The organism is Cupriavidus sp. KK10 (genome assembly GCF_018223725.1).
Taxonomy (GTDB): domain Bacteria; phylum Pseudomonadota; class Gammaproteobacteria; order Burkholderiales; family Burkholderiaceae; genus Cupriavidus; species Cupriavidus necator.
In genome coordinates, this window is record NZ_CP073677.1 from 3,267,598 (window position 1) to 3,382,940 (window position 115,343).

At 66.3% G+C, this 115,343-nt stretch carries 94 protein-coding genes and 8 pseudogenes (2 of these 102 only partly in view); 55 read left to right on the forward strand and 47 right to left on the reverse strand.

Annotated elements, in window-relative coordinates; genetic code table 11:
- Positions 1-897 carry the 3' portion of a diguanylate cyclase gene (locus tag KB879_RS15400; RefSeq protein ID WP_211982013.1) on the forward strand. 126 nt of this gene lie to the left of the window's left edge, so the window shows 897 of its 1,023 coding nt (coding positions 127-1,023); the start codon falls outside the window, past its left edge; the stop codon is at positions 895-897.
- Positions 898-1,237: 340 nt separating this feature from the next.
- Entirely contained in the window at positions 1,238-2,014 is a 777-nt protein-coding gene (locus KB879_RS15405) for a DUF4397 domain-containing protein (protein WP_013953635.1), read from the forward strand.
- A 100-nt stretch (positions 2,015-2,114) separates the two neighbouring features.
- On the opposite strand, the gene KB879_RS15410 is transcribed toward KB879_RS15405, so the two are convergent.
- From KB879_RS15410 to KB879_RS15425, 4 genes and pseudogenes are all read right to left on the reverse strand, one after another.
- Positions 2,115-2,417: a helix-turn-helix transcriptional regulator gene (locus tag KB879_RS15410; protein ID WP_153953357.1), complete on the reverse strand. Its 303-nt coding sequence runs from the start codon at positions 2,415-2,417 to the stop codon at positions 2,115-2,117.
- A 221-nt stretch (positions 2,418-2,638) separates the two neighbouring features.
- Positions 2,639-4,141, reverse strand: coding sequence for a tripartite tricarboxylate transporter permease (locus tag KB879_RS15415; protein ID WP_013953637.1), 1,503 nt, complete (start codon positions 4,139-4,141; stop codon positions 2,639-2,641).
- Positions 4,142-4,153: 12 nt separating this feature from the next.
- A complete protein-coding gene (locus tag KB879_RS15420) occupies positions 4,154-4,615 on the reverse strand; it encodes a tripartite tricarboxylate transporter TctB family protein (protein WP_153953356.1) in 462 nt (153 codons plus the stop codon).
- A 448-nt stretch (positions 4,616-5,063) separates the two neighbouring features.
- Positions 5,064-6,555 (reverse strand): annotated as a pseudogene (locus KB879_RS15425) (MATE family efflux transporter).
- Between the two features lie 230 nt (positions 6,556-6,785).
- Here KB879_RS15425 and KB879_RS15430 point away from each other — a divergent pair.
- Positions 6,786-7,574 carry an MHYT domain-containing protein gene (locus tag KB879_RS15430; RefSeq protein ID WP_211982014.1) on the forward strand — a complete coding sequence of 263 codons (789 nt, stop codon included), beginning with the start codon at positions 6,786-6,788 and terminating at the stop codon, positions 7,572-7,574.
- 122 nt (positions 7,575-7,696) lie between these two features.
- Positions 7,697-9,124: an NAD-dependent succinate-semialdehyde dehydrogenase gene (locus tag KB879_RS15435; protein ID WP_011617618.1), complete on the forward strand. Its 1,428-nt coding sequence runs from the start codon at positions 7,697-7,699 to the stop codon at positions 9,122-9,124.
- Positions 9,125-9,197: 73 nt separating this feature from the next.
- Here KB879_RS15435 and KB879_RS15440 read toward each other — a convergent pair whose 3' ends face one another.
- The 7 genes from KB879_RS15440 to KB879_RS15470 form a co-directional block, all read right to left on the reverse strand.
- Positions 9,198-10,391 carry a DUF2252 domain-containing protein gene (locus KB879_RS15440; protein WP_211982016.1) on the reverse strand — a complete coding sequence of 398 codons (1,194 nt, stop codon included), beginning with the start codon at positions 10,389-10,391 and terminating at the stop codon, positions 9,198-9,200.
- A gap of 47 nt (positions 10,392-10,438) precedes the next feature.
- Positions 10,439-10,822, reverse strand: a complete 384-nt coding sequence (locus KB879_RS15445; RefSeq protein WP_153953353.1) for a cytochrome C oxidase subunit IV family protein — start codon at positions 10,820-10,822, stop codon at positions 10,439-10,441.
- An 8-nt stretch (positions 10,823-10,830) separates the two neighbouring features.
- Positions 10,831-11,538 (reverse strand): heme-copper oxidase subunit III family protein, encoded by a 708-nt coding sequence (locus KB879_RS15450; protein WP_013953643.1) that lies wholly within the window; start codon positions 11,536-11,538, stop codon positions 10,831-10,833.
- 26 nt (positions 11,539-11,564) lie between these two features.
- Entirely contained in the window at positions 11,565-12,212 is a 648-nt protein-coding gene (locus KB879_RS15455) for a bb3-type cytochrome oxidase subunit III (protein ID WP_013953644.1), read from the reverse strand.
- Complete coding sequence (gene ctaD, locus KB879_RS15460; protein WP_013953645.1) at positions 12,209-13,966, reverse strand: cytochrome c oxidase subunit I; 1,758 nt, start codon at positions 13,964-13,966, stop codon at positions 12,209-12,211. Before ctaD ends, KB879_RS15455 begins: the two co-directional genes overlap by 4 nt.
- A 10-nt stretch (positions 13,967-13,976) precedes the next feature.
- Positions 13,977-15,335 carry a cytochrome c oxidase subunit II gene (locus KB879_RS15465; RefSeq protein WP_211982018.1) on the reverse strand — a complete coding sequence of 453 codons (1,359 nt, stop codon included), beginning with the start codon at positions 15,333-15,335 and terminating at the stop codon, positions 13,977-13,979.
- Between the two features lie 265 nt (positions 15,336-15,600).
- Positions 15,601-16,104 carry a hypothetical protein gene (locus KB879_RS15470; RefSeq protein WP_211982020.1) on the reverse strand — a complete coding sequence of 168 codons (504 nt, stop codon included), beginning with the start codon at positions 16,102-16,104 and terminating at the stop codon, positions 15,601-15,603.
- 283 nt (positions 16,105-16,387) lie between these two features.
- On the opposite strand from KB879_RS15470, the gene KB879_RS15475 reads away from it, so the two are divergent.
- Both KB879_RS15475 and KB879_RS15480 read left to right on the forward strand, forming a co-directional pair.
- Positions 16,388-16,567: a hypothetical protein gene (locus KB879_RS15475; protein WP_041228702.1), complete on the forward strand. Its 180-nt coding sequence runs from the start codon at positions 16,388-16,390 to the stop codon at positions 16,565-16,567.
- 43 nt (positions 16,568-16,610) lie between these two features.
- Positions 16,611-16,775, forward strand: coding sequence for a hypothetical protein (locus tag KB879_RS15480; protein ID WP_010811070.1), 165 nt, complete (start codon positions 16,611-16,613; stop codon positions 16,773-16,775).
- Between the two features lie 55 nt (positions 16,776-16,830).
- On the opposite strand, the gene KB879_RS15485 is transcribed toward KB879_RS15480, so the two are convergent.
- Positions 16,831-17,847, reverse strand: a complete 1,017-nt coding sequence (locus KB879_RS15485; RefSeq protein ID WP_211982022.1) for a LysR family transcriptional regulator — start codon at positions 17,845-17,847, stop codon at positions 16,831-16,833.
- Positions 17,848-17,978: 131 nt separating this feature from the next.
- Here KB879_RS15485 and KB879_RS15490 point away from each other — a divergent pair, with 131 nt between their 5' ends.
- From KB879_RS15490 to KB879_RS15500, 3 genes are read left to right on the forward strand one after another with little or no spacing between them, the layout of a single operon-like run.
- Positions 17,979-19,289, forward strand: coding sequence for an MFS transporter (locus KB879_RS15490; RefSeq protein WP_013953650.1), 1,311 nt, complete (start codon positions 17,979-17,981; stop codon positions 19,287-19,289).
- A gap of 27 nt (positions 19,290-19,316) precedes the next feature.
- Positions 19,317-20,348 (forward strand): histone deacetylase family protein, encoded by a 1,032-nt coding sequence (locus KB879_RS15495; protein WP_013953651.1) that lies wholly within the window; start codon positions 19,317-19,319, stop codon positions 20,346-20,348.
- Complete coding sequence (locus KB879_RS15500) at positions 20,345-21,586, forward strand: Zn-dependent hydrolase (protein ID WP_153953352.1); 1,242 nt, start codon at positions 20,345-20,347, stop codon at positions 21,584-21,586. Before KB879_RS15495 ends, KB879_RS15500 begins: the two co-directional genes overlap by 4 nt.
- Before the next feature lie 39 nt (positions 21,587-21,625).
- On the opposite strand, the gene KB879_RS15505 is transcribed toward KB879_RS15500, so the two are convergent.
- A complete protein-coding gene (locus KB879_RS15505) occupies positions 21,626-21,823 on the reverse strand; it encodes a rubredoxin (protein WP_011617624.1) in 198 nt (65 codons plus the stop codon).
- Between the two features lie 523 nt (positions 21,824-22,346).
- On the opposite strand from KB879_RS15505, the gene KB879_RS15510 reads away from it, so the two are divergent.
- Both KB879_RS15510 and KB879_RS15515 read left to right on the forward strand, forming a co-directional pair.
- A complete protein-coding gene (locus tag KB879_RS15510; RefSeq protein WP_211982025.1) occupies positions 22,347-24,596 on the forward strand; it encodes a TonB-dependent siderophore receptor in 2,250 nt (749 codons plus the stop codon).
- 50 nt (positions 24,597-24,646) lie between these two features.
- Entirely contained in the window at positions 24,647-25,333 is a 687-nt protein-coding gene (locus KB879_RS15515; protein WP_153953350.1) for a Fe2+-dependent dioxygenase, read from the forward strand.
- Positions 25,334-25,412: 79 nt separating this feature from the next.
- Here KB879_RS15515 and KB879_RS15520 read toward each other — a convergent pair whose 3' ends face one another.
- Entirely contained in the window at positions 25,413-29,411 is a 3,999-nt protein-coding gene (locus KB879_RS15520) for a DUF748 domain-containing protein (RefSeq protein WP_211982027.1), read from the reverse strand.
- A gap of 271 nt (positions 29,412-29,682) precedes the next feature.
- On the opposite strand from KB879_RS15520, the gene KB879_RS15525 reads away from it, so the two are divergent.
- Entirely contained in the window at positions 29,683-30,996 is a 1,314-nt protein-coding gene (locus tag KB879_RS15525; protein WP_211982029.1) for an MFS transporter, read from the forward strand.
- Positions 30,997-31,078: 82 nt separating this feature from the next.
- Here the strand turns inward: KB879_RS15525 and KB879_RS15530 are convergent, their stop codons facing one another.
- The gene (locus KB879_RS15530) at positions 31,079-32,167 is read right to left on the reverse strand and encodes a PHB depolymerase family esterase (protein ID WP_211982032.1); all 1,089 of its coding nucleotides are present in this window, start codon (positions 32,165-32,167) and stop codon (positions 31,079-31,081) included.
- A 241-nt stretch (positions 32,168-32,408) separates the two neighbouring features.
- On the opposite strand from KB879_RS15530, the gene KB879_RS15535 reads away from it, so the two are divergent.
- Positions 32,409-33,188, forward strand: a complete 780-nt coding sequence (locus KB879_RS15535) for a Crp/Fnr family transcriptional regulator (RefSeq protein WP_211982034.1) — start codon at positions 32,409-32,411, stop codon at positions 33,186-33,188.
- 25 nt (positions 33,189-33,213) lie between these two features.
- On the opposite strand, the gene KB879_RS40390 is transcribed toward KB879_RS15535, so the two are convergent.
- The 5 genes and pseudogenes from KB879_RS40390 to KB879_RS15555 all read right to left on the reverse strand — a co-directional run bounded on the left by KB879_RS40390 (position 33,214) and on the right by KB879_RS15555 (position 36,200).
- Complete coding sequence (locus tag KB879_RS40390; protein WP_371827407.1) at positions 33,214-33,477, reverse strand: DUF2950 family protein; 264 nt, start codon at positions 33,475-33,477, stop codon at positions 33,214-33,216.
- Between the two features lie 40 nt (positions 33,478-33,517).
- Positions 33,518-33,982, reverse strand: a pseudogene (locus KB879_RS40395) (DUF2950 family protein); the annotation flags it as partial.
- A 100-nt stretch (positions 33,983-34,082) separates the two neighbouring features.
- Positions 34,083-35,416: pseudogene (locus tag KB879_RS15545) on the reverse strand (DUF3300 domain-containing protein).
- 49 nt (positions 35,417-35,465) lie between these two features.
- Positions 35,466-35,840 (reverse strand): hypothetical protein, encoded by a 375-nt coding sequence (locus tag KB879_RS15550; protein WP_041228703.1) that lies wholly within the window; start codon positions 35,838-35,840, stop codon positions 35,466-35,468.
- A 69-nt stretch (positions 35,841-35,909) separates the two neighbouring features.
- The gene (locus KB879_RS15555; protein ID WP_013953661.1) at positions 35,910-36,200 is read right to left on the reverse strand and encodes a transposase; all 291 of its coding nucleotides are present in this window, start codon (positions 36,198-36,200) and stop codon (positions 35,910-35,912) included.
- An 831-nt stretch (positions 36,201-37,031) separates the two neighbouring features.
- On the opposite strand from KB879_RS15555, the gene KB879_RS15560 reads away from it, so the two are divergent.
- Complete coding sequence (locus KB879_RS15560) at positions 37,032-37,997, forward strand: LysR family transcriptional regulator (protein WP_013953662.1); 966 nt, start codon at positions 37,032-37,034, stop codon at positions 37,995-37,997.
- A gap of 400 nt (positions 37,998-38,397) precedes the next feature.
- Positions 38,398-39,059, forward strand: a pseudogene (locus tag KB879_RS15565) (response regulator).
- Positions 39,060-39,085: 26 nt separating this feature from the next.
- Here KB879_RS15565 and KB879_RS15570 read toward each other — a convergent pair.
- The gene (locus tag KB879_RS15570; protein WP_013953664.1) at positions 39,086-39,547 is read right to left on the reverse strand and encodes a MarR family winged helix-turn-helix transcriptional regulator; all 462 of its coding nucleotides are present in this window, start codon (positions 39,545-39,547) and stop codon (positions 39,086-39,088) included.
- Between the two features lie 34 nt (positions 39,548-39,581).
- Positions 39,582-41,108 (reverse strand): MFS transporter, encoded by a 1,527-nt coding sequence (locus KB879_RS15575; RefSeq protein ID WP_153953379.1) that lies wholly within the window; start codon positions 41,106-41,108, stop codon positions 39,582-39,584.
- 324 nt (positions 41,109-41,432) lie between these two features.
- Between KB879_RS15575 and KB879_RS15580 the strand changes: the two genes are divergently transcribed.
- The 4 genes from KB879_RS15580 to KB879_RS15595 all read left to right on the forward strand — a co-directional run bounded on the left by KB879_RS15580 (position 41,433) and on the right by KB879_RS15595 (position 46,437).
- Positions 41,433-41,870 (forward strand): MarR family winged helix-turn-helix transcriptional regulator, encoded by a 438-nt coding sequence (locus tag KB879_RS15580; RefSeq protein WP_211982037.1) that lies wholly within the window; start codon positions 41,433-41,435, stop codon positions 41,868-41,870.
- A 92-nt stretch (positions 41,871-41,962) separates the two neighbouring features.
- Positions 41,963-43,450, forward strand: coding sequence for an efflux transporter outer membrane subunit (locus KB879_RS15585; protein WP_211982039.1), 1,488 nt, complete (start codon positions 41,963-41,965; stop codon positions 43,448-43,450).
- A gap of 40 nt (positions 43,451-43,490) precedes the next feature.
- Positions 43,491-44,795: an efflux RND transporter periplasmic adaptor subunit gene (locus KB879_RS15590; RefSeq protein ID WP_211982041.1), complete on the forward strand. Its 1,305-nt coding sequence runs from the start codon at positions 43,491-43,493 to the stop codon at positions 44,793-44,795.
- 79 nt (positions 44,796-44,874) lie between these two features.
- A complete protein-coding gene (locus tag KB879_RS15595; protein ID WP_013953669.1) occupies positions 44,875-46,437 on the forward strand; it encodes a DHA2 family efflux MFS transporter permease subunit in 1,563 nt (520 codons plus the stop codon).
- 66 nt (positions 46,438-46,503) lie between these two features.
- Here the strand turns inward: KB879_RS15595 and KB879_RS15600 are convergent, their stop codons facing one another.
- From KB879_RS15600 to KB879_RS15630, 7 genes and pseudogenes are all read right to left on the reverse strand, one after another.
- Positions 46,504-47,511 carry a bestrophin family protein gene (locus KB879_RS15600; protein ID WP_211982043.1) on the reverse strand — a complete coding sequence of 336 codons (1,008 nt, stop codon included), beginning with the start codon at positions 47,509-47,511 and terminating at the stop codon, positions 46,504-46,506.
- 275 nt (positions 47,512-47,786) lie between these two features.
- Positions 47,787-48,191 carry a cupin domain-containing protein gene (locus tag KB879_RS15605; protein WP_013953671.1) on the reverse strand — a complete coding sequence of 135 codons (405 nt, stop codon included), beginning with the start codon at positions 48,189-48,191 and terminating at the stop codon, positions 47,787-47,789.
- A 4-nt stretch (positions 48,192-48,195) separates the two neighbouring features.
- Entirely contained in the window at positions 48,196-48,675 is a 480-nt protein-coding gene (locus KB879_RS15610) for a carboxymuconolactone decarboxylase family protein (protein ID WP_013953672.1), read from the reverse strand.
- 74 nt (positions 48,676-48,749) lie between these two features.
- Positions 48,750-49,502, reverse strand: coding sequence for an SDR family oxidoreductase (locus tag KB879_RS15615; RefSeq protein WP_153953339.1), 753 nt, complete (start codon positions 49,500-49,502; stop codon positions 48,750-48,752).
- A 139-nt stretch (positions 49,503-49,641) separates the two neighbouring features.
- Entirely contained in the window at positions 49,642-50,079 is a 438-nt protein-coding gene (locus KB879_RS15620) for a GNAT family N-acetyltransferase (protein WP_153953338.1), read from the reverse strand.
- A 118-nt stretch (positions 50,080-50,197) separates the two neighbouring features.
- Positions 50,198-50,428 (reverse strand): DUF2798 domain-containing protein, encoded by a 231-nt coding sequence (locus tag KB879_RS15625; RefSeq protein WP_211982045.1) that lies wholly within the window; start codon positions 50,426-50,428, stop codon positions 50,198-50,200.
- Between the two features lie 65 nt (positions 50,429-50,493).
- Positions 50,494-50,740 (reverse strand): annotated as a pseudogene (locus tag KB879_RS15630) (isochorismatase family protein); the annotation flags it as partial.
- 1 nt (position 50,741) lies between these two features.
- On the opposite strand from KB879_RS15630, the pseudogene KB879_RS15635 reads away from it, so the two are divergent.
- Positions 50,742-51,353: pseudogene (locus KB879_RS15635) on the forward strand (TonB-dependent receptor domain-containing protein); the annotation flags it as partial.
- Between the two features lie 10 nt (positions 51,354-51,363).
- Here the strand turns inward: KB879_RS15635 and treF are convergent.
- Both treF and mdtD read right to left on the reverse strand, forming a co-directional pair.
- Positions 51,364-53,151 (reverse strand): alpha,alpha-trehalase TreF, encoded by a 1,788-nt coding sequence (gene treF / locus KB879_RS15640; protein ID WP_211982047.1) that lies wholly within the window; start codon positions 53,149-53,151, stop codon positions 51,364-51,366.
- A 108-nt stretch (positions 53,152-53,259) separates the two neighbouring features.
- A complete protein-coding gene (gene mdtD / locus KB879_RS15645) occupies positions 53,260-54,645 on the reverse strand; it encodes a multidrug transporter subunit MdtD (protein ID WP_249221316.1) in 1,386 nt (461 codons plus the stop codon).
- A gap of 377 nt (positions 54,646-55,022) precedes the next feature.
- Here mdtD and KB879_RS40200 point away from each other — a divergent pair, with 377 nt between their 5' ends.
- The 3 genes from KB879_RS40200 (at position 55,023) to KB879_RS39385 (ending at position 57,581) form a co-directional block, all read left to right on the forward strand.
- Positions 55,023-55,145: a hypothetical protein gene (locus KB879_RS40200; RefSeq protein WP_256449323.1), complete on the forward strand. Its 123-nt coding sequence runs from the start codon at positions 55,023-55,025 to the stop codon at positions 55,143-55,145.
- 1,288 nt (positions 55,146-56,433) lie between these two features.
- Entirely contained in the window at positions 56,434-56,940 is a 507-nt protein-coding gene (locus KB879_RS15650) for a hypothetical protein (RefSeq protein WP_211982051.1), read from the forward strand.
- A 167-nt stretch (positions 56,941-57,107) separates the two neighbouring features.
- Positions 57,108-57,581: an FAM174 family membrane protein gene (locus KB879_RS39385; RefSeq protein WP_249221317.1), complete on the forward strand. Its 474-nt coding sequence runs from the start codon at positions 57,108-57,110 to the stop codon at positions 57,579-57,581.
- A gap of 30 nt (positions 57,582-57,611) precedes the next feature.
- Here KB879_RS39385 and KB879_RS15660 read toward each other — a convergent pair whose 3' ends face one another.
- Entirely contained in the window at positions 57,612-58,715 is a 1,104-nt protein-coding gene (locus KB879_RS15660; RefSeq protein ID WP_211982053.1) for a metal-dependent hydrolase, read from the reverse strand.
- On the reverse strand, positions 58,691-59,314 hold the full coding sequence (locus tag KB879_RS15665; RefSeq protein ID WP_041228937.1) for a hypothetical protein: 624 nt from the start codon (positions 59,312-59,314) through the stop codon (positions 58,691-58,693). The genes KB879_RS15660 and KB879_RS15665 overlap by 25 nt, the downstream gene beginning before the upstream one ends.
- 278 nt (positions 59,315-59,592) lie before the next feature.
- Between KB879_RS15665 and KB879_RS15670 the strand changes: the two genes are divergently transcribed.
- From KB879_RS15670 to KB879_RS15680, 3 genes are read left to right on the forward strand one after another with little or no spacing between them, the layout of a single operon-like run.
- The gene (locus tag KB879_RS15670; protein WP_211982055.1) at positions 59,593-62,439 is read left to right on the forward strand and encodes an AMP-binding protein; all 2,847 of its coding nucleotides are present in this window, start codon (positions 59,593-59,595) and stop codon (positions 62,437-62,439) included.
- Positions 62,440-62,498: 59 nt separating this feature from the next.
- Positions 62,499-63,518, forward strand: a complete 1,020-nt coding sequence (locus KB879_RS15675; RefSeq protein WP_211982057.1) for a TerC family protein — start codon at positions 62,499-62,501, stop codon at positions 63,516-63,518.
- 11 nt (positions 63,519-63,529) lie between these two features.
- Positions 63,530-63,955 carry a universal stress protein gene (locus tag KB879_RS15680; RefSeq protein ID WP_013953686.1) on the forward strand — a complete coding sequence of 142 codons (426 nt, stop codon included), beginning with the start codon at positions 63,530-63,532 and terminating at the stop codon, positions 63,953-63,955.
- A gap of 6 nt (positions 63,956-63,961) precedes the next feature.
- Here the strand turns inward: KB879_RS15680 and KB879_RS15685 are convergent, their stop codons facing one another.
- The gene (locus KB879_RS15685; RefSeq protein WP_211982059.1) at positions 63,962-66,160 is read right to left on the reverse strand and encodes a TonB-dependent receptor; all 2,199 of its coding nucleotides are present in this window, start codon (positions 66,158-66,160) and stop codon (positions 63,962-63,964) included.
- A 313-nt stretch (positions 66,161-66,473) separates the two neighbouring features.
- On the opposite strand from KB879_RS15685, the gene KB879_RS15690 reads away from it, so the two are divergent.
- Positions 66,474-67,094, forward strand: coding sequence for a flavodoxin family protein (locus KB879_RS15690; protein ID WP_013953688.1), 621 nt, complete (start codon positions 66,474-66,476; stop codon positions 67,092-67,094).
- 75 nt (positions 67,095-67,169) lie between these two features.
- Here KB879_RS15690 and KB879_RS15695 read toward each other — a convergent pair whose 3' ends face one another.
- Positions 67,170-68,129 carry a LysR family transcriptional regulator gene (locus tag KB879_RS15695; protein ID WP_013953689.1) on the reverse strand — a complete coding sequence of 320 codons (960 nt, stop codon included), beginning with the start codon at positions 68,127-68,129 and terminating at the stop codon, positions 67,170-67,172.
- Between the two features lie 120 nt (positions 68,130-68,249).
- Between KB879_RS15695 and KB879_RS15700 the strand changes: the two genes are divergently transcribed.
- Together KB879_RS15700 and KB879_RS15705 are read left to right on the forward strand one after the other, a co-directional pair.
- On the forward strand, positions 68,250-69,419 hold the full coding sequence (locus tag KB879_RS15700) for a M20 aminoacylase family protein (RefSeq protein ID WP_153953336.1): 1,170 nt from the start codon (positions 68,250-68,252) through the stop codon (positions 69,417-69,419).
- A 66-nt stretch (positions 69,420-69,485) separates the two neighbouring features.
- The gene (locus KB879_RS15705) at positions 69,486-70,811 is read left to right on the forward strand and encodes an MFS transporter (RefSeq protein ID WP_211982061.1); all 1,326 of its coding nucleotides are present in this window, start codon (positions 69,486-69,488) and stop codon (positions 70,809-70,811) included.
- Positions 70,812-70,994: 183 nt separating this feature from the next.
- Here the strand turns inward: KB879_RS15705 and KB879_RS15710 are convergent, their stop codons facing one another.
- Together KB879_RS15710 and KB879_RS15715 are read right to left on the reverse strand one after the other, a co-directional pair.
- Positions 70,995-71,816: a CoA ester lyase gene (locus KB879_RS15710; RefSeq protein WP_211982063.1), complete on the reverse strand. Its 822-nt coding sequence runs from the start codon at positions 71,814-71,816 to the stop codon at positions 70,995-70,997.
- A gap of 10 nt (positions 71,817-71,826) precedes the next feature.
- Positions 71,827-72,999 carry a CaiB/BaiF CoA-transferase family protein gene (locus KB879_RS15715; RefSeq protein ID WP_153953334.1) on the reverse strand — a complete coding sequence of 391 codons (1,173 nt, stop codon included), beginning with the start codon at positions 72,997-72,999 and terminating at the stop codon, positions 71,827-71,829.
- A 125-nt stretch (positions 73,000-73,124) separates the two neighbouring features.
- On the opposite strand from KB879_RS15715, the gene KB879_RS15720 reads away from it, so the two are divergent.
- Together KB879_RS15720 and KB879_RS15725 are read left to right on the forward strand one after the other, a co-directional pair.
- Positions 73,125-74,105: a LysR substrate-binding domain-containing protein gene (locus KB879_RS15720; RefSeq protein ID WP_153953333.1), complete on the forward strand. Its 981-nt coding sequence runs from the start codon at positions 73,125-73,127 to the stop codon at positions 74,103-74,105.
- 107 nt (positions 74,106-74,212) lie between these two features.
- Complete coding sequence (locus KB879_RS15725; protein WP_153953332.1) at positions 74,213-75,196, forward strand: tripartite tricarboxylate transporter substrate binding protein; 984 nt, start codon at positions 74,213-74,215, stop codon at positions 75,194-75,196.
- A 379-nt stretch (positions 75,197-75,575) separates the two neighbouring features.
- On the opposite strand, the gene KB879_RS15730 is transcribed toward KB879_RS15725, so the two are convergent.
- The gene (locus KB879_RS15730; RefSeq protein ID WP_249221134.1) at positions 75,576-76,139 is read right to left on the reverse strand and encodes a winged helix DNA-binding protein; all 564 of its coding nucleotides are present in this window, start codon (positions 76,137-76,139) and stop codon (positions 75,576-75,578) included.
- A gap of 108 nt (positions 76,140-76,247) precedes the next feature.
- On the opposite strand from KB879_RS15730, the gene KB879_RS15735 reads away from it, so the two are divergent.
- The 14 genes from KB879_RS15735 (at position 76,248) to KB879_RS15800 (ending at position 92,755) form a co-directional block, all read left to right on the forward strand.
- On the forward strand, positions 76,248-77,366 hold the full coding sequence (locus KB879_RS15735) for an LLM class flavin-dependent oxidoreductase (RefSeq protein ID WP_153953330.1): 1,119 nt from the start codon (positions 76,248-76,250) through the stop codon (positions 77,364-77,366).
- Positions 77,353-77,880: a flavin reductase family protein gene (locus KB879_RS15740; protein ID WP_013953698.1), complete on the forward strand. Its 528-nt coding sequence runs from the start codon at positions 77,353-77,355 to the stop codon at positions 77,878-77,880. The genes KB879_RS15735 and KB879_RS15740 overlap by 14 nt, the downstream gene beginning before the upstream one ends.
- Positions 77,881-77,906: 26 nt before the next feature.
- Positions 77,907-78,686 (forward strand): cyclase family protein, encoded by a 780-nt coding sequence (locus tag KB879_RS15745; RefSeq protein ID WP_013953699.1) that lies wholly within the window; start codon positions 77,907-77,909, stop codon positions 78,684-78,686.
- Positions 78,687-78,731: 45 nt separating this feature from the next.
- Complete coding sequence (locus tag KB879_RS15750; RefSeq protein ID WP_153953329.1) at positions 78,732-79,784, forward strand: porin; 1,053 nt, start codon at positions 78,732-78,734, stop codon at positions 79,782-79,784.
- 190 nt (positions 79,785-79,974) lie between these two features.
- Positions 79,975-81,312, forward strand: a complete 1,338-nt coding sequence (locus KB879_RS15755) for an MFS transporter (RefSeq protein WP_211979382.1) — start codon at positions 79,975-79,977, stop codon at positions 81,310-81,312.
- A 137-nt stretch (positions 81,313-81,449) separates the two neighbouring features.
- Positions 81,450-83,645, forward strand: coding sequence for an indolepyruvate ferredoxin oxidoreductase subunit alpha (locus KB879_RS15760; RefSeq protein WP_153953328.1), 2,196 nt, complete (start codon positions 81,450-81,452; stop codon positions 83,643-83,645).
- Between the two features lie 79 nt (positions 83,646-83,724).
- Positions 83,725-85,185, forward strand: a complete 1,461-nt coding sequence (locus tag KB879_RS15765) for an indolepyruvate oxidoreductase subunit beta family protein (RefSeq protein ID WP_228772323.1) — start codon at positions 83,725-83,727, stop codon at positions 85,183-85,185.
- A 28-nt stretch (positions 85,186-85,213) separates the two neighbouring features.
- Entirely contained in the window at positions 85,214-85,669 is a 456-nt protein-coding gene (locus tag KB879_RS15770) for a thioesterase family protein (protein ID WP_013953704.1), read from the forward strand.
- Positions 85,670-85,731: 62 nt separating this feature from the next.
- Positions 85,732-88,053, forward strand: a complete 2,322-nt coding sequence (locus KB879_RS15775; RefSeq protein WP_211979384.1) for a bifunctional salicylyl-CoA 5-hydroxylase/oxidoreductase — start codon at positions 85,732-85,734, stop codon at positions 88,051-88,053.
- Positions 88,054-88,113: 60 nt separating this feature from the next.
- Positions 88,114-89,238, forward strand: coding sequence for a cupin domain-containing protein (locus KB879_RS15780; protein ID WP_153953325.1), 1,125 nt, complete (start codon positions 88,114-88,116; stop codon positions 89,236-89,238).
- Between the two features lie 70 nt (positions 89,239-89,308).
- A complete protein-coding gene (locus KB879_RS15785) occupies positions 89,309-90,220 on the forward strand; it encodes a fumarylacetoacetate hydrolase family protein (RefSeq protein ID WP_211979385.1) in 912 nt (303 codons plus the stop codon).
- A 52-nt stretch (positions 90,221-90,272) separates the two neighbouring features.
- Positions 90,273-91,307, forward strand: a complete 1,035-nt coding sequence (locus KB879_RS15790; protein ID WP_013953708.1) for a carbon-nitrogen hydrolase family protein — start codon at positions 90,273-90,275, stop codon at positions 91,305-91,307.
- Between the two features lie 12 nt (positions 91,308-91,319).
- The gene (locus KB879_RS15795) at positions 91,320-92,078 is read left to right on the forward strand and encodes an Asp/Glu racemase (RefSeq protein WP_371827416.1); all 759 of its coding nucleotides are present in this window, start codon (positions 91,320-91,322) and stop codon (positions 92,076-92,078) included.
- Between the two features lie 53 nt (positions 92,079-92,131).
- Positions 92,132-92,755 (forward strand): flavin reductase family protein, encoded by a 624-nt coding sequence (locus tag KB879_RS15800; RefSeq protein ID WP_013953710.1) that lies wholly within the window; start codon positions 92,132-92,134, stop codon positions 92,753-92,755.
- Between the two features lie 15 nt (positions 92,756-92,770).
- Here KB879_RS15800 and KB879_RS15805 read toward each other — a convergent pair whose 3' ends face one another.
- Both KB879_RS15805 and KB879_RS15810 read right to left on the reverse strand, forming a co-directional pair.
- Entirely contained in the window at positions 92,771-93,229 is a 459-nt protein-coding gene (locus tag KB879_RS15805; RefSeq protein ID WP_041228710.1) for a MarR family winged helix-turn-helix transcriptional regulator, read from the reverse strand.
- Between the two features lie 111 nt (positions 93,230-93,340).
- Positions 93,341-94,255 (reverse strand): LysR family transcriptional regulator, encoded by a 915-nt coding sequence (locus KB879_RS15810; protein WP_013953712.1) that lies wholly within the window; start codon positions 94,253-94,255, stop codon positions 93,341-93,343.
- A gap of 130 nt (positions 94,256-94,385) precedes the next feature.
- Here KB879_RS15810 and KB879_RS15815 point away from each other — a divergent pair, with 130 nt between their 5' ends.
- Positions 94,386-95,480, forward strand: a complete 1,095-nt coding sequence (locus tag KB879_RS15815; RefSeq protein WP_153953321.1) for an alkene reductase — start codon at positions 94,386-94,388, stop codon at positions 95,478-95,480.
- Between the two features lie 135 nt (positions 95,481-95,615).
- Positions 95,616-96,773, forward strand: coding sequence for a methyl-accepting chemotaxis protein (locus tag KB879_RS15820; protein WP_013953714.1), 1,158 nt, complete (start codon positions 95,616-95,618; stop codon positions 96,771-96,773).
- Positions 96,774-96,975: 202 nt separating this feature from the next.
- Here KB879_RS15820 and KB879_RS15825 read toward each other — a convergent pair whose 3' ends face one another.
- The 7 genes and pseudogenes from KB879_RS15825 to KB879_RS15855 all read right to left on the reverse strand — a co-directional run bounded on the left by KB879_RS15825 (position 96,976) and on the right by KB879_RS15855 (position 106,059).
- The gene (locus tag KB879_RS15825; RefSeq protein ID WP_013953715.1) at positions 96,976-98,313 is read right to left on the reverse strand and encodes an aspartate aminotransferase family protein; all 1,338 of its coding nucleotides are present in this window, start codon (positions 98,311-98,313) and stop codon (positions 96,976-96,978) included.
- 30 nt (positions 98,314-98,343) lie between these two features.
- Positions 98,344-99,846: an amidohydrolase family protein gene (locus KB879_RS15830; protein WP_211979386.1), complete on the reverse strand. Its 1,503-nt coding sequence runs from the start codon at positions 99,844-99,846 to the stop codon at positions 98,344-98,346.
- Between the two features lie 28 nt (positions 99,847-99,874).
- The gene (locus KB879_RS15835) at positions 99,875-100,828 is read right to left on the reverse strand and encodes a tripartite tricarboxylate transporter substrate binding protein (RefSeq protein ID WP_249221135.1); all 954 of its coding nucleotides are present in this window, start codon (positions 100,826-100,828) and stop codon (positions 99,875-99,877) included.
- A gap of 321 nt (positions 100,829-101,149) precedes the next feature.
- A pseudogene (locus tag KB879_RS15840) lies at positions 101,150-101,812 on the reverse strand (group II intron maturase-specific domain-containing protein); the annotation flags it as partial.
- A complete protein-coding gene (locus KB879_RS15845) occupies positions 101,769-103,481 on the reverse strand; it encodes a recombinase family protein (RefSeq protein ID WP_211979388.1) in 1,713 nt (570 codons plus the stop codon). The pseudogene KB879_RS15840 and the gene KB879_RS15845, both read right to left, overlap by 44 nt.
- A 324-nt stretch (positions 103,482-103,805) precedes the next feature.
- A pseudogene (locus KB879_RS15850) lies at positions 103,806-104,528 on the reverse strand (reverse transcriptase domain-containing protein); the annotation flags it as partial.
- A 442-nt stretch (positions 104,529-104,970) separates the two neighbouring features.
- Entirely contained in the window at positions 104,971-106,059 is a 1,089-nt protein-coding gene (locus KB879_RS15855; RefSeq protein ID WP_013953718.1) for a helix-turn-helix transcriptional regulator, read from the reverse strand.
- A gap of 236 nt (positions 106,060-106,295) precedes the next feature.
- Between KB879_RS15855 and KB879_RS15860 the strand changes: the two genes are divergently transcribed.
- The 8 genes from KB879_RS15860 to KB879_RS15895 all read left to right on the forward strand — a co-directional run.
- The gene (locus KB879_RS15860; protein WP_211979389.1) at positions 106,296-107,417 is read left to right on the forward strand and encodes an SRPBCC family protein; all 1,122 of its coding nucleotides are present in this window, start codon (positions 106,296-106,298) and stop codon (positions 107,415-107,417) included.
- Between the two features lie 28 nt (positions 107,418-107,445).
- Positions 107,446-108,912, forward strand: coding sequence for an aldehyde dehydrogenase family protein (locus tag KB879_RS15865; RefSeq protein ID WP_153953319.1), 1,467 nt, complete (start codon positions 107,446-107,448; stop codon positions 108,910-108,912).
- An 85-nt stretch (positions 108,913-108,997) separates the two neighbouring features.
- Positions 108,998-110,737 (forward strand): choline dehydrogenase, encoded by a 1,740-nt coding sequence (gene betA / locus KB879_RS15870; protein ID WP_211979390.1) that lies wholly within the window; start codon positions 108,998-109,000, stop codon positions 110,735-110,737.
- Between the two features lie 166 nt (positions 110,738-110,903).
- Positions 110,904-111,794: a TorF family putative porin gene (locus KB879_RS15875; RefSeq protein ID WP_211979391.1), complete on the forward strand. Its 891-nt coding sequence runs from the start codon at positions 110,904-110,906 to the stop codon at positions 111,792-111,794.
- 39 nt (positions 111,795-111,833) lie between these two features.
- Positions 111,834-112,136 carry a hypothetical protein gene (locus KB879_RS15880; protein WP_013953723.1) on the forward strand — a complete coding sequence of 101 codons (303 nt, stop codon included), beginning with the start codon at positions 111,834-111,836 and terminating at the stop codon, positions 112,134-112,136.
- Between the two features lie 362 nt (positions 112,137-112,498).
- Entirely contained in the window at positions 112,499-114,121 is a 1,623-nt protein-coding gene (locus KB879_RS15885; protein ID WP_371827417.1) for an APC family permease, read from the forward strand.
- A gap of 79 nt (positions 114,122-114,200) precedes the next feature.
- Entirely contained in the window at positions 114,201-115,154 is a 954-nt protein-coding gene (locus KB879_RS15890) for a PDR/VanB family oxidoreductase (protein WP_211979392.1), read from the forward strand.
- A 103-nt stretch (positions 115,155-115,257) separates the two neighbouring features.
- Positions 115,258-115,343, forward strand: partial view of an SRPBCC family protein gene (locus KB879_RS15895; protein WP_211979393.1) — the 5' portion only. 379 nt of this gene lie beyond the right edge of the window; 86 of the gene's 465 nt are visible here — the first part of the coding sequence; the start codon lies at positions 115,258-115,260; its stop codon lies beyond the right edge, outside the window.

The following is a 115,343-nucleotide window of genomic DNA, read 5'->3' on the forward strand; positions in this document are numbered from 1 at the left end:
CCCGACATCGACTTCCACTACTGCTCGCAGCCCGACGAGGCCGTGGCGGTGGCGCAGCGCACCAAGCCCACCGTGATCCTGCAGGACCTGGTCATGCCGGGCGTGGACGGCCTGACGCTGGTGCAGCGCTATCGCGAGAATCCCGCCACGCGCGACATCCCCATCATCGTGCTGTCGACCAAGGAAGAAGCCGCGACCAAGGGCGCGGCGTTTGCCGCCGGCGCCAACGACTACCTGGTCAAGCTGCCCGACAGCATCGAGCTGATTGCGCGCATCCGCTACCACTCGCGCTCGTACCTGAACCAGCTGCAGCGCGACGAGGCCTATCGCGCGCTGCGGCAAAGCCAGCAACAGCTGCTGGAAACCAACCTGGAGCTGCAGCGTCTGACCAATTCAGACGGCCTGACCGGCTTGTCCAACCGGCGCTATTTCGATGAGTACCTGGGCGCCGAATGGCGTCGCGCACAGCGTGAGCAGACCCAGCTGGCAATGCTGATGATCGATGTCGATGCGTTCAAGGCCTACAACGACACCTACGGCCACGTGGCCGGCGACGAGGTGCTGCGCCGCGTGGCCGCGGTGATCCGCGACAATTGCGCGCGTGCCGCCGACCTGCCCGCGCGCTTCGGCGGTGAAGAGTTCGCGATGGTGCTGCCGGCGACCTCTCCGGGCGGCGTGCGCCTGCTGGCCGAGAAGGTGCGGCGCGCGGTGCAGGCGCTGGCCATCGCCCACAGCGGCTCGCCCACCAGCGACTGCGTCACTGTCAGCATCGGCGGCGCGGTGCTGGTGCCCCAGCCTGGCGATCCGTCGGACCGGCTGGTGGAGACGGCTGATGCCGGCCTCTACCAGGCCAAGCGCAATGGCCGCAACCAGGTGGTGATGATGTCGCAAGGCTGAGTCACGGCAGCAGCACAGCTGCAACAACCAGTTACACACTGGCAGCCACCCGGCCAACCGCGCCACCTGGCACGCCCACCTCCGCCGAGGCCCCGCGCCTGCGGGCCTGGCCGCCCCGCCGCGCACGCACGCGTCATCGCATGTCGGAATCGTCCGACATGCGATTCGGAACCCCGTGGCTGTCTCGCCCCTGGGTTGATGCCTATCTTTGCATCACGGCAAGCGCTTCGCCGCGCCTGCACGCCAAGCAAGCAGATAGCGAACTGGCCTCGCTACCGGCGCGCCCGCGCGGGCATGGGCCAGCACGTCCCTGAATCCAATGAACGGTAAGAGGTGATCCATGTTCCGATCCAAGACACTTTTGATAGGCCTGGCGCTGGCCGCCACGGCGGTGCTGTCGGCCTGCGGCGGCGGTGACGACGATCTCGGCGACCGCATCGGGCTGAGCAAGCCGACCATCCGCGTGATCCACGCCATCACCGGCGGTCCCAATGTCGACGTGCTGCAGAACGGCGTGAAGACCAGCTTCGTGAACAAGCCGTACAAGTTCGTTTCGACCTACTTCAACGTTGAAACCGGCAACCAGCTGATATCGTTCAACACCGCCGGCACGCAGACCGAACTGGCCCGCGCCACCCTGGTCGCCGCCACCGGCCACAAATACACCGTGGTGGCGCTGCCGGGTGCCAGCGCCGCAGAAACGCTGACGATCGACGATCCGTTCGAAAAGGGCCTGCTGTCCAACAAGGCCCGCGTGCGCTCCCTGAACGCCTCGTTCAACGCGCAGAACGTCGATGTCTACATCACCATCCCGGCGATCGACCTGAATTCGGTGGCGCCGACTTTCGGCGCGGTGGGATACAAGCAGGCCTCGCCGGCTTCAGGCAAGGACTCTCTTGACCTGGACGGCGGCACTTATCGTCTGCGTATCACTACGGCGGGCACCAAGACGGTGATCTTTGACTCGGGCGCGCTGACGCTGGCGAACAATGCCGACTGGCTGATCACCACGATCCCGGTCGACGGCATCGGCGGGCTCACGCCGAACAAGATCAAGGTGCTGGTGGCGCGTGGTGATGACGAGTCGCAAGCTGGTCTTGAGCTCGTAACGCAGTAACAGCGTGCTTGCAACTAGCTGCCTGCGGCAGGCGGGCAGCATGCAAGAGGCCGGTCCGAAGGATCGGCCTTTTTTGTCTGACGGGTGGCGGCTGACTGCCCTACGCTTCCTCCCCCGGCTCCAGCTCCGCCTTCAGCACCGCCAGGTGCGACATATAGGCCTCCAGCTCCGCCCGCCCCTGCTCGGTGATGCAATAAACGCGGCCACTACCTTCAACCAGCTCGGCAGTAATGGCCCGCGCCATCATCAGGCTGCGCAGGATCGGCCGCAACGAGCGGATATTCTTGTCGATACCCCGCTCGCGCAGCCGGTCGACCAGGCTCAGGACCGTGGACGGGCTCGACTGGACGAGCTTGAGCACATAGATACGTGAGAAAAACCGGTCAAAGATAGGCGGTTTCATGGGCGCTGTCGGCGCACCCGACGGTGCGGGAATCCTGATCATCATGCGCAGCCCATGACTGCTGCCGCAGTCGGGCACTCTCTGGTATGGATGACGGGCGGACGCGCAGCGCGATCGGCCCGCGAAAGCAAACGGGGTGCGCGAAGGCACCCCGAATGCTTGCGTTGCGTGCGCCGTCCGGCATGAGCCAGGCCGGCGCCATCCCGGGAGCGCGCGTGGCGCTATTCTTCCTGGAACGCTTCTTCGCGCTTGGCCTTGATCGACGGCAGGGCCACCACGGCAACCAGGGCGGCGGCTGCGATCAGCAGGCCCAGCGACAGCGGGCGCGTCACGAACACGCTGAAGTCACCGCGCGAGAGCAGCAGCGAGCGGCGGAAGTTCTCTTCCATCATCGGTCCCAGCACGAAGCCCAGCAGCAGCGGTGCCGGTTCGCAGCGCAGCTTCAGGAACAGGTAGCCGATGATGCCGAAGCCCGCAGCCATGAACACGTCGAAGGTCTGGTTGTTGACCGAGTACACGCCAATGCCGCAGAACACCAGGATCGCCGGGTACAGGAAGCGGTACGGCACGGTCAGCAGCTTCACCCACACGCCGATCATCGGCAGGTTCAGGATGATCAGCATCAGGTTGCCGATCCACATCGAGGCGATCAGGCCCCAGAACAGCGCCGGGTTGCTGGTCATCACCTGCGGGCCGGGCTGGATGTTGTGGATGGTCATCGCACCGACCATCAGCGCCATCACCGCGTTGGGCGGAATGCCCAGCGTCAGCAGCGGGATGAAGGAGGTCTGCGCCGCGGCGTTGTTGGCCGACTCCGGACCGGCCACGCCTTCGATCGCACCCTTGCCGAATTCATGCGCGTACTTCGAGGTCTTCTTTTCCAGCGAGTAGGCCGCGAACGAAGCCAGTGCCGCGCCGCCGCCCGGCAGGATGCCCAGGGCCGAGCCCAGGAACGTCCCGCGCAGCACGGCCGGGATCATGCGCTTGAAGTCTGCCCTTGTCGGCCAAAGGTTCGTCACGCTATCGGTGAACGTCTCACGGGCTTCCTTCTGCTCCAGGTTCGCGATGATTTCCGCGAAGCCGAACATGCCCATGGCCAGCGCCACGAAGTCGATGCCGTCGGTCAGTTCCGGCACGTCGAACGAGAAGCGCGCGGCGCCCGAGTTCACGTCGGTGCCGATCAGCCCCATCAGCAGGCCCAGCACGATCATGGACACGGCTTTCGGCAGCGAGCCGGAAGCCAGCACCACGGCGCCGATCAGGCCCAGCACCATCAGCGAAAAGTATTCGGAAGGGCCGAACTTGAACGCCAGTTCCGACAGCGGCGTGGCAAAGGCGGCCAGGATCAGCGTCGCCACGCAGCCGGCGAAGAACGAGCCGAGACCGGCGGTGGCAAGTGCCACCCCCGCTCGCCCTCGCCGCGCCATCTGGTAGCCATCGATGGTGGTCACCACCGAGGACGATTCACCAGGCAGGTTCACCAGGATGGCGGTGGTCGAACCACCGTACTGGGCGCCGTAGTAGATGCCGGCCAGCATGATCAGCGCGGCCACCGGCGGCAGCGTGTAGGTCACCGGCAGCAGCATGGCGATGGTAGCCAGCGGCCCCAGGCCCGGCAGCACACCGATCAGGGTACCCAGCACGCAGCCCAGGAAGGCGTAGGCCAGGTTCTGCAGCGACAGGGCCGTGGAAAAGCCCAGCGCAAGGTGATCAATCAATTCCATGGTCGGCGCTCCTTAACCGGTGATAAAGGCCGGCCACACCGGCATCTGTAGGTTGATGCCGTAGACGAATGCGCCAAGGCTGATCAGCACCAGCACCACGGCGTTGAGCAGCGCACCCTTCCAGCTGAATTCATGGCTGGCCATCGAGGACACCATCACCAGCACGAACACCGACAGCACCATGCCCAGCGGCTTGAGCAGCAGGCCGAACAGCACCACCGAACCGAGGATCCACAGCAGCGTCTTCAGGTCCCAGCGGGCGAGATGGTCTTCCTCCCCCCTGGACGACAGCGAGGACAGCAGCACCACCGCCCCGAGCACTGCCAACACCAGTCCCAGCAGGAATGGAAAATATCCGGGTCCCATCTTCGCGGCCGTTCCCATGGAATAGCCGCGAGCGACCCAGGAAAAGCCCAGACCGACCAGAACGAACATCAGGCCGGAGGCAAAGTCCTTTTGGCTGCGTATGCGCAAAACGATTCTCCTCAAAGTTCACGAAATGCCGTGCCGGGGGGCGCGCACTGGCTCGGACGGCAAGGCATGCGCCCTGCATGCTCCCCGACGGTTGACCCGAACCTTAGAGACGTGATCTTTCAGGTGCCTTTCATTTGTCTTGTTTTATGGGTATTCACCGATACCCCTTGAAAACAAGGCAATTCCAGCCGATGCGCACAAGTAAATGCATCACAACGTGATGTATTTACTTGTGAAGAATCCGGGAGTAAAGGCGACGGGAATGTCAGACGAACAAGACGGCACGCGCACTTGCGTCAAGGCAAGGCGCGGCCGGAAAGACGCGCACGCCTGCTCTGGCCAGGCAGGCGACGCGTGCGCTGGGAGGGAGTGCCAGCGATGGCACGATGACACACCGATCTTTCGAATGGCTTTCAAAGCCGGCGACACGATCACGGGCCGCTGCAGGTCAGCGCACGCCTGCGGGCTCGGGTGTTGCCGGGGCGGCCTCCTCGACGACCTCGCCCGCGTCTTCGCAGGGCGTTCCCATGCTGGTATCGGGCGCCTGCCCCACGGCTTGCGCCGGGTGCGGCACGGTGGGCAGGATATGGCTGCGGCGCCAGTTGCCGAAGCGGTAGTAGCCAGCCGCCAGCACCAGCGACACCACCGAGCCCAGCGGAAAGCTCCACCAGACCGCCTCGGCGCCGATGCGCGGGCCCAGCGCCCACGCGAACGGCAGCCGGATCACCCACATCGACAGGAACAGGATCACCAGCGGCGCCATCACCGCGCCGGTGGCGCGCACCGTGCCGAAGATGACGATGGTGAAGCCAAACAGGATGAACGACCACAGCACCACCACGTTGATATGCTGCGCGATGCCGGTGGCCACGCCGTCAGTGCCCAGGAACAGGCCGAGCGAATGCCGGTTGAACAGATAGATCAGCGCGACCAGCGCACCGGTCATCACCACATTGATCAGCAGGCCCACGCGCGTGATGCGCGACACCCGCTGCCACAGCTCGGCGCCGACGTTCTGCGCCACCATCGACGACACGCTCGCGCCTACCGCCAGCGCGGGCATCTGCACATAGGTCCACAATTGCGAGGCCACGCCGTAGGCGGCGGTGGTCTGCGAGCCATAGGCATTGACCAGCGCCATCATCACGATCGCCGACGACGAGATCACCACCATCTGCAGGCCCATCGGCAGGCCCTTGACCACCAGCGCCCGCAGGATTGCCGGATCGGGCCGCAGCAGTGCAAGCTGGCCACGGTGCAGCAGCAGGAAATGGCGGCGCCGGTACAGCAGCACCATCATCGCCGCCAGGCTCACTAGCTGCGCGATCAGCGTGGCCAGCGCCGAGCCCGCGATGCCCAGCGGGGGGATCGGACCCATGCCGAAGATCAGCACCGGGTTGAGCGCCACGTCCAGCACCACGGACAACAGCATGAACCAGAACGGCGTGCGCGAATCGCCCGCGCCGCGCAGCGTCATCATCACGAAGTTGTAGAAGTACATGAACGGCAGCGCCAGGAAGATGATGCGCAGGTAGCTCACCGCCAGCGGCGCGGCGTCTTCCGGCGTGTGCATCGCCGCCAGGATGGCCGGCGTATAGAAATAGCCAAGCGCCGAGGCCAGCACCGACAGCCCGACAAAGAAGGTGGTGCTGGTGCCGACCACGCGGCGCGCCTCGTCCAGGTCGCGCGCACCCACGGCCTGCCCGATCATGATGGTGTTGGCCATGCTGATGCCGAACACCACGCCCGGCAGGAAGAACAGGATGATGTTGGCGTTGGAGGTTGCCGTCAGCGCGGCCTCGCCCAGGAAGCGGCCGACCCAGACCGAATTGATCGAGGCATTCAGCGGCTGCAGGATGTTGCTGCCGAGCACCGGCAGCGAGAACAGCAGCAGGGTGCGGCCGATCGGGCCGGGTGGTCAGTCTGGCGTCTGGCTTCATGAGGCGTTGCGCATGGGGAAATCCGCCCAGTCTATTCCTGCCCGGAGGCGGCTACAAGGACACGCGGCCGGCCACGGTACCGCGCTTTTTACCTGAATGAGTTATTCCCCTCCAGTTGCGGCCCCCTGCATACTCGGCGCGGGAGCACCGCGTCCCAGGCCGGCTGCCGGAAGGAATGCCCGGCATGCGCGTGCGCCCTTCAGTCGCAGTCAAAACGAAGAGGTGGGGTCATGTTTGTCGGTTTCCAGCCTGTTTCCGGCGCCCTGGTGCCGTTTGCCTATGACTGGCCGATGGTGGGCCTGTCGTTCCTGATCTCTGTCTGCGGCGCCTACGTTGGCCTGCGCTGGTCGCGGCGCGTGCGCATGCCCGACGGCCGCCTGGATGTGGACCGGCTGTTGTGCGCCAGCGTGGCGCTGGGCGGCGGCGCGGTCTGGTCGATGCATTTCATCGGCATGGTGGCCTACCAGACCCCGACGCACCGCGAGTTCGGGCTGTTCATGACGCTGGCTTCGCTGGTGGTCGTGATGGTGCTGGCCGGCGCCGGGCTGGCGATCGCCTCGCGCCCGCGCGGCAGCCGTACCGACAACGTGTTCAAGGGCGGCGTGCTGACCGGGCTGGGCGTGGTGGCGATGCACTACACCGGCATGGCGGCGATCCGCTCCAACACCCGCTTCGACTGGGACCTGGCCATCATCGGGCTGTCGGTGGTGATCGCGGTGGTGGTGTCGGTGGTGGCGCTGTGGCTGGCGACCACGGTGAAGACCCGCGGCAAGCAGCTGGCAGCGGCGGTGGTCATGGGCATTGCCGTCTGCGGCATGCACTACACCGGCATGTCGGCGGGCACGATGATCTGCACCAGCCCGACCTACGCGCCCAGCCTGTTCGCCATCGAGGGCGACAGCATCGGCTATGCGGTGTTCGCCCTGACGCTGATCACGCTGCTCGTGATCCTGGTGGTGGAAGCCACCCGCACCGGGGCTGAAGTCCTGCCCGTGGCACGGACGCGCGATACCGCCTGATATCGGCTGCACCGGTCGCGGGGACATTCCCGCACATTCCTCCCGGGAACGCACCCGGCGCGCTGCATGAACGCGGCCGCCGGGTTAAGCTTGCGGTTTCACCGCCCACCAGGAGAACACGCATGTACCAGGATCTCGCCCTCTATATCGACGGGGAATTCATCAAGGGAGGCGACCGGCGCGAGCAGGATGTCATCAACCCGGCCACGCAGGAAGTGCTGGGCAAGCTGCCGCATGCCAGCCGCGCCGACCTGGACCGCGCGCTGGCCGCCGCGCAGCGCGCCTTTGAAACCTGGAAGAAGACCTCGCCGCTGGAGCGCGCCAGGATCCTGCGCCGCGTGGGCGAGCTCACCCGCGAGCGCGCCAAGGAGATCGGCCGCAATATCACGCTGGACCAGGGCAAGCCGCTGGCCGAGGCCGTCGGCGAAGTGATGGTCTGCGCCGAGCACGCCGACTGGCACGCCGAGGAATGCCGCCGCATCTATGGCCGCGTGATCCCGCCGCGCCAGCCCAATGTGCGCCAGATCGTGGTGCGCGAGCCGATCGGCGTGTGCGCCGCCTTCACGCCGTGGAACTTTCCGTTCAACCAGGCCATCCGCAAGATCGTGTCGGCGCTGGGCGCCGGCTGCACGCTGATCCTGAAGGGCCCGGAAGACTCGCCCAGCGCGGTGGTGGCGCTGGCGCAGCTGTTCCATGATGCCGGCCTGCCCCCGGGGGTGCTCAACATCGTCTGGGGCGTGCCCAGCGAGGTCTCGACCTACCTGATCGAATCGCCGATCGTACGCAAGATTTCGTTCACTGGCTCGGTGCCGGTGGGCAAGCAGCTGGCGGCGCTGGCCGGCGCGCATATGAAGCGCGTGACCATGGAGCTGGGCGGCCATTCGCCGGTGCTGGTGTTCGACGACGCCGACATCGACCCCGCCGCCGAGATGCTGGCCCGCTTCAAGCTGCGCAATGCCGGCCAGGTTTGCGTGTCGCCGACGCGCTTCTACGTCCAGGAGAAGGCCTATGACCGCTTCCTGGCGCGCTTTACCGAGGTGATCGGCTCGATCAAGGTGGGCAACGGCCTGGAAGACGGCACCCAGATGGGGCCGCTTGCGCATGAGCGCCGCGTGCTGTCGATGGAGCAGTTCCTGGACGATGCCAGCCAGCGCGGCGGCAAGGTCGTGGCAGGCGGCTCGCGCCTGGGCGACAAGGGCTACTTCTTTGCGCCCACCGTGGTCACCGACCTGCCCGACGACTCGCGCCTGATGACCGACGAGCCGTTCGGCCCGGTGGCGCCGGTGACGCGCTTCAAGGACACGGCCGAGGTGCTGCGCCGCGCCAACAGCCTGCCCTTTGGCCTGGCGTCGTATGTGTTCACCAACTCGCTGAAGACCGCGACCGAAGTGTCCAACGGCCTGGAAGCCGGCATGGTCAATATCAACCACTTCGGTATGGCGCTGGCCGAGACCCCGTTCGGCGGCATCAAGGATTCGGGCATCGGCAGCGAAGGCGGTCAGGAGACCTTCGATGGCTACCTGGTGACCAAGTTCATCACCCAAGCCTGACCATCCTGACGCTGGCGCCGTTCACGCTTGCGTGAGCGGCGCCAGCGCCCTTCTTCCCCCGTTCGGCCCCCGCTCACCCTCCCCGCGCCTCGCGGTAATCGTCCGCATACGCCTTCCACTGCGCCACCGACACCGCGCAACCATGCCGTGCCAGCCGCAGGACGCCGGTGCGCCAGCGGGTGCCGCCGGCAAACGCCTGCAGCTGCTCGATCCGGTCCGCGGCCTGGTGCCCGCAGCCACGCAGATGCGCCCATGCCGCGGCATGCGCCATGGTGCCCAGCAACTCGCGTAGCGCTGCAAAGTTGCTGCAATGCGCCAGGTCGACGCGGTCGGCAGTTGGCTGCAGGCTCTTGACCAGATAGAAAGCCTTGCCCATGTCGACAGCCGACAGCAGCGCCGGCGAAGCCGCCTGCATGACTTGCTGCACCGCCGCCACCCGCTTTGCATCGCTGCCCCAGGGTGGCAGGGACAGGCTGGGCAGGTCCTGCCATGGACTCGGCGCGGCGCGCTTGATGTCGACCAGTCGCTGCATGCCGCTCAGTTCGTCCCGCGCCAGCACCATATAGCGTTCCAGCCCGAGGCTGCCAATGCCCGCCACGCGCCGCGCGGCATCGTCGAGGGCCAGGCGGTGGCCATGATGGCCCTGCTTCGAGTAGGCCGCAAGGATCGCGCGAGCGCGCTCACGGGCCGGCTTGTCTGCCGCAAGCGCATGGCGGCCGTTGCATACCAGGCGCCGTTTGCCCTTGCGCACCGTGGTGAGCTCGGCCAGCAGTGCGCCGCGCCTGCGGCCCTTGACCCGGCGCAGCAGGGTGGCCACCAGGCCGACCGCCGTGGCACGCTCGAGCCAGCGTGGCTTGCCTGTCTGCAGCACGGCGGCATAGGTGGACAGCATGGCCTCGCAGGCGCGCATGGCGCCGGCCTCGGAAAGGCCCAGCTGGCTGGCGGCCACCAGCACGCTCGACAGCATCCGGACCACATCCACCGTAAGCGGCGCGACCAGGGCGTCGTCAAAGTCGTTCAGGTCGAAATAGACCAGCCCGTTGTCGCCCTTGAAGCTGCCGAAGTTCTCCAGGTGCAGATCGCCGCAGACGTAGGTGGTCGGAGCATCGCGCATTGCCGCCTCATCGCGCAGCGATGCGACATAAAGGTGGTTGGTGCCGCGAAAGAAGGCAAAGGGGTCCGCGGCGATCGCCGCAAGCTTGCGGGTCAGCCGCTCGGGATCGCGGCCATGGTTGAAGGTGAGGATGGCTTGCGTGGCGGCGTGCATGGGCTCGCCTTCCGTTCCGCGTTGACATCCGGCAGCGGCGCGGCCGGTCAGCGGAAGAACAGGCCGCGCGTGAGGAAAGTGTGATTGGCTTCTTCCGCCATCAGCCAGACCAGCACCAGCAGGCACAGCGGCGGTATCAGGATGGCGCAGATCAGCGCCATGCGCTCCCATGCCATGTGCATGAACACTGCCACGATCAGCCCCGCCTTCAGCCCCATGAACACCAGGATCAGCGTCCAGCGCAGGTAGCCGGTGACATGGAAATAATCGACCAGGTACGACAGCGTCGACAGCACGAACAGCAGCGCCCAGATCTTCAGGTACAGCCCGATGGGATGCTGCTGGCCGGAGTGCGCGGCATGCCCGGCATCCGGGCCGGAGCCATGCGCTGGCGTCACCGGGGTTGCGGGAGTTGCCGGATTCGATGCCATGGCCGCCCTCACCAGAGATAGAACAACGCAAAGATAAACACCCAGACCAGGTCGACGAAGTGCCAGTACAGGCCCGCGATCTCCACGATCTGGTAGTTGCCGGTGGCCTCGTAGCGCCCGCGCAGCACGCGCGTGGCCACGATCAGCAGGTACACCACGCCGCACGACACATGCAGGCCATGGAAGCCCGTGATCATGAAGAAGGTCGAGCCGAACTGCGCCGCCCCCATCGGGTTGGTCCACGGGCGCACGCCCTCGTCCACGATCAGCTTGGTCCATTCGAAGGCCTGCATGCCGACGAACATCATGCCGAACAGCGCGGTCACCAACATCAACAGCGCGCACTCGCGGCGCGCGCGCCGGTAGGCAAAGTTGACCGCCATCGCCATGGTGCCGCTGCTGCTGATCAGCACGAAGGTCATGATGGCGATCAGCAGCAACGGGATGTCGGCGCCGCCCACGTGCAGTGCGAACACCTCGCTGGGATTGGGCCACGGCACCGTGGTCGACATGCGCACGGTCATGTAGCCGGTCAGGAAGCAGCTGAAGATAAAGGTGTCGGACAGCAGGAAGATCCACATCATCGCCTTGCCCCACGACACCTTGAAGGCCTGCTGGTCCGACGACCAGTCGGCCAGCAGGCCGCGCACGCCGCCCACCTGGGGCGCAGGCGCCACGCCGGGTGTGCCCGATGGTGAAGACAATTGCGTTGACATGCCGGTCCTCCTTGCTGCCGCCGCCGCTAGGCCGTGCCGCAGATATAGCGCACCAGTTCGGGCGTGAGCCACCCCAGCGCCGCCAGCAGTACCACCCACACCGCCAGCAGGAAATGCCAGTAGCGCGCGCACAGCCGCATGCGCAGCACCACGGCCTCGCCGCTGCCGCGTGACGACATGGCAAAGCCCCAGCCGGCCAGGCCGCCCAGCACGTGCAGGCCGTGCATCGCGGTCAGCAGGTAGAAGAAGCTGCCGGCCGGGTTGCCGGCAGGCATCACCTGCATCGCGCCCAGCGCCTGCCAGGCCCACAGCTGCGAGGCGACGAAGCCGGCCGCGCCCAGACCGCCCAGGCGCAGCGCCAGCCTGGCCACGGCCATCTCGCCCCGGCCCGCGGCGCGCGACGCCACCGCCATCGCCACGCTGCCCGCGGCCAGCAGCGCGGTGGACAGCCACACCTGCCAGGGCAGCCCGATGCGGTGCCAGTCCGGGCTGTCCATGCGCAGCGCATAGGCGGTCAGGAACAGCGCAAACAGCGAGGTCACCACGCCCATGAACACCCACAGGCCGATGCTTGCGGGGGCGCGCCCGCGCGGCCGGTGGTTGGCGGCATTCTCGTCGGACGGGTTGCCGCCGAAATCGTCGCGGCTGACCTTGTACAGGGCTTCGGCGTTCATGCGACGGCTCCGCGGCTGGCATGCGGTTCAGGCTCGGCCCCGCCCTCTTCCGGCGGCGCGTTCTGCGCGATAAAGTCCTCACGCGCGCCCGGCACGCTGTAGGCATAGGCCCAGCGGTACACCACCGGCAGGTGCGGCCCCCAGTTGCCGTGCGCGGGCGGGGTCTGCGGCGTCTGCCATTCCAGCGAGGCGGCGCGCCACGGGTTGGCGTCGGCCTTGCGGCCATGCCACAGGCTCCACACCAGGTTGAAGACAAAGAGCAGCTGCGCCGTGGCGACGATGAACGCGGCCACCGAGATATACATGTTCATCACATGCGCAGATTCCGGGATAAAGGCGTAGTTCTCGTAGGCGTAGTAGCGGCGCGGCATGCCCAGCACGCCCAGGTAGTGCATCGGGAAGAAGATGGCATAGGTGCCGACGAAGGTGACCCAGAAATGGATCCGGCCCATGTTGTCGTCCAGCATCCGGCCCGTTACCTTCGGGTACCAGTGATAGATGCCGCCGAACACCACCAGGATCGGCGACACGCCCATCACCATGTGGAAGTGCGCCACCACGAAGTAGGTGTTGGACAGCGGGATATCCACGCTCACATTGCCCAGGAACAGCCCGGTCAGGCCGCCGATGACGAAGGTGCTGATGAAGGCGATCGCGAACAGCATGGGCACGGTGAAATGGATATCGCCGCGCCATAGCGTGATGACCCAGTTGTAAACCTTGATCGCGGTGGGGATGGCGATGACCAGCGTGGTGGTGGCAAAGAAGAAGCCGAAGTACGGGTTCATGCCGCTGACGAACATGTGGTGGGCCCACACCACCACCGACAGCACGCCGATCGCCAGGATTGCCCACACCATGGTGCGGTAGCCGAAGATGCTCTTGCGCGAATGCACGCTGACCAGGTCCGAGACGATGCCGAAGGCAGGCAGCGCGACGATATACACCTCCGGGTGGCCGAAGAACCAGAACAGGTGCTGGAACAGCAGCGGGCTGCCGCCCTTGTATGACAGCTGCTGCCCCATCGATACCATCGCCGGCATGAAGAAGCTGGTGCCGAGGGTCTTGTCCAGCAGCATCATCACCGCCGACACGAACAGCGCCGGGAACGCCAGCAGCGCCAGGATGGTGGCCATGAAGATGCCCCACACCGACAGCGGCATGCGCAGCAGCGTCATCCCTTCCGTGCGCGCCTGCAGCACGGTGGTGACATAGTTGAGGCCGCCCATGGTGGCCGCGACGATAAAGATCGCCAGTGACACCAGCATCAGGATGATGCCCCATTCATGGCCTGGGGTGCCGGCCAGGATGGCCTGCGGCGGATACAGCGTCCAGCCCGCGCCGGTGGGCCCGCCGGGCACGAAGAAGCTGGTCAGAAGCACGATCACCGACAGCAGGTAGACCCAGAAGCTGAGCATGTTGAGGAAGGGGAACACCATGTCGCGCGCCCCCACCATCAGCGGGATCAGGTAGTTGCCGAAGCCGCCCAGGAACAGCGCGGTCAGCAGGTAGATCACCATGATCATGCCGTGCATGGTGACGAACTGGTAGTAGCGGTTGGCGTCGATGAACTCGAAGCGCCCCGGGAAGCCGAGCTGCATGCGCATCAGGTTGGACAGCGCCACGCCCACCAGGCCCACCATGATCGCCACGATGGTGTACTGCACGGCGATCACCTTGTGGTCCTGGCTCCAGACATAGCGGGTCCAGAAGCTCTGCGGCGCGTGATGGGCGGCATCATCGGCGTAAGCCATGCGGGTCTCCTCACTTCCTGGCGGGCGCGGGCGCCGCCGAGGGCGGCACGGCCACGGCCGTCGAAGTCGTATAGGTGCCGGACGCAGCCCCGGGCGTGGCAGCGGGTGCCCCGGAGCCAGCGGTTGCCGTGGTAGCGGCGCTGGTCGCGGCGGCCGGGCCGGCGGGCACCTCCGCGGGAGCGACCGGCGCAACGGTTCCCGCCTCGGCCGCGCCGCTGCCGGCCGACTTGATATAGGCGGTCAGCGCCGCGACCTCGTCCTCGCTCATCGGCAACTTCGGCATCACCGGCCCGAAGCCTTTGACCAGGCGCGCATGCGGGTCGGTGATCTCCTTGTGCAGGAAGGCATCGTCCACCTTGGCGCTGCTGCCGTCGGCAAAGGTCTCGGTCTTGCCGTACAGGCCCTTCCAGGTCGGCCCCACACCCGGATTGCCGTCGATGCTGTGGCAGCCGACGCAGCCCTTGCTCTGCGCCAGCGCGCGGCCCTTCTCGACGGTGCCGGCGTCGCCCGCTGCGCCCGGTGCGGCAGCGGCCATTGCCGCCGGCGGTGCCGCGGCCTTCGCCAGCGTCATGGCAAAGGTCTGCTGCTTCGCCAGCCATGCCTCGTACGCAGCCGGTTCTTCCACCACCACCGTGCCGCGCATGTTGTAGTGCCCCACGCCGCACAGCTGCGCGCACAGGACGTCGAAGCGGCCCGTCTGCGTCGGCGTGAACCAGAACGACGTCACCATGCCCGGCACCATGTTCATGCGCGCGCGGAACGGCGGCACATAGAAATCATGCAGCACGTCCTTGGAGCGCAACAGCACCTTGACCGGCTTGTTCAGCGGCAGGTGCACCTCCGGGCCGACGATCACGATATTGTCCAGGCCGCGCGGATCGTCGGGGTCCAGGCCGAGCGGATTCGCACCGGTGACAAAGCGCGGATCGGAAGCACCCAGCTGGCCGCTCTTGCCCGGAAAGCGGAAGGCCCAGGACCACTGCTGCCCCACCACTTCCATCACCATCGCGTCGCGCGGCGGGCGCACGTAGTCGGCGTAGACGAACAGGCCCGGCGCCAGCAATGCCACCACGCCCAGCGTGGTGCCCCCGATCAGCCACAGTTCAAGCTTGCTGTTCTCCGGGTGGTAGGACGCGCGGTGGCCGGTGCCGCCATTGGGGTGCGGCGCCTCATGCCGGTAGCGCCAGACGATGTAGCCGACAAACAGGTTGATGCCAATAAAGAAAATGCCGGTGATGACCAGGGTAATGGTCAGCGTGTCGTCCATCTGCTTCCAGTTGGACGCCAGCGGAGTCGCCCACCACGGGCTCAGGAAATGGAAGAGCACCGAAGCGACGACCATGACTACGAGTGCGATGGCCAACGCCATATCCACCCTCCTACTCGCGCGCGGCGAGGGATGTGCAAGTCACGCAGGTAGACATAAGACTAGTGCATGCCGTCAGGTCACTGCAAGGCGACATGCCAATGCATTGGTGTCGCACTGCACAAGCGCGCAGGGCGGGAAAAAGCGGCGGCGGGAACCCCTGGTTCCGGCCGCCGCAGACCTTGCGCGCGTATCCGCCCAGAGGCTGGCGCGCGCAATGCAACCGTCATGTGCGGGCGCCTCACCGCGCCCTGCCCCGATGCGATTGTCAGTGCGATACGTCCTTGCTCTCCAGCTTCCAGTAGCACGCCGCCGCGGCCATCCCGAAAATCAGGTGCCCGATAAACGTATGCCACCCACGCACCTCGACAAACCAGTGGAAGGCCCGCGTCATCACATAGAAATTGAAGAAATACACCACCAGGCCGAATACGGCACCCGCCAGCATTGCCATGCCCAGGCTCGAATCCAGCGTGAATGGCGCGATGATGGCCGCCAGGATCATGCCCAGCAGGGCACCCAGCACGAAATGGATCACCAGCGCCGCGGCCACGGTGCCGACGGTGAACGTTGCGCTCTGCAGCACGCTCTGGCCCATCAGGATCCCGGCGATCATGCGCGTGGCTACCCACGGGTTCACGCCCGACACCATCGACGACCAGAACAGCTCCAGCACCAGCAGCAACGCCCCGGCCGCCAGCCCCGAGACCGCTGCCGCGGTCCAGTCCGGCTGCCGCCGCACGTAGTGGTGCGATTGCATGTGAAGTTCCATAGCCACCTCCGTCTCTCTCGGTCTGCGGGGCATTGGACTGGAATGGGAACGGGGCCCCGCGTCTCTGATCAGCATAGGACACGTGTTTCCCGCTTCGGGGTTCGCATGGCGAAAAACGTGGGGCATGCGTACGCAGCGCAACGCCTGAACGGGCCTATGTGCGCGCATCGGTACCTGGGTGGCATCCACACCGCCCGGGCTCGGGACAATACCGATGCACGCAGCCGTGCATCGGGCACACACTGCCTATACTGGAATCACAAAAGAGAGACAGGAGACCACCATGCACTTCACCGCGCATGATCTTGTATTCCTGATTCCGATGGCGCTGGTAGGCGTGATCGCCATGGGTTCGATCCCGGTGACCGCCAAATTCCTGCGCATCAGTTGCCGCACCATGGGCGCCCTGATCGGCGCGCTGGTTGCGGTGTTGGTGCTAGAGGCATTACCGCTGCTGATCTGACCCCCAGAGGTCGGGCAGACGGTTTTTGGGGAGGAGGGCCGTTATGTCGATCGGCCTGCTCGCTGCCGTCATGGCGGCGCTGCTGTTCATTACCGTCCTGCGGGCCATCTGGCGCTGCAGCCATCCGTACCGGATGCGCTACCGGCGCTGCGCTGCGCAACGGCAACGCGCGGGGCTGTGCCGGCATACGCTGCGACGGCACGGCTAGCAGTAGCACGACCCCGCTTGCACCTTCCCCGGTACGCGAACCGGGCAATCGCCCGTCACGCCGTCGGCGCGCGCAACGCCGCCAGCGGCGCGTTCACTGACTCTCCCAGCCGCTCCATCAGCGAATAGCGCGCCACGTAGTGCCGAAAGTGCTCGAGGAACGCCGCCTCGGCCGGCGTCTGGCGCCGCTCCGGATTCCACAGCAGGTACATGTCGATATCGGCCACGCCCTCTTCGGGCGGCAGGCGCCACAGCCGTTGCTGGGCGACATCGTCGGCAACGATATGTTCCGGCAGGCAGCCAATGCCATAGCCCGCGAACACCAGGCGCCGGATTTCATCGAGGCTGGGCGAGGTCGCGACGATGCGGCCCGAAAAACCGTGCTGGTCGCGGAAAACGGCCAGTGGCGCCAGCACGTCGCCAAGCTGGTCGCTGCTGAACGACACGAAATTCTCGGCCAGCAGGTCGGCAATGGCCAGCCCGGTGCGCCCGAACAGCCGGTGATGGCGCCCGCAGAAGATGGCGTAGCGCTGGCGCAGGAACAGCATGTGCTCAAGCCCGTCGCCCGACTGCCGGCCCAACTGCCGGTACAGGCTCAGGCCCACGCCGGCAGCCTTCTGCGCGAGCGCGTCTGCGATCTCGGTGCTGCGCATCACGTCCACCTGCAGCGTGACGCGCGGATGCTGCCGATGGAACGCGGCCAGGCATTCGTCATAGACGCCGGAATGGATCCGGCTCACGGTCAGCAGCCGCAGCAGGCCGCTGACTTCATCCTGCTGCTCCGCCAGTTCCGCCCCCAGCCGCGCCACGCTGCCATAGACATCGGTGGCGATGCGCAGCACCTCTTCGCCGGCCCGGGTCAGGCGGAAATTGCTGCCGCGCCGCTCGATCAGCGTGTGTCCCAGATGCTCTTCGAGCCGGCGCAAGGCCAGGCTCACCGCCGGCTGGGTGATATGCAGCCGCACCGCGGCGCGGCTCAGGCTGCGCTCGTGGACGATGGTCAGGAATGTGCGCAGCAGGTTCCAGTCGAGCCGGTCGGTCAGCAGGGCCCGGTCCAGGGCAGAACGCTCCATCACGCCACCGTATAAATTCAGATTATATGAAAAATAAATATTAGAAATTTGACTGATGTTTGTCAACGGGCGATAACTCCTCCCACAGCTGCCCCTGATGCAGCGGCACAAACATAGTGAGGAGCCAGTCCATGCAAGTGTCCCCTTCCGGCACGCGCCAGCCCGTGCGCGCCGCCACGGCCGCCTTTGTCGGCACCATGATCGAGTGGTACGACTTCTACATCTACGCTACCGCCGCCGCGCTGGTGTTCGGCCCGCTGTTCTTCCCCGGCGGCGACCCCTTCCTGAGCACGCTGGCGTCATTCGGCACCTTCGCGGTCGGGTTCTTTGCCCGTCCGCTCGGCGGCATCGTGTTCGGCCACTGGGGCGACCGCATCGGCCGCAAGAAGGCGCTGATGACCACGCTCATGATGATGGGCGTGGCCACCATCGGCATCGGCCTGCTGCCGACCTACGCCACCGCGGGCGCCATCGCGCCGGTGCTGCTGGTGCTGCTGCGCGTGGTGCAGGGCATCGCCGTGGGCGGCGAATGGGGCGGCGCGGTGCTGATGGCGGGCGAGCATGCCCCCAAGGGCCGCCGCACCTTCTTCGCCTCGTTCGCGCAGCTCGGCAGCCCGGCCGGCCTGATCCTGTCGCTGCTGGCTTTCCGCGCGGTGACATCGATGGAGCACGACGTGTTCATGGACTGGGGCTGGCGCCTGCCATTCCTGGCCAGCGCGGCGCTGCTGCTGGTGGGCGTGGCGATCCGGCTGGGCGTGAACGAATCGCCCGAGTTCGCGCAGGTGCAGGCGCAGCGCAAGACCGCCAGGCTGCCGATTGCCGAAGTCTGGCGCACGGCCCGCGTGCCGGTGCTGCTGTGCATCGGCGCCAATACCATCGGCATTGCCGGGGTGTACTTCACCAACACTTTCATGATTGCGTACACCACGCAATACCTGTCGCTGTCCAGGACGCTGATTCTCGACTGCCTGTTCGCCGTGGCCATCATCCAGTTCCTGGCGCAGCCGCTGGCCGCCTGGCTGGCCGAGAAGCTTGGCGGCGCGCGCTTCCTCAAGCTGGCCGCGCTGCTGGCCATGGCTTCCCCCTATCCGATGTTCCTGCTGGTGCAGACGCGCCAGGCGCCGGCCATCGTGCTCGGCATCGCGCTGGCGGTGGTGTGCATGGCGAGCTTCTATTCGGTGATCGCGGGCTTTGTCAGCGGTGTCTTCGAAACGCGCGTGCGCTACTCGGCGATCTCGTTGTCCTACCAGGTCTGCGGCGCGGTGGCGGGCGGGCTGACACCGCTGGTGGGGACCATCCTCGCGCAGCGCTTCCAGGGCCAATGGTGGCCGCTGGCGGTGTTCTACACCTTGCTGGCCGGCGTGTCGCTGCTGTGCATCGCCAGCATCGATGCACGCCAGCGCCAGCAACCACAACCCGCCGCGCAAGCCGCGCAGGCCTGACGCCTTTCCACGGACATTGCCAACCCCATGCTGACGTTTTTCCATCCCGAGCAATTGCTGCACCATCCGCAGAGTTACTACTCGCGCGGCAAGATGCGCTCGCCGCAGGAGCTGCCCGCGCGGGCACAGCGGCTGGTGCAGGCGGCAGAGGCGCTTGGCTTCGCGCTCCACGCCCCCGCTGACCACGGCCTCGCGCCGCTCGCCGCCGTGCACGACCAGCCTTACCTGCAGTTCCTGCAGGACGCCCATGCCAGCTGGCGCGAGCTGCCGGAGGACTGGGGCGACGAGGTCATGTCCAATATCTTCGTGCGCGAGCCCAACGCCCTGCGCGGCGTGCTGGCGCAGGCCGCGCGCTATCTCGCCGACGGCAGCTGCCCGGTGGGCCTGAACACCTGGCGCTCGGCCTACTGGTCGGCGCAGAGCGCGGTGGCCGGCGCCCTGGCGCTGCTGGACGGCGAACGCAGCGCCTACGCCTTGTGCCGGCCGCCGGGCCATCATGCCCGGCGCGACGCGGCGGGCGGCTTCTGCTACCTGAACAATGCCGCGATCGCCGCCCAGGCCCTGCGCGCGCGCTTTGGCCGCGTGGCCATCCTCGATACCGACATGCACCACGGCCAGGGCATCCAGGAGATCTTCTACGACCGGGCCGATGTGCTCTACGTGTCGATCCACGGCGACCCGACCAATTCCTATCCGGTGGTCGCGGGCTTCGACGATGAGCACGGCCGCGGCGCAGGCGCCGGCCACAACCTCAACCTGCCGATGCCGCACCGTTCGCCCGAGTCAGTCTTCTTCGACAAGCTGGACACGGCGCGCGGCGCCATCGAACGCTTCCAGGCAGACGCGCTGGTGCTGTCGCTTGGCTTCGACATCTACCGCGAGGATCCGCAGTCGCTGGTGGACGTGTCCACCGAAGGCTTCGGCCGCCTCGGCCGCGCCGTTGCCTCACTTGGCCTGCCCACGCTGATCGTGCAGGAAGGCGGCTACCACCTCGATTCGCTCGCCGCCAATGCAAAGGCCTTCTTCGGCGGCATCCAACAGTCAGGAACGGGCGCATGAACGCAATCACGATCAATGGCGAACGCCTGTGGCAAGCGCTGATGGACCTGGCGCAGGTCGGCGCCACGCCCAGGGGCGGCAATGCGCGCCTGGCCCTGACCGCGCTGGACGGGCAGGCGCGCGACCTCGTCACCGGCTGGATGCGAGAGGCCGGCCTGACCGTGCGCATCGACCGCGTGGGCAATATCTTCGGGCGCCGGGCGGGCTGCAACGACGCGCTTGCCCCGGTGACGACCGGCAGCCATATCGACACCCAGCCCACCGGCGGCAAGTTCGACGGATGCTATGGCGTCATGGCCGGACTGGAAGTCATGCGCACGCTCAATGACCACGGCGTGACCACCGAGGCGCCGCTGGAACTGGCGATCTGGACCAATGAGGAAGGCGCGCGCTTCGTGCCGGTGATGATGGGATCGGGCGTGTTCGCCGGCGTTTTCCCGGAGGCCACCGCGTTGGCGGCAGCGGACAACGCCGGCAAGTCCGTTGCCGGCGAACTCGCGGCGATCGGCTATGCGGGCACCGCCCCGGTCGGCCACAAGGTTGGCGCGTACTTCGAGGCGCATATCGAGCAAGGCCCGATCCTCGAGGCCGAGGACAAGGTCATCGGCGTGGTGACAGGGTCGCTTGGCCTGCGCTGGTATGACGTCACGGTGACTGGCATGGAGGCGCATGCCGGCCCCACCCCCATGCCGCTGCGCCGGGACGCCCTGCATGGCGCGTCGTTCCTGTTCCAGGAAGTGACGAAGATCGCGAATGACTTTGCCCCCGATGGGCGGGGGACGGTCGGGGTGGTCAATGTCCACCCGTCTTCACGCAACGTCATCCCGGGGCGAGTGCAGTTCAGCGTCGACCTTCGCCATCTCGATGGCGGCCAGCTTGACCGGATGGAAGCAAGGCTGCGCGCGGCGTGCGCGGCGCTGGCCAGCGGCAGCACGACAGGTGCCGCGCTGGCGGTGGAAGTCGAAGCGATCCAGCGCTTCGAGCCGACGCCCTTCGCGCCCGAGCTTGTGGCGCATGTCCGGCAGGCGGCCGCGGCGCGTGGCTACCGGCATTGGGACATCGTTACCGGCGCGGGCCACGACGCGGTCTACCTGGCCAGGGTGGCGCCGACGGCAATGATCTTCGTGCCGTGCAAGGACGGCATCAGCCACAACGAGATCGAGGACGCCAGGCCCGAGCATCTCGAGGCGGGCGCCAATGTGCTGCTTGCTGCCATGCTGGCGCAAGCCCAGGGCTGAGCCTGGAAGGATCAGCCGGACAGGGAAGTGCCTGCGGCGTTACAGCTCGATCATGGCGAATTCGGCCTTGCCGACGTCGCATTCCGGGCAGCGCCAGTCCTCGGGGATGTCTTCCCAGCGCGTGCCGGGGGCGATGCCGTCTTCCGGCCAACCCTGTTCTTCGTCGTAGACCCAGCCGCAGATCACGCACACCCAGGTCTTGTAGGCGACGGCGGCTTCCAGTTGATCCTGCTGCAAAACACACTCCTGAATCGGCTATGGAACGGATTGTCCGGGCCGAATCATACCGGTTTTCGCGGCCTTGATTGCTGCGCCGCCGCGCGGTGCGCCGCCGGCTAGTCAGCCCGAGAATTGTCCACGATCCGGAAATCCGCCCTGAGCGGGTGTTTCCCGAAGCCACCGCTTATTTTCTTCAGTCGTTATTTCCGGTTTGCGAGCAAATGTATGGTCGCTGTTTCGCGCCGGGATCGTTTTTGCGCCGCCGCAGGCTCTCTCAGCATACGGGACCTATTTAAAAATACCTAATAGCGCACTTAATATTGCCAATGTCTATTACTACATACATTGATCCAGAGTCTGAATTGTCTGTGTCGGCAACACAACGCGAATTGCAACAACAATCATTCGTATTTATATTTCGACTCGCCCAGAGGAAGACCCCATTTTGACCCCTTTCGCGCAACACCGGCCCAGGCATATTCGTGCGTGGCGGCGTAGGACGGCTGGGCCCCGACCGCAGGGGTAGACCAAGACCATAACCATGAATCGCCGCACCCGCATTGCCACCGCGCTGCTCGCGCTGTGCGCCACGCCCGCCGCCACTCTCGCCCAGCAAGCTCCCGCACCTTCAACCACCACCACGCAGATAAAGCCGGCCGCCACGCTGCCGGCAGTGGTGGTCAACGGCGAGGCCTCCCGCGGCGATTTCAACGCCGGCAAGGCGTCACTGAGCAAGCTGCCGGCCGACCTGCGCGACGTGCCGCAGTCGGTCACCGTGGTGAACAAGGCGCTGATGGAATCGCAGGGCGTCAGCTCGCTGGCCGATGCGCTGCGCAACGTGCCGGGTATCACTATCGGCGGTGCCGAAGGCGGCCAGATCGGCAACAACATCAACCTGAACGGCTTCTCGGCGCGGACCGACATTTACCTGGACGGCTTCCGCGACCGCGGCCAGTACTATCGCGATACCTTCGCACTCGAGCAGGTCGAGGTGCTGATGGGGCCGTCGTCGATGCTGTTCGGCCGCGGCTCTACCGGCGGCGTGATCAACCAGGTCAGCAAGAAGCCGACGCTGAAGGCCGCCACCGAGGTGACCGGCTCGGTCACCACCAACGGCCTGGTGCGCGCCACCGCCGACTACAACACGCCCACGGGCGACACCTCGGCGTTCCGCATATCGGCCATGGCGCAGGACGGCAAGCCGAGCACGCGCGACGAGATGACGGTGCGGGACTTTGGCATCGCGCCGTCGTGGCGCACCGGCATCGGCACCTCGACCGAGATCACGCTGTCGGCGCTGCTGCAGCATAACCGCGACATGCCGGACTATGGCTTCTCGAACCTGAACGGCCATCCGACCAATGTCGACCGCAATACCTTCTACGGCTTCACCGACGACCGCACCATCCAGGACATCGCGTCGCTCAACGCCGGCATCACGCACAAGTTCTCGCCCAACCTGCGGCTGCGCAACCAGACGCAGTTCAACTACGTTGAGACCGATGCCCGGGAGACCGCGCCCAACTCGGTTGGCTCGGTCGGCGCCAGGGGCTTCACGCCGCTCACCACCAGCACGCTGCCGCTGGACCAGCTCTTTGTTCGCCTGCAGAGCCATGACCGCAAGATCCGTGACTACTCGATCTTCAACCAGACCGAACTGACCGCCAGCTTCGACACGGGCCCGGTCAAACACACGCTGCTGGTGGGGGCCGAAGTGGGCCACGACGGCTACAACAACCAGAACTACTATCGCAACGGCAGCTGCAACGGCGTGGCGCTGAACCCGGCCGCCACTGCGACCGCCGCGGCTGGCACCTCCGGTTTCGTGGCCTGCGAGCCGCTGGTCAATCCGGCCTACACCGCGTCGCCGGCCAGCGTGCCCACCAGCACCGGCAACCTGCAGGGCGGCTCGGCCAATACGCTGGCGGCCTACCTGAACGACTCGATCGAGTTCAGCAAGCAATGGAAGGCGGTGGCGGGCGTGCGCTACGACCGCTACATGGCCAGCATCACCAACTCGGTCAACTCGACCAACACCCTGGGCAACACCGCACTGGCCAATGCCGAGCAGACGGTCAACTTCACCAGCGTGCGCCTGGGCGGCATCTGGCAGCCTACCGAGGCGCAGTCCTACTACGTGTCGTACGGCACCTCGTTCAACCCATCGCTGGAGCAGCTGACCGGCACCGTGGGCCAGCAGAGCCTGGACCCCGAAAAGAACAAGTCCTATGAAGCGGGCGGCAAGTGGGACCTGCTTGGCGGCGACCTGTCGCTGACGTCGGCAATCTTCCAGATCACCAAGGACAACGCCCGCAGCCAGATCGACGCCACCACCTATGCGCTGAGCGGCAAGATCCGCGTCAACGGCTTCCGCGCGGGCGCCACCGGACGCATCACCAGCCGCTGGCAGGTGTTTGCCGGCTACACCTACCTGGATGCCGAGATCGTCAACGGCATTGCCGCCAACACCACCGGCAAGGTGCCGACCAACACGCCCAAGCACACCACCACCGCCTGGACCAGCTACGCCTTCCTGCCCAACTGGGAAATCGGCGGCGGTGCCTTCTATATGTCGGAACGCTTTGCCAACAATACCAACACCGTCCAGGTGGGCAGCTTCGTGCGCTGGGACGGCATGCTGGCCTACCACCAGCCGAAGTACGATGTGCGGCTGAATCTGTTCAATATCTTCGACAAGAAGTATTACGATGCGCTGATTCAGTCCGACGGCGGGCGGTCCGTACCCGGCACCGGCCGCACGGCGATGCTTTCGTTCACCTACCGGATGTAACCCGCGGCTGGCGGCCCCCTGGTGCCGCCGGTCGTGGCGCCAGGAGCCCCATGCTAGTCGTCATCCCCAAAGTTCTCAGCGCCGAACAGGTCGGCGCCCTGCGCCAGCGCCTGGAGCAGGCCGGCGAGGCCTGGGTGGACGGGCGCGTCACCGCCGGTTACTCGGGTGCGCCGGTCAAGTTCAACCAGCAGATCGACGAACGCTCGGAAGTGGCACGGGAGTGCCAGCAGCTGATCCTGTCGATGCTGGAGCGCAATCCGCTGTTTATCAGCGCGGCGCTACCCAACATCGTCTATCCGCCGATGTTCAACCGCTACAGCGAAGGAATGACCTTCGGCGCCCATGTGGACGGCAGCGTGCGCATCCATCCGTACGACGGGCGCAAGCTGCGCACCGACATCTCGGCCACCCTGTTCCTGTCGGAGCTGGACAGCTACGACGGTGGCGAGTTGCAGGTGCAGGACACCTACGGTGCCCATTCGGTCAGGCTGGAGGCCGGCGACATGGTCGTCTATCCCGCCACCAGCCTGCACCAGGTCACCCCGATCACGCGCGGCGTGCGGCTGGCCAGCTTCTTCTGGATCCAGAGCCTGGTGCGGGACGATGCCCGGCGTGCGATGCTGTTCGATATGGACAATGCGATCCAGACCTTGAACCAGACCGGCGCCGATGAGGGCGCCCGGAGGACGCTGGTGGGGTGCTATCACAATCTGCTGAGGCAGTGGGGCGAAACGTGAGATCGGGGCGCCTCGCGGTGTGATGGCATGACACGCCCGCCATGCGGCGGGCGGCCTTGCAAATCGTCTCCCCCGGCGTCTACCCGCGGATGGAGAAGTCCACGCGGTTGGGCGCGCCCTTGTCCTTGATGCCCTCGGCGCTGAGCTTGGGCGCGGTCAGGAACAGCCGGCTTTCCGGCACCTTGCCCTCGCGTTCAAGCGACTGCTTGACCACCAGTGCGCGTTGCTCGGCCAGGCGCTTCAGGTCGGCCTCGGTGACCGTGGAGTTGGCCATCAGCAACTTTTCCATTTCCTCGGGCGGCAGGGATTTAGTGAAGCCGACGAAATTGCGCGGCTTCTTCATGGAAGTGCGCTTGTAGACCTGCTCCAGGTACTTCGGGTATTCCTGTTTCGAGACCTTGATCTCGGCGCCCTGCTCGCCGGCTTCGTCGTTGCCGGCCTCGCCGCCCGCCTGTGCGCTGTCGCGCTGGTCGCGCCGCTTCTGCTCGGCCACGCGCGCATCCAGCCACGCGCGGCGCGCGCCGGCCTCGTCGGTGGCCGGGTCGATGCGGCCGCTGATTTCCAGCCGCAGCGACGGCCTGTCATTGAGCGCCTGGCCCAGCTTGGCGATCTTGTCCTTGGCCGCCGGCGTCAGCGTCGCGGTGCCGGGCGCGAACTCGACGTAGCCCAGTTCCTCGCCCCCGCCGCCGCCAAAGGCCGAGGCGATCAGCGAGAACGGCGACGTGATCGCCTTGGTCAGCAGGTTGACGATCACGCGCACGATCACGCCGCCGATGCTGAACTCCGGATCCGACAGCGAGCCCGACACCGGCAGGTTCACGTCGATCACGCCGTTGCGGTCCTTCAGCAGCGACACCGCCAGCAGCACCGGCAGCTTGGTCGCATCCGGGCTGTCGACGCGCTCGCCGAAGGTGAGCTGGTCCAGGAACAGGTGGTTGCTCGCATCGAGCTTGCCGTTCTCGATCTTGTAGGCCACGTCCACCGTCAGCTTGCCCTTGGTGATCGGGTAGCCGGCGTACTTGGCCGCATAGGGCGTGAGCCGGGTCAGTTCCACGCCCGAGGCCTTGGCGGCAATGTCCAGGAACAGCTGCTCACCCAGCGGATTGAGCTTGCCGCTGATATTGACCGGCGCATCGTCGTCGATGCGGCCATCCAGCACCAGGTCGGCCGGGGTGGGGTCGCCCGACGACACCTTGGACACCTTGCCCTTCATGCCGGTCAGGTTGGCCGAGTAGTTGGGCTTGACGAAGAAGTCCGAGAAATTGATGTTGCCCTTCTCGAGCGAGACCCCGCCGATGCGCACCTGCGGCTTGGGCCCGCCCGGCTTCTGCTCCACCTGGGCCGTGCGCGTATCGCCGACCTGCACCGGCGGCGTTGCCGGCGCCGATGCCGGGCTGGCCTGCGTCAGGCTGGTGGACGGCGCTGCCTCGCCCTTCGCGGCGCCGCCGGCCATCACGTCCTGCAGGTTCAGGCGGCCGTTGGCGTTCAGGATCACGCGGGCATAGAAGTCAGACAGCGCGACATTGCCCAGGCTCACGCGCATCGGCCCCTTGCTCTCGTCCATGGCAAAGTCGATGCCCGACACCGCCAGCGAGCGCCAGCGCAGGAAGTCGTCGCCGCTGATACGGTCGACCGTGCGCACGTTGCCGGATAGCACGTTGCCAGCGAATTGCGCCGCGATGGGCTTGCCTGTGGGCGCGTCGACATTGAGCTTGCCCTTGACCGTCAGCGTGCCGCTGCGCAGCGCGGCATTGAAGCGGTCGGCCAGGTAGGGCTGCAGCGGGCGCATTTCCACCTCGCGCAGGTCCAGTTGCAGGCGGCTGGCCGGGACGGTCGGCAGCACCGAACCGTCCACGCCGATCACGCCGCGCTGGCCTGACTCCGCATGCAGCCTGACCGGTACCGCCGCCGGCGTCAGCGGCCAGGCGATGGCGCCGGTGGCGAGCGCGATATTGCGGAACTCGTGGATCACCGGGCGGCCGCGGTTGGCCTCGGCTGGCTGGTAGTCCGCCAGGCGCGCGCTGCCGCCGTCAACAGTGACCTTGCCGATGTTGGCCTTCCAGCCGCCGGGGGCTGGCGCGCCGCTGGCGGTGGCTGCGGCCGGTGCGGCCTGGCGCGGCGTGGCGCGCGCCTGCTGTGCCGATTCCGTGGCCCACAGTCGCGCCATCTCGATCAGCTGGCCGTGGTAGTCGCGCGTGGCGGCGATCTGCGGCTGCGCCAGCGTGACCTGGCTGGTGGCGAAGGTCTGTTTGGCGAGGTCGAACTGGATATCTTCCAGCACCAGCTTTTCCGCACGCAGCAGCGGCAGGTTGGCGCCTTCGCGGTCGGCGGCGGCGCGCTCGCGTTCGCGGCGGCTGGCGCGGGGGCCAGCGTTGCCGTTGGCAGTGGCCCGCTCCTGCGCGTCAGCGCCGGCGCGGGCGGCCGCGGATACCGGCATCGTCACCGGCTCGCGCGTCGCGACATAGAGCGGCGCCAGCTCCAGCCGCGACTTTTCCAGCACGAACTGGAACTGCGGCGTGGCCCACGCCATGCGGTAGTGCAGCTCGGCATTGACCGCGGTCTCGCCGAACTGGCTGCGCAGCTCGCGCGGCCACCACGCGGCAAACCCTTGCGGGCGCAGGCCGGTGGTTTCCAGCGTGCCGGCCAGCGTGCCGTCGCGCAGCAACAGGTCGCCGGTGTGGTGCAGCGTCTGGCCGTCGGCCACGGTCAGCGTGGCGTCGATGCGGGCCGGCTTGTCCCCTTCCGTGCCGGCAAAACCCTTGACCTCGGCATCGAGCGGGCCGAGCGCAAGCTTGCCCTGGCCCGACGGCGCCAGCGCGTCCTCAAACCCCAGCCTGGCCTGCTTCACGACGATGCGGTCGACCGCATAGCGCCACGGCACGTCCTTGGCTGCCGTGGCCGGCGGCGCCGCGGGCGTTGCCTGGGCGCCTGACGCCGCGACGGGCGCGGATGCCGGTGTCGGTGCCGGCGCCACACCATCGGTGGACTTGCTGACCGCCTGCGGCAGGAACGCCGTGGCCAGGTTCAGCGAGCCATCCGCGCGCCGTGCGGCTTCCACGCCGAGCCCTTCAATCTCCACGCTGCGCAGCTGCGCGCGGTGGGCCAGCGGCTCGAGCTTGCCGATATCCACTGCCAGGCGGCCGCTCTTGACCAGCGGCTGGCCGGCGCGCGTGACGACCTCGGCATCGCGCAGCGCGGCCGTGCCCATCACCAGCATCTCCTGCGTGTCCTTCTGCTGGCGGAAGGCCACGGTCAGGCGCGTGTCGAGCTTGCCGGACTTGACCTCGGCATCGCGCAGCGGCGGCGCGAACGCCATCAGCCGCGCGACCTCCAGGCCGTCAAGGTTGACGTTGAGCCGGGTCTGGCGCGAATCGGCAAACGGCAGCACCTCGCCATCGAGCGCCAGCGGCGTGCCGTTGACCTGTGCGCTCAGCGTGGGCCGCGTCACGATCTCGACGTCATGCGGCAGGTTCGACAGGAACGGCAGGGTCAGCGTCAGGTTGTCGACGCGCAGGCTGGAACCGAGCTGCTTGTCGTCATAGCTGAAGCTGGTGCCGGTGACCGCGATGTTGTTGACCGAGAAGCGCGCGGGCTTGGCATCGGGCGGCTTGGGCGGCAGGGCCGCAAGCTTGTCCTGGACATCGGCAAAGCTCATGCGGCCGTCGGCGCCGCGCAGCACGTGCACGGCCAGCCGGTCGACATGCAGGTTGTCCACCACCGGCGCCAGGTGCCAGACCGAGGCCAGCGAAGTATTGGCCTCGGCCTCGCCCAGCGTCAGCGCGGGGGTCTTGCCGTCGCGCTCATAGATAGTGAGGTCCGTCAGCGTGGCCGCCAGCTCGAACGGGCGCACGTGGGCCTTGCCCAGCGTGACCTTGCGCCCCAGCGCCTCGGTCGCGTTCTTTTCAATCAGGTATTTGAGCAGCGGCGGGCCGCCAAAATACCCCGCCAGCCCGAACACCGCGAGCGCCGCGACCACGCCGCTGGCGACGCGCGTCGCCAGCCGGCCGCGTGGCGTGGCAGCCACTGCCTGGATGGATTGCTTGAAAGCCATGTCGTTCCAGAAGATCTGACCCCGCATTCCGATGCTGCACGATGGTTTGTGCCCCGGATTTCACATTTTTCGACATTATGGCAACGGTTTCGGACAAAGCAAAGAAATCAGAATTGCCCCCTCAACGCCGCATAGGCCGATCTGGTATCTTTACGTCCTTTGCGAAGCGTTTCGTCGCAAGCCTGCGGCTTACCCGCCACATCGTGCCTGCCTCCCCTGCGCTGTACCCACCGGCCACACCCATCACGTATTCCGTGCTGCGCGCTTCGCATGCGATCTCTTCCATGCGAGTCCATTCATGTCTACCACCAGCAGTACCGCCGTGGGTGTCGGCGGCGCGCCGCGAGCCAGCGCGCGCCCGCTGACCGGCCAGGATTACAAGACCCTTGCCCTTGCCGCGCTTGGCGGCGCCCTTGAGTTCTACGACTTCATCATCTTCGTTTTTTTCGCGACGGTCATCGGGCAGCTGTTCTTCCCGCCGTCGGTGCCGGACTGGCTGCGCCAGTTGCAGACCTTCGGCATTTTCGCGGCCGGCTACCTGGCCCGGCCGCTGGGCGGCATCATCATGGCGCACTTCGGCGACCTGCTCGGCCGCAAGAAGATGTTCACCCTGTCGATCCTGCTGATGTCGGTGCCCACGCTGCTGATGGGCCTGATGCCCACCTACCAGTCGATCGGCCTGGCCGCGCCGGTGCTGCTGCTGGTACTGCGCATTCTGCAAGGCGCGGCCGTCGGCGGCGAAGTGCCCGGCGCCTGGGTGTTCGTCTCGGAGCACGTGCCGGCGCGCCATGTCGGCTATGCCTGCGGCACGCTGACCGCGGGGCTGACTGCCGGCATCCTGCTGGGTTCGCTGGTCGCCACCGGCATCAACAGCGTCTTCACCCCGGCCGAACTGGCCGACCACGGCTGGCGCGTGCCGTTCCTGATCGGCGGCGTGTTCGGCATCGCCTCGATGTACCTGCGGCGCTGGCTGCATGAGACCCCGGTCTTCGCCGAACTGCAGCAGCGCAAGGCGCTGGCCGCGGAAATGCCGCTGAAGTCGGTGGTGCGCAACCACCGCGGCAGCGTCGCGGTGTCGATGCTGCTGACCTGGATGCTGTCGGCCGGCATCGTGGTGGTGATCCTGATGACGCCCACCTTCCTGCAGAAGCTGTACGGCTTTGACGCGCGCACGGCACTGGTCGCCAACAGCGTTGCCACGCTGTGCCTGACGGTCGGCTGCGTCGTCTCCGGCGCGCTGGCCGACCGCATCGGCGCGCGCCGCACGCTGTTCTTCGGCGGCCTGCTGCTGGCCATCTGCGCCTACGCGTTCTACACAACCATCTTCACCCGCCCCGACCTGCTGCTGCCGCTCTATGCGCTGGCCGGCTTCCTGGTCGGCACCATCGGCGCGGTGCCGTTCGTGCTGGTCAATGCATTCCCGGCGCAGGTGCGCTTCTCGGGCCTGTCATTCTCGTACAACGTGTCGTATGCGATCTTCGGCGGGCTGACGCCGATGGTCGTCACGCTGATGCTGAAGCAGGATCCGCTGGCGCCGGCCCACTACGTGGTCGCCCTGTGCGTGCTGGGCATGGTGACCGCGCTGTTCGTCAAGGACCGCTCGCGCGGGTGACGCTGCTGCTGCAATGAAAAAGGGAGGGCAGGCGCCCTCCCTTTTTTCATGCGCGCTTCTTGCGCATTGGTGCCGCCGGACTTCAGCGCCGGTGCTGGCTGAAGAACTGCCACATCATCGAGCTGGCATCCGGGCCGATATCGCTGTGGTAGCCATAGCTGGCGTCCCCACCGCTCCAGGCGTGGCCCAGGCCCTCCACTTCCACCAGCGTCACCAGGTCGCGGCGCCAGCGGCCGAAGCGGTATTCATGGGACCGGCCCGGCGCTTCGTCATCCGGGTTGGACCGCTCGGGCGTACCGGCGAGCCGGTCTTCCAGGCCGTTGTAGGCCAGGAACTGCCGCGCCAGCAGACGGCCGTTGACCGGATGCACGGCATCGTCGGCCAGGCCGTGGATCACCAGCGCGGGCATCTCGGGACCGCCCGGCGTCACGCCGGCGGCATCCAGCAGCCATGACGGCTCGGCGGCCGAGCCTTGCTGCATCGCCCGCAGGCCGGCGCGCGGGTTGTCGGCCGCGCCGATGACCACGCCGGAATGCAGGGCCGCGGCCGCCACCTTGCCCGGGTAGCGCAACGCCACCAGCGCGGCCATGGCCGCGCCGGCGGACATGCCGGCCAGGTAGATCTCGCGCTCGCGTACGTCGTGGCGCGCGGCCAGCGTATCGATCAGCGCGGCCACCGCCTGCGCCTCGCGTCCGCCCTCGGCGGCACCCAGGTCGAACCACTGCCAGCAGCGCTGCACCTGGCGCCGCAAGGGTTGTTGCGGGTAGGCCACGATAAATCCCTCGCGCTCGGCCAGCGCATTCATGCGGGTGCCGGCCGACAGGTCATCCGGCGTCTGGCGGCAGCCATGCAGCACTACCACCACCGGCAACGGGCCGCGATGGGCCTTGGACGGTATGTAGAGGTGATACGAGAGTTGCGGCACCAGTTCGCCGGGCAGCGGCGCCAGGCGCAGCCTGTGCGCCTGCCAGGTACCGGGCAGGGAATCCGGCGCGGGTGCCGGCCGGGCGGGCCGGACTTTGCCCGGCGGGCCAGCAGGGCGAGCCGGTGTGAGCGGATTCAGCGAATCCATGCGGCCCAGCCAGGACTTCACCTGGGCTTCTGTGCGGGCTTGCGCGCGGCTCAGTCGCCGGATCTGCGCATGCCAGTCAGCGGCGAGGCTTTTGGTCATGAGGACTCCTGGTCGTGTGACGGAATCTCCCCCCTATGCCTTTATTGTTGCGTTGCAGCATACCATAATCAGCCTTACGTCCACCGGCGTGCCCCCGTCGTTATGGCACAAACGCAACGCGCCTCGCCCCCGCGATGCGAAATTTCTAAATTAGCAATACGAAAGAATGCAGATCGCAGCGAGATGGCTTGCGTTGCCGGCGTCTTATACTTGGCCATCGCCACCGGAGGACAATGACACCATGCCGGACAGCGGCGCCCCAGCCTGCCTGCTCTGCCTCTTTCGCCACGTTTGCCATAGCGCGGGGGCGCAAGCTCCCCTGTCGCACGCACCGGTGGCGCTGCAGCCGCAGCGGGTGGAAGTGCGCACCGGCGAGCATGTTTTCCGCCAGGGGCGCCCTGCGCTGACGGTCTACCCCCTGCGCCATGGCAGCGCCAAGCAGGTCTATGAATCGCCGCTGGGCTGGCGGCAGGTAACGGGTTTTTCGCTGCCCGGCGATGTGCTGGGGCTTGAGCCGCATGAAGGCCCGCTCCACGGGACCGCCGCCATCGCGCTGCAGGACTCGGTGGTTTGTGCTGTATCGGTCGAGTCCCTGCGCGCGCTCATGCAGGCCGCCCCATTCCGTGAAACGGTGCTGGACGCGATGCGCCGCAATGCCGAGCGCGAACGCGTGCTGCTGGTGGCAGTGGGATCGATGAGGGCGCCGCAGCGCCTGGCCATGCTGCTGCTCGACCTGGCCGGCGAGCAGGCGCGCCGCGACGGCAACCGCGACGGCGCGCTGACGCTGGCCATGTCGCGCACCGACATCGCCAGCCTGCTCGGGCTGACCCTGGAAACGGTGTCGCGGCTGCTGTCGCGCTTTGCCTCGGTCGGGCTGATCTCGGTGCGCCAGCGGCACCTGCGCATCATCGACCGCGACGGGCTGGCCTCGGTCTATGCCGACCTGGATCCGGCCCCGCGCCAGGCGGCGGCCAGATCAGACGCCTACGGCGCGGAGTTCGGCGAACCTCGGCTGGCCTAGACGGCTGGCCGGGGCGCAAGAGGGCTCAGTGGTCCGCCACGAGCTGCCAGCCGGCCGGCGAAAAACTGCGGATAGTCCTGGCGCGCGATGCCGTGCTGGACCCGAGGTCGCGCTCATAGAACACGCGGTCGCTGCCGAGCATGAAGGTGTGCACGCCGGTATCGCCATAGCGGGCCGGCCATGCAATCAGGCCGTACTTGGCGTCGCTGCCCTTGGCCGGTGGCAGGATCCGGTAGTGGTAGCCGTAGAAGGCGTCTGCGGCTGCGTATCCGGGCCACGGCCAGCGCATCGGGACCGATCGGGCTGGCGTCCTGCTCGCTGGCCGCGGGCCAGTACAGGCCGTTGGTCTTGCCCGGCGCGCTGATCAGCTGGGTGGCGTAGCGCCCCTGCCCCACCTGCTCTGCGTAGCGCTGCTGGGCATCGGCCAGCTGCAGCAGCGTTTCCATCGTCACCAGTTCATTGCGCCCGAGCCGGCGGCGGCGCACTTCCTGCTGGCCGGCGCGCAGGTCGAACTGCCAGCCGTCCTTCTGCTTCGCCAGCGGCACGAGGAAGGTCCATCCGCTCTGCCCGACCTCGATCAGCGCGCGGCGCTCGCCATCGGGCTGTACGGCATGGTGGCGCGCCCAGGCGCCAAGGAATTCATAGACATCGTCCCGGTCGATGGCGCCCTGCGGCACCAGCGACTGGTATTGCTTGCCCAGCACGCGCTGCAGGGCGTCGCCGTCGCTGCGCGCGATGGCATCGCCCAGCGCCTCGGCGGCCGCGTCAGGACCCGGGAACACCTGCTGGGCCATCGCCGGCAGGCCCAGGGACAGGGCGACGGCCGCCACCAGCGTGCGCAGCGCGCGCTCCGGCTGCAGCAGAGAATGGGTTATCGGTCAGGCGCATCATGACTTACCGACCATGGCCGAAATGTTCACCGCCGCCGCCCAGTCCACCACCCTGGCGCCCGCCGCCGTTCTGGTGGAACCCGCCTGGGCGCGCATGCGGCGCTTCCCGCTGCGGCGTTGCCGCGTGCTGGGTCTGCTGGCGCACGCGGTCGCCGTTGCCGGCACCGCGCAGCGCGCTGTCCCGGTTGGCATTGCGGGCACGGTCGCGGGCCTGGGCCTGGTCTGCGCGCTGGCGGTCGGCACTTGCCGGCCGCGGATTCTGCACGCCACCGCCGGCCGCACCGGGCCGCGAGCGCTCTGCCGCCCCGCCCGCATGGCCCGCATGGCCCGGGATGGATTGTCCGGTACGGCCCTCGAAGGACTGCGCGGCGCGCTCACGCGCCTGGTCGCGCTGGGAAGGCTGGCGCTGCACCCCGCCGCCAGCAGGCCCCACGCGCTGGCCGGCTTGCGCACCCTGCTGGCGGCTGGCGAGGCCAGACTGGCGCTGCTGGTCATAGCGACCGCGCACCGCCGCATTGTTGTAGGGCACGTTGCCGCGGTTGGCGGGGTTGTGCTGCCAGTTCACGTTGGCACGATTGACGTCCAGGCGCTGGTTGACGTTGATGTTGTTGTAGCGGTTCACATTGATGTTGACGTCATGGCTATTCCAGTTGAACCCGCCCCACATCGCATCGACCGCCGCCACGCCAAGCCCGAAGCCGATGCCCGTTACCAGTGCCGTGGCAAACACGGAGCCGGGCGGCGGCGGGTAGTACGCCGGCGGATACGCGGGGTACGCCCAGGTGCCGTAGACCGTGGTCGGGTTGTAGGCCGGCACGTAGACCACTTGCGGATTGGCCGGCTCGATCTGCACGATCGTGGTGCCGCCGGTGGTCTGCGTCACGACCTTCTGCTGCTCGGTCGTCTTCAGCGTGCCCGCGTTCGCGCCTGCACCCGCAGCCGCTGCACCGAATCCATCACGTCGTTGGGCTGGGCCAGGAAAGCGTCGCCGACCGACTGCACCGACTGCGGCTGGCGGCCCATCATGTCGAGCACGGACGGAAACGCGGCCAGCGACTGCACGCTGGGGTCCCAGGCCTGGCTGGCGACTGCCTTGGTCGCAGCATCGCCAGACAGGCTGGGATTCGCCTTGGACCATTGCGCCGCAGCCGCGACATCGGCCGGAAAGGCGGCCGCCATCAGCACCTGCGACAGCAGCGCATCGGGATACAGCGCAATCGGCGCGGTCAGCTGGTCAAGCTGGGCATTGCTCAGTTTGGACTGCGCCATCGCTGGCCCGTGCGGCGCCATCAGCATCAGTGCCAGGCACCATGCGAAGAGGTGTTTGAAACAGTGCATGTAGGCTCTCCACAAGTACGCAGGTGACGGCCTGCTGCCGGGGGGCGCCTCAGCGACGCTGCTGCGCGCACTCCTGGCGATACGCCTCTTCCAGGCGCTTGCGATCTGCCTGCCGTTCCAGTGTCGGATAGGTGCGCCCGTCGGCAGTGGCTACCGACGACTTGCCGGTGGACCACTGCGGCCCGCCGGGCAGCGCGTTGATCTGGTCCAGCAATGACTGGCAGTGCTGCCGCTGCGACGCGGACAGCGTGCCATCAGGTCCTTCCACCACGGCCGTGGCTTCGTCCAGCATCCGTGGCGGCGGCGGGGCCACCATCGGGGTGCCGGCGGCCGCGGCCGCCGATGCAGCACTGGCCGCCCACGCCGGGACAGCCACCATGGCGGCGCATGCCAGCACGCCCGCCTTGATCAGAAACTTCGTCAAACCAATACTCCAGAACCCTCCGCGGTATGTGGAACCGACACCGCGGCGCATTGCAGGAACCGTCCGCCGCTAGCGATCCTTGCCTGTGCCATTGCGGCGGCCGGTACGGTTGCGCATCAGCTCAAGCTTGAGCAGCGCATCCGCAAGCATACTCTTCAGCCGGGCATTCTCTTCCTGCAGCTCGCGCAACTTGCGGCCGTCACGTGCATCCCCCTGGCTGGGCTGGCCATAACGGGCACGCCATCCGTAGAACGAAGCATCGCTGAAACCATAGCGCGCGCACAGCTCGCGCACTGGCACGCCACTGGCCGCCTCGGCCAGGTAGCTGCGGATCTGCTCTTCCGAATACCGTCTGTTCACGAATCTCTCCGCATCACAACAGCGGGCCTCAAGCGGCGCCAGCCGCGCCGCCAACCGTGCCGACTCTGGCCCTACGTTAGCCCAGGGCCGCGCCAAAAGGCAATTCAGTGTCTTCGCTGCGCGAGTTAAGAAAATTATCTCTGCGCAAGCTGCTGCGTGCGCTGGCGCGCATTGCCAAATTTCGTTAAGCCAATTTGGAATCTAGTTAGACCATTGGCGCTGCGCATCGCGGAAACGGAAATGCCGGCCCCCATATCACATGAGCATGACGGCCTTCTGCACGGCGGTGGTCGTGCATGAATCGGCCCGCAACCTCGATTTCAAGCCATGTATTGATGTACGGACAAAGACGTGCTAAAGAAAATTAGAAGACTGCCCTCAATTCAAGTTTCTATGACTTTCGCTGAGCATGTATTAAGATTCCTCGGCACAACTAAATTTCGCACGCCTTCGCGCGGCGCCCTGGCGGCGCCGGCAGAAGAGCGGCCAGGCAGCCCGCACCACCCTGACGTTGTACGGTGCGCATTCCACGCTGCCAACATGTACCGGGCCTGAAGGATCGAGTCGTCACTGCGCCATTTGTCGACGCAAGTCGGACATTTAGGAGTCGTGCCATGCGTTTTCGCAGCATCCTGCCCGGGCCTTTGCCCGCCTGGTTTTCATCCGGACATGCCCGCATTGCTCGCCGTGCATGCCGTTTGCGCCTGTCCCAGTCAGGGACCGGATCATTGCCCTGACACCTGGCCGCTCTTGCGCCCCATGCGCAGTGCAGTACGCGTCGGACAAGCAAAAAAACAGCGAAAACAAAGTCGTGGATCGGGAGAAGTCGGAATGCGTCACGTCAGCACGAAGTTGTTGCATGTCTTTGTCCTCGTCATGGAATACCGGGACCTCAGCGCCGTTGCAGCCTGCACGCAGGGACGCGTGCCCACGGTGGCCTACAGCCTCGCGCGCTTGCGCGAAATCACCGGCGATCCGCTGTTCGTCAAGCGCAACGGGATGCTCGAACCCACTCCGCACGCCCTGCGCCTGGAGCAGACGGCGCGGCAGATCCTGGCCAAATGGAACCAACTGGTGCGCCCCGGCGAGCCTGGCCTGAGCAAGCGCCGTGACGACGGCAGGCGCGTCTCGATCGGCTTTTCATCGTCGATCGGCGACCCGGTCATCACCGAGATCCTGACGGCACTGTGCGAGCAGTTTCCGCAAGACAGCTTTGTCACGCGTCCGGTGATTGCCGACGCCGCGCTTGCCGGCCATCTCGGCAGCGGCGAACTGGACTGCGCCTTCGTCGTCGACAGCGGCCACGATCCCGAATGCGTGCGCCAGCACAACATCATGGCCACGCCGCGCCGGCTGGTCAGCGCCACGCGCGGCGGCAGCCATGACGAAGGCGAAAGCGAAAGCGACTGGATCCTGCTGCAGGAAGACTGCGAGGCCGGCAGCCCGCTGCGGACCTTCCTGAGCCGCCAGGCCAGCACCCCGGGGCATCGCGAGACCGTGGTCCCGTCATGGCATACCCAGATCACGCTGCTGCATTCGGCCGGGGGCATCTGCCCGGTGCTGGACTTCAACGTGCCGCTGGTCACGCGCGAGCGCTCGACGCGCCTGCTAGCACCGCCAAGCAGCTTCCCGGAATGGGCCGCACTGCATTTCTGGGCACCGGAGCGCAGCGGCGACAAGGGCGTGCTGCGCGACATCATGGACGTCGGCAGCGCCGTGCTGCGCGACCCGCTCAAGGCCATCGACGGCCGCCGCAACGGGCGCCCCGCAGCCCACGCGCAGCCCGCGCCGGCCTGACGCAACTCCCGCAGCACCGGCGTCCGGAAGGCGCTGGCAGCCGCATGGCGCCAGCGCCTTTTTCTTTGGCCTCGCAGCAGCGGCGGCGTCTTTATTGCAGTCTTGAGACATTTTTCCGAGCGCTGACCTTGCGCTACACTCGCGCGACTTTGGCCCGCTCAGGCCGATGCGCCATGGCGGCGCTTTGCGAATCCTCCTAGTTTCGCCAGGCCGCGCTGCCGATATCCTGCAATGGCATTGCAGCGGTCCGGCCGTCTCCCGTTTGGCCCGGTCCCGGGGCAATGCATGCAGTTGTCTGGCGTCGTATTGTTTGGCGTCGTTTTTGCGCCGCACGTCTCGCTGACGTGCGGCGTTTTCTTGATGTCGGCGCTGCCACGAACCAGAATCGAGCAGCAACCAGATGACATTGAGGATCCTGCTTGCCGACGACCACCCCCTGGTAAGCGCGGCCGTCGCGGACCGCTTGTATACCCAGACCGGGTGGGAGGTGTGCGGCAGCGTGACCAGCGCGACGGCCTTGCTGAACAGCGTGGAAAGCCTACGTCCCGATGTCGTGATCACCGACTACCACATGCCCGCACAGGGCGAGGGCAACAGCGACGGCCTGCGCCTGCTTGCCAGCCTGCGGCGGCGGCATCCGTCGCTGGCCGTGATCGTGCTGACCTCACCAATCCGCTGGTGCTGCGCTCCATCCTCGACACCCAGGTGCACGGCCTGTTGCTCAAGGACTCGCCGCTGTCAGAACTGGTGACTGTGGTTTGCCGTATCCAGCGGGGCTTCCACTACATCGGCAAATCCGCGCTGGAAGTCCTGTCGCAGGCCGATCCGGGCAACCCGGCCGCACCCGGCCAGGCCGGCGCGGAGCGCCTGTCCCGGCGTGAAATGGAAGTATTGCGGCTGTACCTGACCGGGCGGTCCGTGAGCGAGATCGCTGTCCTGCTCTGCCGCAGCGTCAAGACCATCAGCCGGCAGAAGAACTGCGCCATGCAGAAGCTCGGCGTCACCAACGACCGGGAACTGTTCGAATTTGCGGCGCTTAACGGCATGCTGCTGACTGCCTGAGCACCAGCGGCACGAGCGCAGCCGTATCAGGCGGCGTCGGCTGCCTGTGCCGCGTGGGCCTGCGCGTAGGCGATGCCGGCCTCCAGCCGCGCCAGGCCGCGCGACAGCTCGCGCATGGTCGACGGCGACACCTCGGCCAGCACATCCTCCAGGAAAGCTGAGCGCAGCGGCATGGCTTGCGCCACCACCTGCTGGCCGGTCCGTGACAGCGTGACGTGCGTCACGCGGTTGTCGCGTTCCGAGGTGCTGCGCTCCACCCAGCCAAGTTCCTGCATGGCCTTGAGCTGCCGCGTCAGCGCGCCGGGGTCCATGCCGACCAGGTCAGCCAGCGCCTTCTGGCCGATCGCGCCCTCCTGGTGATGCAGCGCATGCAGGATGCGCCAGCGGGGCAGCGGCAGCCCCAGGCGCTGCTCGAACGCGGCCGCGTAGGCGCGGTAGGTGCGGCCGAACTGCTGCAGTACGGCCACGCTTTGTCGCTCCAGTTCCATCCGTTTTCCTCAGGTTACGTTGCAGGCCGGCGCGTCAGTCGGCGGCCATGGCGGGCGCCGGCGCCCGGGTCAGCTTGATCGACGGTACCCGGCGGGCGCACCACACGCCCAGCGCGGCGGCCACCGCAGCGACCACCAGGCCGAGGTGGATGGCACTGACCAGCGACACGCGCGCCTGCTCCAGCAGCAGGGCGCCATTGTGCCCGGCTTGCTCAAGCTGGCCGAGCAACGCGACTTGCGACGCCTTGTCGATCAGCACCTGCGGGTCCGCCATGCGCGCCGTCCACTGTCCGGCATTGGCGGCGGCCAGCGCATGTTCCACACCTCCGGTATAGCTGCGCGTGACCAGCGTGCCCACGATCGCGGTGCCAACCATGCCACCCACCATGCGCAGCGATTGCAGCATGGCCGTGGCAATGCCAAGGTGTTCGCGCCCTGCTGTCTGCTGCGCGAACACCGTCAGGTTCGGCATGATGAAGCCGAGCCCGAACCCGCCGATCAGCATGATCGTCAGCAAGACGCCGTGCGGCATACTGCGCGTGGCCTGCGACAGGCCTAGGCAGGACACCGCCAGCATGCCAAAGCCGGCATAGAGCATGGTATTCGGGCGGCGAATGCGCGTGACGATGCGGCCGTTAAGAATGCTGCCCACGGTAATGCAGACCACCAGCGGCGTGATCAGGATGCCAGCCTCCTTCGGCGAATAGCCAAAGCCGCCCTGGAACAGCAGCGGCGCATAGAGCAGCAGCGCGAACATGGTGAAGCCCGTGAACACCGCCAGCTGAAACAATGGCGCCAGCCCCGGGTTGCGGAACATCTCCACCGGCAGGATCGGGTTGGCACAACGCTGCTCCCACTGCCACAGCGCCACCAGTGCCACCGCCGCCAGCACCAGCAAGCCGCCGGTATAGGCGTCGATCCCGCGCGCCGGCAGCAGTTCAACGCTCAGCTGCACGCACCCCAGCCCGCCTGCGATCAGCAAGGCACCGAGCCAGTCCACGCGGATCGGCCCGCTATGTGCCTGCTGGCGCAGGTGCGGCAGGTAGCGCCACGCAAACCACAGCCCCAGCACGCCCACCGGCAAGTTGACATAGAACACCGCGCGCCAGCCGTACCACTCCGTCAGCAGCCCACCCAGCGACGGCCCCACCGCATTGGCAATGCCGAATGCCGCGCTCATCATCACCTGCCAGCGCAGCCGCACATGCGTATCCGGAAACAGGTCGGCAATGCAGGCAAAGGCGGTGCCGACCAGCATGCCGCCGCCAATCCCCTGCAGGGCGCGCGCCAGCACCAGGAACGGCATGCTCGGCGCCATGCCGCACAGCGCCGAGGCCACCGAGAAGACCACGATCGATGCCAGCACGAACGGCTTGCGCCCGTAATAGTCCCCCAGCCGCCCGAACACCGGCACGGTGATCACCGATGTCAGCAGGTAGGCCGTGGCAACCCAGGCGTAGTACTCGAAGCCTTGCAGCTCGGCCACCACGGTCGGCAGCGCCGTACCGACCACGGTCTGGTCCAGCGCCACCAGCATCACCACAAAGGCCACGCCAAGCATGGCCAGCAGGGACTCGCGAAACGGCAGCACCTGGCCGTTGACCTCAGACTTTTCTGGCTGTGGGGTCACTTTATTGCTCGATCAATCGTTGTGTTATCAAGCATTATAGGTGCAGTTCGGCCAGCTGCGTCATTGCCCTGTGATCGCGAGAAATAATGTCGCCCCCTCATTCGCAACCGCCAACAGGCATGGGCTTGCCGGAAACCCTTGTTTGCAAAGGCTTTCTGGGAAACCGCCAGATTTTGCACGAAAAGCACCATTGCCCCTCCTTGCAATTATCTGACAGATCAGCTATTGTCTCGTCAGCAAGCAAGGAAACTCGCCATGGACCACTACTCAAAGGAAGACTTCCAGATCACCCAGAGCATCGGCTTCTTCCTCAACCGCGCCCGCAACACGCTGCTGATGGAAATGGATGCGGCATTGAAGGACCTGGACATCACGGGCCAGCAGATGGGGATCCTGATGTCGCTCACGCATGGCGTCGCTACCACCCCCTTCGAGCTGAGCAAGTTGCTGGGCATCGACACCGGCCTGATGACCCGCATGCTGGACAAGTTGGAGGCCAAGGGCCTGCTGTCACGCAGCCGCAGTCTCGACGATCGCCGTGTGGTCAACCTGACGGTGACCCGAAAGGGCCAGGAAGTTGCCGAGCGCATCCCGGATGTGGCCCCCAAAGTACTCAATCAGCGGCTCAGGAACTTCAGCAAGGAAGAATTTGCCGAGTTCCGCCGGCTGCTTGCCAAATTTGCGGGCGCCTGAACGCCTCTTTTTTGCCCATTTGGTTGATTTGGTCAAAAGGTGCCAGGGCCTGTGCCCGCCTTTTTTTACCCATTTAACTGACAGATCAGACAATGCTCAGTCAAATTACTCTTCCGGAAGCGCTCCGCCTGGCCTGTCGCTTTGCCGGTCTCCTGCTGTCGGTGCTGGTAGCAGCATTCCTGAGCGCCTGTGCCAACTACGCCGGCATCCACAGCGACAAGCAAATCGCCGAACCTACCACCTACACCACCACGCAAAGCATCCCCGCCGAGCAGGGCCACTGGCCTTCGGCGGACTGGGCCGACCAGTTCGGCGACGCCCAGCTCAAGGCATTGATCACGGAAGCGCTGCAGGGGAGCCCGTCGTTGGAAAAGGCCCGTGCCCGCGTGGCCTCCGCGGTGGCGTTCAGCGAGGGCGCCAATGCCAACACGCTGCCGCAGGTGAGCGCAGGCTATTCGTTCAACCGCCAGCGCTACACGGGAAACGCGATGGTGCCGCCGCAGTTCGCCGGGACGTGGCAGTCGGAGAACAAGGCGTTCATCAACGCCTCGTATGACCTCGACCTGTGGGGCAAGAACCGCGAGGCGCTGAAGTCCGCGGTGTCTGGTGTACATGCCGGCGAAGCCGAGGCCGAACAGGTGAAGCTGACGCTGAGCAGCGCCATCGCGCGCGCCTACAACGAACTGGCCCGCCTCTACACGCTGCTCGACATCTCCAGCGACGAAGTCAGACAGCGCCGCGAAGTGCTGCGCGTGACCAACGGCCGGGTGACCATGGGCCTGGAGACCGAAGTCGAGAAACGCACCGCCGAGGCCAATCTCGCCGCCAGCGAAGTCGCCGTCGCCGCGCTGGAAGGCAGCATCCAGCGCACCCGCTACCAGCTCGGCGCGCTGCTCGGCCAGGGCCCGGACCGCGGCCTGGCGATCGCCCGCCCCAACCTCGGCGCCGGCGACGACGTCCGCCTGCCCGACAACCTGCCAGCCGACCTGGTCTCGCGCCGCCCCGACATCGTTGCCGCGCGCTGGCGCGTCGACGCCACCCTGCACGACATCAAGGTGGCCAAGGCCGAGTTCTACCCGGACATCAACCTGACGGCGATGATCGGCCTGGACGCCATCGGGTGGGGGCGCTTCCTGCGCGCCGCCAGCCGCACCGCCTCGGGCGGCGCCGCGATCCACCTGCCGATCTTCGACGGCGGTGCGCTGCGCGCCCAGCTCAAGGGCCGCTATGCAGAGTTCGACTTCGCGGTCGCCAACTACAACGAGACGCTGGTGAACGCCCTGACCGACGTGGCCACCCAGCTCTCTGACATCCGCGCCGTCGACGCGCAGATCGACAACGCCGTACGCAGCGACACGGCCGCGCAACGCGCCCTGACGCTGGCGCTGGCGCAGTACAAGGCCGGCCTGACCACGCAACTGACCGTACTGAACGCACAGACCAACGCGCTGCGCAGCAGCCAGGTGGTGGCCAACCTGCGCATGAACCGCCGCGACCGGCAGATTGCGCTGGCCGCCGCGCTGGGCGGCGGTTTTACCGATGCTTCCGAATCGACCACAAAGGCGGCCCTGGTCCGCTGATTCTCCTCTCGACGCAAGAAACTAAGTTTCAGTTAACGCCATGAACGATACGACCAAGACCACACCGGCCGACCCGCAAACCGCACCCGCCGCGGCCACCCCGACGTCCGCCAGGAACACCCGCAAGCGCCTGCTGGCCCTGCTCGGCCTGACCAGCGCGCTCGCCGCCGCCGGCTATGGCGCCTACTACTACACCGTGGCCCGCTTCCACGAGGACACCGACGATGCCTACGTCAACGGCAACCTCGTCCAGCTCACGCCGCAGGTCGCCGGCACGGTGATCGCGGTGAATGCCGATGATACGCAAATCGTGAAGGCCGGCGAGCCCGTGGTGACGCTCGACGCTGCCGATGCAACGGTGGCGCTGGCCAATGCGGAGGCCACCCTCGGCCAGACCGTGCGCCAGGTCAGCGCGCTCTATGTCAACAATGACGTGCTTGGTGCCACCGTCAAGCAACGCCAGGCTGACCTGGACCGCGCCCGGGACGACCTGCGCCGCCGCACCGGGGTGGCCGAATCCGGCGCCGTCGCAGCGGAAGACGTGGCGCATGCCCGTGACGCCGTCAAGACCGCCGAAGCCGCGCTCGAGACCGCCCGCCAGCAGCTTGCTGCCAACCATGCGCTGACCGACAAGACGAGCGTAGCCGACCACCCCAGCGTGCAGGCCGCATCCGCCAAGGTGCGCGACGCCTACCTGGCCAACGCCCGCAACACGCTGCCGGCCCCCGTGACCGGCTATGTGGCGCGGCGCTCGGTGCAGGTGGGCCAGCGAGTTGCCCCCGGCAACCCCCTGATGGCCATCGTGCCGCTCGACGGCGTGTGGGTCGATGCCAACTTCAAGGAAGTCCAGCTCAAACACATCCGCATCGGTCAGCCGGTCGAGCTCCACGCCGACCTGTATGGCAGCGGCGTGACCTATCACGGCAAGGTGATCGGCTTGTCGGCCGGCACCGGCAGCGCGTTCTCGGCCCTGCCGGCGCAGAATGCCACGGGCAACTGGATCAAGGTCGTGCAGCGCCTGCCGGTGCGCATCCAGCTCGATCCGGCGGAGCTGCGCAAGCATCCGCTGCAGATCGGCCTGTCGATGCAGGTCGACGTGGAAACGCGCATGGATTCCGGTTCGCCCTTGAGCCCGGGCGCGGAAGTACCGCAACGCACCGCCTATCGCACCGAAGTATTCCAGCGCTACGGCGAAGAGGCCGACCGCGAGATCACGCGGATCATCGCGCAGAACAGCAACGGCAAGTCAGCTGTGGGGCAATCATCGCCAGCTTCGCAAGTTGCGCAGCAGCCTCAGGCGATCAAGCGCACGGCGCAAGTTGCCGGCAGCGCCTCCGGCGCATGAGCGGCATCACGCCAATCGCCTTCCCCCGCCAATTTAACTGACCCATCAGAAAAAGCGGCCCAAAACCCCGGAGCGCATCTTGCAACCCCAAGCCCAGACCTCACTCGTGCCAGCCCCGCTCACCGGCGGCAAGCTCCTGTTGGGAAGCTTCGCCGTGGCCCTGGCCACCTTCATGAACGTGCTGGATTCATCGATCGCCAATGTGGCGATCCCGACGATCGCCGGCAACCTCGGTGTGTCGATCGATGAAGGCACCTGGGTGATCACGCTGTTCGCCGCGGCCAATGCTGTCGCGATCCCGCTGACCGGCTGGCTCACGCAGCGAATCGGACAGGTCCGCCTGTTCGTCGGCGCCATCCTGCTGTTCGTGCTGTCGTCCTGGCTATGCGGCGTGGCGCCGAACCTGACCACGCTGCTCGCCGCGCGCATCCTGCAGGGCGCCGTGGCCGGGCCGCTGATCCCGTTGTCGCAATCGATCCTGCTGTCGTCGTACCCCAAGGAAAAAAGCGCCACCGCTCTGGCGCTGTGGGCCATCACCGCCACCGTCGGCCCCATCGCCGGCCCGGCGCTGGGCGGCTGGCTGACCGACAGCTACGCGTGGTCGTGGATCTTCTACATCAACGTGCCAGTCGGCCTGTTCGCCGCTGCCGTGACCTGGGCGATCTACCGCGACCGAGAAACGCCGACGCGCAAGCTGTCGATCGACGTGGTGGGCCTGGCATCGCTGGTCACCTGGGTTGCGTCGCTGCAGATCATGCTCGACAAGGGCAAGGACCTGGACTGGTTCAGCTCGCCCGTCATCATCGGGCTGGGCATCGTCGCGCTGCTCAGCTTCATCTTCTTCGTGATCTGGGAGCTGACCGAACCGAATCCGATCATCGACCTGCGCCTGTTCAAGGGCCGCAACTTCCTGGCCGGCACCGTTGCCATCTCGGTCGCCTTTGCGGTGTTCTTCGCCAACCTGGTCGTGCTGCCGCAGTGGATGCAGCAGTACCTGGCCTACCCGGCCGTCAACGCCGGGCTGGTGACCGCGCCGCTGGGCATCTTCGCCGTGCTGATGGCCCCGGTGGTGGGCAAGATCCTGCCGAAGTCGGAGTTGCGCGTGCTCGCCACCCTCTCCTTCCTGGGATTCGCGGCGGTGTACTTCATGCGCTCGCACTACACCACGGGCGTGGATACCTACACGCTGGTGCTGCCTACCTTGCTGCAAGGCATTCCGACCGGACTCTTCTTCGTGCCGCTGACGGCCATCATCCTGTCCGGCCAGCCGCCCGAGAAGGTTCCCGCCGCCGCAGGCCTGTCAAACTTCGTCCGCGTGTTCTGCGGTGCGGTGGGTACGTCGCTCGCGACCACCGGCTGGAACAACCGCGCCATCCTGCACCACGCGCAGCTGGCGGAACAGGCCAGCGTGCACAACCCGCTGTACGCCAGGACAATCGAATCGCTGCAAGCGACGATGGGATTCACGCAGGGCCAGGCCGCCGCCTACTTCGAACGCGGTCTGAACACGCAGGCCATCATGCTGGGCCTGAACGACATCTTCTGGATCTCGGGCGTGATCTTCGTCGCCATCGTGCCGCTGATCTGGCTCACGAAGCCCGCCAGGGGCGGCTCCGCGGCCACTGCAGCGGCTGCGCACTGAGTGAACAGACGACGCACGTCCCGCAGTCATGACAGGACGCCTGACTAAAGCGATAACCTTGAGTGGTCAGAGGACAATACCGTGCTCGGCCGTTGGCGCGGGGATATCGCACTTCTCGCCAAGCATGTCCATGAGTTCGTTTTCGATCTTCCGGCAGATCTGTGCCATGGGCACATCATTGGCGTTTCCTTCGAACGGGTTCTCCGTGCTTTCGCCCACTTGCTCCAGCGCGAGATACATCCAGGAGATCATCGTGCTAAATGGAATGACCAGCCAGATCATGCTGCCATGCATGACGCCTGAAACGCTGGCATTGAGCTTTTCGAATTCCGTAAGAATGCCAAAAGGCAGTAGCAGACAAAAAGTACGGACAAAGAGCTTGTTGACGACCGCATATTGCCTGGGATACGGATAGTCCTTGATACGCTCCGCCCGTCCTTGCTGCGCGAACAAGCCTTTGATCGATCCTACCAACTCCAGATAGAAGGCATTGCCGATCTCGCCAGCGTCAAGGAGCCGCCTGATCGTCGCCGACTGCGTTCCCAGCAACCGGCTTGTCTTGCTCTCGGCGTGCGCAAGCGAGTCGAGTTCGGCCTGTGGCAGATACCGCGCAAGCGCCTCGTGCAATGGAGTCTCCCACTCTGGAACCCGGTAGTACTTCCGGTACTCCACGTTGGATGCCTTGCCCGCGCTTTCCCAGATCCTTGGGGTTCTCAGTTGATAGCGGAGCGCCGTCAGCCACGCGCAATGCCGGAGAATCAGATCCCGCCCGGCCGCCTGCCCTGCCAGAAAGTCCCGGCTCATCACACCCAGACACCGGCTGCCATTCAGGATCTCAGTCCAGATCTGCTGTGCCTCCAGGGCCCTGCTGTAGGTCTGCACGTTCCGGAAACCCACGATGAATGACGTGGCCGTGCCCAGCAGCACCACAACCGAGACCGGGACCGACAGCCATTTCAGCCCGAAGAACTGATAAAGGACTACGGGCAGCGAACCGCACGCTAGCGAGGCATAAAGTTGCCGTCTCGACCAGAACGAGAACTCGGTTATTGTGTACAATTTTCCCAGGTGCATGGTGCGCATCTCGCGGCGGTGGGGCAGGTCGCGGGTCCGAGGTCCGAACTGCGGCAGGCAGCACGGCCAACCGCCCTCACCACCGACCAGATCGCTGCCCGGGACCTGGTTTTGTCATGGTGATATTGCCAAGAAACCGACGTAGTATCAATTTCCGTCCCACAACCCTTCACACCACCCTGGAAAACAGCGGCACGGCAAGAGCAAGCGGTAGCGCCGCTCTTGCCGTGCCGGACAGTGCGCACCGGCATTGCCGGTGCCTGAATGGACGTCGACTACTTCACCGGCGTCAGGATCGGCGCGCCCTTGTTCTTGATCAGGAACACGACAAACTTTGCTGGCTGCGTCTTGCTGGCATTGCGTCCGACGGTGTGGATATCGTTGGGACCTTCGTGGAAGGTATCGCCCGCTTTGAGCGTTACCTCTTTTCCGCCCTTGAGGCCCATGACGATGCTGCCCTCGAGCACGTAGACGAAGGCGTGGGCGTCATGGCGATGCACGGGATCGGCGCTGCCCGGCGGATACTCCACGATGATCATCTCGGCTTCCTTCCCCGGATATTCGGGCAACGCTTCCTTGGCCAGGGGCGTGACACTCGCCTCCGGCGCGGCGGCGGCCGGCTGTGCAACCGTCAGGCACGACAGCACAAGTGCTGCCGCAACGGAAGTGACCGTCTTCATGGCATCACTCCAGGTTGGCCTTGTCGAGCCCGAACGCCTTGTCCGACGAACCAGGCACCATGCGGAAAGCCACGTTCAGGCGGTTCCAGGTATTGATTGCCCCCACTAGGAAGGTGAGGTCAGACAGTTCCTTCTCGCTGTACTGGGTGCGCACGCGCTCATAGATATCGTCGGGCACGCCTTCGGCGGGAAGCCTGGTCAGCACCTCGGTCCAGGCCAGCGCGGCGCGTTCGCGCGGCGAGAACAGCGTCGACTCGCGCCAGATCGCCACATGATGCAGGCGCAATTCGCGCTCGCCGTGGATCTTCGCCATCTTGATATGCATGTCGACGCAGAACGCGCAGCCATTGAGCTGCGATGCGCGAATCTCGACGAGCTCGCGAATGGGCTCTTCGATCGTGGTCTTCTGGAACAGCGCGCCGAACTCCATGAGCTTCTTGGACAGTTCCGGGGATTGCTGGAAGTAATTCGTACGTTGGGTCATGTTTGCTCCTGGTGATCTGCTCAATGTGGTACTGACGAAAGCGCTGCTACTTACGTGGGCATGCGCCCTGCGGACTATCGTTGCTGCGATTGACGCAGCCATTCCTCTAAGCCGATGCGCCCGAGGCGCGCCTCGCCCAACGGCACGAGCGAATGTTCCTCGACCCGGCCGCCGAAGTAGCGGGCCTCGGGGTCGCGCACGACTTCACGCGGGTCGCCAACCGCCTTGAGATAGCGGGCGACGATCTCGTTGAACGGGGCTCGTTCCGGGCCGGCGATCTCGACGATGCCGTTTCGCGGTGGCGCGAGCGCTACATCGGCAACGATTGCGGCAACGTCGTCCGCCGCAATCGGCTGGAACAGCCCAGGCGAAAGGTGGACGACATTTCCTTGCGCACTGGAATCGGCGATGCCGCCGATGAATTCCATGAACTGGGTCGAGCGGATGATGGTGTAGGGGATGCCGGAGGCCTCAATAAGTTTTTCTTGCGCGACCTTGGCACGGAAATAGCCGTTTTCGGGCGTCCGGTCGGTGCCGACGATGGACAGCGCGACATGGTGCTGAACGCCCGCTTTGGTCTCCGCCGCATGAAGGTTGCGGCCGGAGGTCTCGAAGAACTCCAGCACCGCCTTGTCTTCAAACGACGGGGAATTGGCAAGGTCGATCACCACCTGAGTGCCGGCGAGGGCCTCCTGGAGCCCCTCGCCAGTGATGCTGTTGACACCGCTCTTGGGCGAGGCGGCCACGACCTCGTGGCCGCCCTGGCGCAGAATGGCAACGGTCTTCGAGCCGATCAGGCCGGTCCCGCCAATGATGACAATCTTCATGATGCTTCTCCGTGCTGAGGAAGGTGGAACGATTCCATGTTAGGGAACGCGGCATCCCCGCGCCAGATCGACTCGGAGCGCTGGCTCGTGGGATAGTCACGGCGCGGGCTGCAATCGAGCAGCAGCAGGCTGAGGGGCTTCATTGCAACTCCATGCAGAAGTGGAGGCCCTTGGCGAGCAGGCCGGAACGGAAATAGAAGCGCTGGGCCAGCGCGTTCGCGAGTGCGGTATCCAGGACAAGTCGCTGGCAGCCTTCTGTGCGTCCAAGCTCGCAAAGCGCCCGCAGCAGACGCTCGCCGTGACCCTGCCCCCGGCCTTCGGCATCGGTGATCAGGTCATCGACGTACAGAAAGCGCCCGTGGATCAGGTTGTCAAGACGCCGATATCCGGCCAGCGCAACAGCTTTGCCATCGTCCCAGAGCGCGAGCAGCCGGTACCCTTGTCCGCTTTGCAGCATGAAGGTGTCGAGAAAGTCTTCCGGCATTTGCAGCTTGGGGCGCAGTTGCCGCATAACCGGGAAGCAGGCATGGATCTCGGCTTCCGTTTCCGCATGCCTGAGCGTCAGGTTCTTGGTCATGGTGCCGATGCGTGCTGGTTTGTGCAGGCTTCAATGTAGTTGAGCGATGACGCAGTCAACAGGCACATGTTTATCGTTTTCAACTAGGCCATCGACCATCGACATGGGACGGTATGACCTAAGAGTGGTTTGTCATGCGATCGACCAGGCGGCGAATGATGGGCGTAGCCGACACGACAACCGGCAGCATGGTCAGCCAGGAAACGCTCCAGGACCTTAGCCAGTGCTGAAAGAACTGGCCTTCTTCTGCAAATGGAAGGCTTGCGATGGCAGCAGCGATGGAGCAGGTCAAGCCGGCCTGGATAACGCCATAGGCGAAATAGCTGTAGCGCGAAGGAATCTTGGGCATGTGAGTCGCCTCTATGCATTCTTTGAACCAGACATTGATGCACCCTGCCATTGCCGCGCCAGGCGCTACGCGGCTGCTTCAATCTTTCCTGCCAACCGCTGCACGGTTTCGTTGGTATCCCACAGCGCGTTTGCGATGAAGCGGAAGTTGACCAGTGCCGCGTGATACCCATCCCCTTCGGGTAGCTACGGCGTCGCGCACGACAGCAACTTCGAAACCTTGCTCCAGCAGATCACGCAGATGGGATTCGACGCACGGATTGGCGGCCATGCCCGCAAGGATCACCTGGTCGACGCGCTGCTTGCGCAACTGTGAGACGATGGTGTCGCAGGAACTGGGCCTGCTCTATGACAAGGGCAACGGCCTGCAGGCGGGCGTGACGCTGTTCAACAACGACGTCAAGGACAAGATCACGCGCGTCGCCTGCCCGACCACGCAGTGCACCGACGGACCAAACCGGTTCGGCGCCGACCCGACTACCTACATGAACGTGGACCGCGCCTACTCGCGCGAGGTGGAAGCCAGCCTGCGCTGGCCGATCGCGCAAGCGTGGTCGCTGACCTGAAGCTATACCTATATCAAGTCAGAACAGAAGAGCGGCCAGTACCAGGGCCAGCCGCTGAACCAGTTGCCGATGCACCTGCTGGTGGCCACGCTGAACTGACGGCCGAGCGAGCGGGTCAACGCCTGGGCGCGCGTCAATTACCGCGGCAAGGAAAGCCAGCCGATCACGGGGCCGTCTTCCAGCACCGTGGTGGCGCCGTCATACACCTTTTTCGACCTGGGGGCGACCTATGCGGTCACCAGGAACGTGTCGGTGTTTGCTGGTATCTACAACCTCTTCGACAAGCAGGTGAACTACACCGATTATGGGTATGTCGAGGATGGGCGGCGGTACTGGATGAGTGTTTCAGTGAAGTTTTGAACGGGCCCCCTCAGCTCGCGACATCATCCGCCCGGCACGTTGCCGGCACCTCTCCATAGAGAGCCATCAACGCGCCCGCAATCGCATTGGTCCAACCAAAGCCATCCTGCAACGGATACTCGCCCCCACCCCCGCCCAAGGCCCGGGCTCCGATATTCCGGATGCGGTATTTCTCCACCAGCTTGCATTCATGGATGTAGAGACTGGCCACGGTCGCCAGCCAGCGCTGCGCGATCTCACGCGCCAGGTCGTCGTGACCATAGCGTGCCAGCCCGCGCACGGCCAGCCATTGCAGCGGCGCCCAGCCGTTGGGCTGGTCCCATTGCTGGCCAGAGGTGCATTCCGTGGTGGCCAGCCCGCCGTCGACCAGCAGCCGGTCCTTCACCGCCTGCGCCACGGCTTGCGCCTGCGGCGGCCGCGCAAGACCGAGATAGAGCGGCATCACCATTGCCGCGGTCAGGCACAGCCGCGGCGCGCCGCGGCACCAGTCGTAGTCGACAAAGGCGCCCGCTGGGTCGTCCCACATGTATTGCAGGATGGCTGCTTCGCGCCGCTGCGCTGCCGCGCGGTAAGCCTCTGCCGCGGCATCGCCGGTCTGCTCGCACAGCGCGGCGAGGCGCGTTTCCAGGTGCCAGAGCAGTGCGTTGAGGTCGACCGGCAACATTGCCGTGGTCCGGATGGTGGCAAGGTCCGCGGTCCGGCCGGGCGGCGTGGATGGCGAATCGAGCCAGCGTGAACTGAAGTCCCACCCCGATTCCGCCGCGGCGCGCAGGTCGCGGAACACCAGGTGATGCGGCCGGCCGCTGCGCATCGCGGTCTCCATGTCCTCCAGGAAGGCTTCCTCGCGCGGCCACGGGCGGTCGTCCCAGTAGCGGTTCAGCACCGCGCCGTCGGGCAGGCAGACCACCCGCCGGTGCGCGTGGCCGGGCCGCACGCAGTCGGCACCGTCCATCCAGAAGGCGTATTCGCGGCGCAACTGCGGCAGGAAGTCGATGGCGCTGGCCAACTGCTCGCGCTCGAGCAGGTCCACCATCAGCGCAAACACCGGCGGCTGCGAGCGGCTCAGGTAGTAGTTGCGCGTGCCGTTCGGCACCATGCCATACGTGTCGATCAGGTAGGCGAAGTTCCGCGCCATCTCCACCATCAGCTCGCCGCACCCGCTGCCGGCCAGGCCCTCCATGGTGAAGTAGGAATCCCAGTAATACAGCTCGCCGAAGCGCCCACCCGGCACCACGTAGCGGTGCGGCAGCGGCAGCAACGACGACAGCGGCGGATGGGCCACGGGCTCGCGCGTCAGCACCGGCCACAGGCCATCGATATGTTCGCGCAGGGTGCTGGCCGGGTCTGACACGTAGTGGCTCTCCGGCACGATGGCGCGGGTGAAATGCGCCTGCACGAAATCGGCCAGCGAGAAGCCCGGCGTGTCGCGCGTTTCGCGGTAGCGCGCCACGATCAGGTCCGGGTCGCAGTTGGGAATGCAGTCAGGGAAGGTCTTGCTGTCGGCAAACAGGCCGCTGTGCTGGACATCGACGAACAGTTCGCAGTAGCGCGCCGCGGGCGACAGCATGTCGGCGCAGGCGCAGCCGGGCAACGTGTGCGGCGGCGGGCAGTCCCGGTGCGTGACCAGCGCTGGCCGCGCCGCCGCATGGACCTTGCCGGGCGCCGCCACTGGCCCCGGCACCGCGCCGGCGCCGTCAGGGGTGGCCGGGGCCGAGCGCGGCACCGTGCTGCCGCCGGCAGCGGGGCCTGGCGACGGCGGGATGGCGGGTTCGGACCCGGACTTGCCTGTCGGCTGCATGGACGCCTCCTTGCACCGGGCGCTGCCGGCTCATGTGGATAGGAGCCGGGAAGTGCCGGGTAAGTTCGCGGCCGCCCCCCCAAAGCGGCCCATGTGCCACGCAGTTGTTTACACCTCCTTCTCGCCATGCTGCACCGGTATCGCCGGCGCGGGCTCCCGCACGCCCAGTTGCATGAAGATCCAGGCCGACGCGCACGTGATCAGCCCCATGCAGACAAAGGTGGCATGAAACGCTGGCAGCACCGCCGCGGTATCGCCGCCAAAGCGGTGCTGGAAGGTCGCCAGCAAGGCGCCCGCCGAGGTCACCGCCAGGCTCATCGACAGCATCTGCACCATCGACAACATGCTGTTGCCGCTGCTGGCGCCGGCCCCGCTCAGGTCCTTCAGCGTGACCGTGTTCATGGCCGTGAACTGGATCGAATTGACCATGCCGAACAGCGCCAGCAGCGGAACCAGCAGCCACAGCGGCAGCTGCGGCGTGATCAGCGCAAAGGCTGCCATCACCAGCCCTACCACGAAGGTATTGGCCACCAGCACGTGGCGGTAGCCGTAGCGCTGGATCAGGCGCGTGGCCAGGCGCTTGGAGGCCATGCCGGCCGCGGTGACGGGCAGCATCATCAGGCCCGCATTGAACGGCGAATAGCCCAGGCTGACCTGCAGCGTCAGCGGAATCAGGAACGGCATCGAGCCGTTGCCGATCCGTGCGAACAGGTTGCCCAGCAGCCCTACGCTGAAGCTATGGATGCGGAACAGCCGCAGCGGGAACAGCGGCTGCTTGCGCCGGTTGGCGTGCAGCCCGTAGGCGGTCAGCGCGGCCATGCTGGCGATCAGCAGCATCAGCACGGTGGCGTGCTGGAAGCCCAGCCCGGCCAGCCCGTCGAGCGAGAATGACAGCGCCAGCATGGCGATGGCCAGCAGCAGGTAGCCGGCGATGTCAAAGGACCCGATGCCTGTCAGCCGCGCGTTGGGCATATAGCGCACCGTGGCCAGTGCGCCCAGCAGGCCGACCGGCACGTTGATCAGGAAGATCCAGTGCCACGACAGCACCTGCGTCAGCCAGCCGCCCAGCGTCGGCCCGATCAGCGGGCCGATCATGCCGGGGATGGCGACGAAACTCAGCGCCTGCAGATACTGCTCGCGCGGGAAGGTGCGCAGCACCGAGAGCCGCCCCACCGGCAGCAGCATGGCCCCGCCCACGCCCTGCACCACGCGCGCGCCGATCAGGAAGTTCAGCGTCGGCGCGTCGGCGCACAGCAGCGAGCCCACCACGAACAGCCCGATGGCGGTCTGGAAGATGGTGCGGGTGCCGAAGCGGTCCGCCAGCCAGCCCGAGGCCGGGATGACCACCGCCATGGTCAGCGAGTAGGCAATCACCACCGACTGCATCCGCAACGGACTCTCGCCCAGGCTGTGCGCCATTGACGGCAGCGCGGTGTTGACGATGGTCGAGTCCAGCGTCTGCATGAAGAAGCCGACCGCCACCACCCACAGCATGATATTGGAATCTCGGTTATCAGTACGAAAACGGCTGGGAAACATGGGGTTTCAGTGTGGGTAGGTGGAAACGAATGTGCCCCAAACCGACGCTTTGGGGCACTGCGGAGCTAGTATATCCGTCGCAAAAACACACATATAGCGGTGCACCAGAATGGCTAATTTCGAGCAACGGGGGCACACGGTTCGTGCCCTGGTTCGCATGAAGGGACAGCGCATCAGCGCTACTTTCGACAGCGAGAAGGCCGCGCGGCAGCATCGACGTCACACTTATCAACGCGACCGCGAGCCTGGAAAGGCTCCACCCTGATTGCCGTTGTGCTGCTGCTTACAGGCTGCGGCACAACGCGGGCCCGGCAGTGCGATCGCTGCCGGAGATGGCAGCCGGACAGACCTTGCAGGACTATACGCTCGACGTGGTCACGTCGATCCTTGGCGCCGTGCTGTCCATCGCCGGCCGTGTCACGGCGTCGAAGACCATCATCCCGCCCAAGGGCTGAACGGCGTTGGCTGCGTACTAGCGCGCAAACCCGGCGCGCGCTTTGCGACTACCCACCGCCAGCGCGAGATCAGTGCGTGACTTCGACACTCTTTCGCTTGAAACTTGGCGGAAACAGAATATGCCAATGCATCATTCAGTGATGTCGCCCATCTAATGAAGAAAAAGAGCCCCCGGGGACCGGGGGGTTCCCCGAGGGCCTTAAATGCGAGGCGAAACAGCAGCCCCGCACATTCCATGCTGAATGATGGTCGTTGAATCGGCATCCGCCAGAGTATCTAAACCATTGCGCCATTAAGTGTGTTTCAACGGCGAATAGGGCAATTACTTGCCTATTGAGACGTGATTACCGGGTGAACCTCGGCGGCGGCACGGCGCCGGGACGCTTGATCTTCATCCATTCGCGCGAGCGCTCCCCGTCCTGATACAGCGAGCCGGCGCGCTTCCTCACCACTCCCTCCACCCCGGTGAGAGCGCATGGCCGTACAGCCACGCGCCATCCTCGACGCTATCCGCGTACAGAAGCCCTGCACGCGGCTCGGCCAGAAGTCGACGGAGTGGACGCTCCAGCGGCTGCCGGCGCAAATCCTTTCCCTTGCCGACCCGCATGCCAAACACGCAGTAGGCCACAAGGTCCGCGCCCTTGTACCAGCCCCGGGCCCGCGCATGCCTGCTCACTGTCTCTCGCCGACCCGACGCAGCCATCCGACGCGCCTTGGCGGCGACCGCATTGTCGGCATAGCCTGTATTACGTGCAACGCAAAGGCAGACTTATTCGCCACTTCGACGAGTCTGGAGCCGCACGCTGAAATCGTACGACGCTTTGTCGTTTTTCCGCTTTGTCGTTTTTCCGCTTTGTCGTTTTTCTATTAATAAGAATTGAGAACCGCACCTGGCCATGCCTGTTGGGCAACCAGCCTCGGTGGGCCGGTATCAGCGCATGTTGCTGCCTAATGCGGCCGATGACAACCTTGTGGATCTGCAGCGCGGCAAAAAAATAAGTATAGGTCGACTGGGCAGCCATTGCGCCCAAAAATACAGCGCACAACTTCCCCTGAACCAAAAGAAATCTCCAGTTCGCCGCCTTGCTTTAACTATACTTTCGAGAACGTTATTACATACCAAAATGTAAATTCTGCAGCAATGCTGAAGCGCATATTTTTTAATACGAAGCGAGGAGGTAACCATCATAGCTTTAAGGATCTGCTGAATACTGCGGAGCGAAGAAAAAAGTAAACAGCAAGCCAATTTTTCTCATCCGGGGGCTCAATGGATTCTTGGAGAAAAAGATGAGGAATCTAGCTTTAGTTACATTGGCTGCGGTGCTGGTCGCTCCCGCAGCTTGGGCCGAAACCATTGCCGCCAATGGGCCCAGCGGAGCACATTATGCAAGCGGCTCTGCCGAGCCGGTATGCACCGTAAATTCCAGCCAGGATGTCAGCTGTACCGGGACCACCATCGGGGGGGTCGGCAAAACTAATGCGACAGCGATTCTGTCAGCGACTTACTCAGGCACCGTGCAGTGCACAAACCATGGCGGCCAGATCGTCGAGGTGAAGACGCAGTCCACGGACGCTACTTCGTCGGGAACCCTGAGACCTTCCAGGAACGGGCAGCTGGTAGTGCCGCCGCTCAGTACGACGGCGCCGACCACCCAGGAGTTACTAAACGCGGCCACCTGCCCCAACGGGAACTGGACCAAGCAGCTGATCGCGGGCCCAACCCTTGCGGGTTTCGTGTATACGGTCACCTTCGCGGGCTTCACCCAGCCTTATATCAGCATCGTGGGTCCTTGATTGACTTAGCACAGGCTTCGGCACATTCGGCTGATACGCGAGGGCGTCCTAAGCCATAGGGATGGGCGTGCCAGCATCCGCTGGCACGTCTGCAATCGGTGGCGGCTGGTACCAGCATTTCATGCGGTGCCACGCCCGCTTTTTCCTGAATCATCGGATGCTTGACCATGCAACAAGACGTTCACCTTAATTGCCACGGGTGGCATGCACCGCGCCATTTTTTGCATGCTCGGTGGATGCTGCTGTTCAGTCTGCTGCTTACCGGATGCGGCGGAGGGGATTCCGCCCCCGCATCAATGGCAGCCACGCAGCAAGCTTCGTCGGGACCGAGCCCATTGGCCGCGCAAAGCACGTCGCCAGGAGGGGCAAAATGGGCACCGTCGGCCGTGACGGACGAAGCTGCCGTGCCTTCGGTTGGGTCCGCCAGTATGGTGCAACTCAGCGCGCTACCGCAGCTGTCATCGCTGTCCGACCGTGAGAAGGCGGGGTTGCTCATGCTGCTGCCCTCCAAGTCGTCTTCGCAACGGCTGGCATTGATTAACATGTATCCCAGTCTGGTCAAGCTGCCGGCCCAGCAAAAGGAGCTGTTGCTGGACCAACTGGAAAAAATCGTCCCGGTCACGGTAAGTCAGCGTCAATGACCGCTTTCCGACAGAGGCTTCGCTGCCATGCTAGTCGAGGCGCTGACGCTGGTCCTGGCTGAAATAGGCAAGCCGGTACAGCCGCCACGGTGCCTGCGCACTGTCGCGGCAGTAGCCATAGCGGAAGGTGTCTTCCAGCGCGGGCAGGTCGTAGCGCAGGTCGGTGAACCAGACGCAGGCGACTGTTTCGCCCGGCGGCACGGATGGCGATGCCCGCATCGCCGTGATGGCGGACAAGGCCGGATAGACCGCGAATTGCCTGAAATCGGCAAAGTCCGGCCGCACCCAGAGCTGCCATGCCAGCGCCTGCTCAGCCGGCGCCTCCGGCGGCCGCGGCCGCTGTGTCCAGGCCATGCACGCGGGCGGCTCGTAGGCCCTGGCCATGGCCGGCAGGCGCCCCAGCACCTGCCATTGCGGCACCCAGGCCGGATGCCCGGCCAGGTTGACGTGGGCGACGCGGTAGTCTGTCTCCGCGCGGGCGATCAGTTTCCAGTTGAACGGAGAAAATGGCTGGGGCAGCGCGTCCACGCCCTGCGCCTGGATGCCGGCGGCGCGCAAGGATTCGTTGCCCAGTTCCAGCGCCCGTTGCCTGAGCACGGCCTGGGCGCCGACATAGGCGCACAGCAGCGCGATCCCCGCCAGGGCGGCCCGACTGCGCCACTGCAGCGCTAGGAACAGTGCCAGGACCAGGCCGGACACGACGATGCCGCTCAGCAACGGATCGACCAGGAAGCTGGTGCCAAGGCTGAAGCGCCGCTCGGAGCCGGGATAGAAGATGCGGGTGCCATAGACGGTGATCAGGTCCAGCGCGATATGGCTGGCCACGCCGAGGCAACTGACCGCCAGCGCATCTCTCCACGCCTCGCGCCGGCGGGCCACCAGGCAGAACAGGCCAGCAAGGAGCGCGCCCCAGGCGGGGAGCAGCAGCAGCGAATGGGTCGGCCCCTGGTGCCACTGCGCCAGGAAGCGCAGCGGATGGACCAGGAAGCCCAGAAAATCAATATCCGGAAAGGCACCGGCGGCAGCGCCCAGCAGCAGGCGCTCGCGCGTGCTGAGTCGCCGGCCGGGGGCCTCGGCCATGGGGATGGCAAGCGCGGCCTGCGCTCCCATCAAGGCATGCGTGATCGTATCCATCCCGACCGGCCCCCCTTGTCGCCAGGGTGGCGCCAGGCCAGGCGCTCGGCGCAGCGCAGTTGCCGTTCGAGCCAGGCTTGCGTGCGCCCGGTATCCGGCGAACGGTCGCGCAGCCAGTAGCCGAAGGTGGAGAGGAAGATGCCGGTCAGCACGACCTCCCCCACTTCGCGGCGCCAGCCGGATTCGGGCAGGCGGGCCGATTCCCGCAGCCACTGCACGGTGCGGCTGATATGCAGCAGGCCCTGTACCTGCAGATGCACGTGCTCTGGCTGCAGCTTGTAGCGCAGCATCTGGGCGGTGAGTTGCCGGTGCGGGGCCAGCGCCTCGAGCCAGGCGAGGATGGCCTGCTCCAGGCGCTCGCGGTGCGATAGGGCAGCCCAGCCTTCACGCGTGGCAGCGCGCACGAGCGCAAGGTCGGCACGTTCGAACCAGGCCTCGGCCAGGTCGTCCTTCTGCAGGTAATGTCGATGAATCTGGTCCAGGCCGATGCCCATGTCATCGGCGACGTCATGCAGGTGCAGGGCGTCCCAACCGCTGCGCTCGCCGAGCATCAGGGCGACCTCCAGGATCCGGCCGGCCAGGGCTGCATCGTCGTTCATGACGTTGCCATCCTCGGGAATGCGCGTCAGCGCTCTACCTTCCAGCATAGAGAGGCAGCCCGCGTGCGAGCGCGAATTTCTTTGCCATGTGCACGATGCTGCCGGATCGGCGTGCAGTCGGGGGCTTGCCGGCCTGTACCCGGTTCGGCACCTGCCTCGACAATTTCCGCACGCGGGCTATCTTTAGGGTGTCAGTCCAGGCGCCATCCGGAACGGCCGCCGTGCCAGCCAGAATTCGGCGGCGGCCGCGGCGTTGCGTGGACAGAGGCCGTACGCGCATGAAAGCGGATTCTCCCCCGAGGCAGAACTACGAGGATGCCCTGCTCGGCATCGTGCGGGAGATGTCTTCGGCCATGCGCCCGCCGGCAGAGTCTGAAGTGACGGTCGCGCTGGACAGCACGCTCGAAGGCGAACTGGGCTTTGACAGCCTGACGCGCGCCGAGCTGCTGACCCGCCTTGAACACCGCTTCGGCGTCAGCCTGCCAGAGCAGGTGCTGGCCCAGGCCGACACCCCGCGCGCGCTGCTGCGTGCCTTGCTCGCCGCCCAGGACCTCCCGCCTGGCGCAAGCGGCGCGCACCTGCGCCAGGCCCGCCCTGCCCGGGCGGCGCAGGCGCCCGAGGGCGCCGCCACCTTGCCGGACGTGCTGCGCTGGCACTTGCGCAGCCACCCGGAGCGCACCCACATCATCCTGCAGGACGGCGACGGCGCAGACACGCAGATCAGCTTTGCGCAGCTGCACCGCCGCGCCGCGGCCATCGCCGCCGGACTGGTCGCCCGCGGCGTGAGCGCGGGCACGGCCGTGGCCATCATGCTGCCCACCAGCCCCGAGTACTTCTACAGCTTCTGCGGCGTGCTGCTGGCGGGCGGGATTCCGGTACCGCTCTACCCGCCGGCGCGGCTGGCGCAGATCGGCGACCACCTGCAGCGCCACGCCGGCATCCTGGCCAACGCGCAGGCGCCGATCCTGATCACGGTGGCCCAGGCGCGGCCGCTGGCGGCCCTGCTCAAGGCCAGCACGGGAACGCTGCATAGCGTGCTCACGCCGCAGGAACTGGAGGACGGCGGCGGCGCCCCGGTCCATCCGATGCTGCGCACGCACGACATCGCCCTGCTGCAATACACCTCGGGCAGCACCGGCTCGCCCAAGGGGGTCGTGCTCAGCCATGCCAACCTGCTGGCCAACCTGCGCGCCATGGGCAAGACCCTTGCCGTCGGCTCGCAGGACGTCTTTGTCAGCTGGCTGCCGCTCTATCACGACATGGGCCTGATCGGCGCCTGGCTGGGCAGCCTGTACTACGCCTACCCGCTGGTGGTGATGTCACCGCTTGCCTTCCTGGCGCGGCCCGAGCGCTGGCTCTGGGCGATCCACAAGTACCGCGGCACGCTCTCGGGCGGGCCCAACTTTGCCTTCGAGCTGTGCCTGCGCAAGCTGGCCAATGCCGACCTGGCCGGCCTGGACCTTTCCAGCTGGCGCTTCGTCTTCAATGGCGCGGAGCCGGTGAGCCTGCAGACCATGCGCGCCTTCATGGAGCGCTTTGCCCGCTACGGCCTGCACCCGCAGGCCGCCGCGCCTGTGTACGGGCTGGCCGAGGCCTCGCTGGGCCTGACCTTTCCGCCGCTGGGCCGCGGGCTGGCCGCCGACCGCATCGACCGCGCCGAGTTCACGCGCACTGCCGTGGCCGTGCCCGCCGGCGAACGCGAGCCCAATGGTGAGCGCAAGACCCTGGAATTCCCGTCCTGCGGCCGGCCGCTGTCCGGCCACGAAGTCCGCATCGTCGACGCCACCGGATGCGAACTGGGTGAGCGGCATGAGGGCCTGCTGCAGTTCCGCGGCCCTTCGGCCACCAGCGGCTATTTCCGCAATCCCGTGCAGACCCGCCAGCTGTTCGACCGCGGCTGGCTGAACACCGGCGACTATGCCTATATCGCCGCCGATGAGGTCTATATCACCGGGCGCGCCAAGGAAACCATCGTGCGCGGCGGCCGCAATATCTATCCCTATGAACTGGAGCAGGCGGTCGGCGCCATCCCCGGCATACGCAAGGGCTGCGTGGCCGTGTTCGGCAGTCCCGATCCGGAGAGCGGCACCGAACGCATCGTGGTGATGGCGGAAACCGCCGAGAAGGATGTGCAGGCGCGCCGCGCGCTGCACCGGCAGGCGCTGAAGACCGCCCTCGACGTGCTGGGCATGCCGCCCGACCATATCGCGCTGGTGCCGCCGCACAGCATCCTGAAGACATCGAGCGGCAAGATCCGGCGCGCCGCCTGCCGCGAGCGCTTCGAGCACGGACGGCCCGGCCGTGGCGTGGAGGCGCCCTGGCTGCAGATCGCGCGCTTTGGCTGGCGCGCGCTGCGGCCGGAGCTGCGGCGCGGCCGGCAGACCGCCGCGGGCCTGTCCTACGCCCTCTATGCCTGGCTCCTGTTCGCCGCGCTGGCGCCGGCAACCTGGCTGGCATCAGTTGCACTGCACCGGCCGGCACTGGGCTGGGCGCTCAGCCACCACGCTGCCCGGCTGTTTCTCAGGCTGGGCGCGGTGCCATGGTTCGTGCAAGGGCTTGAGCACCTGCCGCGCGACCGGCCCTGCATCCTGGTCTCGAACCACGCCAGCTACCTGGATGGCATCGTGCTGGTGGCGGCGCTGCCCGCGCCGGTATGCATGGTCGCCAAGCGCGAGCTGCAGGGCCAGCGCATTCCCGGCACCTACCTGGCCAGCATCGGCGCCGATTTCATCGACCGCTTCGATAACGTGCGCGAACACGAGGACGTGGAGCGCGTAGTGGCGGCGGTGCGCGCCGGGCATTCGGCGCTGTTCTTCCCCGAAGGCACCTTCGGGCGCGCCCCGGGGCTTCAGGCCTTCCGCTCCGGCGCGTTCCTGGCGGCCGCGCGGGCCGGCGCGCCGGTGGTGCCGGTCGCCATCCGCGGCACCCGCTCGGTGCTGCGCGACGGCCAGTGGCTGCCGCGCCGGGGGCCGATCGGCGTGGTATTCGGCAGCCCGCTCTGGCCGGACGGCGCAGACTGGCCGGCCGCCATGCGCCTGCGCAACACCGCCCGCGCCGAGATCCTGCATTACTGCGGCGAGCCGGACGCCCGGCGCACGACGCACCGGGATGGAAGGCGGGCCTAGTGCCCCGCGCCGCGAGGAACTTGCCATGACATCTGCCGACGGCGCAGGACACTAGCGGCATGGATACCTTTGCCACCGCCCCGATGTGGGCCGGCTTCCTGGTCCTGGTGCTGGGGACGCTGGTCGTGGACATCTTCGTCCTTGGCGGCCGGCGCGCGCACCGTGTTTCGACACGTGAAGCGCTGGGCTGGACCCTGACCTGGTCGACCCTGGCCCTGCTCTTCGGCATCGCCCTCTGGTGGCTGCTGGCCGGGAGCACCGGACGCGAGACCGCGGACCGCAAGGTGCTGGAGTTCTATACCGGCTACCTGATCGAGCTGTCGCTGTCGGTCGACAATATGTTCGTGTTCGCGATGATCTTCGGCTATTTCGCGGTGCCGCCGGAGTTGCAGCGCAGGGTGCTGCTGTTCGGCGTGGTCGGCGCCATCGTGATGCGCGCCGCCATGATCCTGGCCGGCGTGTGGCTGATCAGCGAATTCTCGTGGATCCTCTATGTGTTCGGCGTGTTCCTGCTGTTCACCGGCATCAAGATGCTGTTCGTCTCCAGGCGTGCCCCCGATCTCTCGCGCAATCCCATCGTTCGCTTCTTGTGCGCGCATATGCGGGTCACCGCGGACTATCACGGCGAGCGCTTCTTCGTGCGCATGGACGGCCTGCGCCATGCGACCCCGATGTTCCTGGTGGTGCTGCTGGTCGAGGCGACCGACCTGGTGTTTGCCGTCGACAGCATTCCGGCCATCTTCGCCGTCACCACCGACCCCTTCATCGTCTTCACCTCCAACATCTTCGCCATCATGGGGCTGCGGGCGCTGTACTTCCTGCTGGCCAACCTGGCGCAGCATTTCCAACACCTGAAGTACGGCCTGGCCATCGTGCTGGCCTTTATCGGCGCCAAGATGCTGGCCGAGCCGTGGTTCCATGTGCCGGTGCACTGGTCTCTCGGCGCCGTCGCCATGACGTTGCTGGTGTCGGTCCTGGTCAGCCAGGCCAGGGCCCGGCGCACACTTGCACACGCCGGCGACGAGCTGGGTAGCCACTGCGCGTCGCGCGAGCGCAGGGCGGGAAACAGGCGCACATAAGGAGCAATGCCATGAACAAGATCCTGCTTGCGACCGACGGGTCGGCCTATAGCGACGCGGCCGCGCGCTACCTGGTACAGAATCCCCTGTTCAGCCGCGACTTCGTGGTGCACGTGATGCACTGCGAGCCGGATGTGGCTGGCGACATCAAGACCTTCATCGACCGGCACACCCTCGATGCCTGGCATCGCGAACAGAACGACAAGGCGATGCAGTCCGTGGCCAGCATCCTGGGCGAGGCCGGTATCGCTTTCGAGTGCCATGGCGTCGTCGGCTTCGCGCCGGCGCGCATCGTCGAGTACGCGGGCAGCATTGGCGCCAGCCTGATCGTGATGGGTTCGCACGGCCGCGGCGGCTTCCTGGATGCCATCATCGGCTCGGTGGCCAGGCGAGTCCTTGCCCACGCGCACTGCCCGGTGCTGCTGGTCAGGAGCTAGCCACTCTCAAAGGGCGGCGCGCAGGCCCAGGAAGAAGCGGCGCCCGGGCGCGGGTTCGAAATACCGCCCGTTGGCCTCGTTGACGATCACCGAGCCGATATAGCGCCGGTCGGTGAGGTTGTCGATGCGGCCGAAGACGTAGAGCCGGGTCGGGCCGATGCGGAACTCATAGCCGGCGCGCAGGTTGAAGACCGCATAGCCGGGCGCGGCCTGCGTGTTGAGGTCGTCGGCGTAGACGCGGCTGTCCACGCGCATCTCGGCCCCCAGCGTCAGCGGCGCTGCCGGCCGCCATGACAGGTCCGCGCCCAGGCTGTGGCGCGCGGTGCCGGGCAGGCGGTTGCCGGCTGCCACGGTCTGGCCCTGCGCGTTGACGAAGCTGTCGCCGAAGTAAGCATCGAGCCAGGTATAGGCCAGTCCTGCCTCGATACGGCCGCCGCCGCCCTTGCCCGGCGTGCCCACCTCGCCGAGGAAGCCGCCGCGCCAGCCCAGTTCAAAGCCGCGCCGGTGCACGCCGCTGACATTCTGGTAGACGGTGCGCCCGGCGTTGTTCGATTGGGGCACCACTTCGTCGTGGCTGTCGGCATCGAACAGCGCCGCCTCCAGCCGCTGCCCCGCCGCCTGCCACTTGATGCCGATCTCGCCCTGGCGGCTGGTAGAGGCCTGCAGCCCCAGGTTGCTGCCGACGCCGCCTGGGCCGTAGGCGACTTCGGTCAGCGTCGGTGTCTCGAAGCCGCGGCCGAGGTTGGCGTAGACGTTGAGGGAATCGAGCGCGTGCCACACCACGCCAAGCACGGGGCTGACGTTGCTGTAGGTCGCGCTGCCACTGTCGTCGGGGCTGGCCGCATTGATGAAGTGGTCGTCAATGCCAAGCCGCACCCGGCTGGCGCGCACGCCGCCCACCAGTTGCCACGCCGAGTGGAAGCTCCAGTCGAACTGCGCAAAGGCGCCAAGGTCGGTCGCGGTATTGGTCTCGTCGCGGCGCAGCGCGCCCTGCGTGCCGTTCTGGTTGACGTAGCCGTTGCGGCCATCGCGCATGCCGTTGGCTTCGAGCCCGGCGCTCCATAGCAGCGGCAGGCCGGCGGCGGTGGTGGCGCGCCGGCTCCACGACAGCGCGGCGCCGCCGTAGGTGCGGTCCAGGTCGACGATGCCGCCGGCCGAATTCGGCGCGGCACCGCTGAGGCCCAGCCGCTGGTACAGGTTGCGCGTGCCGCCGTACAGGCGTGCCGACAAGCTGTCGGTCCCGGTCAGCTGGTGGTCCACCACCACGCCGGCCTGGGTCTGCTCGACATTCTTGCCGGTATCGAACTGGGTCGCCGCGGGCACCGCCTGGCGCGGGTTGGCATCGGCCTGCGCACGCGTGAGCCCCAGCGGGTCCTGCGCCAGCGGCTGGTTGAAATAGTTGAACTGGCCGGTCACGCGCGTGCCGCTGGCCGGCTGCGCCACGACCTTGGCATTGAGCTGGTAGCGGCGCGCCGCGCTGTGGTCGCGGTAGCCGTCGGTCTGGTAGGTCCAGGCATTGAGTGAGCCGCCGAGCCGGTCGTTGCCGCCGGCCAGCGCGATGCCCGCCTGCCACTGGCCATCCGAGCCGAACCCCGTCGACGCGCGCCCGCTGAAGCCATCCTTGGGCGGATCGGGCGTGAACACCTGCACCACGCCGCCCGACGCATTGCCATACATCTGCGCAAACGGGCCGCGCAGCACCTCGACGCGGCTGGCGTTGGCAAGGTCGGCAGTGGAAGCCTGGCCCTGCCCGTCCGGCATGGTGGCCGGGATGCCGTCGACATACAGGCGCACGCCGCGCACGCCGAAGGTAGAGCGCGTGCCAAAGCCACGCACCGCAAGTTGCAGGTCCTGCGAGTAGTTCTGCCGGTCGCGCACCGCCACGCCCGGCACGCCGGCCAGCACCTCGGACAGGTTCACCAGCGGCGTGGCGCTGCGCAGCGGATCGACCGGCACGCTGTCCACCGCCGCCGGCGCATCAAAGCGGCGCTGCTCGCCGCGGGTGGCGCTGACCACCACGTCGGGCAGCGTTTCAGCAGTGGCAGCGGCCACTGCCGTGCCGGGCGGGTCGGCGGCACGCGCGCCGGTGCTGGCAAGGATCAGCGCGGCCAACGCCAGCGCGGAGCGGTTCGCGAACGGGATGCGGGGGATACCGGAACGGCGCTGCTGCCGGACCGCCAAAATCTGCCTGCCGCCTGGTTTCATGGGGATCGGAAGCGGTTGCGGGTTCTGGCGCGGAGGACGGGGGCGCCGGGCACAGGTGAATGTGTCGCAACTTTATCGTGCCGACAGCACTATTGTCACGCGCGCGGCTGCGGGGAAAACCCGCGGAAGAGACCATGCCGAAACCGGATTCCAGATGTTCAGAAAAATTCAACAACTGATTGCATGGACGCTCACGCAACCAATTCCATGGCTCTCTACACTGCTTTCATCACCCGCCGCAACCGCACCAGTCCATCACGCGATGCAGCATAAGGGTATTCAGATTTCCGCAACTACCAAGGGATCCACCATCATGACCACCGCACAAACCCGCATCGCCATCGTCTACCATAGCGGCTACGGCCACACCGCCAAGCAGGCCCAGGCCGTTGCGCGCGGGGCCGGCAATGTCGCAGGCGCTGAAAGCCTGCTGATTCCGGTCGAGGACATCGACCAGCACTGGGACACGCTGGAGCAGGTGGACGCCATCATCTTCGGCGCGCCGACCTACATGGGCAGCGCCTCGGCACAGTTCAAGGGTTTCATGGACGCCACCTCGCGCAATGTCTTTGCCAAGGGCGGCAAGTGGGCCAACAAGGTCGCGGCCGGCTTCACCAACGCGGCCTCGCGCTCCGGCGACAAGCTGGCCACGCTGCAGCAGATCGCGATCTTCGCGGCGCAGCACGGCATGCACTGGGTCAACCTGGGCCTGCCCCCGGGCCACAACAACTCCAAGTCGACCGAGGACTCGCTGAACCGCCACGGCTTCTTCCTGGGCGCCGCCGCGCAGTCCAACGCCGATGAAAGCGCCGACGTGGTGCCGCCGCTGGCCGACCTGCGCACCGCCGAGCACCTGGGTGCCCGCGTGGCCGAAGTTGCGCAGCAACTGGTCGCGGGCCGGCGTGCGCTGGCTGAACTGAAAGAAGCTGCCTGATCCCGTCGCACTCTGACTGATCGGCCCCCATGGGGCCGATTTTCTTTTCCGGGGCAGTCGCGAGCCCCTGGGCGGTCAGTACAGGACTTCCAGCTCGTCGAACAACTCACTGTCCTTCTGCGCCGCCGAGCGCGCGCGGCGCCGGATTTCCTGCAGCAGGCAGTCGGTGAAGCACTGCGCCGCAGGGCTGCGCACCGCGTTGTGGCGCGTGATGACGCCGAGCCGGCTGGTCTCGAACTGCTCGGCCAGCGCAAAGACGTGGACCCAGCCGCGCATCGACTCGGTCAGCAACAGCGGCCGCGGGCAATAGCTGATCATGCCGGCATTGCGGATCAACTCCAGCAGCAGCGCGGTGGAGTGCGCGCAATGCAGCCGCGCCGGGTCGATGCGGGCTTCATGCTGCCAGAACAGGTTGCGCATAAAGGACTCGTAGCTGGCCGCGGTGTAGTTGACGACCCAGTCCTGCTCCAGCAGTCCGTGCAGCGACCGCGCATCCGCGCACGGGTGCCCGCGCCGCGCGATCACACACGAGGTGTAGGCAAGCAGCGGCTCGCACTCGAATTCCTGCGTGGACATCGCCGCCGTGAACGGCCCCACGGCAAAGTCCAGCGTGCCTTCGCGTAAGCGGGGCAAGGCCACCGCGGTCAGGCCTTCGAAGATCTCCACCTGCACGCCCGGCATGCGTTCGCGAAAGCGCAGCAGCACGCGCGGCAGGAAGGTCAGCATGACCCAGGGCGTGACGCTGATGCTCAGCCGCCCCACCCCTTCGCCGCGCAGCGTGGCCAGTTCTTCACTGGCGCGGGCGAGCTGCCCGACCACCAGCCGGGCGTGGCCCAGCATGCGCTGCCCCGCCTCGGTCAGCGCCACGCCGCTGGCGGTACGCGACAGCAAGGGCAGCCGCGCCTCGCTTTCCAGCTCGCGCAGCGCCTTGGTGACCGCCGCCTGCGACAGCCCGACCAACCGGGCGGCGGCGCGGATACTGCCGGCGTCGGCAACGGCGACCAGCGCCTGGATCTGGTGGAGTTTCATCGTCATGGCGGTTCGAACTGGTGACAACCAATGGTTGTCAGGATAACAGTATTGCGGCTATCGGCACGCGCGGGCCCTGCATAAGATCGGCCCACGCAATCCCCCGACAAAGCCTCCGGAGACCCCATGCACCCCGATCCCGTCCTGCCCGGCATCCGCGCCATCGAAGCCGAGATGGTGGACCTGCGTCACCGCATCCACGCCTATCCCGAGCTCGGCTTCGAGGAATTCGCCACCAGCGACCTGGTGGCGGAGTGCCTGCAGGCCTGGGGCTATGCCGTGCATCGCGGCCTGGGCGGAACCGGCGTGGTAGGCACGCTGCGTCACGGCGAAGGCCGCGCCATCGGCCTGCGCGCCGACATGGATGCGCTGCCGATCCGCGAAGCCACGGGCCTGCCGTATGCCAGCAAGATCGATGGCAAGATGCATGCGTGCGGCCATGACGGCCACACCGCCACGCTGCTGGCCGCGGCCCGCTACCTGGCCGAGCACAAGCCTTTCCGCGGCACGCTGCACGTCATCTTCCAGCCGGCCGAGGAAGGCATGGGCGGCGCGCGCGAGATGATCCGGGACGGCCTGTTCCGCCTGTTCCCCTGCGATGCGGTGTTCGCGCTGCACAACATGCCCGGCCACCCGACCGGCAAGTTCGGCTTCCTGGGCGGGCCGTTCATGGCCTCGTCTGATACTGTCACGATCCGCGTCACCGGACGCGGCGGCCACGGCGCGGTGCCGCAGCGGGCGGTCGATCCGGTGGTGGCCTGCGCGTCGATGGTGATGGCCTTGCAGTCGGTGGTGGCGCGCAATGTGAACCCGCTCGACATGGCCATCGTGACCGTCGGCGCGATCGAGGCCGGCAAGGCGCCCAACGTGATCCCCGAGAGCGCCGAGCTGCGCCTGTCGGTGCGCGCGCTGAAGGCCGAGGTGCGCGACCTGCTGCAGGCACGCATCACCGCGCTGGCGCATGCCCAGGCCGAAAGCTTCGGCGCCAGCGCCGAGGTCCACTACGACCGCCGCTACCCGGTGCTGGTCAACGACCCCGCCACGACCGAGATGGCGCGCGAGGTCGCGCGTGAATGGCTGGGCGAGGACGGCCTGATCGACAACATGGTGCCGCTGACCGGCAGCGAGGATTTCTCTTTCATGCTCCAGGAATGCCCGGGCTGCTACCTGATCGTCGGCAATGGCGATGGCGAGGGCGGCTGCATGGTGCACAACCCCGGCTACGACTTCAACGACGCCTGCCTGCCGCTTGCGGCCACCTACTGGATCAAGCTGGTCGAGCGCTACCTGCGCTGAGCCACGCTCCGCCGTCGACAATGACCGGCCCCAAGGCCGGCGCCACCCCACCCACGGAGACACCGAATGCCCACTTCCCTGCCCGCGCAGCCGCTGGACGGCGCTTATGCCGCGCCCCCGGCCAGCCGCGCCGCACCGCGCCGTGGCGTGATCGCAGCCATCACCATTGGCAACGGCCTGGAGTTCTACGATTTCACCGTCTACAGCTTCTTCGCGGTACTGATTGGCAAGCTGTTCTTTCCCGTGACCGGCAGCTTCGGCCAGCTGATGCTGTCGCTGGCCACGTTTGGCGTGGGCTTTGTCGCGCGCCCGCTCGGTGGCCTGCTGATCGGGCTCTATGCGGACCGCGTGGGGCGCAAGCCGGCCATGGCGCTGACGCTGTGGCTGATGGGGCTGGGCTCGCTGCTGTTCGTGGTCACGCCCACCTATGCGCAGTCCGGGCTGGCCGCGCCGCTGCTGATCGTGCTGGCGCGGCTGCTGCAGGGCTTTGCGCTGGGCGGCGAGGTCGGGGCCTCCACGGCGCTGCTGATGGAGTACGCCGACGACCATTCCCGCGGCTACTACGGCAGCTGGCAGCTGTTCAGCCAGGGCGTGAGCGTGCTGCTGGGGGCGGTGGTCGGGCTGTCGCTGACCAACGGGCTCTCGCCTGACGCCCTGCAAAGCTGGGGCTGGCGCGTGCCGTTCGCCATCGGCATCCTGGTGATCCCGCTCGGCCTCTATATCCGCCGTCACCTGGAAGAAACCGCCGAAGCGCCGGCCGCCGGCGCGCCGGGCCATGAACGTGCAGGCCTGACTGAAATCTTCCGCGGACACGGCCGCGTGGTGGTGGCCGGCGTGCTGGTGACCATCGGCGGCACCTCCGCCACCTATATCGTGCTGCACTACATGACCAGCTACGCGGTGACGGTGCTGAAGATCCCGCTCGGGCTCAGCATGGCCGCCGGCTGCGTCGCCGCGCTGGTGCAGGTGGGGCTGTCCGCGTATGCCGGCAGGCTGTCCGACCGCATCGGCCGCAAGCCCGCCATCCTGTGGTCGCGCGTGGCGATGCTGGTGCTGGTCTACCCCGCCTTCCTGCTGCTCAACGCACGGCCGTCGCTCGGCACGCTGCTGGCCGTGGTCGCGATGCTGGCCCTGCCGCTGGTGCTGAACGTGGTGCCGTCCGTGGTGCTGATCACCGAGCTGTTCCCGCGCCGCATCCGCGCCAGCGGATTGTCGGTAGTCTATTGCATCGGCGTGCTGGTGTTCGGCGGCTTCGCGCAGCTGATCGCCACCTGGCTGATCGAACTGACCGGCAACGCCAGCGCCCCGGCGCTGTATGTGATCGGCTGCGGCCTGATTTCGCTGGTCGGGCTGGCGATGGTGCCGGAGACGGCGGGCAAGCGGCTGGACTGACGGTGGCGGACTAGTGTCCTGTTCCGCAGATAGCTTGCCAAAATGAAATCGTCCAGTTGGCTGTCAGGCTAGGCGCGAGGAGGCGCCATAGCCATAGCTATGGCAACGACGAGCAACGACGAGCAACGACGCATGGCGGCCAACTGGGCGATTTCATGGCAAGGTATCTGCGGATACAGGACACTAAGCGCCGGACAAGATCCGGCGCGCGCGCTCCAGCACCGGACGGTCCACCATCTTGCCGTCCACCGCCACCGCGGCGCCATCGGCAGCGGCGGCCGCGGCCATGACACGCACGGCCCAGTGCCGTTCATCGGCCGACGGCACCATGCCGTCGTGCACGCCGCGGACCTGGCCCGGGTGGATCAGCAGCTTGGCGCCAAAGCCGAAGGCCCGGGCGCGGCGCGTTTCCGCGGCAAGTGCGGCGTCATCGCCGATTGCGGTGCAAACGCCATCCACGGGCGCGGGCAAACCCGCCGCGCGGGAATGAAGCACCAGCCGGCTGCGAAAGTGGTGCAACGCTTCGCCGTCGTCCTGCACGTCGAGATCGAACATCAGATCGATGCTGCCGAACAGCAGCCGGACCACGCCGCCGGCACGGGCCAGCTCGCGTAAGCCGGCAAAGCCGGCGGCGTTCTCGACCAGCGGGAAACAGCGCACACCGGGCAATGCCGCAGCCAGCGCATGGACGCCGGCCGGATCAGCCTTCGGCAGCACGATTTCCGAGACACCCTGCGCGCGGCACCAGGCGAGATCGTCTTCGTAGTACGCGGTATCGGCCCCGTTGATGCGCACCAGCATGGCGACGCCGGCTGCCGATGCCTGCGCGCAAAGCGCCGCCCATGGGGCGCCAAGTCCGTCGCGGGCCTGCCCCTTGTCGGCGGGCGCGACCGCATCCTCGAAGTCGACGATGACGGCATCGGCGCCGGAGACTATCGCCTTGGCGATGCGCTCCGGACGCGAGGCCGGGACAAACAGGTAGCTGCGCGGATTGGCGATCGGCATGGCGCTCCTTTCAGACTGCGCCGGCTGAGCGCAACGCGGCAATCTGCGCCGCGGTCTGGCCCAGATCGGCGAGGATGGCATCGGTGTTTGCGCCGAGCGACGGAATCGGGTCCATGCGTGCCTCGGTCATGCCCGGCGGCAGCAACGCCGGCACGGGACCCACCGGCGTGTCGACCTGGCGCCAGCGCTGGCGCGCCGCCAGCTGGGGGTGATCCCATACGTCAGCGATGGTGTTGACGCGCGCATTGGCGATCCTGGCGGCCTCCAGCCGGTCGACCGCTTCGGCGGCGGTCAGGCCCGAGAAGCTGTCGACGATGCGCGCGCGCAGCGCCGCGCGGTTCTGGTTGCGCAGGCTGTTGCTGGCAAAGTCGGGATGCGTGGCGAGATCGGGTTCGCCCAGCACTGCCTCGCAGAACACGACCCACTCGCGCTCGTTCTGCAGTCCCAGCATCACGGTCTTGCCATCGCCGGTCGGAAACGGGCCATAGGGATAGATGGTGGCATGTGCCGCACCCGCGCGCGGCGGCGGCTCGGCGCCATCGAAGGCGTAGTAGAGCGGGAAGCCCATCCACTCCACCATCGATTCCAGCATCGAGATATCGATGCGCTTGCCGCGCCCGGTCTTGCCGCGTTCGAGCAGCGCGGCCAGGATATTGGTATAGGCATACATGCCGGCCGCAATATCGGCCACCGAGGCACCGGCCTTGACGCCGTCCTCCGGCGTGCCGGTCACGGAGACAAAGCCGGACTCGCTCTGGACCAGCAGGTCGTAGGCCTTCTTGTCGCGGTACGGGCCGTCGCTGCCATAGCCCGAGATATCGCACACGATCAGGCGCGGGTACTTTTCGCTCAGGCTGTCGAAGTCCAGGCCCAGGCGCGCGGCCGCGCCGGGCGCGAGGTTCTGCACCAGCACGTCCGCGCGTTCGAGCAGTCCGGCCAGCACGGGGGCGGCCGCGGCGTGCTTGACGTCGAGCGTGAGGCTCTCCTTGGAGCGGTTGGTCCAGACGAAGTGCGAAGACAAGCCGCGCACGCGCGTGTCGTAGGCGCGGGCAAAGTCGCCGCTGCCAGGCCGCTCGATCTTGATGATGCGCGCGCCCAGGTCCGCCAGCTGGCGGGTACAGAACGGGGCCGCGATCGCCTGCTCCAGGGAAACGACGGTGATGCCTTCGAGGGGATGGGGCATGGTGGTATCCGGTTTTGCGCAATGTCCTGACGGCAATCTACCGGAGCGCGCCGCACCTGGGAAATACCGATTGCCGAGGGGATCATAAGTAAAATGAATACTTTGGAATTCTCCCGGAGCCTGCCTTGGACCTGCGCGCCATGCGCTATTTCATCGCCATCGTCGACCAGGGCAGCCTGACGCGGGCAGCCGAAGTGGTCTGCGTGGCGCAGCCCGCACTCAGCCAGCAGCTGGCGGCGCTGGAAAAAGAGCTGGGCGTGCCGCTGGTCCACCGCGGCGCCATGGGCGTCAGGCCCACGGAAGCCGGCCGCACGCTCTATCGCCACGCCCGCAATATCCTGCGGCAGGTGGAGATCGCAGGCGCCGAGGCCCGGGTGGCGGGCACGGATGTCACCGGCATGGTTGCCATCGGCCTGCCCACCACGGCGGCAGCGGCATTCGGCATGCCGCTGATCCGCGCCGTGCGCGCCCGCTATCCGCAAATCCGGCTGCAGCTGTTCGAGAGCATGAGCGGTTATATCTCGGAGCTGCTGGACCACAACCGGCTGGACTTCGCCATCCTGTTCCGCGATGTGCCGTCGCGCGCGGTGGAACTGGAGCGGCTGGCGAGCGAATCGCTATACCTGGTCGGAACGCTTCCCGTGACGCGCGGGCGCACAAAGGCGCAAGCGAAGCCTCGGGCGCAGGCCGGTGCGGAAGGCGCTACGGTCGCGATCAAGGCATTGGGCGAGCTGCCACTCGTGCTGCCAAGCGGCTCGCAGGGCCTGCGCGAAGTGGTCGAGCTTGCCTTCGCGCAGGCCGGCGTGCCGCTGAACGTGGTGGCCGACCTGGATTCGCTGCCCTTCCTGCTAGCGACCGCGCGCGAGGGCCTGGCCTGCACCATCCTTCCCGCGTCGTCGCTGTCCGACGCGGACAGCGAAGTGCCGCGGCACCTGATCGTGCCGGAACTGCGCCGCACGCTGTCGCTGTGCTGGCCACGCGCGCTGCCGCGCACCAGCGCGGCCGAGGCCGTGGCGGAGGTGCTGCGCGAACTGGTGGCCGAACGCATTGCGGCGGGCGGGTCGCTCAAGCCGCCGCTCATTCCGCCGCCTGCAGCCGATCAATAAAACTTATGCCCGTAGTCGGCGATTGAATTTCACGCCGGCGCAGCAGTCGGCTAGAGTTGCCACCAGCCTGGGCCGGCATTCACGGCCCCGCAACTCCAGGAGACACCATGCAACGCACCCGCCGCGCCCTGGCAGCCGCCGCTGCCCTGGCCGCCTGCCTGCCGCTGTTCAGCGCCAGGGCCCTCGCCGCCGATCCCTATCCGTCCAAGCCCATCCAGATGATCGTGCCGCAGGCGCCGGGCGGCACCAACGATATCGTCGCGCGCCTGGTCGCCGCGACCCTGTCGCAACGGCTCGGCCAGCAGGTGGTGGTGGAAAACCGCCCGGGCGCCGGCGGCAATATCGGCACCCAGGCAGCGGCCCGCACCGCCCCGGACGGCTACACGCTGCTGATGACCATCAGCAGCACGCAGGCCATCAACCCGTCACTGTACCGCAGCATCCCGTTCGACCCGGTCAAGGATTTCGAGCCGATCGCCCCGGTGGCGAGCGTGCCGAACGTGCTGGTGGCCAATCCCGCCTTCCCCGCCAAGTCGCTGCCCGAACTGATCGCGATGGCCAAGGCTAGCCCGGACTACTACCGCTATGCCTCCGCCGGCAATGGCACGCTGAACCACCTGCTGGGCGAGATGCTCAACAGCATGGCCGGCATCAAGCTCGAACACGTGCCCTACAAGGGCGTCGCGCCAGCGCTGAACGATGTGCTGGGCAACCAGGTGCCGCTGGCCTTCGCCAGCCTGCCGTCAGTGCTGGCCCATATCAAGGCGGGCAAGGTGCGCGCGCTCGGCGTCAGCTCCGCCAAGCGCTCGCCGTTCGCGCCGGACATTCCCGCGATCAGCGAAACCGTGCCCGGCTATAGCGGCGACCTCTGGGTCGGCCTGTTCGCGGTCAAGGGCACGCCGAAGGACGTGACGCAAAAGCTTGGCCAGGCCATGCAGGAGATCCTGGCGGACAAGACCCTGCGCGACAAGCTAGCGGCACAGGGCGCCGAAGTCATGACGGGCACGCCGCAGCAGTTCAGCAAGATGCTGGCGTCCGACATGGACAAGTGGGCCCGCATCGTGAAGGCATCGGGCGCGCAGGTGGACTGAGCGCAAAAGCACCCAGGCGGCACGCCAGCGGGCATGCCGCCACTCCCGCACACCCCCACCCTATCGGGCAACGAGCGCCGCCAGGTCCAGCCCCCCGCCGGTCGCGAAATTATTGCGACAAGACCCCTTCCAGCAGCTTTCCTCAACAGGTAGTTCCTACCTTCGGCTAATCGTCGGGCCAGATAGCTCCCATGACGGCGAGCCGCCAGGGCCATCCCACTTGGTGTTTTCCCTAGGGCAAAAAGCCTTGGCGAAGCCCGCGGCAGTGCGCTACATTTGAATCAAATAAATCTTTTATTTGATTATTTATTCGATGCGCGCGATACGTCACGCGCCACCAGGAGACAGCGCCCCCGATGAGTTTCCAAAACCACTCTTTCTAGCGACGGCGGTGATAGGTTGCGATTTCGCGCGTCGCGATCTCGTAGACCTTTTCCAGTTGTTCCAGCTGTCCGGCCGCCTTTAGGGCGCCGGATTTAGGGCCGAATTCGCCTTGCGCGGTCTCGAGCAATGTCTCGCGCCGCAAGCGGGCGAATTCGTCGCACACCCTTATGCCTTCGTCAGTGGCGAAGTAGTAAATGCCCGTGCGTGCGCTGCCGTATTTTTCGACCAGTTCGGCCTTGAGCAGCTTGCGCAACTCATATTGCATGTTGGGCACATCCTGGCGATTGGTCATGTGCAGCAGGTCCTTGATGGTCTTGGGCCGTTCGTGCATCCGGATGATGTGCAGCAGGGTATTTTCCTGCCCGCTCAGCGTAATACCGGTCACGGCAGCCAGGCATTCGGACTGCCACCGCAGGAACGACTGATAAACCCGCATGACGGCGTATTCGAGGTCGGTGATCTCGACGCTGAAATCATCCGTCGCCAGGTGCCAGCGATGTTGCTCGGCAGTGCGGTCGATTTTCGCGGATGGCGTGGAGTTACTCGAGGTCTTGGGCATTGTCAGCTCGACGCACGTTGCGTGCGTGGGTTTATCAGGGCAGTACGGGCGCCGCATTATCCGTGTGCGGCGCCTGCTTCAGGGATTCTACTTGGCCGGGAGATACGCATGAGAAAAATTCTGAACACGAAGGACTTTGTACTGGGCACGTTTGCGACCAATTGCTCGGGTGGCATGTCGGTAACCAAGATCGGCGAGCGCTGGGACAACTCGTGGGAAAACAACGCGAAGCTGGCCCGGATGCTGGACGACGCCGGTATCGACTTCATGCTGCCGATCGCGCGCTGGATCGGCTACGGCGGCGAGACCGACTTCCACGGCTCGGTGCTGGAAACGATCACGTGGGCTGCCGGGTTGCTGGCGCAGACCAAGAACCTGACGGTATTCGCGACCATCCACACCGCGGCCAACCACCCGGCGGTGGTGGCCAAGCAGATCGCGACGCTGGACCAGATCGGCCAGGGCCGCGCGGGCCTGAACATCGTGGCGGGCTGGAACCGCCCCGAGTACGAAGCCCTGGGCCTGCCGCTGGCCGCCGGCCACGACAAGCGCTACAGCTATGCGCAGGAGTGGTTCGACGTCATCAAGCAGATCTGGGAGCGCGACGGCGCCTTCAACTATGACGGCGAGAATTTCCACCTGAAGGGCATCTACGGCCTGCCCAAGCCGTGGCACGGCGAGCGCCCGCCGATCCTGAACGCCGCGGGTTCCGGCGAAGGCCGCGACTTCGCCATCCAGAACGCCAACTTCCTGTTCACGCCGGCGATCGACCTCGCGCGTTCCAAAGTGGAAGTGGCCGAGCTGAAAGCCAAGGCCCGTGCGGCAGACAAGCCAGTGCAAGTGCTGACCTTCTCGCACGTGGTGTGCCGCCCGACCGAGCAGGAAGCGCGCGACTATCTGCGCCACTTTGCGCAGGACAACGCCGACTGGGCCGCGGTGGACAACCTGGTGGCGCTGCAGTTTGCCAACGCGCAGTCGTTCCCGCACGACCTGCTGGCACTGATCCGCGACCGCATGGCGGCCGGCCACGGCGGCTTCCCGCTGGTGGGCACGCCCGAGCAGGTGGCCGACGGCATCTGCGCGCTGGCCGAAGCCGGCTTCAAGGGCACCACGCTGTCGTTCGTCGACTACGTGAAGGAGTTCCCGTACTTCCGCGACACGGTACTGCCGATCCTGGAGGCACGCGGCCTGCGCCAGCCCGGAGGGTCGAAAAATGGCGGCCAGTAAGCACGACCCGCTGGCTGCGCTGCAGCAGCAGTTCAAGCAGGCGATGCGTGGCTTCGCCGGCGCGGTGACCGTGGTGACGGTGGCCGAAGGCGAAGAGCGCAGCGGCTTCACCGCGACCTCCGTGTCGTCGTTCTCGGCCGAGCCGCCGATGGTGGTGGCGTCGATGAAGGCGACCAGCTCGTCGGCCGGGCTGCTGCAGAGCACGCGGCGCTTCGGCGTGAACCTGCTGCGCGTGGAGCAGCAGGCGATCGCGCAGCGCTTCACCGGCTTTGGCGGCGAGGCCGGCGCCGCGCGCTACGGCGGCGACGCCTGGACCCAGCTCACCCGCGACGGCGCCCCGGTGCTGGCCGATGCCGTGGTGGCCATGGATTGCGAGGCGGAGGAACTGCTGGAGCGCCACGGGCACATCCTGATCATCGGGCGGGTGCGGGCGGTACACGTGGCCGAGCAGGCCCCGGCGCCGCTGCTCTACTGGCAGGGGCGGTACACGCGGCTGGCACACGCGTCGGCCTGACACGGCGCACACAACAAGGAGACACCATGAGCAACACCGTGCAACAGCTTGCCGCGGACCTTTCCAGCGGCAAGGCAAAGATTATCGACCTGACTCAGACCCTGTCGCCGGACTTCCCCGCGCTGGTGCTGCCCCCCGAATTCGGGCAGGTGTGGGCGTTCAAGATGGAGCGCATCAGCCAGTATGACGACAAGGGACCGGGCTGGTACTGGAACAACTTCTCCTGCGGCGAGCATACCGGCACGCATTTCGACGCGCCGGTGCACTGGATCTCGGGCAAGGACCACGCCAACAACACCGTGGACACCATCGACCCGGCCAACTTCATTGCCCCCGCGGTAGTGGTCGATGCCAGCGCTGAAGTGGCGCAGAACCCCGACTGGGTGCTGACGGTGTCGCACCTGCAGCGCTGGGAAGCCGAACACGGCCGCATTCCCGCCGGTGCCTGGGTGCTGCTGCGCACCGACTGGAGCAAGAAGACCGACCCCGCCGAGTTCCTCGGCCTGCGCGAGGACGGTGCCCATACTCCCGGCCCGGAACAGGCTGCGGTCGAATGGCTGATCCATGAGCGCAACGTCCACGGCTTCGGCGTCGAAACCATCAACACCGATGCCGGCCAGTCGTACGCGTGGCCGCTGCCATACCCGTGCCACACGCTGACGCACGGCGCGAACAAGTACGGCCTGCAATGCCTGAAGAACCTGGACCAGTTGCCGCCTACCGGCGCGTTGATCGTGGCGGCACCGCTGAAGATCCAGAACGGGTCGGGCAGTCCGTTGCGGGTACTGGCGATCACGGCCACCTGACAGGCCGCGGACGTCCACAAAAGAAGAGAGAGGAAGAGAAGACAAATGAAGCACCAACGCAGGATCCTGGCCGCCGCGGCGGCCGCCGGCAGCCTCGCCTCCGGCGCCGCACATGCCCAGAGCGCCGTGCAGCTTTACGGCACCATCGACGCCTTTGCCGGCTCCGTGCGCGCCAGTGGCGATGCGCACAGCACTGCGGTCGTCGACAGTTCCGGCCTGACCACCTCGTACTGGGGCATTGGCGGGCAGGAAGCGCTCGGCAACGGCCTGAACGCCGAGTTCACGCTGGAGAGCTTTTTCCGCACGGACAATGGCAAGGTCGGCCGCTTCGACGGCGACGTCATGTTCGGGCGCAATGCCTATGTTGGCCTGAACGGAAGTTTCGGCGCGATCAAGCTCGGCCGCAACACCACGCCGTGGTTCGTGTCGATGTTGCTGTTCAACCCGGTGGCGGATTCGGCCGTGTTCTCGCCGATGTTCCTGCATGCCTACACCACGCCGCCTGGCTCGCCGGTCGGCAACTCGGTCGCAGGTGACACCGCCTGGGACAACTCAGTGCTGTACCAGAGCCCCGGTTTCGGCGGGCTGCGCTTCAATGCGATCTACTCGACCGGCGAGAGCGCCGGCCACCAGGGCAAGCAGAACTACGGCGGCAATGCCACCTACTTCAACGGCAACTTTGGCGCCACGCTGGCGGTGCAGCGGGCGGGGGTCAATGCGCCGGAATTCGCGGCCAGCGGCGCCAGCTACCAGATGGCCTACCTGGCCGGCCTGTCCTATGACTTCAAGGTGGTCAAGCTGTTCGGCCAGTACGCGCAGTCGGACAACAGCTTCAGCGCGCTGAGCCGCCAGCGCAACCGCACCATGCAGGTGGGCGCGAGCGCGCCGCTGGGACCGGGCTCGCTGATGGCAACGTGGGTGCGTACCTGGCAGGGCGGCAACGAGACGCTGGGCTCGGCCCGCCGCGATACCACCACGCTGGCCTACGACTACCCGTTCTCCAAGCGCACTGATCTTTATGCCGCCTGGCGCTATGACAAGGTGACCGACCTGAATCCGGGCAACACCTTCGGGCTGGGCCTGCGCCACAAGTTCTAGCAGGAGCCCGGCGCCTCCCTTCGAGGCGCCGATCAGATTTTCTTGGTCGCCCAAAAAAAAATATTTCCACAATCATATGTTTATGCCTAAACTATGTGGAACGATAACGAGCGCGTGGCGACGATCGCGCGAAACAGGTTCCCTGGCGGCTTCTCCGGTTCACCATCCGCCACCCATCAGGAGACAGACAATGACCCCAGCTGGCACCGCTCAGCCCTGGCGCCCCGCTTCTCGGGCGACCTATACCGTACTTTTCGTATGCTTCCTTGCGATTCTCTTTGAAGGCTATGACGTCGGCGTCATGGGAGCGGTACTGCCCACACTTGCCGACGACCGCAACTGGAACCTGACGCCGCTGGAACTCGGTGCCCTCAGCAGCTATGCCCTGGTCGGCATGTTCTTTGGCGCCTTCCTGATCGGCACGCTGAGCGAGATGATCGGCCGCCGCCGCATGCTGCTGCTCTGCGTTTCCCTGTTCTCGCTGACCATGCTGGGGGCGTCCTATGCGCCGACGCCCGCCACCTTCGGCATCCTGCGATTCATCGGCGGGCTCGGCCTCGGTGGCGTCATTCCCGTCGCCGCCGCCCTGACCATCGAGTACTCCCCGCCGCACCGCCGCAGCTTCAACTATGGGCTCATGTACTCGGGGTATTCCGTGGGCATCCTTTGCGCCGCGCTCATTGCGATGTGGCTGTTGCCCAGTCTTGGCTGGCGTGGCGTGATTGGCCTGGGTGCCGTGCCCATGGTGTTGATACCGCTGATGGCGTGGCTGCTGCCCGAGTCGCTGGAGTACCTGGTGGGGCAAGGGCGAATCGATGAAGCGCAGGCATTGGCCGATCGCACTGGCAATGGCCGGCTGCCGTCACAAGCCCGGCCCGCCAACAGCGCCGCCCGCGCCACCTGGCGCGACGTGATGTCGAGCATGTTCGCCCGCAAGCAGCTACGTGCGACGGCGTGCTTCTGGATCGCACTGTTCTTCGGCTTGCTGCTGGTCTACGGCCTCAATACGTGGCTGCCGACCATCATGCGCAAGAATGGCTACGACCTCGGCTCCAGCCTTTCCTTCCTGGTTATCTTCAGCCTTGCTTCCGCGGTAGGCGGCCTCTTCCTGGGCAGCGCGGCCGACAGGATAGGCGCACGTGGCACCGTCGCGGTTTTCTACCTGATCGGCGCTCTCGCCATCGGCGCGCTGATGTTCCGCAACTCCGTTGCCGTCAACTACCTGCTGGTCGCACTGGCAGGCGTGGGCAGCGTCTCGGCATCCCTGATCCTTACGGGCTATCTGGCCGGCTACTACCCGGCACACGCACGGGCCGCGGCAACAGGATGGGCCCTGAGCTTCGCGCGCTTCGGCGCCATGAGCGGCCCGCTCGTCGGCGGCTACGTGGCCGGCTCAGGCCTGAGTTTCGGCTGGAACTTCATCACGTTCTCAATTGCCGGCCTTGCCGCTGCGCTGGCTGTGGCGCTGCTGCCATCGGCACGGCAACCAGTCATCGTGGCCCGCGCCGGCCAGCAAAGCAACGCATAGATGGCCTGAGGAGGGACTTCGGCTTCCACGGAAGCCGTCCCCGTGACCTCGAGCTCCGTGCATATATATGATTATGGAAATATTTCTGCTTAAACTATATTCGTCTCACCCCAACGTGAGCGTCAGGAAGAAAAGCCATGGCTGAGCGTTCGTTTGCCGAAGAAGTCAAGAAATTGCGCCTGGGTTCCGGCGAGGTATTCAGCGGCGAGGGCATCCTCGCGGTCACGAAGGCGCTGCTGGAGTCCGGCGTCGCCTACGTCGCCGGCTACCAGGGCTCGCCGATCTCGCACCTGATGGACGTGCTGGCCGATGCGCAGGACATCCTTGCCGAGCATGGCATCCGCTTCGAGAACAGCGCGAGCGAAGCCACCGCGGCTGCATCGCTGGCGGCCTCGGTCAACTACCCGCTGCGCGGCGCGGTCACGTTCAAGGCCACCGTGGGCACCAACGTGGCATCGGACGCGCTGGCCAACCTGGCTTCGGGCGGGGTCACCGGCGGCGCGCTGATCATCGTCGGCGAAGACTACGGCGAAGGCTCCTCGATCATGCAGGAGCGCAGCCACGCGTTTGCGATGAAGTCGCAGATGTGGCTGCTCGATCCGCGCCCCAACCTGCCGTGCATCGTGCAGGCGGTGAAGGACGGTTTTGACTTGTCCGAGGCGTCCAATACTCCGGTGATGCTGCAGCTGCGTGTGCGCTCATGCCACGTACATGGCCAGTTCGTGGCCTCCGACAACCGCCGCTCGAAGTTCTCCATCCAGGACGCGCTCGAGAACCCTACGCGCGACCTCAGCCGCATCGTGCTGCCCCCGGCGAGCTTTGTGCACGAGCACGAGAAGATCAAGCAGCGCTGGCCCGCCGCCGTGAAGTTCATCGAGGAACGCCAGCTCAATGAATTCTTCCAGGGCGAGATGGACGACATCGGCATCGCCGTGCAGGGCGGCAGCTACAACACGCTGATCCGCGCACTGGAGCAGCTCGGCCTGGCCGATGTGTTCGGCGAGTCGAAGATCCCGCTGTACGTGATGAACGTGGCCTACCCGCTGATCGATTCGGAGTGGGAACGCTTCTGCGCGGGCAAGCGCGCGGTGCTGGTGCTGGAAGAAGGCCAGCCCAACTTTATCGAGCAGAACGCCGCCAACATCCTGCGCATGGCCGGCACCACTGCCACACTGCATGGCAAGGACCTGCTGCCGCTGGCCGGCGAGTACAACACCGCGACCGTGCACAAGGGCCTGCGCGCTTTCCTCGAGCAGTACGGCAAGATCGAGCCGCTGCCGGAACCCAAGCCTGCACGCAAAGTGATCCCGCTGGTGCAGGCGCCGGCCGCCACCGTCGATGCCGTGGCTGCCGAAGTGCTGGAACCGCAGAAGCGGGTCGACGAGAGCGTGCATGCGCGCCCGCCCGGCTTCTGCACCGGCTGCCCGGAGCGCCCGATCTTCACCGCGATGAAGCTGGTCGAGCGCGAGATCGGCGAGCACCACGTGAGCGCCGACATCGGCTGCCACCTGTTCTCGATCCTGCCGCCGTTCAACCTGGGCAACACCACCATGGGCTACGGCCTGGGCAGCGCCAGCGCCGCGGCGCTGAACGCGCCCGGCGGCAAGCGCGCCATCTCCGTGATGGGCGATGGCGGCTTCTGGCACAACGGCCTGACCAGCGGCATCGCCAACGCAGTCTTCAACAAGAGCGACAACCTGACCATCGTGGTCGACAACAGCTACACCTCGGCCACCGGCGGGCAGGACATTCTGTCCTCGACCGCGCTGAACGACACCCGCAGCACCGGCCACGCCATCGAGGACGCGGTCAAGGGCGTGGGCGTCAAGTGGGTGCGCACCATCCGCCGCACCTATGACCTGAAGGCGATGAAGGCCACCCTCAAGGAAGCGCTGACCACCGGCGCCAAGGGCCCCAAGGTGCTGATCGCGCAGAGCGAATGCATGCTGAACAAGCAGCGCCGCGAGAAGCCGAAGACGCGCAAGGCGATCGCCGACGGCCAGCGCGTGGTGCGCGAGCGCTTTGGCGTGGATTCGGACACCTGCACCGGCGATCACTCGTGCATCCGCCTGTCCGGCTGCCCTTCGCTGACGATCAAGCCCAACCCGGACCCGCTGCGCACCGATCCGGTCGCCTCCGTGCTGGACAGCTGCGTGGGCTGTGGCCTGTGCGGCGAGGTCTCGCACGCGGCGGTGCTGTGCCCGTCCTTTTACCGTGCGCAGATCGTCACCAACCCGACCCGCATCGACAAGCTGCGCCAGCGCCTGCGCGACGGCGTGATCGGCTTCCTGCAGCGCCGCGATGCCGCGCGCCGCACCCGCCTTGCATTCTGAACACCAAGCCTGGAGAGGTTCAATCGTGAACGCACCCAACAACCTCAGTGCCAAGCCAATCAAGGTCGCCATCCTCGCCATGGGCGGCGAAGGCGGCGGCGTGCTGGCCGACTGGATCGTGGATCTGGGCGAGCACAACGGCTATATCGCGCAAACCACGTCGGTGCCCGGCGTGGCGCAGCGCACCGGCGCCACCATCTACTACGTCGAACTGTTCCCGCGCGACCTGGCCGAGCAGGCTGGCCGCCAGCCGGTGCTGGCGCTGATGCCCACCCCTGGCGATGTCGATGTGGTACTCGCCTCCGAGCTGATGGAAGCCGGCCGCGCCGTGCAGCGCGGGCTGGTGACGCCGGATCGCACAACGCTGGTGTCTTCCACCCACCGCGTGTACTCCATCGCAGAGAAATCCGCGATGGGCGATGGCCGCGTCGACAGCAATGAGCTGATCGCCCATGCCGGCAAGGCCGCCAAACGCTTTGTACGCTTCGACATGGCGCAGGCCGCCGAAGCCAGCGGCAGCGTCATCAGCGCCGTGCTGTTCGGCGCGCTGGCGGGCACCGGCGTGCTGCCGTTCAGCCGCGCGCAGTTCGAAGCCACCATCGAGCGCGGCGGCGTGGGCGTGAAGCCCAGCCTGCGCGCTTTTGGCGCGGCGTTCGCCACAGCCGAGGCCGCTGAGACGCCCCCCGCGGAAGCCGCAAAGCCGCTGGGCGAACTCAAGCCGCAGGATCCCGGGGTTGCCCAGTTGCTGCAGCGCGCGCGCACTGAACAACCGGCCGAGAACTGGCCCGTCGTGGTCGAAGGCGTGCGCCGCATGATCGACTACCAGGACGTGGCCTACGCCGGCCTGTACCTGGATCGGCTGGCTGCAGTGCGCCAGGCCGTCGGCAACGACGACATCGCGCTGCTGCGCGAAACCGCGCGCCACCTGGCGCTGTGGATGTCGTACGAAGACACCATTCGCGTGGCCGACCTCAAGACCCGCGACTCGCGCTTCGCGCGCGTGCGGGGCGAGGTGCGCGCCGGCGACAAGCAGTTGCTGGCGATCAACGAGTTCATGCACCCGCGCCTGGAAGAAATCTGCGAGACGCTGCCGGCCGGGCTCGGCCGCTGGCTGATGCAGCCGCATTTCGTGCACCGACTGGTGCGCCGCTTCACCACCTCGGGCCGCGTGGTCACGACCAGTTCGCTGCGGGGCTACCTGATGCTGTGGGCGGTCTCGCGCCTGCGCGGCATCCGTCGCAGCACGCTGCGCTATGCGCTGGAAACCGAGCGTATCGAAGGCTGGCTGGCCCAGGTGCTGGCCGCCGCGCGCCTCAACCCTGCGCTGGCGCTGGAAGTGGTGCAGTGCCAGCGGCTGGTGAAGGGTTACAGCGACACCCATGTGCGCGGCCTGACCAACTACCAGACCCTGATGAACGCCGTGGTGCGCGCCGGTGCCCGTCTGGCCCCGGCCACGCTGCGCGAGTTGCGCGAAGCCGCGCTGGCCGACGAGCACGGCAAGAAGCTGAAGGAAGCCCTCGCTCGCCACGCGCTGGCGTGATCACTCGCAAACCCAGGAACCGCAGACCATGAGCACTACGCATACCTTCCGGCGCCAGCACAAGATCCATTTCTCGGAATGCGACCCGGCCGGCATCGTCTTCTACCCGCAGTACTTCGTGCTGTTCAACGATCTCATCGAACGCTGGGTCGACACCCTGCTGCCGGACGGCTACCACGGCGTGATCGGCGCGCGCCGGCTGGGCATGCCGACCGTGCACCTGGAGGTGGACTTCAAGGCGATCAGCCGCTTTGGCGACCAGGTCTGGCTGGAGCTGGAAGTGGTGCGCCTGGGGGGCAAGTCGATCACGCTGGCCTGGCGCTGCACCGGCGCAGACGGCGAGCTGCGCATGGCGGCCACGCAGACCATCGTGATGACTTCGCTGGACACGCACCTGGCCATTCCGGTACCCGATGACCTGCGAGCCGCCATCGAACACGGCCCTGTCCCCGCAGACCGGTCTTTTCCCGAAATCACCGTCTGAATGCCGACGTACCCGCAGCGCGGGTGCCAAAGACTCCGGTAGTAACTTGATTGGAAGCAGCCATGAACATAGTATGTATCGGCGGTGGCCCCGCCGGCCTGTATTTCGGCCTGTTGATGAAACTCCAGGATCCCGCCAATAAAGTCGTGGTGGTCGAGCGCAACCGTCCCTATGACACCTTCGGCTGGGGCGTGGTGTTCTCCGACGCCACTATGGACAACCTGCGCGAGGCCGACCCGGTCTCGGCCGAGACCATCGGCGATGCGTTCAACCGCTGGGACGATGTCGAAGTCCACTTCAAGGGCCGCGCGGTGCGCAGCGGCGGCCACGGCTTCATCGGCATCGGCCGCAAGAAGCTGCTGAACATCTTGCAGGCGCGCTGCGAGGAAGTCGGTGTGGAACTGGTATTCGAGAACTACGTCGAGGACGACCAGGCCATCGCGCGCAAGTACAACGCCGACCTGATGCTGGCTTCCGACGGCCTCAACAGCGTGGTGCGCAAGCGCTATGCCGACACCTTCCGCCCCGATATCGACACGCGCAACTGCCGCTTTGTCTGGCTGGGCACGAAGAAGGTGTTCGACGCCTTCAACTTCATCTTCGTGCCGACCGAGCATGGCTGGTTCCAGGCACATGCCTACCGTTTCGAGGACGGCACGTCGACCTTCATCGTCGAGACCCCGGAAGAAACCTGGAAGGCCGCCGGCATCGACCAGATGAGCCAGGAAGAGGGCATCGCCTACTGCGAAAAGCTGTTCGCCCCGTACCTGGACGGCAACCCGCTGATCAGCAACGCCGGCCACCTGCGCGGCTCCGCGATCTGGATCCAGTTCCCGCGCGTGATCTGCGAGAAGTGGGTGCACTGGAACAGCCTGACCGACGCCAGCGGCCTGGAGAAGAAGGTGCCCGTGGTGTTGATGGGCGACGCCGCCCACACCGCGCACTTCTCGATCGGCTCCGGCACCAAGCTGGCGCTGGAAGATGCCATCGAGCTGGCGCGCACCCTCCGCAACACCGACGGCCCGCTGGAAGATGCACTGAAGCACTACGAAGCCGTGCGCTCGGTGGAAGTGCTCAAGATCCAGAACGCCGCGCGCAACTCGACCGAATGGTTCGAGAACGTCAGGCGCTATGAAGACCTGGAGCCCGAGCAGTTCGCGTACTCGCTGCTGACCCGCTCGCAGCGCATTTCGCACGAGAACCTGCGCGTGCGTGACAAGGCCTGGCTGGAAGGCTACGAGTCATGGCTGGCCGGACGCGCCGGCACGGATGCCACCGCCGTGCCGCCGATGCTGACGCCGTACACCGTGCGCGGCGTGGAACTGAAGAACCGCGTGGTGGTGTCGCCCACCGCCATGTATTCCTGCCAGGACGGCGTGCCGGGCAATTTCCACATGGTGCACCTGGGCAGCCGCGCACTGGGCGGTGCCGGCCTGGTGATGGTGGAAATGACGGCGGTGTCGCCGGACGGCCGCATCACTGAGGGTTGCCCGGGCCTGTGGAATGACCAGCAGGCGGCGGCATTCGCCAGCATCGTCGGCTTCGTGCATGAGCACACCAGCGCGCGCATCGGCGTGCAGATCGGCCACGCCGGCCGCCGTGGCTCGACGCAGCTGGGCTGGGAGCAGATGGACCACCCGCTGGCCGAGGGCAACTGGCCGCTGATCTCTGCCTCCGCGCTGCCGTACCTGCCGGGCGTTTCGCAGACGCCGCGCGCCATGACCCGCGCAGACATGGACCGCCTGCGCGATGACTTCGTTTCCGCCACCCGGCGTGCCGCCGGCGCGGGCTTTGACTGGCTGGAGCTGCAGGCCGGCCACGGCTACCTGCTGTCGAACTTCCTCTCGCCTGTGACCAACCAGCGCAGCGACGAATACGGCGGCTCGCTGGAAAACCGCATGGCCTTCCCGCTGGAAGTGCTGCGCGCGGTGCGCGCGGCCTGGCCGCAGGACAAGCCGGTGTCGGTGCGCATTTCCGCCACCGACTGGGTCGAAGGCGGCAACAGCGCCGACGACGCGGTGGCCATGGCGCGCCTATTCAAGGAGGCCGGCGCCGACATGATCGACTGCTCTTCCGGCGAAGTCACGCCGGCGCAGAAGCCGGTCTACGGCCGCATGTTCCAGACCCCGTTCGCCGACCGCGTGCGCAACGAGGCAGGCGTGCCGACCATCGCCGTGGGCGCGATCACCGAAGCCGACCACGTCAACGGGATCATCGCCTCGGGCCGCGCCGACCTGTGCGCGCTGTCGCGCCCGCACCTGGCCGATCCGGCCTGGCTGCTGCGCGAGAGCGCGCAACTGGGCTACCGCCGCGTGGAATGGCCCAAGCAGTACCTGTTCGCCAAGGATCAGCTGGAGCGCAGCATCAAGCGCGCGGCGGCCTGACGATGGCTCACCCCTCTCTCGTCCACGGGAGAGGGAGAAACCAGACCAAAGAGGAAGACGATGTCGAATACCTCGTATGACACCTACCGCGAGAACGTAGCCGGCCGCGCCGACGTGGAAGACACGCCCGAGCTGGTCGCCTACTACAAGGAGCTCGATGCGCTCAAGACCGGCGCGCTCTGGACCGTGGCCAACAAGATCGAGCCGTGGCAGCCGAAGTCAGAATCGGTGCCGGTGCTGTGGCGCTACCGCGACCTGCGTAATCACGTGCTGCGCTCGGTCGACCTGGTAACACCGGAGAAGGCCGGCCGCCGCGTGATCTACCTGAACAACCCGGGCCGCCAGGACGTTTCGGCGGCGGTGGGCTGGCTCTATTCGGGCCTGCAGGTGATGCATCCCGGCGAGGCCGCCTCAGCGCACGCTCACTCGTCGTCGGCGCTGCGCTTCATCATGGAAGGCAGCGGCGCCTACACCATCGTCGACGGCCACAAGATGACGCTGAACGCCAACGACTTCGTGCTCACGCCCAACGGCACCTGGCATGAGCATGGCGTGGCGGCCGAAGGCACCACCTGCATCTGGCAGGACGGCCTGGACATTCCGCTGGTCAATGCCATGGAGGCCGGCTTCTACGCTGTGCACCCTGACCTGCAGCAAGCTGTGACTCACCCGGTCGACGACATGCCGGCGATCTGGGGCGGCAAGGGCCTGCGCCCGCACGAAGGCAACTGGACCCAGCCGTATTCGCCGCTCTACAAGTACGAATGGGCGCCGACCTACGAAGCACTGGTGCGCCACAGCAAGGTCACCGGCGGCAGCCCGTTCGACGGCGTGCTGATGCACTACGTCAATCCGGTCACCGGCGGCCCGGTGATGCCGACCATCGGCGCCAGCATGCAGCTGCTGCGTCCGGGCGAAGCCACCAAGGCGCACCGCCACACCGGCAGCTTCATCTACCAGGTAGCCAAGGGCAGTGGCTACTCGGTCATCAACGGCCAGCGCTTCGACTGGACCGAGCGCGACATCTTCTGCGTGCCGTCGTGGGCCTTCCATGAGCACGCGAATGCGTCGGCCAGCGATGACGCCGTGCTGTTCTGCTTCAACGACCTGCCGGTGATGCATTCGCTCGGGCTTTATCGCGAGCAGGCGCTGGCGGAGAACGGCGGGCATCAGGTCGTCCTTTAAACCTCAGCAGTACCTGTTTTCCAAGTTATGCAGCCGCACCGATTGCGGCCTTTTCCGGAGTTATCAAACCATGCGTCTCGTAACCTATCGCGCTGAAGTCGCTGCCGCCGCCCGCCTGGGCGCCATCGTCGACGGCAATGTCGTTGACCTCGCCCGCTTCGGCGCCGCCGTCGGCGTGGACATTCCCTCCACCATGCTCGAGTTCATCGACCTGGGCCCCGAGGCAGTCCGCTCGACCAGCGCGCTGCTGAGCGAATATCGCGGCAAGCTCCCGTTCGGCGTGGCCGTGCCGGCTTCCAACGTCAAGCTGCTGGCGCCGATCCCGCGTCCGCGCAAGAACATCTGGGGCATCGGCCTGAACTACGTCGAGCACGTCGCTGAATCCAGCCGCAGCCTGGACACCTCGAAAGAGCTGCCCAAGGAGCCGGTGATCTTCTCCAAGCCGCCCACCACCGTGATCGGCCCGGGCGATGCCATCGAGCACAACAAGGAAATCACGCAGCAGATGGACTGGGAAGTCGAGCTGGCCGTCATCATCGGCACGCGCGGCAAGGGCGTGAAGGAAGCCGACGCGCTCAACTACGTGTTCGGCTACAGCGTGATGATCGACATCTCGGCACGCGACTGCCGCCGCGCCGGCCAGTGGATCTACTCCAAGGGCCAGGACACCTATGCCCCGTTCGGCCCGGTCCTCGTCACCGCCGACGAGATCGCCGACCCGCACACGCTGGACCTGTCGCTGACCGTCAACGGCGTGACCAAGCAGAGCTCCAACACCCGCCACATGCTGTTCAAGGTGCCGGCGCTGATCGCGGACATCAGCAAGGGCATGGCGCTGGAACCCGGCGACATCATCGCCACCGGCACGCCGGACGGCGTGGGCGCGGGCCGCACCCCGCAGGAGTGGCTGTGGCCGGGCGACACCGTGGTGGCCACGGTGGAAGGTATCGGCGAACTGCGCCACCCGGTGGTGGCTGTCTAAACCCCGTCATCCCCGCGCAAGCGGGGATGACCGCTGCAAGCGAGGCACATATATGCTCAACCTGCCCAAGTTCAAGGCCGCGGCCGTACAGGCCGCCCCCGTCTTCCTCGATGCCGATGCCACGGTCGACAAGGTCTGCCGGCTGATCAGGGAAGCCGCCGACAACGGCGCGAAGCTGGTCGCCTTTCCGGAAGTGTTCGTGGCCGGCTACCCCTACTGGAGCTGGCTGACCAACCCGGTCGACGCCAGCCCCTGGTTCGAGAAGCTGGTCAAGGCTTCCATCGAGATCCCCGGCCCGGAGATCCGCAAGATCGCGCAGGCGGCGCAGGCCAACCACATCAACGTGATCGTTGGCGTGAACGAACGCAGCCGCACCGGCGTCGGCACCCTCTTCAATACGCTGGTGACCATCAGCGATGAAGGCCGCATCCTGGGCCGCCACCGCAAGCTGGTGCCCACCTGGGCCGAGAAGCTGACCTGGGCCAACGGCGATGCCTCGGCGCTGCGCGTGCACCAGACCAGCGTCGGCCCGCTCGGCTCGCTGGCCTGCGGCGAGAACACCAACACGCTGGCGCGCTTTTCGCTGCTGTCGCAGGGCGAGCTGATGCACGTGGCCAGCTATATCGCGCTGCCGGTGGCACCGGCCGACTATGACATGGCCGAGGCCATCAAGGTGCGCGCCGCCGCCCACTGCTTCGAGGGCAAGGTGTTCGCCGCGGTGTCGTGCTCGACGGTTTCGGAAGAGATCATCGAAGCGATGAGCCCGCTGAATCCCAAGGCACGCGAACTGCTGTCGCGCCGCAACAGCGCCTTCTCCGGCTTCCTCGGCCCGGATGGCCGCGTCATCGGCGAGCCGCTGATCGACGCGGAAGGCATCGTCTACGCCGACATCGACCTGTCGCGCTGCATCCAGCCGCGCCAGATGCACGACATCACCGGCCACTACAACCGCTTCGACATCTTCGACCTGCGCGTCGACCGCCGCCCGCTGCAGCCCGCCCAGTTCCTGGACGGCGCCAGCCAGGCCTTCGACCTCGACGCCGAGGAAGCGGAACTCAACGCATTCGACCTTTCCGAGAGCAAGTAAATGTCTTTCCTGTTGACGCCCCAGAAGCCGCTGCGCATCGGGCAGATCGTACCGTCCTCCAATACCACCATGGAGACGGAAATCCCCGCCATGTTGCGCGAGCGCGAGAAGGACTTCGGCGAGCGCTTCACCTTCCACTCCAGCCGCATGCGCATGAAGAAGGTGGTGAAGGAAGAGCTGGAAGCCATGGACCGCGACAGCGACCGCTGCGCCATCGAACTCTCCGACGCGCGCGTCGACGTGCTGGGCTACGCCTGCCTGGTGGCCATCATGAGCATGGGCAAGGGCTATCACCGCAGCTCCGAGGCACGCCTGACCCAGCGCACCGTCGACAACGGCAACCCCGCGCCGGTGGTGACCAGCGCCGGCGCTCTGGTGGACGGCCTGCACGCCATGGGGGCGAAGCGTGTCTCGGTGGTGTGCCCGTACATGAAGCCGCTGACGAAGATGGTGGTCGACTACATCGAGAGCGAAGGCATCGAGGTCAAGGACTACACCGCGCTGGAGATCCCCGACAACCTGCAGGTCGCCGCGCAGGACCCGGCCAACCTGCTGGAGATCTACAAGCGCATCGACACCACCGGCGTCGACGCCATCGTGCTGTCGGCCTGCGTGCAGATGCAGTCGCTGCCGTCGATCCAGAAGGTGCAGGACGAGTCGGGCATCCCGACGGTGTCGGCGGCAGTGGCCACCACCTGGCAGATGCTGCGCAAGCTGAACCTGCGCGCCGAGGTCGCCGGCTGCGGTGAGCTGCTGAGCGGCAAGTACTGAGCGCCATTCCACGCTTTCGTCGTCCCTGCTCCCGCGGGGACGACGCTTCGCACATGCACATGGACGACATTCACTTCTACGAGCCCACGCGCGGTCACGGGCTGCGGCACGATCCGCTGGCCGCCATTGTCGGCCCACGCCCGATTGGCTGGATTTCGACGGTGGACAAGGCCGGGCGCGCCAACCTGGCGCCCTACGCATTCTTCAACGTCTTCAACTACACGCCGCCAGTGGTGGCGTTCTCCAGCGTCGGCTACAAGGACACCGTGCGCAACGTCGAGGACATTGGCGACTTTGTCTGGAACCTGGTGACGCGCCCGCTGGCCGAGCGCATGAACATGACCAGCGCCGGCGTCGCGCCCGAGGTCGACGAATTCGGCCTGGCGGGCCTGACGCCGGTGCCGTCGCGCCTGGTGTCGGCGCCTCGCGTGCAGGAGAGCCCGGTATCGTTCGAGTGCCGCGCGACCAAGGTCATGCAGCTGAACCAGGCCGACGGCGCCATGCTCGATACCTGGATGGTGCTGGGCGAGGTAGTTGGCGTGCATATCGACCGGGCCTTCCTGCCGGACGGGGTCTATGACACCGCCGCCGCACGCCCCATCCTGCGCGGTGGCGGCCCGGCCGACTACTACGAGGTCAGCAAGTCGATGCTATTCCAGATGCGCCGGCCGGCCTGAGGCGCGGCCCTGGCCTCAGTTGGCAGGGCGGTGCAGGTGGATCAGCAGCTTCAGCGTGGCGCGCAGCTCGTCGGCCTTCTTCTTGCCGAGTGGCGCCAGCACATGGTCCTCGTGGGCCCGGGCCTGTGCGATCAGGGTGGAGGTCAGCTTCTGCCCGCGCGGCGTGATGCGCACCAGCGTGATGCGCCGGTCGGTCTCGTGTGGGATGCGCTTGACGTAGCCCTGCGCCTCCATGCGGTCGAGCAGGCGCGTCACGGTGGGCTGCTTGGTCACCGAGACCTGCGCCAGTTCCCCGATGCTGATTGGCTTGCCGCCGGACAGCGTGGACAGGACGCGCCAGTCTGAGATGGTGAAACCATTGGCTTGCACGATCACGTGGAATTCCCCCGAGATCAGCTGGCTGGCCTGGGCCAGCAGGGCCGGGGTGTAGTTGTCGACGAAATCGTCGTCGGCGGTGTCGATGGGTTGGTTCATGCGGTCCGGTGGGCGGGTTGCGGCCCCGAAGGCCGCGCGACGGGCAGAACATACCACGGCGGGATCGTTCGTCCAGAGCAAGGCATGCCGCCACTGCCGCACACCCCCACCTTATCGGGCAACGAGCGCCGCCAGCTCCGCCGTCCGCTCCGCCACGAAATCCCGCAGCGCCCGCAGCAGCGGCGTCACCTGCCGCCGCCCCGGCACCACCATGTACAGCGGCGACGCCTCGGTGCCCCAGTCCGTGCACAGCGCCTGCAAGCGCCCTTCGGCCAGGTCCTCGGCCATATCGAAATAGGCTTTGTACGCGATCCCCTTGCCGAGCAGCGCCCAGCGGTGCACCGCGTCGCCGTCGTTGGAAACATTGAAGGCCCGCACGCGCACCGTGACGGCATCGGTGCCATGGCGCCAGAAGCGCCAGCGGTCATGCACCTCGTCGCCGAGCATGTAGCACAGGCAGTTGTGCTCCGACAGCGCCTGCGGCGTGTCCGGGGTGCCGTGCTGTGCCAGGTATTGCGGCGACGCGCACAGCACGCGGCGGTTGTCAGGCGCCACCGGCAAGGCGACCAGGTTGGAGTCCGGCGGCTCGCCATAGCGGAACGCCGCGTCCACCGGATCGCTGTAGATATTGGCGATGCGGTCAGTCAGATGCAGACGGATCTCCACCTGTGGGTGCCGGGCCTGGAAGGCATCGAGCCACGGCAGCAGCAGGTTGCGGCCGAAATCCGAGGTTGCCGACAGCTTCAGCGCCCCGCGGAAGGCTTGCACGCCGGTGGCCAGCTGCTGGCCGACCTGCTGCAACGCGTCCAGCGCCGGCCGGCCTTGTGCCAGCAGCAGTTCACCCGCCTGCGTCAGGCGCATGGTGCGGGTGGAGCGCACGAACAGCTGGACGCCCAGTTCCGCCTCCAGCCGCTTGAGCGCAGCGCTGGCGGCGGCCGGGGTCAGGTCCAGCGCCCGCGCGGCGGCCGACAGGCTGCCGCTGTCGGCGGTGCGCACGAAGATATCCAGGTCTTGCAGGGCCTTCATCGGTTGTTCCCGGATGGCTGTGATCTTCAAATTTTAATTGATAGCCGCAGCAAATGATGCGGGGTTTTTCAAAGAGAAGGCCAGTGGGACGATGACGCATCGACACCCTGCACCCACGAGGAACCCAACCATGACCGCCCCAAAGCTGTTCAGCCCCCTGCTCCTCGGCCCGCTCTCGCTGCCCAACCGCATGGTGATGGCACCGATGACCCGCGCCCGCACCAGCCAGCCCGGAAACGTGCCCAATGCGCTGATGGCGTCCTACTACGCCCAGCGCGCCAGCGCCGGCCTGATCGTCACCGAGGCCACCCAGGTCTCGCCCCAGGGCCAGGGCTACAGCTTCACGCCCGGCATCCATAGCGAAGCGCAGGTGCAGGGCTGGCGCGGCGTCAGCGATGCGGTGCACCGTGCCGGCGGACGCATCGTGCTGCAACTGTGGCACGTCGGCCGGATGTCGCATGCCAGCTTCCATGCCGACGGACTGCCGGTGGCGCCGTCGTCGCTGTCGCCCGACGCGCAGGTCTGGGTCGTCGGTGAAGACGGCGTCGGCCGCATGGTCGACTGCCCGGTGCCGCGCGCCATGACCGGGGCCGATATCCGCGCCGTGATTGAAGACTTCCGCCGCGGCGCCGCCAACGCCATGCGCGCCGGCTTTGACGGCGTGGAAATCCACGGTGCCAACGGCTACCTGGTCGACCAGTTCCTGCGCACCACCTCCAACCACCGCAACGACGGCTACGGCGGCGCCATCGCCAACCGCATCCGCTTTGCCGAGGAAGTGGTCGCCGCCGTCGCCGGCGCAGCCGGCGCCGACCGCACCGGCATCCGCCTTGCGCCCTTCATCACCCAGCGCAACATGGACTGCCCGGAGATCATTCCGACCATCCTGCAGCTGGCGCAGCGGCTCGACGCCGCCGGCGTCGCCTATATCCACCTGGCGGAAGCGGACTGGGACGACGCGCCGCACATCCCCGAAGACTTCCGCCATGCGCTGCGCGCCGCCTACAAGGGACGCGTGATCGTGGCCGGCAAGTATGACCAGGCCCGCGCCGAACGCATCCTGGGCCAGGGGCTGGCCGACCTGGTCGCGTTCGGGCGCCCCTTTGTCGCCAACCCGGATCTGCCGGCACGCTTTACAGCCGGCCTGCCGCTGGCTGGTTTTGACAGCCAGAGCTTGTTTGGCGGAGATGCGCGGGGGTATACGGACTACGCGGCGGCGGCATAGGCCGGCTTGCCCAGGAAACCGCTAAAGACCGCACCGTCCCGGCCGTTAAACAAGAGTTGGCCAGCGAAGACATTGGCAAGACAGGCAGCCGGCACGCCGGTGCCTGCACTTCTGAGGTGGAAACGGGAGAGAGACATGCAGAACCTGGGGATTCGCATACGCCTGGGCGCGGCGTTTGGCGCCATGTGGTCGCTGATGGCGATCGGGATCGCGGTGGCCTTGCCGCGGATGCAGGATGCGGCCGATGCGCGGCAACTGCTGATCGCGCTGGGCGTGGGTGGGCTATGCCTGGCGGTGGGCGCGGTCTGGGCTCTGGCGCGCAGCATCGAGGCGCCGTTGTCCGAGGCCGTCTACATCGCCGAAACCGTGGCGGCGGGTGACCTCAGCCAGGAGTTCGACACCGAGCGCGGCGGCGAGTTTGGCCGGCTGCTGGGCGGCCTGGGCGAGATGGAAGACATGCTGACCGACCTGGTGACACGCATCCGCGCTTCCACTGATTCGATCACCACCGCTTCGCACCAGATTGCCGCGGGCAATACCGACCTGTCGCAGCGCACGGAAGAGCAGGCGGCGGCGCTGGAAGAGACGGCGTCCAGCATGGGGGAGCTGACCTCGATGGTGCAGCAGAACACCGAACGCGCCCGCGCCGCCAACGGGCTGGCGGCAACCGCATCGGGCATCGCCGCGCGCGGTGGCGAAGTGGTGGGCAATGTGGTGCAGACCATGTCGGCGATCAGCGCCAGCTCGCGCAAGGTCACGGACATCATCGAAGTGATCGAAGGCATTGCCTTCCAGACCAATATCCTGGCGCTGAACGCCGCGGTGGAAGCAGCGCGCGCGGGCGAGCAGGGCCGTGGCTTTGCCGTGGTGGCGGGCGAGGTGCGCACGCTGGCGCAACGCAGTGCGTCGGCGGCGCGGGAGATCAAGCAGCTGATCGACGATTCGGTGCAGCAGGTGGACAGCGGCTCGGCACTGGTGGGCCAGGCCGGAGAGACCATGCAGGAGATCGTTCAGGCAGTGGCCAGCGTGACCGGGCTGCTAGGCGAGATTACGGCGGCATCTGAACAGCAAAGCGCCGGCATCGCGCAGGTCAACGAGGCGGTGGCGCAGATGGATACCGTGACGCAGCAGAATGCGGCGCTGGTGGAGCAGGCGGCCAGTGCGTCGCACGAACTGGCGGGCCAGGCCACCGAGCTGCAGCGCGTGGTGGGCGAGTTCAAGCTGGATGCGGAACCGGTGTCAGCACAAGCGCCGGGGCATGGCGCATTCAGGCAGGTTGCTGCGTTCGGCTGATGTGGGCAGCGCTGCCGCTGCCGCCATGGCCCGCTAACCGCTTGTGTGCTCCCTCTCCCGCTTGCGGGAGAGGGTTGGGGTGAGGGCGGGAGTCTCCACGAAGTACAGCCGATGGTATGCCAGTGCCCACCCTCACGCCCTGCCCCTCTCCCGCAAGCGGGAGAGGGGAGAAAACCAGCGGCAAGCTGACGTCTTCAGTGACTTAGGCCGTCACACTAGCCGGCAGCACCGCCTGCACCGCCGCCGCAAAGCGCTCGACAATCCTGTCGATATCCTGCGGCGTGCAAATAAACGGTGGTGCGAACAGCACGTGGTCGCCATGCACGCCGTCGACCGTCCCCCCCATCGGATAGACCAGCAGGCCGTTCTGCACGGCGGCGGCTTTCAGGCGTGCATGCGTCTTCAGCGCCGGATCAAGCGTGGCCTTGCTATCGCGGTCGGCCACGAATTCCACGCCGACGATCAAGCCGCGTCCACGGATATCGCCCAGGTTGGGATGATCGCCCAGCGCCTCGCGCAGCCGTGCCCGCAGTTGCTCGCCGCGCGCCAGCACGTTGGCCAGCAAGTTGTCTTCGGCGATGGTTCGCTGCACCGCCAGCGCCGCGGCGCAGGCCGTGGCATGGCCAATATAGGTGTGGCCATGCTGGAAGAAGCCGCTGCCGCCGACGATGGCGTCGTAGATCCGGCGCGTCGACAGCATCGCGCCGATCGGCTGGTAGCCGGCACCCAGGCCCTTGGCGATGGTGACGATATCGGGCACCACGCCATCCTCTTCGCACGCGAACAGGTAGCCGGTACGGCCCATGCCTGACATCACTTCATCCAGGATCAGCAGCACGCCGTACTTGTCGCACACGGCGCGGATGCGCTTCAGGTAGTCACCCACCGGCGGCACCGCGCCGGCGGTGGCACCCACTACGGTTTCGGCGACGAAGGCGGCCACGGTGTCGGGGCCCAGTTCCAGGATCTTGGCTTCCAGCTCGTCGGCCAGGCGCTGTGCGTACTGCGCGTCGGTCTCGCCGGCCTGCTGGTCGCGGTAGGCATAGCACGGCGACACGTGGTGCGCCGGCACCAGCAGCGGCAGGAAGGGCTCGCGCCGCCAGGCGTTGCCGCCGATGGCCAGCGCGCCCAGGGTGTTGCCGTGGTAGCTCTGGCGGCGCGCGACGAAGTGGCGGCGGCTGGACTGCCCCACTTCGACAAAATACTGGCGCGCCAGCTTCAGCGCCGACTCCACCGCTTCGGAGCCGCCCGAGACGAAGTAGACATGGTCCAGGTCGCCCGGCGCCGCTTGCACGAGCGTGTCAGCCAGGGTCTCCGACACCTCGGTGGTGAAGAACGAGGTATGCGCGTAGGCGATGTTGTCGAGTTGCGCCTTGATCGCCTCGATCACGCGCGGATGGCCGTGCCCCAGGCACGACACGGCAGCGCCGCCGGAAGCGTCCAGATAGCGCCGGCCTTCGCTGTCGATCAGTTCGATGCCCTGCCCGGCAACGGCAACGGGCAGCTTCTGGCGCGGATTGCGATGGAATACGTGGGTCATGATGGTGTGTTGGTGGTGCCTGGCCGCGCGTCAGCGGCGGACGGAAGTGTTTTCGGTGGGGCGGCGCTGCAGCACACGGCCGGAGAAGGCGGGCAGTGCGCTGCCCTCGCTGTCCGCCTGCGCGGACTGTTCCCAGACCCGGGCGCCATTGACCCAGACGCCGTGGATGCCAGTGCTCAGCTGCAGCGGGTCTTCAAAGGTGGCGCGGTCCTGCACGCGGTCCGCATCGAACAGCACCAGGTCGGCAAACGCACCCGGCACGATCTGGCCGCGGTCTGCCAGCCCGTATTGCTGCGCGGCCAGTCCGGACATCTTGTGGATCGCGGTTTCCAGCGTCATCAGCTGGTCTTCGCGCACCATGCGCGCCAGGATGCGCGGGAAGGTGCCCCACTGGCGCGGATGCGGGCGCGGGTCGAACGGCAGGCCGTCGGAGCCGAAGATGGTCAGCGGAAACTGCGCGATCCGCTCGACGTCGCGCTCATCCATGATGAAGTAGAACGCCGCCGCGGGACGCAGCTTTGCCAGCAGCGCGTCCTCGTCCAGGCCAAGCTCCTGCATCAGCTCGTGGAAGTCGCGGCCGCCCGCGGCCGGGTAGCCGGTGGACCAGGTGATCATGGTGCGCGTGGACTGGCGCACGCGGTCCAGCCGCAACATGGTCGAGGTCGCGGGATAGGGATGGCAGTCCAGGCACAGCGGCTGCAGGCGCGCGGCGTCAGCCAGCAGCCCGAGGGTTTCGACCGAGCGGCCGTGATTGCGCTTGCCCGCCACCTTGTGGTGCGAGAACACCACCGGGCAGTCGAGCGCGCGGCCGATGCGCAGCGCTTCTTCGATCGACGGCACGATGTCGTCGGTCTCGTCGCGCAGGTGCGTGGAATAGAGGCCGCCGTGGGTGCGGACCGGCTCGCACACGGCGATGATCTCGGCTTCGGTGGCGGCTGCCGCGGGCGGATAGAACGTGCCGGTCGACACACCGAAGGCGCCCGCCTCCATCGCCAGCCTGACCTCGTCGCGCATCGCGGCGACTTCCGCCTCATTGGCGGGCCGGTCCAGTTGCGGCATCGCGCGCACGCGCAACGTCGAATTCCCGAGCAGCGGCACCACGTTGACATTGGCCGGCGTCGCGCGCAGCGCGTCGAGCCACTGCGCGAAGGTATCGAAGCGGAACAGCGCGGGCGGCCCCAGCAGGTCCAGCGGCTGCGGCGGCGCGCTGCTGACCAGCGGCGCCACGCTGATGCCGCAATTGCCGGTCACCACGGTGGTGATGCCCTGCGACACCTTGGGGGTCATGTCCCGATGCACCAGCAGGTAGCCGTCGTCGTGCGTGTGGGCATCGATAAAGCCCGGTGCCAGCACGCGGCCGGCTGCGTCCACGGTCTGGTCCGCGGCCATGTCGCCGCAGTCGCCCACGGCGATGATACGGTCGCCCGCGACGGCAACATCGGCCACGCGGCGGGCTGCGCCCGTGCCGTCCACCACCGTGGCGTTGCGGAAGATCAGGTCGGCGCGCCGGGGCGCGGCGGGTTGCGATGCCATCGTCAAATCCTTGTCTCTTCGGCGGGCGTTACTGCGGCGTGATGCCGGCCTGCCTGACCACGGGCGCCCACTTGTCGGTTTCACGCGCGGCATAGCCGGCCAGCGCCTGCGGCCTGCCGCCGACCGTTTCGGCACCGAGCGCGGCGAACTTGTCCTTGATGGCCGGATCCGCCAGCGCGCGGTTGAAGGCGCCGTTGAGCTTGCCCACCACGTCGGCCGGCGTGCCTTGCGGCGCCACCAGGCCGCCCCAGGCCACCCCTTCGAAACCCGGCACGCCGGACTCCGCGATGGTGGGCAGCGCCGGCAGCAGCGGCGAACGCGCCAGGCTGGTCACCGCCAGCGGCTTGAGCTTGCCGGCCTTGATCAGCGGCAGGATGGTCGGCATGTTGTCGATCAGCACATTGACCTGGCCGCGCATCACATCGGTGGCGGCCTGCGGGCTGCCCTTGTAGCCGACGTGCGTCCAGGCGAGCCCCGCCTTGTCCGCGAGCAGCTGGCCGGTCAGGTGGCCGGACGTGCCCTGGCCCGGCGAGGCATAGGTGACCTTGTCCGGATTGGCCTTCACATAGGCCACGAGCTCGGCAATGGTCTTCACCGGCATATCCGGCTTCACCGCGATCACGTTCGGCACCTTGAACAGCAGCACCACCGGCATGAAGGCATCGGGCCGGTACGGCAGCTTGCGGAAGGTGCTCTTGTTGATCGACAGCGTCACGTTGTTGGCGTAGCCCAGCGTGTAGCCGTCAGGCGCGGCGCGTTCCAGTTCTGAGATTCCGATCACGCCCGAGGCGCCGGGCTTGTTGTCGATCACAAACGACTGGCCCAGCGACTTGCCGACTTCGGCGCCCAGTGCGCGCATCAGCACGTCGGGACTGCCGCCCGCCGCGGACGGCACCACCAGGCGGATCGGGCGCGACGGATAGCTGTCCGCCACTGCCGGCCCAGCCAGGCCCGCGGCGCCCAGCCATAACAGGGTGGCCATGAACCGTCGCTTTTGCTGCTGCCTTTGCACTTGCATCTCGATATCCCGTCCAGTACCTGGGTAGGCCCCGGCTACGCGTTTGCAGTATAGGGGCATGATCCGAGTCAATGCAACATTTGTTCCTTAAGGCGCGGAAATGAAACACCCACGATGCGGCGCAGGCACGAAAGTCCTTGCCGCAACGGCCCCGAACCCCAATGAAACAGTCGTTACAGCTGTCGGGGCGCCCCGCCAATCGGCATAGGGGGCAGCCATCGTGGCTGCGCCCCTGCCACACCACCCGGCATGCGGGTCCGCACCGGGCGGTTCGAGAGGTTGAGGTTAGGCGAGGCGGGGGAGGCCCAGCCGGTCGAAGTAGTCGATGTCCAGCACCCGATTCAGCGCGCCGTCACTGTTGCGCCACCAGCGACGGCTGTTCGCCGCCACCCGATGGGCAATCGCGGGCGCCGCGCCTAGGGCCCGCAGCTCCCGGTAGATAGTCGCGCCACGTTTCCAGTGCTTGAGCTGAATGGCCCGCATCCGGTGACGGATCCATTGGTCTAGCTCACGCCAGACCTTGGGCGTTTGGGCCAACCGGAAGTAGGCCTTCCAACCTAGAACGTAGGGCCGCAGCCGATCCACCACTACCTGTAGACTTCGCCCGCCGGAGCGGCGGGTCAGTTCGCGGATGCGTTGTTTGAACGTCAGCAGCGGCTTAATTGCCACTTTGCGCTTGACCACACGCCCTGCAGCCACCCAGAAGCTGTAGCCGAGGAATTTGCGGCCGAACGCGCTTGCCACCACGCTCTTTGCCTCGTTGACCTTCAGACGCAGGTTGCCGTACAACCGCCGCAACAGCGCCATCACCCGCTCGCCCGCCCGCTGACTGCGCACGTACACGTTCGCATCGTCGGCGTAGCGCACGAAGCAATGGCCTCGGCGCTCCAACTCCTTGTCCACCTCATCGAGCAGCACATTGGCCAGCAACGGCGACAGTACGCCGCCTACAATGTTGCATATTTTCCAGTCCCTCGTCTGAGTCGTTCGAATTTTCGCTGCTTGAAGCCGGCGGCTGCGGATCGACGCGGAACACAACTACGATTTCATCCTTGTGGATCTCGACACGTTTGACTAGACCCAGAACGATCTTGCGTTTCGTTTCAAGGTCAATCGTATCCAGCCTCTCGGTGACCGCGGTTGCAAATTCCTCAAGCCGGTTGATGACCAGAAACAGCTCGCTTTGCACTGCTCCGTGGCGCCGTGATTCCAGGATCTGCTGTTCAATCTGCACAAGCCGGTTCTTCAACTGCTGCATCTTCGGCTCGAAGTCGGCCTTGTCGATGATGCCGTCCGCGTAGCTGTCAATCAGTCGTGACTTGCCTTTTTCAAGCTGAAGCCGCTGCTTGTCCAGGCTGGTGGTGTCGAAGCCGTTCTTTTCATTTCGCTCCAACACGTCCAGTCGACGTTCGTATTCTCCCCTCAGTCGATCTGGTTGCCTGAGCAACTCCACAACTTGCTGCCATACAAGATCGTCGAGCTTGTCGGTTCGTACCTGCAGATTGTCACAGATGCGTTCGCCGCCGAAACGATAGGCGTCGGTTCCTACGCAGCGGTAATAGGCGTAATCCCGCTGATGTCCTTTGGCTGCGGCTTTGCTAACTTTTTTCGCGTAATAGGCGTAACGGCACTGTCCGCATACAGTCAGCCCCTGCAGCAGGCGCAGCGGCGCATTATCCCGTCTCTGACGTGCACGCTTGCGGTTCTCGGCAAGCTGCTCCTGGACCGTATGAAACAGCGCTTCACTGATGATGGCCGGCACCGGAATTTCGATCCATTGCTGCGGATCCGCGCGTATCGTCGAATACGGTTTCCTGGGCACATCAGCGCTGTGGCGTTGGGCACGTACGCGTACATGCAGATGATCGCGCACCTGCGTTTTGCCGAACGCGGCCCGTCCCATGTAAGCCGGATTGCGCAATATGCCCCACACCACGCTACGATCCCAGAACGGCTTACCCGAAGCCGTCTCGGTACCGGCCTCGGCAAGCCGGCGTACCACTTCTCCGATGCTCAGGCGCTCCAGACCCACCCATTGGAACATCGCTTTTACCGTTGCGGCTTGGGGCAGTTCGATGACGTAGTGGGCCGGCGTCCCGTCGAGCTGCCTGCGGATATAGCGATAGCCGTAAGGCGCCCCAGATAGCACATTGACGTTGCCACGTTTGGCACCGTGAAGCTTGCCACGGCGGTTGCGCTCAGCGATCTTGGCCCGCTCGTATTCCGCAATCATGCCCTGCATCTGCAAGAGCAGTGACTCTTCCGGCGTCGTGCCAATTGCGTGGTTGAGGAACATCACCTGTACGCCGCACGCGGACAACTCTTCCATCAGCAGCGCCTGATGCGCGTACTTGCGTGCCAGCCGGTCTGGCGACAGGATGTACAGCCGATCGATCGTCCCAAGTGCGGCGGCGTCCCGCAGGCGCTCAAGTTGCGGCCTAACCAGCGTTGCACCGCTCACCCCGGCATCAATGAAGCACAGGTCCTCCACAATCTGCGCACCGTCCGCCTGAATCCGCTCCTTCAATGCTGCGATCTGGCTGTCAATCGTTCCGCGTTTGCTTTGTTGCTCAGACGACACGCGCGCGTAAAGCGCGACCATGGCAGCGTTGTTCATCGCTTCCCTCGCTTCATAGCCCGTTGTGCCGCCACTTCGGGCTCGGCATCCGATGGCCTCGCAGTGCTGCGCGCGTCCACTGGACTGAGCCGTTCGTAGGCCTTCTGCAATTGTTCGCCGGAATATCGGTTCGGCTCAAAAGCGAGACGCACTCGCCAGTGCTTGCGTCGTCCCCGTGTCATCGATGCGACTCCCAGTCAGTGGGAGCAACGGCCTCAAGCACGAGAACCGCATCAATGGCAAGACATTCTCTGGACCATGGCGCCAGGCACTCCCTTGATATGCGAAGGCCACATCTTACCCGCGAGTTTGCTATGTTGTTGCCGGGGTTAGGGGACCGCCCTGCGGCGTGCCCTCGTTCCGTTGCAGCACCACCCCGCCATCCATCAGCCCGCTGTTCAGATACGCCCGGATCAGACGGATGACTCCGGGATCCTCGATGCGCTTCTGTAGACGGTCAATCAGGATGTCGTGGTTGACCCGGTCAAAGAACTTTTCCAAGTCCACGTCCACCACGACTCGCCGACCCGATTGCACGTACGACTGGGCGGCTAGCACCGCGTCATGCGCACGCCTGCCGGGCCGGAAGCCGTAGCTATGCTCGCTAAAGGTAGGGTCCAGAATCGGCTGCAGCACCTGCAGCAGCGCCTGCTGGATCAATCGATCCGTCACCGTCGGGATACCAAGCTCGCGCTCGCCTCCGTCCGGCTTCGGAATCGTTACCCGCCGTACCGGACTGGGCCGGTACGTCCCCTTGAGCAGTTGCTGGCGAATCTCCGGCCACGCCGACACCAGATAGCGAGCGGTCTGATCAATATCCAGACCATCCACGCCAGCGGCGCCTTTGTTGCGTCGGACCCGCCTGAACGCCTGCTTCAGGTTCTCTCGCGTCAGCGCCGCTGTCAGCAGCGCCGACCCTGTGCTCTCCGGTTCGCGTCGCGGGCCGCAGGCTTCGTCGCAGGCGCGTTCCCGGCCGGCTTCACCGTCCGTTCCCCTCGCTCGCCCCGCTCGCGCGGGCTTCTGACGCAATGCCTGTTGCATCGACACGGCTTCAAACACTCCCTCTCGTTCGGTCCTTCGTCGGCGGACTCGAGCCTTCCCGGCGCTACCTCCGACTACTATGACCTCTGCTGAGACCCCGCTCCGGCTCGACGCCGTCGCCCTTTCAGGCGCAAGGCGGGGCGTCCCCAAGTAAGACCGCACTCCTTCACTGCACAACCGCCGGATTTACGTCGCCGCCCCTTGATCACGAGAACTTCGCGGTTATTGGCCCGCTCGTCCTGGTCGGCACCGCCTTCTATCCGGTTCGTGTCCCTCGGCTCGCAGCTTCGCTCCACGCTTCCTCCCCACGCTCGGTTACCCTCACGCAGTTGCGCTTCACTTCGTTCGCTGTGATCAACTTACGGTGGGACTTGCACCCACGGGAGTGCGCCCATGCTGGGCGCACCAAAGAAAATGGGGCGGCAATGCATGCCGCCCCCTGGCGCTGTCAGGCTGCTGTGCGTGGCTTGTCCGCCGCACGCTTGCGCGGGGTCTTGCCGCCGCCGGTTGCCGGCGGCGCTGCCGGCCCGGTGACATCCTGCGAGGCGCCGACCATGGTCAGGGCGTTGCCGTGCTCGTCCAGCGTGACCTCGCCTTCCTCATGGATGTCGCGATGGCTGCCGTCGGGCAGCTGGATGCGGTAGTCGACACTGTATGGCGCCTTGTCGACGATGGCCGCGCGGATGGCGGCCTGCACGCGGGCGCGGTCCTCCTCGACGATCGACGCCAGGTAGCGCTCCATGGTCACCTTGAACGCCTGCGGGGCCCAGCCGAAGATGCGGTAGGCCTCGTCGGTCCAGGCGCAGTCGTCGGTCTGGATATTCCAGTACCAGCCGCCCAGGTGGGCAATCTCCTGCGCCTTGGCCAGCAGCGCCTCGTTCTGGCGCAGCGCGGCCTCGGCGCGTCGCCGCTCGGTGATGTCCAGGCTGACGCCGATCATCTTGACCGGGCGCTGGTCGAAATCGCGCACCAGCGTGGCCCGCGACGAGATCCAGCGCGTGGTGTCCTCATGCACGACGCGGAACTCCCACTCGTGCATCTCCTGCGCGCCCAGCGTGCGCGCCAGCACCTCGCGCAGGCGCGCAACGTCGGCCGGGTGCACGCAGGCCCAGAAGTCGTCCATGTTGCGGATATGGCGGCCGAACAGCGTGACGTCGTTGGACGAGTAGGTCAGGCCATCGGTCAGCACGTTCCATTCCCACGTGACGATGCCAGACACCTCCTGCGCGAACTTCATGCGCGCCTCGCTCTCCATGATCTCCGCCAGGTGCTTCTGGCGCAGTTCCTTGATGTGCGGGTCAGAGGCGATACTGGTCTCCAGGTCGGCGATGGCCTGCTCGCCGTAGCGCAGCCACAGCCAGTTGACACCCAGGAAGCGCGCCAGCGCGAGCAGCCGCTCGTATTCGATCTCGCCGCCACGGGTCCACTTGTGCACGGCCGACGGCGACACCGACAGCGCCTCTGCCACCTGCTTGAGCATGATCCTTTTGCCTTCCAGCACCCCCTTCAGGCGCGTGGCAAAAGTGTCTTCCGTCATGGGCATCCCCTCCACTTTTTTTCAACCGATGGTGAATTGAGTAACTCGAACCTTACACCATCACCGAAAATCGCGCGAATTGATAGCCATTAACCATCAAGTAGATCATTTTCATCGGTTTTTTGAATTGCAGCACCCCCGCGCTCCTCACTAGACTTCATCCCACATCACCGATAGTAATTTAATTTACTGTTAGTAAATCGATAAAGCACCGAGACCAACGAGGAGACAACCCCATGCAAGACACCACCGCCCCCGTCTGCGGCACCACCCCGCCGCTGGCCTACACGCTGCCGGCCGACTACTACACCTCGCAGGAAGTCTTCGAGCAGGAGAAGAAGACGATCTTCGCGCGCAGCTGGGTGTGCGTGATGCACAAGAGCCAGGTGGCCGAGAACAACCAGTACGCCACGGTGAAAGTGGCCGGCGAGAACGTGTTCGTCGTGTGCGGCCGCGACGGCGTGCTGCGCGCGTTCTACAACGTCTGCCCGCACCGCGCCCATGAGCTGTTTGCGGATGGCGCCGGCAAGGCCAAGAACGTGATCACCTGCCCCTACCACGCCTGGTCGTTCGGCCTGGACGGCAAGCTGATCCATGTGCGCAACGCCGAGAACGTGCCGGGCTTCTGCAAGGACAACGCGGGCCTGACGCCGGTGCGCGTGGAAGAGTTCTGCGGCCTGGTCTTCGTCAACCTGGACATGGACGCGAAGCCGCTGGCCGAGCAGGCCGCCGGCCTGAACGACGAAATCCGCGCCCGCTGCCCGGATGTCGACAAGCTGGTGCCGGCGCACAAGCTCAGCTACGAGATGAAGGCCAACTGGAAGGTGGTGGTCGACAACTACCTGGAATGCCTGCACTGCCAGACCGCGCACCCGGCGCTGGTCGAGTCGATCAGGATGGAGACCTACAAGCACGAAGTGCGTGGACTCTACACCAGCCAGGTCGGCCAGACCCGCTCGGGCAGCGACGCCTTCACCTATGACAGCGACGCCCCCAACACCGACTTCGCCGCGTACTGGCTGTGGCCCAACGTCACGCTGAACGTGCTCCCGGGCGACGGCAACTACGGCGTCTTCTACATGTTCCCGGTGGATGCCGACACCACCATCCAGCACTTCGAGTTCTACTTCCGCGACAGCACGCCCACGGCCGAGCAGGAACAGCTGATCGAGTACTACAAGAACGTGCTCAAGCCCGAAGACCTGAGCATCGTCGAATCGGTGCAGCGCGGCCTGAAGTCGCGCGGCTACCGCAACGGGCAGGGCCCGCTGCTGGTCACCGACGACAAGACCTCCGCCATCGGCGAGCACGGCGTGCAGCACTTCCAGCAAATGGTGCTCGACGCCCTGGCCGCCTGAAACGAACTACCGAACCGGAACCGCAGCAATGATCCAGACCCAGCTCTATATCGACGGCCAGTGGCAGTCGCCCATCGACCAAGGCACGCGCGCCATCCTGAGCCCGGCCGACGAGTCCGTGATCGCCCAGGCCGCCGAAGCCACCCGCGCCGACGCGCGCCTGGCCATCGCCGCTGCGCGCAAGGCCTTCGACGGCCCGTGGCGCCAGACGACGATCCGTGACCGCGCCAAACTGCTGAACAAGATCGCCGAACTGATCGACCGCGACGCAGAGAAGCTCGCCCACCTGGAGTCGCTCAATACCGGCAAGACGCTGACCGAGAGCCGCACCGACATGGGCGATATCGCCGCCACGTTCCGCTACTTCGCGGGGCTGGTCGCATCCGAGTCGGGCGCCGTCAACGAAGCGCCGCACCATGTGATCAGCCGCACCCTGCGCGAGCCGGTCGGCGTATGCGGCCTGATCACGCCGTGGAATTACCCCCTGCTGCAGGCGGCGTGGAAGATCGCGCCCGCGCTGGGCGCCGGCAATACCGTGGTGATCAAGCCCAGCAACCTGACGCCGCTGACCACGCACCACTTCACGCAACTGGTGGCCGAGCTGGACCTGCCGCCGGGCGTGTTCAACCTGGTGACCGGTGGCGCCGAAGTGGGCGCCGAGCTGGCCGAGAGCCTGGACGTGGACCTGGTGTCCTTCACCGGCGGCGCCTACGCCGGAGAAAGCATCATGAAGGCCGCCACCGGCAACTTCAAGCGCATCGGTCTAGAGCTGGGCGGCAAGAACCCGAACATCGTGTTTGCCGATGCCGACCTGGACGCCGCGGTCGATTACGCGCTCAACGCCGCGTTTTTCCACGCCGGGCAGGTCTGCTCCGCCGGCTCGCGCCTGATGATCGAGGACAGCATCTATGATGCATTCATCAGCCGGCTGGCCGAGCGCCTGCCGCGCATCGTGATCGGCAACGGCTTCCACGGCGAGACCCAGATGGGCCCGGTGCAGTCGGCGCAACAGCACGAGAAGATCCTGGGCATGGTGCAGGCCGGCATCGCCGAGGGCGCACGCCTGGTCCACGGCGGCAAGCGCCCGGCGGGCGACGTATTCAAGAAGGGCTACTGGCTGGAACCGACGCTACTGGCCGACGTGACGGCCGACATGAAGATTGCGAAGGAGGAAATTTTCGGGCCGGTGATCACGGCCGAGCGCTTCCGCTCCGAGGAGGAAGTGCTGCGTGCTGCCAACGACACCCCGTACGGCCTGGCCGGCGCGGTCTGGACCCGCGACCTGGACAAGGCGAATCGGATGTCGCGCGGCCTGCGCTTCGGCACGGTGTGGGTCAACGACTACCACCCGTACTTCCCGGAAGCGCCGTGGGGCGGCTACAAGGCGAGCGGCATCGGCCGCGAACTGGCCCGCGTCGGCCTGGACGAGTACACCGAACTCAAGCACAGCTATATCAACCTGGCCCCCAAGGCGATGGGCTGGTTTGGCGCCTGAGCGCAGCTGACTTCGTAATCGCGTGCGCGGCGGACCCACCCCCGGGCTGCCACGCACGGCGTCACGCAAACAAGGAGATTGCACCATGCAGGCAATCCATGAGTACGACTACATCATCGTCGGCGCGGGCTCGGCCGGCTGCGTGCTGGCCGCGCGGCTGACCGAGGATGCCGATGTCTCGGTGCTGCTGCTGGAAGCTGGCGGCCCGGACTGGCGCCTGGACTGGCGCACCCAGATGCCGGCTGCGCTGGCGTATCCGCTGCAGGGCACGACTTATAACTGGGCCTATGTGACCGAGCCCGAGCCGCATATGAACAACCGACGCATGACGCAGGGCCGCGGCAAGGGGCTGGGCGGTTCGTCGCTGATCAACGGCATGGTCTATATCCGCGGCAACGCCATGGACTACGACGGCTGGGCAGAGAACAAGTCGCTGGAGAACTGGAGCTACGCCGACTGCCTGCCCTACTTCCGCAAGGCCGAGACCTACGACAAGGGCGCCAACGACTACCATGGCGGCAACGGCCCGCTGCACGTGACCACGCCCAGGCCCGATATCAGCCCGCTGTTCCGCGCCTTTATCAAGGCCGGCGAGCAGGCCGGCTATGGCCAGACCCAGGACCTGAACGGCTATCGCCAGGAAGGTTTCGGTCCGATGGACCGCACCACCACCGCGCGCGGGCGCCGCTGCAGCACCTCGCTGGCCTACCTGGACCAGGCGAAAGACCGGCCCAACCTGACCGTGCATACGCGTGCGCTGGCGGACCGCATCCTGTTCTCAGGTCAGCGCGCCACTGGCATCTCATACGTCCAGGGCGACCACGTGCGTGAAGCCTGTGCGCGCCGCGAAGTGATCGTCAGCAATGGCGCGATCGCCTCGCCGCAACTGCTGCTGCGCTCCGGCGTGGGCAATGCGGACGAGCTGCGCGCATTTGGCATCGAGTCGGTGGCAGACCTGAAGGGCGTCGGCGAGAACCTGCAGGACCACCTCGAGATGTACCTGCAGTACGAATGCACCAAACCCGTATCGCTGTACCCGGCGCTGAAGTGGTGGAACAAGCCCGCGATCGGCATCGAATGGTATCTGCGCGGCACCGGCACCGCGGCCTCCAACCACTTCGAGGCGGGCGGCTTTATCCGCAGCAGCGATGACTTTGCCTGGCCCAACCTGCAGTACCACTTCATCCCGCTGGCGATGAACTACGACGGCAGCAACCCGGTGCAGTCGCATGGCTTCCAGTGCCATGTGGGCTCGATGCGCTCGCCCAGCACCGGCTTTGTCAAGCTGGCCAGCCGCGACCCGCGCGTGAAGCCGCGGCTGCTGTTCAACTACATGGCGCATGACGTCGACTGGCGCGAGTTCCGCGCCGCAGTGCGCCTGACGCGCGAGATCATCGGCCAGCAGGCGCTGGACCAGTTCCGCGGCCGCGAGATCAAGCCCGGCATGATGGTGCAGAGCGATGCCGAGATCGACGCCTTCGTGCGCGAGCATGCCGAGACCGCGCTGCACCCGTCCTGCACCTGCAAGATGGGCGACGCCTCCGACCCGATGGCGGTGGTCGACAACCAGGGCCGCGTGCACGGGCTGTCGGGTCTGCGCGTGGTCGATGCCTCGATCATGCCGAAGATCATCACCGGCAACCTGAACGCACCCACCATCATGATGGCCGAGAAGCTGGCCGACGTGATCCGCGGACGCGCACCGCTGCAACGCTCGACGGCGCCTTACTACAAGGCCGCCACCGCGCGCGGCGGGTCGCAGGCAGACGCGGTGCGGCATCCGCCAGCCACCACTGCGCGAATGCCGATGCCGATGCCCGCCTGACCAGGCGGAGCGGCGCGGGCTTCCCGCCAGAACCCCTGACCGACGCATGTGCTGCCGGGACTTCGGTCCCCGGCGGGCAGCGTGCGTCCGGTCGGGCGCCGCGCACCCACACCACGAAGCCGGCTACCCAGAACAAACGCAGACCGGCTGCAAGGAGGAGACTTCCATGCTGCGCAAATGCTTTGCTTCAAGACGGGCCCTGCAAGGCGCCCTGCCCCTGCTGCTGTGCCAGGCGCTGACCGCGCAGGCGCAGACGAGTGCCGGGGCCGAAACCACGCTGGCCGTGGCGCCGGTGCCGCAGGTCACGGCTACCGTGCCGCCGGCCGAGGCCGCATCGCCCGCGCCGCTGAGCGTCAACCTGACGCTGACATCGCAATACGTATCGCGCGGTTTCCGCCAGACCTGGGGCAAGCCTGCGGTGCAGGGCGGCATCGACTACGCCCACCCCAGCGGCTTCTCCGCGGGTACGTGGATGTCGAGCATCAGCGACAAGTTCATCGAGGGCGGCACCGTCGAATGGGATCTGTATGCCGGCTACACCGGCACCGTCGGCGATTTCACCTATGCCGGGCAGGTCTACTACTACCTGTACCCGGGCGCGAAGCTGCAGTACGCGCAGACCAGGTACAACTACGGCGAGGCCGTCGCGTCGCTGACGTACAAGTGGTTCAACGTCAAGTACTGGCTGACCTATACGCCCGACTACTTTGGCTACAACAGCGCCTCGCTGCTCGCCGGCAACGACCTGCACAGCCGCGGCTCGGGCTACCTGGATATCAACGGCACCTTCGACCTGGGCCACGGCGTCTCGCTGCTGCTGCACTACGGCCAGGAGCGCGTGCGCAACTTTTCCGCCTACAGCTTCCGCGACGTGCGCGTGGCATTGTCCAAGGCCTTCGAGGGCGGCTGGACCGTGACCGGCGCCTATACCCGCGGCTGGGGGCGCACCGACGTCTACGACAAGTACACCACCGGGGCGCTGGATTCGTCCGGCAACCCTTCCGTTTCCAACCCGCTGAAAAGCACGTTCCTGGTCTCGCTGACCAAGACGTTCTGACGGCAATCTTCAACCGCTGTTTTACCGCTTCCTACCACCATGGCCTCCCTGGGTCTTACCGACGCGACCGGACTTGTCGGCGTTGCCGCCTACGTTGCCGCGCATTTTGCCGTGCAGGTCCTGCACAAATCCCCGACCGGCAGGCTGGCCGTCGTCCTCAACGTGATCGGGCCGAGCTGCATCCTGGTCTCGCTGACCGGCGCCTTCAACCTGGCCTCGTTCCTGACCCAGTGCTTCTGGCTGGGGCTGACGCTGGTGGGCTGGTGGCGCAACCGGCGGGCAGGGCATGCGGTGGTGGAAACGCTGGGCGGGCCGCGCCCGGGACAGCCAGCGCAGCAGTAAGGAAGAGGCGGCCGGGACGCTTTGCAACGCGATACAAATCTTCCGTTGCCTTGGCTCCCAGCCGTTTCTATACTCACCTCAAAACACCATTGGTAACATAATTAACTAATGGTGAATCGACGAGATACCGGAAAGCCTGAGACCCCGTAACGGGCCGCATGGCAACCCGGGATGACAACAGGAGACAAGGATGAGAAACGCCCCCAGAATCCCCGCCAGACATTCCCGACCGTCGTAACCCCGGCAGGCAGTACCGCAACGTACCCACCCAGACCGCAGACGGCAGACCGTGACGGAGCGCAGCTCCAGATAAACGGCAACCCGGGAAGCAAGGAGACATCGTGTATTCACAGAAAGACGTGCTGTCGATCGGCGCGCAGGCGCCGCTCGCCCCCGCCCAACCACAGCAGCAAACCCAATCGCATGAACTGCAGCGCACCCTGACCTGGAAGGATGCCTTCTGGGTCACCAGCGGCGTGCCCGCGGGCGTGCTCTTCACCATCGGCGGCGTGTCCGCCACCATCGGCAACCCGGCCTGGGTGATCTGGATCCTCGCCATCCTGGTCGGCTTTGTGCAGTGCTTCGTCTATGCGGAGATCTCGGGCCTGTATCCGCACAAGTCCGGCGGCGCCTCGGTGTACGGCGCGCTCGGCTGGGTGCGCTACAGCAAGTTCGTCGCACCGGTCTCGGTGTGGTGCAACTGGGTAGCCTGGTCGCCGATGCTGGCGCTGGGCACCAGCCTCGCCGCCGGCTACATGCTGAGCGCGCTGTTCCCGCCCGACTCGGTCATCAACACCTGGCAGCTGACGCTGCTGGACCTGGGCGTTGTCAGCAAGGGCCTGACGCTGCGGGTGAACTCCATCTTCATCCTGGCCACCGCCTTTCTGCTGATCACCTTCAAGCTGCAGCACAGCGGCGCCTCGGCCGCGGCCACCACGCAGCGCATCCTGGGCATTGCCTCGCTGACGCCGCTGGTGCTGATCGCGCTGGTGCCGATGTTCACCGGCGACATGCCGTCCACCAGCTTCCTGCCGCTGCTGCCGCTGACCCATGACGCGGCCGGCGCGCCGGTGCTGGGCGGCTGGAACGCCGCCGGCATCAGCACCGCCATGGGCGCCATGTTCCTGGCCTGCTGGTCGACCTTCGGCTTCGAGACCGCAGTGTGCTACACGCGTGAGTTCAAGGATCCGCTGAAGGACACCTTCAAGGCGATCTTCTGGTCCGGCGTGCTGTGCCTGTTCATGTTCATTGCGGTGCCGATCGCCTTCCAGGGCTCGCTGGGCCTGTCGGGCATGCTGGAACCGGCCATCGTCGACGGCTCCGGCGTGGGCGCGGCCATGGCCAGGTTCGTCGGCGGCGGCGCGGTGGTGTTCAACGTGATCGTGGTGATGCTGGTGCTGGCGATCCTGCTGATCGTGATGACCTCGATGATGGGTTCGTCGCGCACGCTGTACCAGGCCTCGCTCGACGGCTGGCTGCCGCGCTACCTCTCGCACGTGAACGAGCACGGCTCGCCCACGCGCGCCATGTGGACGGACCTGATGTTCAACCTATTCCTGCTGCTGATGTCGAACTACATGGCGGTGCTGTCGATCAGCAACGTCTGCTACATGATCTTCGTGTTCCTGAACCTGCAGTCGGGCTGGATCCACCGCATGGACCGCCCGGACTGGGCCCGGCCCTACAAGTGCAAGAACTGGCTGCTGGCACTGGGCGCGTTCTTCGGCTTCTTCGACCTGGCATTCGTCGGTGCCGGCGCCAACTTCCAGGGCGAGCACACACTGCGCAACGGCCTGATCGCCGCGCTGCTGATCGTGCCGGTGTTCGTCTACCGCCACTACATCCAGGACAAGGGCCGCTTCCCCGAGTCGATGCGCCGCGACATGGAGCTGCCCAATGCGCGCGCTGGCGCGCTGCCCTACGTGGCGCTGATCGTCGGCGGGCTGGTGGTGTGGATCGCTGCCAAGCTGACGGTGATCACCTGACGGCTCCGGCAGGCCGGCCCGGTGCCGGCCTGACCCCCTTCCCGATTTCCCTGCTTTTCCTGAATTCCGAGGTACCGCCATGACTGACACGCTCCGCGTGCGCGTCGGCCGCGTCGAGCCGCTGGCCGCCGGCATCAAGCGCTTCACCCTGCAACCCTGCGAAGGCGGCGCGCTGCCCGCCTTCGACAGCGGCAGCCACGTGGTCGTCCATATGGACGGCGGCCGGCTGCGCAACGCCTATTCGCTGACCAGCACGCTGGGCGAGCCCGGCCACTACCAGATCGCGGTGCGGCTGGAAGAGGCTTCGCGCGGCGGCTCGCGCTATATGCACGAGCAGGTCAGCGAAGGCGACGAACTGCATATCGGCGCTCCCGGCAACCTGTTCAGCCTGGACCACGGCGCCCGCCGCCACCTGCTGATCGCCGGCGGCATCGGCATCACGCCCTTCATGACGCATATCCAGGCGCTGGCCGCGCGCGGCGCGGCGTTCGAACTGCACTACTGCTTCCGCAACGCCCAGTCCGCCGCCTTCCTGGACGTGCTGCCCGCCACGCTGCAGCTCGGCCAGCTTCACCTGTACGAGAGCGACAGCGGCACCATGCTCGACCTCGCCGCGCTGATCGCCGCGCAGCCTGCCGACACGCACGTCTATGTCTGCGGCCCGGTGCCGCTGAACGACGCCGTGGTCAACGCCGCGCGCGCCGCGGGCTGGGACGCGGGGCGCATCCACTTCGAGCAGTTCCGCAACGAGGTCGACGCCACCGGCGGCGCCTTCGAGGCCGTGCTGCAGAAGAGCGGGCTGACGCTGCAGGTCGGCGCCGACGAACCGCTGCTGCGCGCCATCGAGAAGGCGGGTATCAAGGTGGACTGCATGTGCCGCGAAGGCATCTGCGGCTCCTGCGAGACCGCCATCGTCGAAGGGCAGGCCGATCACCGCGACCAGTACCTGTCGGATGCCGAAAAGGCCGCGCAGAAGACGATGATGCTGTGCGTGTCGCGCTGCAAGGGCCAGCGGCTGGTGCTGGACCTCTGAGCATACCGCGGTCATTCGCAACCTTTTGGTTGCATTTCCCCGTCCGGTCTCCTAACATGCCACCACGAAGTTGCCTATTCATGCGTGAACAAGGAGACCGGACATGGCTTCATCCACCGACCGCATCGAGCGCAGCGTCCTGCTGGCCGCCCCCATCGAACGCGTCTGGCACGCGCTGGCCGACGCCGA

Coding starts and splice junctions, on each gene's coding strand:
- KB879_RS15405 (WP_013953635.1), top strand. CDS start 1,238: ATGTTCCGATCCAAGACACTTTTGATAGGCCTGGCGCTGGCCGCCACG.
- KB879_RS15410 (WP_153953357.1), bottom strand. CDS start 2,417: ATGAAACCGCCTATCTTTGACCGGTTTTTCTCACGTATCTATGTGCTC.
- KB879_RS15415 (WP_013953637.1), bottom strand. CDS start 4,141: ATGGAATTGATTGATCACCTTGCGCTGGGCTTTTCCACGGCCCTGTCG.
- KB879_RS15430 (WP_211982014.1), top strand. CDS start 6,786: ATGTTTGTCGGTTTCCAGCCTGTTTCCGGCGCCCTGGTGCCGTTTGCC.
- KB879_RS15435 (WP_011617618.1), top strand. CDS start 7,697: ATGTACCAGGATCTCGCCCTCTATATCGACGGGGAATTCATCAAGGGA.
- KB879_RS15440 (WP_211982016.1), bottom strand. CDS start 10,391: ATGCACGCCGCCACGCAAGCCATCCTCACCTTCAACCATGGCCGCGAT.
- KB879_RS15445 (WP_153953353.1), bottom strand. CDS start 10,822: ATGGCATCGAATCCGGCAACTCCCGCAACCCCGGTGACGCCAGCGCAT.
- KB879_RS15450 (WP_013953643.1), bottom strand. CDS start 11,538: ATGTCAACGCAATTGTCTTCACCATCGGGCACACCCGGCGTGGCGCCT.
- KB879_RS15455 (WP_013953644.1), bottom strand. CDS start 12,212: ATGAACGCCGAAGCCCTGTACAAGGTCAGCCGCGACGATTTCGGCGGC.
- ctaD (WP_013953645.1), bottom strand. CDS start 13,966: ATGGCTTACGCCGATGATGCCGCCCATCACGCGCCGCAGAGCTTCTGG.
- KB879_RS15465 (WP_211982018.1), bottom strand. CDS start 15,335: ATGGCGTTGGCCATCGCACTCGTAGTCATGGTCGTCGCTTCGGTGCTC.
- KB879_RS15470 (WP_211982020.1), bottom strand. CDS start 16,104: ATGGAACTTCACATGCAATCGCACCACTACGTGCGGCGGCAGCCGGAC.
- KB879_RS15475 (WP_041228702.1), top strand. CDS start 16,388: ATGCACTTCACCGCGCATGATCTTGTATTCCTGATTCCGATGGCGCTG.
- KB879_RS15480 (WP_010811070.1), top strand. CDS start 16,611: ATGTCGATCGGCCTGCTCGCTGCCGTCATGGCGGCGCTGCTGTTCATT.
- KB879_RS15485 (WP_211982022.1), bottom strand. CDS start 17,847: ATGGAGCGTTCTGCCCTGGACCGGGCCCTGCTGACCGACCGGCTCGAC.
- KB879_RS15490 (WP_013953650.1), top strand. CDS start 17,979: ATGCAAGTGTCCCCTTCCGGCACGCGCCAGCCCGTGCGCGCCGCCACG.
- KB879_RS15495 (WP_013953651.1), top strand. CDS start 19,317: ATGCTGACGTTTTTCCATCCCGAGCAATTGCTGCACCATCCGCAGAGT.
- KB879_RS15500 (WP_153953352.1), top strand. CDS start 20,345: ATGAACGCAATCACGATCAATGGCGAACGCCTGTGGCAAGCGCTGATG.
- KB879_RS15510 (WP_211982025.1), top strand. CDS start 22,347: ATGAATCGCCGCACCCGCATTGCCACCGCGCTGCTCGCGCTGTGCGCC.
- KB879_RS15515 (WP_153953350.1), top strand. CDS start 24,647: ATGCTAGTCGTCATCCCCAAAGTTCTCAGCGCCGAACAGGTCGGCGCC.
- KB879_RS15520 (WP_211982027.1), bottom strand. CDS start 29,411: ATGCGGGGTCAGATCTTCTGGAACGACATGGCTTTCAAGCAATCCATC.
- KB879_RS15525 (WP_211982029.1), top strand. CDS start 29,683: ATGTCTACCACCAGCAGTACCGCCGTGGGTGTCGGCGGCGCGCCGCGA.
- KB879_RS15530 (WP_211982032.1), bottom strand. CDS start 32,167: ATGACCAAAAGCCTCGCCGCTGACTGGCATGCGCAGATCCGGCGACTG.
- KB879_RS15535 (WP_211982034.1), top strand. CDS start 32,409: ATGCCGGACAGCGGCGCCCCAGCCTGCCTGCTCTGCCTCTTTCGCCAC.
- KB879_RS40390 (WP_371827407.1), bottom strand. CDS start 33,477: ATGCGCTGGCCGTGGCCCGGATACGCAGCCGCAGACGCCTTCTACGGC.
- KB879_RS15560 (WP_013953662.1), top strand. CDS start 37,032: ATGCGTCACGTCAGCACGAAGTTGTTGCATGTCTTTGTCCTCGTCATG.
- KB879_RS15570 (WP_013953664.1), bottom strand. CDS start 39,547: ATGGAACTGGAGCGACAAAGCGTGGCCGTACTGCAGCAGTTCGGCCGC.
- KB879_RS15575 (WP_153953379.1), bottom strand. CDS start 41,108: ATGCTTGGCGTGGCCTTTGTGGTGATGCTGGTGGCGCTGGACCAGACC.
- KB879_RS15580 (WP_211982037.1), top strand. CDS start 41,433: ATGGACCACTACTCAAAGGAAGACTTCCAGATCACCCAGAGCATCGGC.
- KB879_RS15585 (WP_211982039.1), top strand. CDS start 41,963: ATGCTCAGTCAAATTACTCTTCCGGAAGCGCTCCGCCTGGCCTGTCGC.
- KB879_RS15590 (WP_211982041.1), top strand. CDS start 43,491: ATGAACGATACGACCAAGACCACACCGGCCGACCCGCAAACCGCACCC.
- KB879_RS15600 (WP_211982043.1), bottom strand. CDS start 47,511: ATGCACCTGGGAAAATTGTACACAATAACCGAGTTCTCGTTCTGGTCG.
- KB879_RS15605 (WP_013953671.1), bottom strand. CDS start 48,191: ATGAAGACGGTCACTTCCGTTGCGGCAGCACTTGTGCTGTCGTGCCTG.
- KB879_RS15610 (WP_013953672.1), bottom strand. CDS start 48,675: ATGACCCAACGTACGAATTACTTCCAGCAATCCCCGGAACTGTCCAAG.
- KB879_RS15615 (WP_153953339.1), bottom strand. CDS start 49,502: ATGAAGATTGTCATCATTGGCGGGACCGGCCTGATCGGCTCGAAGACC.
- KB879_RS15620 (WP_153953338.1), bottom strand. CDS start 50,079: ATGACCAAGAACCTGACGCTCAGGCATGCGGAAACGGAAGCCGAGATC.
- KB879_RS15625 (WP_211982045.1), bottom strand. CDS start 50,428: ATGCCCAAGATTCCTTCGCGCTACAGCTATTTCGCCTATGGCGTTATC.
- treF (WP_211982047.1), bottom strand. CDS start 53,151: ATGCAGCCGACAGGCAAGTCCGGGTCCGAACCCGCCATCCCGCCGTCG.
- mdtD (WP_249221316.1), bottom strand. CDS start 54,645: ATGCTGTGGGTGGTGGCGGTCGGCTTCTTCATGCAGACGCTGGACTCG.
- KB879_RS40200 (WP_256449323.1), top strand. CDS start 55,023: ATGGCAGCCGGACAGACCTTGCAGGACTATACGCTCGACGTGGTCACG.
- KB879_RS15650 (WP_211982051.1), top strand. CDS start 56,434: ATGAGGAATCTAGCTTTAGTTACATTGGCTGCGGTGCTGGTCGCTCCC.
- KB879_RS39385 (WP_249221317.1), top strand. CDS start 57,108: ATGCAACAAGACGTTCACCTTAATTGCCACGGGTGGCATGCACCGCGC.
- KB879_RS15660 (WP_211982053.1), bottom strand. CDS start 58,715: ATGGATACGATCACGCATGCCTTGATGGGAGCGCAGGCCGCGCTTGCC.
- KB879_RS15665 (WP_041228937.1), bottom strand. CDS start 59,314: ATGAACGACGATGCAGCCCTGGCCGGCCGGATCCTGGAGGTCGCCCTG.
- KB879_RS15670 (WP_211982055.1), top strand. CDS start 59,593: ATGAAAGCGGATTCTCCCCCGAGGCAGAACTACGAGGATGCCCTGCTC.
- KB879_RS15675 (WP_211982057.1), top strand. CDS start 62,499: ATGGATACCTTTGCCACCGCCCCGATGTGGGCCGGCTTCCTGGTCCTG.
- KB879_RS15680 (WP_013953686.1), top strand. CDS start 63,530: ATGAACAAGATCCTGCTTGCGACCGACGGGTCGGCCTATAGCGACGCG.
- KB879_RS15685 (WP_211982059.1), bottom strand. CDS start 66,160: ATGAAACCAGGCGGCAGGCAGATTTTGGCGGTCCGGCAGCAGCGCCGT.
- KB879_RS15690 (WP_013953688.1), top strand. CDS start 66,474: ATGACCACCGCACAAACCCGCATCGCCATCGTCTACCATAGCGGCTAC.
- KB879_RS15695 (WP_013953689.1), bottom strand. CDS start 68,129: ATGACGATGAAACTCCACCAGATCCAGGCGCTGGTCGCCGTTGCCGAC.
- KB879_RS15700 (WP_153953336.1), top strand. CDS start 68,250: ATGCACCCCGATCCCGTCCTGCCCGGCATCCGCGCCATCGAAGCCGAG.
- KB879_RS15705 (WP_211982061.1), top strand. CDS start 69,486: ATGCCCACTTCCCTGCCCGCGCAGCCGCTGGACGGCGCTTATGCCGCG.
- KB879_RS15710 (WP_211982063.1), bottom strand. CDS start 71,816: ATGCCGATCGCCAATCCGCGCAGCTACCTGTTTGTCCCGGCCTCGCGT.
- KB879_RS15715 (WP_153953334.1), bottom strand. CDS start 72,999: ATGCCCCATCCCCTCGAAGGCATCACCGTCGTTTCCCTGGAGCAGGCG.
- KB879_RS15725 (WP_153953332.1), top strand. CDS start 74,213: ATGCAACGCACCCGCCGCGCCCTGGCAGCCGCCGCTGCCCTGGCCGCC.
- KB879_RS15730 (WP_249221134.1), bottom strand. CDS start 76,139: ATGCCCAAGACCTCGAGTAACTCCACGCCATCCGCGAAAATCGACCGC.
- KB879_RS15735 (WP_153953330.1), top strand. CDS start 76,248: ATGAGAAAAATTCTGAACACGAAGGACTTTGTACTGGGCACGTTTGCG.
- KB879_RS15740 (WP_013953698.1), top strand. CDS start 77,353: ATGGCGGCCAGTAAGCACGACCCGCTGGCTGCGCTGCAGCAGCAGTTC.
- KB879_RS15745 (WP_013953699.1), top strand. CDS start 77,907: ATGAGCAACACCGTGCAACAGCTTGCCGCGGACCTTTCCAGCGGCAAG.
- KB879_RS15750 (WP_153953329.1), top strand. CDS start 78,732: ATGAAGCACCAACGCAGGATCCTGGCCGCCGCGGCGGCCGCCGGCAGC.
- KB879_RS15755 (WP_211979382.1), top strand. CDS start 79,975: ATGACCCCAGCTGGCACCGCTCAGCCCTGGCGCCCCGCTTCTCGGGCG.
- KB879_RS15760 (WP_153953328.1), top strand. CDS start 81,450: ATGGCTGAGCGTTCGTTTGCCGAAGAAGTCAAGAAATTGCGCCTGGGT.
- KB879_RS15765 (WP_228772323.1), top strand. CDS start 83,725: ATGGGCGGCGAAGGCGGCGGCGTGCTGGCCGACTGGATCGTGGATCTG.
- KB879_RS15770 (WP_013953704.1), top strand. CDS start 85,214: ATGAGCACTACGCATACCTTCCGGCGCCAGCACAAGATCCATTTCTCG.
- KB879_RS15775 (WP_211979384.1), top strand. CDS start 85,732: ATGAACATAGTATGTATCGGCGGTGGCCCCGCCGGCCTGTATTTCGGC.
- KB879_RS15780 (WP_153953325.1), top strand. CDS start 88,114: ATGTCGAATACCTCGTATGACACCTACCGCGAGAACGTAGCCGGCCGC.
- KB879_RS15785 (WP_211979385.1), top strand. CDS start 89,309: ATGCGTCTCGTAACCTATCGCGCTGAAGTCGCTGCCGCCGCCCGCCTG.
- KB879_RS15790 (WP_013953708.1), top strand. CDS start 90,273: ATGCTCAACCTGCCCAAGTTCAAGGCCGCGGCCGTACAGGCCGCCCCC.
- KB879_RS15800 (WP_013953710.1), top strand. CDS start 92,132: ATGCACATGGACGACATTCACTTCTACGAGCCCACGCGCGGTCACGGG.
- KB879_RS15805 (WP_041228710.1), bottom strand. CDS start 93,229: ATGAACCAACCCATCGACACCGCCGACGACGATTTCGTCGACAACTAC.
- KB879_RS15810 (WP_013953712.1), bottom strand. CDS start 94,255: ATGAAGGCCCTGCAAGACCTGGATATCTTCGTGCGCACCGCCGACAGC.
- KB879_RS15815 (WP_153953321.1), top strand. CDS start 94,386: ATGACCGCCCCAAAGCTGTTCAGCCCCCTGCTCCTCGGCCCGCTCTCG.
- KB879_RS15820 (WP_013953714.1), top strand. CDS start 95,616: ATGCAGAACCTGGGGATTCGCATACGCCTGGGCGCGGCGTTTGGCGCC.
- KB879_RS15825 (WP_013953715.1), bottom strand. CDS start 98,313: ATGACCCACGTATTCCATCGCAATCCGCGCCAGAAGCTGCCCGTTGCC.
- KB879_RS15830 (WP_211979386.1), bottom strand. CDS start 99,846: ATGGCATCGCAACCCGCCGCGCCCCGGCGCGCCGACCTGATCTTCCGC.
- KB879_RS15835 (WP_249221135.1), bottom strand. CDS start 100,828: ATGGCCACCCTGTTATGGCTGGGCGCCGCGGGCCTGGCTGGGCCGGCA.
- KB879_RS15845 (WP_211979388.1), bottom strand. CDS start 103,481: ATGAACAACGCTGCCATGGTCGCGCTTTACGCGCGCGTGTCGTCTGAG.
- KB879_RS15855 (WP_013953718.1), bottom strand. CDS start 106,059: ATGACGGAAGACACTTTTGCCACGCGCCTGAAGGGGGTGCTGGAAGGC.
- KB879_RS15860 (WP_211979389.1), top strand. CDS start 106,296: ATGCAAGACACCACCGCCCCCGTCTGCGGCACCACCCCGCCGCTGGCC.
- KB879_RS15865 (WP_153953319.1), top strand. CDS start 107,446: ATGATCCAGACCCAGCTCTATATCGACGGCCAGTGGCAGTCGCCCATC.
- betA (WP_211979390.1), top strand. CDS start 108,998: ATGCAGGCAATCCATGAGTACGACTACATCATCGTCGGCGCGGGCTCG.
- KB879_RS15875 (WP_211979391.1), top strand. CDS start 110,904: ATGCTGCGCAAATGCTTTGCTTCAAGACGGGCCCTGCAAGGCGCCCTG.
- KB879_RS15880 (WP_013953723.1), top strand. CDS start 111,834: ATGGCCTCCCTGGGTCTTACCGACGCGACCGGACTTGTCGGCGTTGCC.
- KB879_RS15890 (WP_211979392.1), top strand. CDS start 114,201: ATGACTGACACGCTCCGCGTGCGCGTCGGCCGCGTCGAGCCGCTGGCC.